Source organism: Acinetobacter puyangensis (assembly GCF_900096995.1).
In the GTDB taxonomy this organism is placed as follows: domain Bacteria; phylum Pseudomonadota; class Gammaproteobacteria; order Pseudomonadales; family Moraxellaceae; genus Acinetobacter; species Acinetobacter puyangensis.
The window spans coordinates 346,029-461,371 of record NZ_OANT01000001.1 but is presented as its reverse complement, the minus strand read 5'-3'; the positions used below and the strand labels follow the sequence as shown (position 1 = coordinate 461,371).

At 39.6% G+C, this 115,343-nt stretch carries 101 protein-coding genes and 4 pseudogenes (1 of these 105 only partly in view); 52 read left to right on the top strand and 53 right to left on the bottom strand.

Annotated elements, in window-relative coordinates; genetic code table 11:
- Positions 1–634, bottom strand: the 5' portion of a protein-coding gene (locus tag CRO21_RS02170; protein WP_097077698.1) for a response regulator. The gene continues 53 nt to the left of window position 1, outside the view; the window shows 634 of its 687 coding nt (coding positions 1–634); its start codon is at positions 632–634; its stop codon lies off the left edge, out of view.
- Entirely contained in the window at positions 631–2,271 is a 1,641-nt protein-coding gene (gene baeS / locus CRO21_RS02165) for a sensor histidine kinase efflux regulator BaeS (protein ID WP_097077697.1), read from the bottom strand. Before baeS ends, CRO21_RS02170 begins: the two co-directional genes overlap by 4 nt.
- Positions 2,272–2,439: 168 nt before the next feature.
- Here baeS and CRO21_RS02160 point away from each other — a divergent pair, with 168 nt between their 5' ends.
- The 4 genes from CRO21_RS02160 to CRO21_RS02145 all read left to right on the top strand — a co-directional run bounded on the left by CRO21_RS02160 (position 2,440) and on the right by CRO21_RS02145 (position 7,591).
- Positions 2,440–2,844 carry a hypothetical protein gene (locus CRO21_RS02160; protein ID WP_097077696.1) on the top strand — a complete coding sequence of 135 codons (405 nt, stop codon included), beginning with the start codon at positions 2,440–2,442 and terminating at the stop codon, positions 2,842–2,844.
- 384 nt (positions 2,845–3,228) lie between these two features.
- Positions 3,229–5,031, top strand: a complete 1,803-nt coding sequence (locus CRO21_RS02155; protein WP_097077695.1) for an acyl-CoA dehydrogenase C-terminal domain-containing protein — start codon at positions 3,229–3,231, stop codon at positions 5,029–5,031.
- Between the two features lie 139 nt (positions 5,032–5,170).
- The gene (locus CRO21_RS02150; RefSeq protein WP_097077694.1) at positions 5,171–6,952 is read left to right on the top strand and encodes an acyl-CoA dehydrogenase C-terminal domain-containing protein; all 1,782 of its coding nucleotides are present in this window, start codon (positions 5,171–5,173) and stop codon (positions 6,950–6,952) included.
- Between the two features lie 147 nt (positions 6,953–7,099).
- On the top strand, positions 7,100–7,591 hold the full coding sequence (locus tag CRO21_RS02145) for a phosphate-starvation-inducible protein PsiE (protein WP_097077693.1): 492 nt from the start codon (positions 7,100–7,102) through the stop codon (positions 7,589–7,591).
- A 64-nt stretch (positions 7,592–7,655) separates the two neighbouring features.
- On the opposite strand, the gene CRO21_RS02140 is transcribed toward CRO21_RS02145, so the two are convergent.
- On the bottom strand, positions 7,656–8,087 hold the full coding sequence (locus CRO21_RS02140; RefSeq protein ID WP_171293963.1) for an RcnB family protein: 432 nt from the start codon (positions 8,085–8,087) through the stop codon (positions 7,656–7,658).
- Positions 8,088–8,425: 338 nt separating this feature from the next.
- Between CRO21_RS02140 and CRO21_RS02135 the strand changes: the two genes are divergently transcribed.
- Positions 8,426–8,872: a hypothetical protein gene (locus tag CRO21_RS02135; RefSeq protein ID WP_097077691.1), complete on the top strand. Its 447-nt coding sequence runs from the start codon at positions 8,426–8,428 to the stop codon at positions 8,870–8,872.
- A gap of 25 nt (positions 8,873–8,897) precedes the next feature.
- Here CRO21_RS02135 and CRO21_RS02130 read toward each other — a convergent pair whose 3' ends face one another.
- From CRO21_RS02130 to CRO21_RS02120, 3 genes are all read right to left on the bottom strand, one after another.
- Positions 8,898–9,680 (bottom strand): tRNA threonylcarbamoyladenosine dehydratase, encoded by a 783-nt coding sequence (locus CRO21_RS02130; protein ID WP_097077690.1) that lies wholly within the window; start codon positions 9,678–9,680, stop codon positions 8,898–8,900.
- Positions 9,681–9,749: 69 nt separating this feature from the next.
- Positions 9,750–10,199, bottom strand: a complete 450-nt coding sequence (locus CRO21_RS02125) for a hypothetical protein (protein WP_097077689.1) — start codon at positions 10,197–10,199, stop codon at positions 9,750–9,752.
- Positions 10,200–10,275: 76 nt separating this feature from the next.
- Positions 10,276–10,605: a winged helix-turn-helix transcriptional regulator gene (locus tag CRO21_RS02120; protein ID WP_097077688.1), complete on the bottom strand. Its 330-nt coding sequence runs from the start codon at positions 10,603–10,605 to the stop codon at positions 10,276–10,278.
- A gap of 108 nt (positions 10,606–10,713) precedes the next feature.
- Here CRO21_RS02120 and CRO21_RS02115 point away from each other — a divergent pair, with 108 nt between their 5' ends.
- A complete protein-coding gene (locus tag CRO21_RS02115) occupies positions 10,714–11,130 on the top strand; it encodes a carboxymuconolactone decarboxylase family protein (RefSeq protein WP_097077687.1) in 417 nt (138 codons plus the stop codon).
- Positions 11,131–11,182: 52 nt separating this feature from the next.
- Here CRO21_RS02115 and CRO21_RS02110 read toward each other — a convergent pair whose 3' ends face one another.
- From CRO21_RS02110 to CRO21_RS02085, 6 genes are all read right to left on the bottom strand, one after another.
- The gene (locus tag CRO21_RS02110; protein ID WP_097077686.1) at positions 11,183–11,818 is read right to left on the bottom strand and encodes an FMN-binding negative transcriptional regulator; all 636 of its coding nucleotides are present in this window, start codon (positions 11,816–11,818) and stop codon (positions 11,183–11,185) included.
- A 95-nt stretch (positions 11,819–11,913) separates the two neighbouring features.
- Positions 11,914–12,732 carry a TatD family hydrolase gene (locus CRO21_RS02105; RefSeq protein ID WP_097077685.1) on the bottom strand — a complete coding sequence of 273 codons (819 nt, stop codon included), beginning with the start codon at positions 12,730–12,732 and terminating at the stop codon, positions 11,914–11,916.
- Between the two features lie 4 nt (positions 12,733–12,736).
- Positions 12,737–13,801 carry an RsiV family protein gene (locus CRO21_RS02100; protein WP_097077684.1) on the bottom strand — a complete coding sequence of 355 codons (1,065 nt, stop codon included), beginning with the start codon at positions 13,799–13,801 and terminating at the stop codon, positions 12,737–12,739.
- 117 nt (positions 13,802–13,918) lie between these two features.
- Complete coding sequence (locus CRO21_RS02095; RefSeq protein ID WP_097077683.1) at positions 13,919–14,749, bottom strand: hypothetical protein; 831 nt, start codon at positions 14,747–14,749, stop codon at positions 13,919–13,921.
- A 96-nt stretch (positions 14,750–14,845) separates the two neighbouring features.
- Positions 14,846–16,438 (bottom strand): peptide chain release factor 3, encoded by a 1,593-nt coding sequence (locus CRO21_RS02090; RefSeq protein ID WP_097077682.1) that lies wholly within the window; start codon positions 16,436–16,438, stop codon positions 14,846–14,848.
- 433 nt (positions 16,439–16,871) lie between these two features.
- Positions 16,872–17,120, bottom strand: a complete 249-nt coding sequence (locus CRO21_RS02085) for a cytoplasmic protein (RefSeq protein WP_097077681.1) — start codon at positions 17,118–17,120, stop codon at positions 16,872–16,874.
- Between the two features lie 274 nt (positions 17,121–17,394).
- Between CRO21_RS02085 and rdgB the strand changes: the two genes are divergently transcribed.
- Positions 17,395–18,027 carry an RdgB/HAM1 family non-canonical purine NTP pyrophosphatase gene (gene rdgB / locus CRO21_RS02080; protein WP_097077680.1) on the top strand — a complete coding sequence of 211 codons (633 nt, stop codon included), beginning with the start codon at positions 17,395–17,397 and terminating at the stop codon, positions 18,025–18,027.
- Positions 18,028–18,081: 54 nt separating this feature from the next.
- Here the strand turns inward: rdgB and CRO21_RS02075 are convergent, their stop codons facing one another.
- A complete protein-coding gene (locus CRO21_RS02075) occupies positions 18,082–18,954 on the bottom strand; it encodes an AEC family transporter (protein ID WP_097077679.1) in 873 nt (290 codons plus the stop codon).
- A 162-nt stretch (positions 18,955–19,116) separates the two neighbouring features.
- Between CRO21_RS02075 and CRO21_RS02070 the strand changes: the two genes are divergently transcribed.
- The 4 genes from CRO21_RS02070 to CRO21_RS02055 all read left to right on the top strand — a co-directional run bounded on the left by CRO21_RS02070 (position 19,117) and on the right by CRO21_RS02055 (position 22,744).
- Positions 19,117–19,335 carry a Sec-independent protein translocase subunit TatA gene (locus tag CRO21_RS02070; RefSeq protein WP_097077678.1) on the top strand — a complete coding sequence of 73 codons (219 nt, stop codon included), beginning with the start codon at positions 19,117–19,119 and terminating at the stop codon, positions 19,333–19,335.
- Between the two features lie 34 nt (positions 19,336–19,369).
- Positions 19,370–19,801 (top strand): Sec-independent protein translocase protein TatB, encoded by a 432-nt coding sequence (gene tatB / locus CRO21_RS02065; RefSeq protein ID WP_097077677.1) that lies wholly within the window; start codon positions 19,370–19,372, stop codon positions 19,799–19,801.
- Positions 19,798–20,556 carry a twin-arginine translocase subunit TatC gene (gene tatC, locus CRO21_RS02060; RefSeq protein WP_097077676.1) on the top strand — a complete coding sequence of 253 codons (759 nt, stop codon included), beginning with the start codon at positions 19,798–19,800 and terminating at the stop codon, positions 20,554–20,556. Before tatB ends, tatC begins: the two co-directional genes overlap by 4 nt.
- A gap of 184 nt (positions 20,557–20,740) precedes the next feature.
- The gene (locus tag CRO21_RS02055) at positions 20,741–22,744 is read left to right on the top strand and encodes a PhoX family protein (protein ID WP_097077675.1); all 2,004 of its coding nucleotides are present in this window, start codon (positions 20,741–20,743) and stop codon (positions 22,742–22,744) included.
- Between the two features lie 48 nt (positions 22,745–22,792).
- Here CRO21_RS02055 and CRO21_RS02050 read toward each other — a convergent pair whose 3' ends face one another.
- Entirely contained in the window at positions 22,793–23,566 is a 774-nt protein-coding gene (locus CRO21_RS02050) for an NRDE family protein (RefSeq protein ID WP_097077674.1), read from the bottom strand.
- Between the two features lie 122 nt (positions 23,567–23,688).
- Between CRO21_RS02050 and lgt the strand changes: the two genes are divergently transcribed.
- The 6 genes and pseudogenes from lgt (at position 23,689) to CRO21_RS02015 (ending at position 32,101) form a co-directional block, all read left to right on the top strand.
- Positions 23,689–24,498: a prolipoprotein diacylglyceryl transferase gene (gene lgt, locus CRO21_RS02045; protein WP_097077673.1), complete on the top strand. Its 810-nt coding sequence runs from the start codon at positions 23,689–23,691 to the stop codon at positions 24,496–24,498.
- Positions 24,499–24,995: 497 nt separating this feature from the next.
- Positions 24,996–25,598: pseudogene (gene thyA / locus CRO21_RS02035) on the top strand (thymidylate synthase); the annotation flags it as partial.
- A gap of 99 nt (positions 25,599–25,697) precedes the next feature.
- Positions 25,698–26,933, top strand: a complete 1,236-nt coding sequence (locus CRO21_RS02030) for a tyrosine-type recombinase/integrase (RefSeq protein ID WP_097077671.1) — start codon at positions 25,698–25,700, stop codon at positions 26,931–26,933.
- A 175-nt stretch (positions 26,934–27,108) separates the two neighbouring features.
- Positions 27,109–29,502, top strand: a complete 2,394-nt coding sequence (locus CRO21_RS02025; RefSeq protein ID WP_228150339.1) for a tyrosine-type recombinase/integrase — start codon at positions 27,109–27,111, stop codon at positions 29,500–29,502.
- Complete coding sequence (locus tag CRO21_RS02020) at positions 29,502–31,604, top strand: site-specific integrase (protein WP_097077670.1); 2,103 nt, start codon at positions 29,502–29,504, stop codon at positions 31,602–31,604. The genes CRO21_RS02025 and CRO21_RS02020 overlap by 1 nt, the downstream gene beginning before the upstream one ends.
- On the top strand, positions 31,601–32,101 hold the full coding sequence (locus CRO21_RS02015) for a hypothetical protein (protein ID WP_097077669.1): 501 nt from the start codon (positions 31,601–31,603) through the stop codon (positions 32,099–32,101). Before CRO21_RS02020 ends, CRO21_RS02015 begins: the two co-directional genes overlap by 4 nt.
- Positions 32,102–32,162: 61 nt before the next feature.
- On the opposite strand, the gene CRO21_RS02010 is transcribed toward CRO21_RS02015, so the two are convergent.
- The 4 genes and pseudogenes from CRO21_RS02010 to CRO21_RS02000 form a co-directional block, all read right to left on the bottom strand.
- Complete coding sequence (locus CRO21_RS02010; protein ID WP_097077668.1) at positions 32,163–33,014, bottom strand: thymidylate synthase; 852 nt, start codon at positions 33,012–33,014, stop codon at positions 32,163–32,165.
- Positions 33,015–33,296: 282 nt separating this feature from the next.
- On the bottom strand, positions 33,297–35,744 hold the full coding sequence (locus CRO21_RS02005) for an AAA family ATPase (protein WP_097077667.1): 2,448 nt from the start codon (positions 35,742–35,744) through the stop codon (positions 33,297–33,299).
- Between the two features lie 88 nt (positions 35,745–35,832).
- Positions 35,833–36,023: pseudogene (locus CRO21_RS17870) on the bottom strand (helix-turn-helix domain-containing protein); the annotation flags it as partial.
- Positions 36,024–36,744: 721 nt separating this feature from the next.
- A complete protein-coding gene (locus tag CRO21_RS02000; protein ID WP_097077666.1) occupies positions 36,745–37,233 on the bottom strand; it encodes a hypothetical protein in 489 nt (162 codons plus the stop codon).
- Positions 37,234–37,312: 79 nt separating this feature from the next.
- Between CRO21_RS02000 and CRO21_RS01995 the strand changes: the two genes are divergently transcribed.
- The 3 genes from CRO21_RS01995 (at position 37,313) to CRO21_RS01985 (ending at position 40,451) form a co-directional block, all read left to right on the top strand.
- Complete coding sequence (locus CRO21_RS01995) at positions 37,313–37,540, top strand: helix-turn-helix domain-containing protein (RefSeq protein ID WP_097077665.1); 228 nt, start codon at positions 37,313–37,315, stop codon at positions 37,538–37,540.
- 509 nt (positions 37,541–38,049) lie between these two features.
- Positions 38,050–39,582: an AAA family ATPase gene (locus CRO21_RS01990; RefSeq protein ID WP_097077664.1), complete on the top strand. Its 1,533-nt coding sequence runs from the start codon at positions 38,050–38,052 to the stop codon at positions 39,580–39,582.
- Entirely contained in the window at positions 39,579–40,451 is an 873-nt protein-coding gene (locus CRO21_RS01985) for an HNH endonuclease (protein WP_097077663.1), read from the top strand. The genes CRO21_RS01990 and CRO21_RS01985 overlap by 4 nt, the downstream gene beginning before the upstream one ends.
- A 450-nt stretch (positions 40,452–40,901) precedes the next feature.
- Here the strand turns inward: CRO21_RS01985 and CRO21_RS01980 are convergent, their stop codons facing one another.
- Together CRO21_RS01980 and CRO21_RS01975 are read right to left on the bottom strand one after the other, a co-directional pair.
- Positions 40,902–41,666: a hypothetical protein gene (locus CRO21_RS01980; RefSeq protein WP_097077662.1), complete on the bottom strand. Its 765-nt coding sequence runs from the start codon at positions 41,664–41,666 to the stop codon at positions 40,902–40,904.
- Positions 41,667–41,688: 22 nt separating this feature from the next.
- Positions 41,689–42,459, bottom strand: coding sequence for a DUF4145 domain-containing protein (locus CRO21_RS01975; RefSeq protein ID WP_228150338.1), 771 nt, complete (start codon positions 42,457–42,459; stop codon positions 41,689–41,691).
- A 193-nt stretch (positions 42,460–42,652) separates the two neighbouring features.
- Between CRO21_RS01975 and CRO21_RS17865 the strand changes: the two are divergent.
- The 6 genes and pseudogenes from CRO21_RS17865 to msrA all read left to right on the top strand — a co-directional run.
- Positions 42,653–42,774: pseudogene (locus tag CRO21_RS17865) on the top strand (DNA adenine methylase); the annotation flags it as partial.
- A gap of 381 nt (positions 42,775–43,155) precedes the next feature.
- Positions 43,156–43,440: pseudogene (thyA, locus tag CRO21_RS01965) on the top strand (thymidylate synthase); the annotation flags it as partial.
- A 62-nt stretch (positions 43,441–43,502) separates the two neighbouring features.
- Complete coding sequence (locus CRO21_RS01960; RefSeq protein ID WP_097077660.1) at positions 43,503–44,027, top strand: dihydrofolate reductase; 525 nt, start codon at positions 43,503–43,505, stop codon at positions 44,025–44,027.
- A 2-nt stretch (positions 44,028–44,029) separates the two neighbouring features.
- A complete protein-coding gene (locus CRO21_RS01955; RefSeq protein ID WP_097078104.1) occupies positions 44,030–45,082 on the top strand; it encodes an Lnb N-terminal periplasmic domain-containing protein in 1,053 nt (350 codons plus the stop codon).
- 117 nt (positions 45,083–45,199) lie between these two features.
- Positions 45,200–45,664, top strand: a complete 465-nt coding sequence (locus tag CRO21_RS01950; protein ID WP_097077659.1) for an META domain-containing protein — start codon at positions 45,200–45,202, stop codon at positions 45,662–45,664.
- Between the two features lie 216 nt (positions 45,665–45,880).
- Entirely contained in the window at positions 45,881–46,402 is a 522-nt protein-coding gene (msrA, locus tag CRO21_RS01945) for a peptide-methionine (S)-S-oxide reductase MsrA (RefSeq protein WP_097077658.1), read from the top strand.
- 65 nt (positions 46,403–46,467) lie between these two features.
- Here the strand turns inward: msrA and CRO21_RS01940 are convergent, their stop codons facing one another.
- The 5 genes from CRO21_RS01940 to CRO21_RS01920 form a co-directional block, all read right to left on the bottom strand.
- Positions 46,468–46,872: an ExbD/TolR family protein gene (locus tag CRO21_RS01940; protein ID WP_097077657.1), complete on the bottom strand. Its 405-nt coding sequence runs from the start codon at positions 46,870–46,872 to the stop codon at positions 46,468–46,470.
- Positions 46,872–47,501, bottom strand: coding sequence for a MotA/TolQ/ExbB proton channel family protein (locus CRO21_RS01935; RefSeq protein WP_097077656.1), 630 nt, complete (start codon positions 47,499–47,501; stop codon positions 46,872–46,874). Before CRO21_RS01935 ends, CRO21_RS01940 begins: the two co-directional genes overlap by 1 nt.
- Positions 47,502–47,548: 47 nt before the next feature.
- Positions 47,549–48,166 carry an energy transducer TonB family protein gene (locus CRO21_RS01930; RefSeq protein ID WP_409449478.1) on the bottom strand — a complete coding sequence of 206 codons (618 nt, stop codon included), beginning with the start codon at positions 48,164–48,166 and terminating at the stop codon, positions 47,549–47,551.
- Positions 48,167–48,475: 309 nt separating this feature from the next.
- Positions 48,476–49,342 (bottom strand): formyltetrahydrofolate deformylase, encoded by an 867-nt coding sequence (gene purU, locus CRO21_RS01925; protein ID WP_097077654.1) that lies wholly within the window; start codon positions 49,340–49,342, stop codon positions 48,476–48,478.
- 64 nt (positions 49,343–49,406) lie between these two features.
- Entirely contained in the window at positions 49,407–50,126 is a 720-nt protein-coding gene (locus CRO21_RS01920; RefSeq protein ID WP_097078103.1) for a TetR/AcrR family transcriptional regulator, read from the bottom strand.
- A gap of 169 nt (positions 50,127–50,295) precedes the next feature.
- On the opposite strand from CRO21_RS01920, the gene CRO21_RS01915 reads away from it, so the two are divergent.
- From CRO21_RS01915 to CRO21_RS01900, 4 genes are all read left to right on the top strand, one after another.
- Positions 50,296–51,747 (top strand): coniferyl aldehyde dehydrogenase, encoded by a 1,452-nt coding sequence (locus tag CRO21_RS01915; RefSeq protein WP_097077653.1) that lies wholly within the window; start codon positions 50,296–50,298, stop codon positions 51,745–51,747.
- Between the two features lie 206 nt (positions 51,748–51,953).
- Positions 51,954–52,190, top strand: coding sequence for a 50S ribosomal protein L28 (gene rpmB, locus CRO21_RS01910; RefSeq protein WP_004649871.1), 237 nt, complete (start codon positions 51,954–51,956; stop codon positions 52,188–52,190).
- A gap of 12 nt (positions 52,191–52,202) precedes the next feature.
- Positions 52,203–52,358 (top strand): 50S ribosomal protein L33, encoded by a 156-nt coding sequence (gene rpmG, locus CRO21_RS01905; RefSeq protein WP_001205031.1) that lies wholly within the window; start codon positions 52,203–52,205, stop codon positions 52,356–52,358.
- Positions 52,359–52,587: 229 nt separating this feature from the next.
- Positions 52,588–54,306, top strand: coding sequence for a cation:proton antiporter (locus CRO21_RS01900; protein WP_097077652.1), 1,719 nt, complete (start codon positions 52,588–52,590; stop codon positions 54,304–54,306).
- 92 nt (positions 54,307–54,398) lie between these two features.
- On the opposite strand, the gene CRO21_RS01895 is transcribed toward CRO21_RS01900, so the two are convergent.
- From CRO21_RS01895 to CRO21_RS01885, 3 genes are all read right to left on the bottom strand, one after another.
- Positions 54,399–54,677, bottom strand: coding sequence for a hypothetical protein (locus CRO21_RS01895; protein WP_087619279.1), 279 nt, complete (start codon positions 54,675–54,677; stop codon positions 54,399–54,401).
- Between the two features lie 102 nt (positions 54,678–54,779).
- Entirely contained in the window at positions 54,780–55,283 is a 504-nt protein-coding gene (locus CRO21_RS01890; protein ID WP_097077651.1) for a DUF6586 family protein, read from the bottom strand.
- Positions 55,284–55,367: 84 nt separating this feature from the next.
- Positions 55,368–57,350, bottom strand: coding sequence for an ATP-dependent helicase (locus CRO21_RS01885; RefSeq protein WP_097077650.1), 1,983 nt, complete (start codon positions 57,348–57,350; stop codon positions 55,368–55,370).
- Positions 57,351–57,593: 243 nt separating this feature from the next.
- Between CRO21_RS01885 and CRO21_RS01880 the strand changes: the two genes are divergently transcribed.
- Complete coding sequence (locus tag CRO21_RS01880; RefSeq protein WP_097077649.1) at positions 57,594–58,853, top strand: OmpP1/FadL family transporter; 1,260 nt, start codon at positions 57,594–57,596, stop codon at positions 58,851–58,853.
- Positions 58,854–58,890: 37 nt separating this feature from the next.
- On the opposite strand, the gene CRO21_RS01875 is transcribed toward CRO21_RS01880, so the two are convergent.
- Positions 58,891–59,460 (bottom strand): GNAT family N-acetyltransferase, encoded by a 570-nt coding sequence (locus CRO21_RS01875; RefSeq protein WP_097077648.1) that lies wholly within the window; start codon positions 59,458–59,460, stop codon positions 58,891–58,893.
- Positions 59,461–59,463: 3 nt separating this feature from the next.
- Positions 59,464–59,832, bottom strand: a complete 369-nt coding sequence (locus CRO21_RS01870) for an ASCH domain-containing protein (protein WP_097077647.1) — start codon at positions 59,830–59,832, stop codon at positions 59,464–59,466.
- Between the two features lie 53 nt (positions 59,833–59,885).
- On the opposite strand from CRO21_RS01870, the gene CRO21_RS01865 reads away from it, so the two are divergent.
- Together CRO21_RS01865 and CRO21_RS01860 are read left to right on the top strand one after the other, a co-directional pair.
- Positions 59,886–60,236 (top strand): VOC family protein, encoded by a 351-nt coding sequence (locus CRO21_RS01865; RefSeq protein WP_097077646.1) that lies wholly within the window; start codon positions 59,886–59,888, stop codon positions 60,234–60,236.
- A 1-nt stretch (position 60,237) separates the two neighbouring features.
- Entirely contained in the window at positions 60,238–60,654 is a 417-nt protein-coding gene (locus CRO21_RS01860) for an EF-hand domain-containing protein (RefSeq protein ID WP_097077645.1), read from the top strand.
- On the opposite strand, the gene CRO21_RS01855 is transcribed toward CRO21_RS01860, so the two are convergent.
- The 6 genes from CRO21_RS01855 to CRO21_RS01830 all read right to left on the bottom strand — a co-directional run bounded on the left by CRO21_RS01855 (position 60,637) and on the right by CRO21_RS01830 (position 68,417).
- Positions 60,637–61,209, bottom strand: a complete 573-nt coding sequence (locus CRO21_RS01855) for an HdeD family acid-resistance protein (RefSeq protein WP_097077644.1) — start codon at positions 61,207–61,209, stop codon at positions 60,637–60,639. The two genes, CRO21_RS01860 and CRO21_RS01855, sit on opposite strands and share 18 nt — an antisense overlap.
- A 75-nt stretch (positions 61,210–61,284) precedes the next feature.
- Positions 61,285–62,064 carry a hypothetical protein gene (locus tag CRO21_RS01850; RefSeq protein ID WP_097077643.1) on the bottom strand — a complete coding sequence of 260 codons (780 nt, stop codon included), beginning with the start codon at positions 62,062–62,064 and terminating at the stop codon, positions 61,285–61,287.
- A 4-nt stretch (positions 62,065–62,068) separates the two neighbouring features.
- Positions 62,069–62,893, bottom strand: a complete 825-nt coding sequence (locus CRO21_RS01845) for an NYN domain-containing protein (protein WP_097077642.1) — start codon at positions 62,891–62,893, stop codon at positions 62,069–62,071.
- A gap of 20 nt (positions 62,894–62,913) precedes the next feature.
- Positions 62,914–65,550, bottom strand: coding sequence for a type I DNA topoisomerase (topA, locus tag CRO21_RS01840; RefSeq protein ID WP_097077641.1), 2,637 nt, complete (start codon positions 65,548–65,550; stop codon positions 62,914–62,916).
- A 15-nt stretch (positions 65,551–65,565) separates the two neighbouring features.
- Positions 65,566–66,033, bottom strand: a complete 468-nt coding sequence (locus CRO21_RS01835; RefSeq protein WP_097077640.1) for an ammonium transporter — start codon at positions 66,031–66,033, stop codon at positions 65,566–65,568.
- A 197-nt stretch (positions 66,034–66,230) separates the two neighbouring features.
- Positions 66,231–68,417, bottom strand: a complete 2,187-nt coding sequence (locus CRO21_RS01830; RefSeq protein WP_097077639.1) for a carboxy terminal-processing peptidase — start codon at positions 68,415–68,417, stop codon at positions 66,231–66,233.
- Between the two features lie 200 nt (positions 68,418–68,617).
- On the opposite strand from CRO21_RS01830, the gene nagZ reads away from it, so the two are divergent.
- Both nagZ and CRO21_RS01820 read left to right on the top strand, forming a co-directional pair.
- Positions 68,618–69,643 (top strand): beta-N-acetylhexosaminidase, encoded by a 1,026-nt coding sequence (gene nagZ / locus CRO21_RS01825; protein WP_097077638.1) that lies wholly within the window; start codon positions 68,618–68,620, stop codon positions 69,641–69,643.
- A 286-nt stretch (positions 69,644–69,929) separates the two neighbouring features.
- Complete coding sequence (locus CRO21_RS01820; protein ID WP_097077637.1) at positions 69,930–70,775, top strand: class I SAM-dependent methyltransferase; 846 nt, start codon at positions 69,930–69,932, stop codon at positions 70,773–70,775.
- An 87-nt stretch (positions 70,776–70,862) separates the two neighbouring features.
- Here the strand turns inward: CRO21_RS01820 and CRO21_RS01815 are convergent, their stop codons facing one another.
- Positions 70,863–72,197: an alpha/beta fold hydrolase gene (locus tag CRO21_RS01815; RefSeq protein ID WP_097077636.1), complete on the bottom strand. Its 1,335-nt coding sequence runs from the start codon at positions 72,195–72,197 to the stop codon at positions 70,863–70,865.
- Between the two features lie 354 nt (positions 72,198–72,551).
- On the opposite strand from CRO21_RS01815, the gene CRO21_RS01810 reads away from it, so the two are divergent.
- The 4 genes from CRO21_RS01810 to rsfS all read left to right on the top strand — a co-directional run bounded on the left by CRO21_RS01810 (position 72,552) and on the right by rsfS (position 78,167).
- Positions 72,552–73,817: a glutamate-5-semialdehyde dehydrogenase gene (locus tag CRO21_RS01810; RefSeq protein ID WP_097077635.1), complete on the top strand. Its 1,266-nt coding sequence runs from the start codon at positions 72,552–72,554 to the stop codon at positions 73,815–73,817.
- Between the two features lie 422 nt (positions 73,818–74,239).
- On the top strand, positions 74,240–75,415 hold the full coding sequence (locus CRO21_RS01805) for an acetate/propionate family kinase (protein ID WP_097077634.1): 1,176 nt from the start codon (positions 74,240–74,242) through the stop codon (positions 75,413–75,415).
- An 80-nt stretch (positions 75,416–75,495) separates the two neighbouring features.
- Positions 75,496–77,631: a phosphate acetyltransferase gene (gene pta / locus CRO21_RS01800; protein WP_097077633.1), complete on the top strand. Its 2,136-nt coding sequence runs from the start codon at positions 75,496–75,498 to the stop codon at positions 77,629–77,631.
- A 134-nt stretch (positions 77,632–77,765) separates the two neighbouring features.
- On the top strand, positions 77,766–78,167 hold the full coding sequence (rsfS, locus tag CRO21_RS01795; protein WP_087619297.1) for a ribosome silencing factor: 402 nt from the start codon (positions 77,766–77,768) through the stop codon (positions 78,165–78,167).
- A gap of 223 nt (positions 78,168–78,390) precedes the next feature.
- On the opposite strand, the gene CRO21_RS01790 is transcribed toward rsfS, so the two are convergent.
- The 4 genes from CRO21_RS01790 to CRO21_RS01775 form a co-directional block, all read right to left on the bottom strand.
- The gene (locus tag CRO21_RS01790; RefSeq protein ID WP_228150337.1) at positions 78,391–79,125 is read right to left on the bottom strand and encodes an XAC2610-related protein; all 735 of its coding nucleotides are present in this window, start codon (positions 79,123–79,125) and stop codon (positions 78,391–78,393) included.
- Between the two features lie 163 nt (positions 79,126–79,288).
- Positions 79,289–80,737, bottom strand: a complete 1,449-nt coding sequence (locus CRO21_RS01785) for an NAD(P)(+) transhydrogenase (Re/Si-specific) subunit beta (RefSeq protein ID WP_378234919.1) — start codon at positions 80,735–80,737, stop codon at positions 79,289–79,291.
- A 24-nt stretch (positions 80,738–80,761) separates the two neighbouring features.
- Positions 80,762–81,085 carry a proton-translocating transhydrogenase family protein gene (locus CRO21_RS01780; protein ID WP_087619300.1) on the bottom strand — a complete coding sequence of 108 codons (324 nt, stop codon included), beginning with the start codon at positions 81,083–81,085 and terminating at the stop codon, positions 80,762–80,764.
- A gap of 11 nt (positions 81,086–81,096) precedes the next feature.
- On the bottom strand, positions 81,097–82,224 hold the full coding sequence (locus CRO21_RS01775; RefSeq protein ID WP_097077631.1) for a Re/Si-specific NAD(P)(+) transhydrogenase subunit alpha: 1,128 nt from the start codon (positions 82,222–82,224) through the stop codon (positions 81,097–81,099).
- 242 nt (positions 82,225–82,466) lie between these two features.
- Here CRO21_RS01775 and CRO21_RS01770 point away from each other — a divergent pair, with 242 nt between their 5' ends.
- Complete coding sequence (locus CRO21_RS01770) at positions 82,467–83,375, top strand: DMT family transporter (protein WP_097077630.1); 909 nt, start codon at positions 82,467–82,469, stop codon at positions 83,373–83,375.
- A 54-nt stretch (positions 83,376–83,429) separates the two neighbouring features.
- Positions 83,430–84,308: a S66 peptidase family protein gene (locus tag CRO21_RS01765; RefSeq protein ID WP_097077629.1), complete on the top strand. Its 879-nt coding sequence runs from the start codon at positions 83,430–83,432 to the stop codon at positions 84,306–84,308.
- Positions 84,309–84,316: 8 nt separating this feature from the next.
- On the opposite strand, the gene soxR is transcribed toward CRO21_RS01765, so the two are convergent.
- The gene (gene soxR / locus CRO21_RS01760) at positions 84,317–84,769 is read right to left on the bottom strand and encodes a redox-sensitive transcriptional activator SoxR (protein ID WP_171293962.1); all 453 of its coding nucleotides are present in this window, start codon (positions 84,767–84,769) and stop codon (positions 84,317–84,319) included.
- A 70-nt stretch (positions 84,770–84,839) separates the two neighbouring features.
- Between soxR and CRO21_RS01755 the strand changes: the two genes are divergently transcribed.
- Together CRO21_RS01755 and CRO21_RS01750 are read left to right on the top strand one after the other, a co-directional pair.
- Complete coding sequence (locus CRO21_RS01755) at positions 84,840–85,274, top strand: RidA family protein (RefSeq protein ID WP_097077628.1); 435 nt, start codon at positions 84,840–84,842, stop codon at positions 85,272–85,274.
- 12 nt (positions 85,275–85,286) lie between these two features.
- Entirely contained in the window at positions 85,287–86,471 is a 1,185-nt protein-coding gene (locus tag CRO21_RS01750) for an MFS transporter (RefSeq protein WP_097077627.1), read from the top strand.
- Between the two features lie 194 nt (positions 86,472–86,665).
- Here CRO21_RS01750 and CRO21_RS01745 read toward each other — a convergent pair whose 3' ends face one another.
- The 7 genes from CRO21_RS01745 to urtA form a co-directional block, all read right to left on the bottom strand.
- Positions 86,666–87,772, bottom strand: coding sequence for an AAA family ATPase (locus CRO21_RS01745; protein WP_097077626.1), 1,107 nt, complete (start codon positions 87,770–87,772; stop codon positions 86,666–86,668).
- A 23-nt stretch (positions 87,773–87,795) separates the two neighbouring features.
- Complete coding sequence (locus tag CRO21_RS01740; protein WP_097077625.1) at positions 87,796–88,836, bottom strand: aliphatic amidase; 1,041 nt, start codon at positions 88,834–88,836, stop codon at positions 87,796–87,798.
- A 196-nt stretch (positions 88,837–89,032) separates the two neighbouring features.
- A complete protein-coding gene (gene urtE, locus CRO21_RS01735) occupies positions 89,033–89,731 on the bottom strand; it encodes an urea ABC transporter ATP-binding subunit UrtE (protein ID WP_097077624.1) in 699 nt (232 codons plus the stop codon).
- 10 nt (positions 89,732–89,741) lie between these two features.
- Positions 89,742–90,503 (bottom strand): urea ABC transporter ATP-binding protein UrtD, encoded by a 762-nt coding sequence (urtD, locus tag CRO21_RS01730; protein WP_087619310.1) that lies wholly within the window; start codon positions 90,501–90,503, stop codon positions 89,742–89,744.
- Positions 90,500–91,660 carry an urea ABC transporter permease subunit UrtC gene (urtC, locus tag CRO21_RS01725; RefSeq protein WP_097077623.1) on the bottom strand — a complete coding sequence of 387 codons (1,161 nt, stop codon included), beginning with the start codon at positions 91,658–91,660 and terminating at the stop codon, positions 90,500–90,502. Before urtC ends, urtD begins: the two co-directional genes overlap by 4 nt.
- A gap of 21 nt (positions 91,661–91,681) precedes the next feature.
- Positions 91,682–92,602: an urea ABC transporter permease subunit UrtB gene (gene urtB, locus CRO21_RS01720; RefSeq protein ID WP_087619311.1), complete on the bottom strand. Its 921-nt coding sequence runs from the start codon at positions 92,600–92,602 to the stop codon at positions 91,682–91,684.
- Positions 92,603–92,683: 81 nt separating this feature from the next.
- Positions 92,684–93,922: an urea ABC transporter substrate-binding protein gene (gene urtA, locus CRO21_RS01715; RefSeq protein ID WP_097078100.1), complete on the bottom strand. Its 1,239-nt coding sequence runs from the start codon at positions 93,920–93,922 to the stop codon at positions 92,684–92,686.
- Positions 93,923–94,128: 206 nt separating this feature from the next.
- On the opposite strand from urtA, the gene CRO21_RS01710 reads away from it, so the two are divergent.
- A complete protein-coding gene (locus CRO21_RS01710) occupies positions 94,129–97,647 on the top strand; it encodes a hybrid sensor histidine kinase/response regulator (RefSeq protein ID WP_097078099.1) in 3,519 nt (1,172 codons plus the stop codon).
- A 19-nt stretch (positions 97,648–97,666) separates the two neighbouring features.
- Positions 97,667–98,599: a response regulator transcription factor gene (locus CRO21_RS01705; RefSeq protein ID WP_097077622.1), complete on the top strand. Its 933-nt coding sequence runs from the start codon at positions 97,667–97,669 to the stop codon at positions 98,597–98,599.
- Between the two features lie 274 nt (positions 98,600–98,873).
- Here the strand turns inward: CRO21_RS01705 and eat are convergent, their stop codons facing one another.
- A complete protein-coding gene (eat, locus tag CRO21_RS01700) occupies positions 98,874–100,280 on the bottom strand; it encodes an ethanolamine permease (RefSeq protein ID WP_097077621.1) in 1,407 nt (468 codons plus the stop codon).
- Between the two features lie 179 nt (positions 100,281–100,459).
- Here eat and CRO21_RS01695 point away from each other — a divergent pair, with 179 nt between their 5' ends.
- Positions 100,460–101,467: a phosphotransferase enzyme family protein gene (locus CRO21_RS01695; RefSeq protein ID WP_097077620.1), complete on the top strand. Its 1,008-nt coding sequence runs from the start codon at positions 100,460–100,462 to the stop codon at positions 101,465–101,467.
- A 205-nt stretch (positions 101,468–101,672) separates the two neighbouring features.
- The gene (gene qhpR / locus CRO21_RS01690; RefSeq protein WP_097077619.1) at positions 101,673–102,734 is read left to right on the top strand and encodes an AraC-like transcriptional regulator QhpR; all 1,062 of its coding nucleotides are present in this window, start codon (positions 101,673–101,675) and stop codon (positions 102,732–102,734) included.
- A gap of 250 nt (positions 102,735–102,984) precedes the next feature.
- Here the strand turns inward: qhpR and CRO21_RS01685 are convergent, their stop codons facing one another.
- The gene (locus CRO21_RS01685; RefSeq protein ID WP_097077618.1) at positions 102,985–104,328 is read right to left on the bottom strand and encodes an aspartate aminotransferase family protein; all 1,344 of its coding nucleotides are present in this window, start codon (positions 104,326–104,328) and stop codon (positions 102,985–102,987) included.
- Positions 104,329–104,503: 175 nt separating this feature from the next.
- Here CRO21_RS01685 and CRO21_RS01680 point away from each other — a divergent pair, with 175 nt between their 5' ends.
- On the top strand, positions 104,504–105,292 hold the full coding sequence (locus tag CRO21_RS01680; RefSeq protein ID WP_097077617.1) for a DeoR/GlpR family DNA-binding transcription regulator: 789 nt from the start codon (positions 104,504–104,506) through the stop codon (positions 105,290–105,292).
- Positions 105,293–105,384: 92 nt separating this feature from the next.
- Here the strand turns inward: CRO21_RS01680 and CRO21_RS01675 are convergent, their stop codons facing one another.
- A complete protein-coding gene (locus CRO21_RS01675) occupies positions 105,385–107,445 on the bottom strand; it encodes a choline transporter (RefSeq protein ID WP_097077616.1) in 2,061 nt (686 codons plus the stop codon).
- A 420-nt stretch (positions 107,446–107,865) separates the two neighbouring features.
- Here CRO21_RS01675 and betI point away from each other — a divergent pair, with 420 nt between their 5' ends.
- The 4 genes from betI (at position 107,866) to CRO21_RS01655 (ending at position 112,590) form a co-directional block, all read left to right on the top strand.
- Positions 107,866–108,474, top strand: a complete 609-nt coding sequence (gene betI, locus CRO21_RS01670; protein WP_097077615.1) for a transcriptional regulator BetI — start codon at positions 107,866–107,868, stop codon at positions 108,472–108,474.
- Positions 108,475–108,491: 17 nt separating this feature from the next.
- Entirely contained in the window at positions 108,492–109,961 is a 1,470-nt protein-coding gene (gene betB, locus CRO21_RS01665; RefSeq protein ID WP_097077614.1) for a betaine-aldehyde dehydrogenase, read from the top strand.
- 75 nt (positions 109,962–110,036) lie between these two features.
- Entirely contained in the window at positions 110,037–111,731 is a 1,695-nt protein-coding gene (gene betA / locus CRO21_RS01660) for a choline dehydrogenase (protein ID WP_097077613.1), read from the top strand.
- A gap of 61 nt (positions 111,732–111,792) precedes the next feature.
- Complete coding sequence (locus CRO21_RS01655; RefSeq protein WP_097077612.1) at positions 111,793–112,590, top strand: TorF family putative porin; 798 nt, start codon at positions 111,793–111,795, stop codon at positions 112,588–112,590.
- 768 nt (positions 112,591–113,358) lie between these two features.
- Here CRO21_RS01655 and dctA read toward each other — a convergent pair.
- Entirely contained in the window at positions 113,359–114,699 is a 1,341-nt protein-coding gene (dctA, locus tag CRO21_RS01650) for a C4-dicarboxylate transporter DctA (protein WP_097077611.1), read from the bottom strand.
- Positions 114,700–115,343: the final 644 nt, after the last annotated feature.

Sequence of the window (115,343 nt, the reverse complement as noted above, 5' to 3'; positions counted from 1 at the left end):
ATTCATGCCGATTACCAGTTTCCGCCGCATCGGAAATTTTACGACGCAAATTTTTGATATGACTATCAATAACCCGGTCTGCCACTTCATAGCTGTCCGGATTAATATGATCAAGTAATTGTGCACGCGAATAAACATGACCCAAATGTTCCAGAAATAACTCTAGCAGACGAAACTCTGTCGGTGTTAGATTTAAAGTCTTTTGTTTATACCAAATCCGTTGCTGGGCCTTATCAATCCGGAATAAATCATTGATTTCAGGTTCGGCTTTACGCTCCAAGCGACGTAATACTGCTTGTACTCGCGCCACCAATTCTTTGGGGCTAAAGGGCTTACAGACATAATCATCTGCGCCCATATTCAAGCCCAGTACCCGATCAATTTCTTCAGTTCGCGCAGTGACCATGATAATGGGGAGATCAGACTGCTCACGGACTTTACGGCAAATGGTCAAACCATCCATACGAGGTACCATCAAATCCAGAATCATGAGATGAGGTTTCTGCTGTAGAAATGAGTCATAGGCGGCTTGACCCTCATGAAACAGACTGACTTCAAAACCGGCTGCTTGCAGATAGTCTTTGACCAGTTCTGCCAATTCCACTTCATCTTCCACTAACATGATATGTTTCATGCATTACTCTCCTGCGGATATTCATCTTTTTGTTTAAGTCTATTGAGGCGTACTGTACAGCGCAAACCACCCAAAGGTGAATGAGAGAACTGTAAATCTCCCCCCAAGATTTGTGCAATTTTTTTGGATAAGGCCAAACCTAAACCTGTGCCACCGGTACTACGGGTACGAGAATCATCAACACGATAGAAGCGTTCACCCAGCTGCTTCAACTGTTCATCACTTACACCGAGCGGACTATCATCAATATGTACAATCCATTCCTGCTCATGTGTTTCAGTATGAATTGCGATGGCACCACCCTGCTCGGTATAGCGCACGCTATTACTGAGTAAATTGACAATCACTTGCCGAAAGCGATCAGGATCTGAAATCAGATTGACACCGTGACCTTGGATTGAAAGCTGTAATTGTTTCTGATCAAATTGCGGTTTAAAGTTTTCCACTTCATGCAGCACAATATCCCATGGATTAATTTGTGTCAGATAACATTTCAATTGTTGGGCATCTGCCTGGGCCAAATCTGCCAGATCTAGGGTAATTTTTTTCAGAGTCATGACCTGATTCATCATACGTGATAAATGTTCTGGAGTCGGTTGACGTACACCATCTTGCATGGCTTCAATCTGTGCCTGTAAGACACTTAATGGCGTTTTCAATTCATGGGAGGTATCAGCTACCCATTGTCGGCGAGATTGCTCATGTTGATCCAGTATCGCTGCCAGCTGATTAATCACCTGAGATAAATCCCCCAACTCATCATTACTTCTCACTTTAACATGATAACGGTAATTGCCATTGCTCAACTCTTGTGCAGCATTCAACAACCGATGAATTGGCTTCCTAAATGACGCCGCCAGCCACAATGCAACAATTAAGCTAACAACAATCGAAACCCCATAAATTAGCAATAAATAGCGCTGTTGATTGCTAAAAAAATTAATACTCAGCGCATCATCAACATCCAGTGCAGGTCGTAAGCCTAAATATCCCACCACTTTGCCATCCATCAATATTGGTTGAAGAGGGATTTCCAAGGATGGATCACCTGTCACCAGTTGCTTATTCTGATCATATAATGCCAAACGATTACCAAATCCCAAACGATCCGGCAATGGAATTAACCATCGTCGGTTATTATCCTTTAATTGGGGAGACGGATTTGGTCCACGCTGTAAACCCAATTGCTTTAATTGTGCTTCGCTTAATTCTGGGGGCGGTGCAAAAGCATCAAAATGCGAAGGAATAAATTGTTTTAAATCGGTATCTGGAGAAGCGGATCTGGACTGAAAAAGGGCAGGATTTTTAATAATTTCACTTTGCTGCTGTGCAATATCATACTGCCGACGCAACCAGCGCTGTGGAAAATGCGATTTATCCCGATCTTCCAATCGATCCTGAATTGTTGCAGCACTGCTTTGAATCGCTGTATTCCAATTACCATACACCTGAAAAATCTCGGCCAAATTATTATTGAGATGGTCAAGTTTCTGCATCTCAACTTGGGTCACATAGCGAGAAAAGTTCTTTTGCATGGTCCAATGTAAGACCCCGAGACTCACCGTAGTAATTAACAATGTCGTCAATAATACGGTAAGAAACAATTTCAATGCGATTGGAATACGCCAGTGCTTCAAAGATCGCCCTCTTTCTCGGTTTTGGTCTGGAATTTGCGCCTACATCATGATGTATTGTAACCAACAACGCCTAAAAACTCTCTACATTGTTTCTACATGTTTATTGCTTAATCTTTACAGCAACAAAAGCAGATTTGTATTTTATTGCATCAATTGAGGAGTCAATAAATGAATACTTGGGTAAAAGCATCGCTAATGTCTTTAACAATTTTATCTGCAATAGGATTAACCGCCTGCCAAAGCAGTGCAACCGCAACACCTGAAAAGCCCCCTAAAAACTTACAGCATCGCGCAGATGATTTGCGTAAGCCTTTTGACCGTGAAGGCAAACGTCTGCATAAATTAACTGCTGAAGAACGTGCCAAATTTGAAGAAAAAATGCAGGAACATCGTGCCCAACGTGATGCAGACCGCAAAGCATTGCAACAGGCATGTGAAGGCAAAGCTGGACAAACTATCAGTGTAAAACTGGGCGATCAAAGCGTTGAAGGTAAATGTGAAGTTCGTTTTCAACCCACCAAACCGGAACGTCTACAACCACCTGCTGCACCGAAAAATGCACCAGCAGTGTAATCACCTAAAATTGTAAATTATTAAGTATTAGAAAAGGGCAAAATGCCCTTTTCTAATACCGTAAAAAATATAAAATTTTGATATTTAAACTATTTTAAATTGGTTATTTTACTTTGTACGTTGGCAATACAACGATAAGCATATTAAAACGTAAAACAATTTTTCAAATCATATTTTCATCAAGACTTTTCTCTATTTTTCATTTACATTACTGAGAACTTGCATTTTCAAGCGCAGTTCTTTGACTTTACAGTCACGCGTAAAGCCCTATTAACGCTTGTACAAGCGCATCAGATATTGCACGATTGACACGACATTGCATGTATGCAAATTCAAATGAATTTAATTTAGGATCTGGTTTAACCAGTATTGAGGAACAAAAACATGCCACAATACAAAGCACCCTTACGTGATATGCAATTCGTTTTGCATGAATTATTAAATGCTGAAGAACATTATTCAAAATTACCCGTTTTTGCTGAGACCGTAAGTCGTGAACTGGTTGATCAATACTTAGAAACTGCTGCTGATTTCTGTGAAAATGAACTTTCACCTTTGAATCAAATTGGTGATCGTGAAGGTTGTAAATGGGATGATGGTGTCGTCACCACGCCTACAGGCTTTAAAGAAGCGTATCAAAAATATATCGAACTGGGTTTCCCGTCACTTTCTGCCGAAGAACAATACGGTGGTCAGGGCTTACCCAATTCTTTAGGTATCACTATTTCTGAAATGGTCGGTACATCTAACTGGGCGTGGGGTATGTACCCTGGACTATCACACGGTGCCGTACGTACTTTAGAACATCATGGTTCTGAACAGCAAAAAAACACCTATTTGCCAAAACTGGTATCAGGTGAATGGACAGGCACCATGTGTCTGACCGAATCTCATGCAGGTTCCGATTTAGGGATTATCCGTACCAAAGCAGAGCCGAATGAGGATGGTAGTTTTGCGATTTCCGGTGAGAAAATCTTTATTTCTGCCGGTGAACATGACATGGCAGAAAATATTATCCATATCGTGTTGGCGCGTTTACCGGGTGCACCTAAAGGCACCAAAGGGATTTCCCTGTTTATCGTACCAAAATTCAATATCACTGCTGATGGTGCGGTCGGTGAACGTAATGCTGTACGTTGTGGTTCAATTGAACACAAGATGGGGATCCACGGAAATGCAACTTGTGTGATCAACTTTGATCGTGCCAAAGGCTTCCTGATCGGACCTGAAAACCGTGGTTTAAACTGTATGTTCACCTTTATGAACACAGCACGTATTGGGACTGCGGTACAAGGTTTATCTGCTTCCGAAAGCTCATTCCAAGGCGCAGTTGCCTATGCCAAAGATCGTTTGGCAATGCGTTCACTTTCTGGTCCCAAAGCACCAGAGAAAGAAGCAGATCCAATCATCGTGCATCCAGCTGTGCGCAATATGCTGTTGACACAAAAAGCATTTGCCGAAGGTTCTCGGGCCTTGGTTTATTTTCTGGCCCAGTTCTCTGACACGGTTGAACATGGTGCAACAGAAGAAGAACGTAAATATGCCGACAATATTCTGTCTTTCCTGACACCGATTGCCAAAGCATTCTTGACCGAAGCGGGTTCTGAATCTGCCAAGCATGGTGTACAGGTATTTGGTGGTCATGGCTTTATTTCAGAGCACGGCATGGAACAGATTGTTCGTGATACCCGTATTGCTTGTTTGTACGAAGGTACAACCGAAATTCAAGCACTGGATTTATTAGGCCGTAAGGTTCTACAAACGCAAGGTGCGTTGTTAAAAGACTTCACCAAGATTATTCATAAATTCTGTGAAGCCAACAAAGACAATGCCGAACAGAAAGAGTTTGTTGAGCCACTTGCTGCACTCAATAAAGAGTGGGGCGAGTTGACCATGCAAATTGGTATGAAAGCCATGCAGAATCCTGATGAAGTCGGTGCGGCTGCGGTCGATTACTTGTACTATTCCGGTTATGTCACACTGGCATACTTCTGGGCAAGTATGGCGTTAAAAGCACAACAGAAACTGGCAGAAGGTTCAACCGAAACCGCATTCTATAATGCAAAAATCACCACTGCACGATTCTACTTTAGCAAGATTTTACCGCGTACAAAATCACATGTTGCAACCATTGCATCAGGTGTAAGTCCATTGATGGCATTGGCTGCTGACGATTTCATTATCTAATCAATCGTTCCAGCGAATTCCATAAAACGAACTTGAGGCTGATGCAATAATGTTGTATCAGCCTTTTTAACAAAAAAATTAAACACAAAGATGGCTTTGAGTCTTTTACTCAAGCATCCACCAAGAATAGGGAACCGATATGCCAGTTTATAATGCACCGCTTGCAGATATGCGCTTTATCCTCAATGATGTATTTAAAGCAGAACAGTTTTGGCAAGCCAATGAAAATCTTGCTCATCTGGATGCAGCCACAGCAGAAGCCATTCTTGAAGAAATGGCAAAATTTTCCCAGAATGTCACTTTGCCACTTAATCGTACGGGGGATGAAGAAGGCGCCAGAATTGAAAATGGCAATGTCTTTACCCCTGCCGGTTTTAAAGCAGCATTTCGTCAATATGCCGAAGGTGGCTGGATTGGACTTGGTGCAGATGAAGAATGGGGCGGCCAAGGCATGCCGAAAATGCTGACAGTACTCTCTGATGAAATGCTGTTTGCCACCAATCCTTCCTTTATGCTCTACCCGCTTTTGTCGGTCGGTGCAGGTATGGCCTTGAACAGCTATGCTTCACAAGAACAGAAAGAAACCTATTTGCCAAAAATCTATACCGGTGAATGGGCTGGAACAATGTGTCTGACCGAACCCCATGCCGGGACAGATCTGGGGATTATTAAAACCAAAGCTGAACGCAATGAAGATGGCAGCTATCGCATTACTGGTACAAAAATCTTTATCACTGGTGGCGACAATGATCTAGCCGAAAATATCATTCACCTTGTACTGGCAAAAACGCCTGATGCACCTGCCGGTTCTCGTGGTATTTCTTTATTCATCGTTCCAAAATTTCTGCTGAATGCAGATGGTACAGTGGGTGAACGCAATGCAGTCGGCCCGGGTTCGATTGAACATAAAATGGGAATCAAAGCCTCTGCTACTTGCGTCATGAATTTCGATGCAGCTACAGGTTATCTGGTCGGCAAGGAAAATGAAGGTCTGGCAGCCATGTTCGTGATGATGAATTACGAGCGTTTGTCCATGGGTATTCAAGGACTTGGTGCATCAGAATTTGCCTATCAAAATGCTGCACAATATGCGACTGACCGTATTCAGGGACGCAGTGCAACAGGTGCCAAATCTCCGCAAAAAGCGGCAGATGCTATTTTGGTTCATGGCGATGTGCGTCGTATGTTACTCAATGTACGTGCCAATAATGAAGCCTCACGTGCCTTTGCAGTCTATGTCGGTCAACAACTGGACATTACCAAGTTCTCAACCGATGCAGAAGCAGTGAAAAAAGCCAATGATCGTGTTGCCCTGCTCACCCCGATTGCCAAAGCATATTTAACCGATACCGCATTCCAGGCCACACTAGATGCCCAAATGGTGTTTGGCGGACATGGCTATATTCGTGAATGGGGTATGGAACAATGTATCCGTGATTTACGTATCGCACAAATCTATGAAGGGACCAACGGTGTGCAATCACAGGATTTAATTGGTCGTAAAACCATTAAATGTGGCGGGGCCTTTATCACCGAATATATTGCAGAAATACGTGACGAAGTGAATGCACTTAGCTCGGATCTTAACTTTATCAAAGATGCGACTTTGGATGCAGCGACTGAAGTTGAAGTGATTACCCGCTATATTCTCGAACAAGCCAAAGAAGATGCTGACTATAGCAATGGTGTGGCTGTTGATTACTTACATGCTGTCGGTTTACTCAGCTTTAGCTATATGTTTGCCAAAATTGCTGCGGCTGCCAGTGATAAAGAAGGCGAGTTCTATCAAAACAAACTTGCGCTGGCACGTTACTTTGTTGCCCGTATCTTGCCAGATCTTAAAGCCCGCCTAATCCGTATCCAAACCAACAGCGATCTGTTAATGGGTTTTGATGAAGATTACTTTACTAACCAATCTTAATCTTCCAAGATATTTCTCGATATGCATCACCAAACCTGTCCTCAAGTGGCAGGTTTTTTTATATGTCCTAAATTTGGTCATGCAACTGGCATAAAAATCGCATAAAATGAATTTATTATATTTTCAAGATATTACCTACTATCCATTATGGCGAACTTTAACTTTAAAAAAATAGAATCTCTGCTCGATAAAGTCGGACATTATCTGGTTGAAGCATTTCACTATATTATGCTGGCATTAATCGGTGCAATGATTATCTGGTCAGCCCTACATACCACACTTGATATTTTTACCGTCAAACGATTTGCCACCATAGATGATATTTTACTGCTGTTTATTTATCTTGAACTTGGGGCAATGGTCGGTATTTATTTTAAAACCAATCACATGCCGGTACGCTTTCTGATTTATGTCGCCATTACCGCCCTGACCCGTCTGCTGATTTCAAATATTCAGCATGAACATAAAGCAGATATGGGTTTACTAATTGTGACAGGTGCAATTTTACTGCTGGCTTTTGCCATTCTGATTGTACGTTTTGCTTCATGGAACTACCCATCTGTAGTAAAAAGCAAACATACTGAACGGGAATTGCCTGCTGGTAAAACACCTCGCCCTGAAGATGATGAACTGGCCTAAGATCAAATAAAAAAGATGCCCTGTTTTTCGCAGAGCATCTTTTAATAATGTTTAAATATAAATTTTATGATCCAAGAAGAATCGTTGCAATCACACCTGTCACTACAGAGACCAGTAAATAACGACCGTCCACGTCTACCCAACGATAGCCTCGAGGAGGTTGACGTAAATCATGAGCACGCCAGTTCTTGACATAATAACGATCATTTTTTAGGTAACGATCCGGCAAGCGTTCACCACGTTTAAAATGTTGTGCCTGAACATGTTGCGGACGACCTTGATTTTGATATTTAAAATCACCGCCACGTCGATCACTACTATATTGCGGTCCGCCACGATTTTGTGGCCCACCACGATAATCTTTGTTGTGCTGTACTGCTGGTTGATGACGATCACGATTTGACTTCTCACCAAAATCCCGATCATAGGCAAAACTTGAGGTTGCCACAGTGAAAGACAACAAGATACTGCTACTTAATATTGCAATCTTTTTCATCGGATGATCCTCTTTTTTTGCATACTTGCACTGTATGCCTTGATCAAGGACAAATGATGAATAAAAAACCATAAGTTGCTAAGTGTTGTTAAAACAATGAATAAAAAATGAAATTAAATAATATTATTATTTTTCAATATCTTAATTTAAATAGAAAATTCCACTTATTCTCTTACATTTCCTCCACACTGCTTAATCTTAGACGTTATAAATAAAAAAACATGCAATCTTTCATGAAATTATTTTTTGATCTATGCTTAACATCATGATCGCCCACTCGTATTTTCTTGCAAAACCCGTTACCATTTATTCAAATTGAATCAGGCAACATAATCAATATGAGTGGCATTGACTTTACTCGGCTCACCGATTTTTTTCATAAAGTTCCAAGTATTGGAAAACAGGGTTTAATCGCCCATGGCAATGATGGCGACTATGCATGGTGGATTAAATTTAAAATTGATGTTGAACATCCTCTGGCATGGCAAACTGTTCAGGAATTGGGTCATGTACTGAATTATCTCTCCACAGATGAACGCTTGCCAACACAGTTTTTCCCAGTTTCTCCACCGCCTTATATGAATGGAGAAGCTAAAGATTTTCTGGCATGGGTGATTCAATGTAACCATGCCGATTTCTCACCGGATGTGATCTGTGACTGGCTGGAAGGTCGATTGCCTAATCCGATTGAGGAGGAATCGCAATGGAAGATTAAAACCGATTTAAGCGAACTTGACAATTTAAGTGCAAAAGATCTGGATCAAATCATTCCACCGACGCATTAAGCAATATGCCTTCACAAAGAAGGCATTATTTTTTGATCGTCAGTTTCTTTAATACTTCAGCAACAGCCACCATAGCAAAACTTGACGTCACCACAACTGCCGAGCCATAACCACCACAACGTAATTTCGCACCGACATCAACTGTTTCACAAGTGGCAACATTGGAAAATGGATTATCCACTGAATAAACGCAGGCAATCCCGAATTTTTCTTTTGGTTTTTTACACATCCCTTTTGCCCTGAGTTGTGAACGCAATTTTGCCAGCATCGGATCCTGTTCTGTTTTGGATAAATCGGCGACGCGAATCTTTAATGGATCCAATTTACCACCTGCACCACCCGAGACAATCAAGGGGATTTTATTAAAACGGCAATGCAGAATAAGCGCCAGTTTGGCTTTAACATCGTCGATACAGTCCAAAATAACATCCGGACGATCCTGTAAAAGCTCGGCAACATTGTCAGGTGTTAAGAAATCATCAACCAAATTGACCTGAATATGAGGATTAATTTCCATACAGCGCTGTGCCATCACTTCAATTTTGGCATGACCAAAAGTTGAGGTTAATGCCGGCAACTGACGATTTACATTAGAGGCAACGATCACATCCATATCAATCAGTGTCAGTTTTCCCACGCCAGAACGTGCCAAAGCTTCAACTGCCCATGATCCCACGCCACCAATTCCGATCACCATAACATGGCTATTTTCAAAAGATTGGAAATGATCTTCACCATAGATTTTTGCTGCACCGGTAAAACGGCGCTCATAATCGTCTTGGCTGGCTTGCGGTTGGGAATCAGTCATTCTATCGCTACAATAAAGGGATCAACCAATTATAAATCATAAGTCAGGCCAAACTAAAACCCTAACACGTTATTTCTGCATAAAACCTATATTTTGAATCTGGAGGTGATGCATCAATTCCCGCACAAAAACAAAATAGGTGACAATGTTGATTTTATCCCGCGTAATGACGTAGTTGTAATGTGACAAATGGTCAATAAAATTATTAAAGCCATGTTCCATTTCAGTTATGCTGATATTTTGTTTGGCATTAAAGAAAATAGCACTAACCTGCATTAATAATTGATCATGTGTGATGACACTATCTTTGATCAACCTTAATTGCTTATTTGATTCTATAATATCTTCAATCTGCAAAATCAGACGTTCTATACCTGCTTCATCAATATCATCGCTATAAATGCTTTTTGCCTGAATATCTACATATCCACAAGGAATTTCTAGATTAGCACCTTGCTTGTTGTTAAACAAAAGAATGTGGGGTTGTAAGGAAAATTCAAAGATAGGTGGTGTAATCATTTTATAATCCTAATTTTTAAACCAAAATAAGAAGTCTCTTTAGATTTTAATAAAAGTAAGCTGTATAGACTTTCCATTATTCTGAGCCCAATTTCCTTGATTTCAACCATATTCCGGTTTCTTTTAACACTGCAATAAGCGGTTCTAATTTTTTTCCATCTAAGGTCAAAGAATATTCAACTTTTACAGGAACTTCTGCATACACTTTTCTTGATACAAAGCCCTCTGCTTCTAATACTCGTAATTCCAAGGTCAGCATTCTCTGAGATATATTTGGGATGGCCCGCCTTAATTCATTAAATCTCATTGGCTGGTCTAATAAGAAAGACATAATAAGCATCCGCCAACGCCCGCCCAGCATGGTCATTGCTTCCTCAACGGAACAACCAGAAATCGTATTTTTCATAAAAATCTTAAGTATAAAAAAAGTACTTAGATAACATATTAGTGCCTAATTTACAATCTATACCAAAATCCTATAATCATTTCTCTATCTTTAATTTGGAATAAAATGATGGAATATAAAGACATTGCCAAAAAAACGATTGGTCATCTTTATCTTGCCCATACCTCAATCCGTTCCTCGGGCATAGATACAAAACTTATCGCATTGGTCGAATTATATGTTTCACAAGTCAATGGATGTGCTTATTGCTGTGCTTTTCACGCACAAGAGTTACGCGAAATGGGAATTACTCAGGAACTTATTGATAAAATCCCAGGATATAAACATTCCAGCGCATTTACACCACAACAATCTATCGTTTTAGAATGGGCCGAGGCAGTTATCACTTTATCTGAAAGAATCGATACGCTCAAAACCCAGTTGCGCGATTATTTTAATGACCGAGAAATTGTAGAATTGACGGCCAGTATCTCATTAATGGGCGCATTAAATCGGTTAAGAATCACTTTAGCGGATAAAACATAATCTATCTGCTTACATTTAATCTGACCATTCTACAAGAAGGTCGGATTAAATTTCATTCGCTTTTTCTTGCTTTATCCCACTGCAACATACTTTCTGCCAAGGCAGTATGCCCATGTGCTTTTAATTCTTTCATGACATTTACAAAATCTTTTTTGTCCCGATTCTGACTCAACTTGGATTTTGCCAGAACTTGAGTAATTTTAATTTCAAAAGCAATCAGATGTTCCATCATTTCATAAAGATAATCTTTGGGTGCATCCGACAGTTTCCATGCAGCATCGCCATTGGTTTTTAACTCCTGCGCTTTGGTCAATTGCCCGAGAGCTGCCAATTTAGATTTATGATCATGATGAAAGGTGATCTTGCCATATACATGAACGACCTGATAATTCCATGTCGGTACTTTTTTATGATCTTCAAATTTACTTGGATAATAATTTGCCGAAATATATGCATCATCGCCTTTAAAAATACACAATACGTCCTGACCATCGACAAGTAAATCCACCATGTCGTTTTCTAACGCCATGTGTCCAAGCAGTATTCCATTGTCTTTGACAATTAAAGGAATATGTACAGCAATCAATCCTTGCTCAGTATTTGCAACAATACATGCCAAAGGAAAAGTCTGTATGATTCTATTGATTTCATCCGTTCTTATTTCTTTAAATTCTTTTGGAATATACATTTTTTATCCCGATCTATGCTATTGATAAGGCTGTTGCTCAAACCAATATTATATTATTTTTATGGTTAGATCAGAATTTTAAGGGAATATTGCTATTAATATTTTAAATCCAAACACTGCACACTATTCTGCCATAATTTTTCTGCCAATATTTCCTTATTGATATTTAAGGCCACACTTAGACCATCAAGTACATAAGGTAAATTCACTGGGGTATTACGTGTTCTGGCTTCACTCGAGACCTGACAGCATAAGGGCGTCATATCAGGACAATCTGTTTCCAATACCAGATCATCGACAGAAACACTTTTTACCACCTCATGTAAGCGTTTGGCATTAGGATTGGTAATCTGCCCTGTCACGCCAATTTTAAAACCCAGTTTAATAAACGCTTTGGCTTCTTCTACTCCGCCACTAAATGCATGGGCAATGCCGCCATTTTTAAATTTATGCTGTTTTAAAAGCTGTAAGGTTTCACCATGTGACTTACGGATATGTAACAGCACTGGTTTATCAAACTGCTGGGCAAAAAACAGTTGTTCTGAAAAATAATCCGCCTGCAAGGCACGGATTTCCGTCGTTTTATGCGCCTTAATAAAACTATCCATACCGATTTCACCAATGGCAACACAGGGATGCTGTTTTAAAAATTGTTCCAAATCCAGTAAATGCTGTGTGCTATGTTGTTCAATATAAAAAGGATGCAAACCTGGTGCAAGATAACTTTGCGGCACATCTTTTAAAGATTTTAAAAATTGATCCGTTGCCAGCAAATCGGCAAAACGGGATTGTAAAAAACCAATCAAGATCAAAGCTTTTACACCGACTTGATACGCTTGCTCTGCCAGTTGCTGTCGATCATGATCAAAATCTTCAACATCAAAATGGGTATGCGTATCAAATAAGCTGATCATGACATTATTTTTCCGTGGTTTTAGTCGTGTCCTGTGCGGTAGACGATTGCGCTGTCTTATCTTTGGCAGCATTTACCGCAGTATTCACGACGACAGGTAAATATTGTGATTTGAGTATCCCTTGTAATTTTTCATAAGGAATCACCAGACGAGGCAAGCCAACCGCATACGGTCCAATATCATATTCACCATATTGCAAAATTAAGCCGTTTGAACTCAAATAAAAGTTTTCTGATAAGGTGAATTTCCACAATTGTTGATAGGTTTTTGAATCCATATCGGGTTGCGTTTCTTTAATCCATTGCTCAAATGCTGCATAGGCCAAATCATTAAACGCCTTGCGCTGCCCACTCTGGATAATTTGATCCAGACTTAAGAGTGAATTAATGTCCAATTCAAAGTTAAGATATTGCTGTGCAGAACTCCCATGCGCGCCCCCAACATAATTACTGGCATTCATCACCACTGTCGTAACAGGGCCTTTCGGATTTAAGACTTGTGGTTTGACATAAAGACTTAATTGTGCAGAAGACCCCAATGATTTGACCTCATCAGCCAATCGAATAAACTTATTAATATAGCCTTGCAATTCACGATAATCCGGTTCTGGATTGACTTGCTCGGTCTTATTTGCGAGATTGCCTTGCACATTTTTTTGCTCGCTCATTTTGACGATGGGCGAAGCTGTTTCTTCGGCTTTTGTATTGCTGTTTGTATTTTTATCTGCATTGCCATTACTGTCGATATCAAATCCTTGTACCAGATCCTTGACATAATTTAACAGATATTGATCCACCGCCTGATCAATCTTTGGATAATTACTTTTGAGATGCTGAAGATCAATTTTTGGGCACAACTGACCATTACACTCCGGCAGTGTGACTGGAATATTTTCAACTCTGGCTTGTAATACAGGTGTTATTTCATTTTGTTCAGTTTCTAATGCTGTGTTTTGTTCAACTTTGGGTTCTGGTTTTTTCTCACAACCAGCCAGCGTAAATACGATTGTGGCACCAAGCATGAGTAAGCCGATCTGATGTTTTACCGAATGACTATATCTTGTTTTCATATAGATTTAACCTAAAAACTTTATAGCATGAATGCATGTGCATAGATTAGCACTGATTCATTCTTTGCTTCGTTAAAGATTGTTTTTATTCGAATTGATAAGAAATATCTTGTATCATCAAAGTAAATGAAATTGCTGTAAATAATCTGCCAACACCCATTGTCTGGTTTGTTCCGGCGTCAAATAAATCACCAAATTTTTTGTTGTCTTTGTGCTTAAATCCGTTCCCCGATAATAAATCGCAATGCCCTGATCATCAAAAAACCAGTCCTGATTGGCCCAGTATAATTTTTCTGGTTGTTTTCCCGTGAATGCTTGCTGTTGTTGTACCGACCATTGCTGCTGCCAATCCTGATAATGCTGTTGAATAACATCTGTCAGGGCAGCACGATATTTAGGAGCAATGATGTCATATAGACGAATCATCTGCTGTTTTTTGCGATCTACGACAAAGTAATAATCCTGAGCCGGAACTTTCTCCTCACCAACATCATATTCTGCATTGATCTGTAATAAAGCAATTTCACCCTGCTGCGTTGCAACCCGAGGTTTGATATACAGACTCCATGCTTTTTTAGATTGATTTTCAGTTTGTGCCTGCCATTCATCCGACAGGATTACAAATTGATCAACTGCTGCCTGCAAGCTCATTTTTTGTTTTAAGGCCAGTTTTTGCCGGATTAAATCGGCAATTTGCTGATCGGTAAATTGATTAAACCATTGATCCTGACTGTTAAAATCAAAGATCTCCACCTCTATACAATACTTTTTTTCACAAAAGGGCAAGGCATAATCAGCAATTTCAGGACTGGCAATCAAAATCGGATAGCCCTGCTGTGCTTGTTGTTGCTGCAATTTTTGCTGATCCAAATCTTTTACATCTGGTGTTTTAGAACATGCCACACAACTTAACAATACGATGAACAGTGCTAGTTTTGTCTTGCCCATTCTGTTTGCCCCTGCTCTATTAAAAACAGGCTGTTTCTATCTATTGATAAAAACAGCCCTCATTATAATCTCAATATTTTGACCCAATATTTTAACTTAGTGCTCTCGTGTCGCACTAAAGGTGATTTCCGGCCAGCGCTCCTGCATCAACTGTAGATTGACACGACTTGGCGCAAGATAGGTCAGATGTCCACCACCATCGAGAGACAATTGGTCATGTGCTTTTTTCTTAAAGTCATTAAGCTTTTTCTCATCATCACAATGAATCCAACGCACAGTATTGATGCTCACTGGTTCATAAACACAGTCCACCTTGTACTCTTCTTTCAGACGATAAGCCACCACATCAAACTGCAATACACCAACGGCACCAACAATCAGATCATTACTGTTTTGCGGCATAAAGACCTGCGTTGCCCCTTCTTCAGAAAGCTCTTTTAAGCCCTTTTGCAACTGTTTTGATTTCAAAGGATCACGTAAGCGCACACGACGGAACATTTCCGGCGCAAAGTGTGGAATCCCGGTAAAATGCAGATTTTCACCACTGGTAAAGGTATCACCAATCTGAATCGTGCCATGATTGTGTAAACCAATAATATCACCCGGCCATGCTTCTTCCAAATGCTCACGTTCACCCGCTAAGAATGTCAACGCATCAGAAATACGCACGTCTTTGCCAATACGAACATGGTTCATTTTCAAACCTTTTTCATATTTCCCGGAACACACCCGCATAAAAGCGATACGGTCACGATGTTTCGGATCCATATTGGCCTGAATTTTAAATACAAACCCGGTAAAGGTTTCTTCGGTCGCCTCCACTATACGTTCTTGCGTCGGATGTGCTTTAGGTTCAGGTGCCCATTGCAAAAAAGCATCCAGCACATGATCTACCGCAAAGTTACCTAGTGCAGTACCAAATAAAACCGGGGTTTGTTTACCTTGTAAAAACAACTCACGATCCAAGGGTTCATTCGCCATTTGTACCAGTTCCAGCGACTCTTCAAATGCCGCAAAAGCCAGATCACCGACTTTTTCACGAATATCCGGATAATCATAACCATCACGGATTTCAATATCGGTAATGGTCGAACCAAAACCTGGCTTATAAATATAAAGTTTATTTTCGATAATATGATAAACACCGGCAAAATCGCGACCCATACCCAACGGCCAGGTAATTGGAACACAACGGATTTTTAGCACATTTTCAATTTCATCAAGCAGTTCTAACGGTTCACGAATTTCACGGTCCATTTTATTGACAAAAGAAATGATCGGCGTATCACGCATACGACAGACTTCCATCAGCTTGATGGTCCGTTCTTCGACCCCTTTTGCACCATCAATCACCATCAAGGCAGAATCCACCGCCGTTAAGGTACGATAGGTATCCTCCGAGAAATCTTCATGTCCCGGTGTATCCAGTAAGTTAATGGTATGATCTTTATACGGAAACTGCATTACCGATGTGGTAATCGAGATACCACGTTCTTTTTCCATTTCCATCCAGTCTGATGTGGCCGCACGATCTGATTTTCGGCTTTTGACCATACCAGCCACCTGAATTGCCTTACCCCATAACAGCAGTTTTTCTGTCATGGTGGTTTTACCGGCATCGGGGTGGGAAATGATCGCAAATGTGCGACGCTGTGCAACTTGTGCTTTTAGCTCATTAAGAGATGTCATGAAGTTTACCTACTGCAAAACGCAGTGCTAATGCCTAATTTTGGCATATGTAATTTGAAAATTGGCGCAATTCTAGCAGAATTGCAAAGTAGTGACTAATATTGTTATCGTTGTTATGGCTTACATTGGAATCTCTTAAAAGAATGGTTAAAACACAATGTGATTAGATTAAAACGCTTTCGCTTGGATATAAAGCATCTACATTAAATTATCCAGCCTTTTACAAAGGTATCGCTACAAAGAACAATATCAATTTGTCAAATAAGAATACTCGCCCGTCGAGTAACTTACTAAGTATAGAAAACACTTGCAGTCAAAATCATCACAAGTCTCATGATAATTAAAGATATAAGCGATGCAGGCTTAACCATCTCGATCTGTCATATGAATGTCATCTCGACATTTTATGCTAAGCCTGCATCAATAACATCTATTAATTGGCAAGTGCCTTTTGCATGGTGCTAAGGAAGTCATTATTTATCGGATATTTGGAAGCGTCCCCAATCACGGTATTGGTTTTACAATAGGGACAAATGGCAGTTTTACCATTATCTGCCCACTCTTTAATATGATCTGGGCTAAAAATGTGTAGACATTTAAAGCAGCCACACGCGCGGCTTGCCAATAGTTCAATACGATGAAATGCAGAATGCTTGACAGCTTTTTTCGGGTTAAGAGACATGGTTGCATTACCTCTTTTAGCAGTAGTCCAAATTCATTAAATATACCGCTCAAACAACTTCCTGTTGTCTTTATTTCCATAGGCGGTATTCTCTAGACTAGCTAAAACATAGACGCTGTAAAGTCAGTTCGGGCATCGCTATGTTTCAAAACATTTCGCCGAGTTTTTCTGTAATAAAAATCATGACATTAACATTGTTATTCTTTGTAATTTCTTTACTTCTACCCGCAAAACAGTTTTACTATTTGCTGTTTTTATTACAGCGGGAAAACACATGGCAAATTCGGTATCTTCTCCATCGTCTTGGCTTGGCTCAGAATTGGTGCTGGCAAGTAATAATAAAGGCAAAATTGCCGAATTCGAACTCCTGTTTTCCGAACTCAATTTAGATACCAAAATCATTGCACAAGGCCAGCTTGATATTGCAGATGCCATTGAAGATGGGCTGAGTTTTATTGAAAATGCCATTATCAAAGCTCGCCATGCCGCACGTTTATCAGGTAAACCTGCGATTGCAGATGATTCCGGCCTTGTTGTGCCAATTTTAAATGGTGCGCCCGGGATTTATTCTGCCCGTTATGCCGGAGAACATGGCGATGATCAAGCCAATAATGAAAAATTATTGCAAGAATTACGTCCTTTTCGCCAAGAAGGAAAAGTAATTGAAGGCATGTTTGTGTGTGTACTGGCCTTGGTACGTCATGCAGATGATCCTTTACCGATCATAGCGCAAGGCATCTGGCAAGGTGAAATTCTGGAACAGGCCCGTGGTGAACATGGTTTTGGTTATGATCCATTGTTCTGGCTACCCGAACTTAATTGCTCTAGTGCAGAAATGCCAAAAGCAGAGAAAAATAAAATCAGCCATCGTGGTCAAGCCATTCAAAAATTAAAAAGCTACTTATAATTTTGGATTTCAGAGCAGTTTTCACTGCTCTGTTTTTGAAACTATAGTCGTTTTTTAAGGATTGAAGATAAAATGTACTACCAGATAAAACCCGAATAATAAAATACAACTGATGATGGTACCGGAGGCAATATATTGCGCCGATTTTCCCGTCCCAGAATAAAAGGTTTCCAAAGAGACAATATTTGCCGCAGGGGGCAGAAAAAACAGTAATAGCATCATGCCGATCTGTTGCTGCATTTTCGGCAAAAATAACCATATCAATGCACAAAGCACGCTACCCAGCACAATACGAAATACTGATAATTGTAGACTTTGCAGTAGATCAGAGCATTGTAATTTCACATGACGTAACCACATGCCCAGTACAAACATACCACTAAAGGTCATTAGCCATTTGGTCAGTTCATAGATCCAGTCAATCAACACATGTGTGGTAAGATGATGCGCACCCAGCAGGCGTAAGACTGCGGCAATGATCAATGCCATGACAGGCGGTGACAAAAAAACTCGTTTGAGAAAAAATTGCCAGGAATTCAGTTTCGGACTAAGTGCTGCAACAGCAATCACGTTACCAAACAAAGAGCCGCCAATGTATAAAGCGACCATACTTGCACTGACACTTTCACCAAAAATTGCCAGCGCAACAGGAAAGCCCAGCCATGCCAGATTGGGATACGACACACATAATGCCTGAATTTTATTTTGACTAAATAAGCGATACACCACATACAGCATGATTGAACTAAACAGGCTAAATAACATCAAATAGATGCTGCCCGCCTGATAAAACACCATGTTATAAATAATCACAATCGGAATGAAAAGCTGAGACAATAATCGTGCAAAGATTTGTTTTAATTGTGGTGACTGATCTGCACATGCCAACCCGACCATAAAAGATACTGCGGGGAGCATCAAACTCATGTTCAAACCTGATTGTCATCTAAGATGGAGCGTTACATTGTAGCGAAAATCCTGTCTTTGCCCAAGTCATGTCTTTAAATTGCAATATTTATGTCACACTTTTGTCATTTTAACTTGTTGCAATACCCTCTATCTATTTTGATGTATTTTGGGAGTCGTATTATGGCCGGTTTATCAATTTGGCATGTCCTCATTTTTGCCATCGTTGTGTTGTTATTATTTGGTACCTCCAAACTTAAAAATCTGGGTAAAGATGTCGGCGGTGCTATCAAGGACTTTAAAAAAACTGTACGTGAAGATGAAACAGATCCAAAACTAATCGAACATGCAAACACATCTGAAACTGCGGGCACCGAAAGCAAAAGCCAATTAAAAAGCTAAACGAATTTTAATCCATGTTGCTTGAGGATATGTCATGTTAAATCTTGGTATGAGTGAGATTTTAATTTTCTCGATTATCGCACTCATCGTCCTCGGACCGGAAAAATTACCTATTGCACTTAAAACAGTTGCAAAATGGTATGTGCGTATCAAAAAATTTGTTACCAATGTTCAGCAGGATATCGAAAAAGAATTCAAAATTTCCGAATTACGCGAACAAATGCAGGATGAAATCAAACGTATTGAAGCACTGGAACAACAAATGCAGGAAAAATTTGCAGCAATGGAACGTCAGCAAAATGAGTTTCTGCAACAGCAACTAAAACAAAAAGCTATTCGCTATGATTATCTGGAAGGATTCTACCAAGTACCGTTTCAGGCAAGTTTCGATGTGCGAGTTCTCTCGCAACTATCTCAGCCGATAGCAATCAATCCTGTTCACACTACATTAAAAGTTGCCGTATGAACCAATTACCGATCGCCACGTCACAACCATCCCAGGAAGAATTGGATCAAATGCCACTAACAACGCATTTGATCACATTACGTCAACATCTGGTTAAGATTGTTGGCGTATTACTGGTGCTGTTTTTTATTTTATTACCCTTTCGAAATCATACGTACCAGCTACTTTCCGAACCTTTACGGGCTCAGCTTCCTGCCACATCGACCATGATTGCGACTGATGTTACAGCAACATTTATGGCACCATTTAAACTGAATCTATTTGCAGCATTATTTATTGCAATGCCCTTCATTATTTATCAGATCTGGCTATTTATTAAGCCTGCCCTCTATTTAAAAGAAAAAAGACTGGCCTTTCCATTATTATTTGGCAGTATTCTTTTATTTTATCTAGGAGTAGCATTTGCATATTTTATTACCCTACCAGCAATTTTACATTTTTTTATTAGTGTATCACCTGAAACAGTTGCACCAATGACTGATGTAAATAGTTATCTTAGTTTTTGTATGAAGCTATTTCTAGTATTTGGTTTAACATTTGAAATCCCCATTGTTACCCTAGTTTTAATCTTAGCCGGTCTTATCAGTACACAAAGCCTAGCAGAAAAAAGACGTTTTATTATTGTGGGCTGTTTCTTTGTCGCCATGTTTGTTACACCACCTGATGCCCTGTCTATGGTTATGCTGGCAATCCCCATGTGGTTATTATTCGAACTGGGATTATTTTTAGGCAAGTTAATCGAAAAAAGAAGTTAATATCATTATTATCGAATCTATATTATATTCATTTAACGCCTATTATTTATGCTAAATAATAGGTTTTTTTATATTCACAAAATTCTGCTGTAATCAAACTGATATAAAACCGAAAGAATAATGTCACATATTATACCTACACTCTGACCAGGTTTTATTTTTAATCGATGCTAAAGGAAAAACAATGACTGAACAGGCTAATCACCCATCACGTCGCGATATTTTAAAATGGTTTGCTGGGGTACCATTTTTACCACTTGGGGCAATGGCAACTGCATCTGTATTAAGTGGTTGTAATGATGACGATAATGCCAGCGACACTCCTGCTAAAGTTGTCAACTTTAAAAGTGCAACATTTACTGCAATGGATGCACCTACACTGGCAGATGCTGCAGCGATGGCCACGACGACTGTTGCATCCAAACTTTCTGTAAACTGGGATGATGGTTCAAAAACTGACTATCAACTGGGCTATAAAGAATTCTTTAAAACTGGTGCTGCCGTAAAAAAACACCCTAAACAAACAAATGTCAGCGGTGATACCATCATTGCCGGTGGCTACTTTGATGTAAATGGCAAAGCAATTATTGACCCAACTACAAATAAACAATGGTTCTCTGACTGTCCAGATGGTAGTTCTTTAATTAGCTTTAAAGATGCAACTGGTAAAGATGCAACTGATGCTGATAAAGCCACCTTGGGTGTAAAAGGGAATCCTGTATTCCATGTTGTACAATTTGAATATACATCTAAAGCTTATGGTGAATTACCTTCACCAATTGCCATCTTGACTTTAGATCAAGACTCAAAAACTGGACACTTAGATTTAGTTCAATATTATAACATTGATATGTCAGCAGCGCATGGCCTATGGATTACCTGTGGTGCTAGCCTTTCACCTTGGGGTACACACCTATCAAGTGAAGAATATGAACCTGATGCATTTGAGCAAGGTATTGGTGGTCCAAGTCCTAAAGGTATTGGCAAGTATTACCTTAACGATGAAAGCAAAGCAAATGCTTACAACTACGGCCATTTACCAGAAATCACAGTGAATGCTGATGGTACCGGTACTGTTAAAAAACATTATGGCTTAGGTCGTATTTCACGCGAACTTATTCAGGTTATGCCGGATAATCGTACTGCAATTATGGGTGATGACTATACCAATGGTGGTTTATTTATGTTTGTTGCAGATAAAGAAAAAGATTTATCTGCTGGAACATTATATGTTGCGAAATATACTTCTCAACTTACTGATAAAATAGCTGGCAATATTCAGTGGATTAAACTGGGCCATGCAACCAGTGATGAAATTGAGAACTTCATTAAAGGTGGGATTCAACCAGCTGATATTATGGAAAGTTTAACTGAAGATCCAAATGACAGTAGCTACACTAAAATTGTTCTAGCTAAAAAGTCTCTTTGGGTCAAAATTAAAACAGGTATGGAAAAAGCCGCTGCATTTCTTGAAACGCACCGTTATGCTGCTTACAAGGGCGCAAGTATGGCATTTACCAAAATGGAAGGAACTAGCCTTAATATCAAAGATAAAGTTGCCTATTCTGCTTTAGCCAATATCCAAGACTCTATGGTGGAAGGAAAAGATGGCTATATTGCTGAACATAATGTCAAGTTTCCTCAAATCAAAGCTGGAGGTATTCTTGCGCATCAATTAACAAGTGGTCTGAAAGATAGTGAAGGAAACCTTATCAATAGTGAATGGGCCCCATCTCAAAGTGAAACCTTACTTGTAGGTACAGATATTAAAGTTGCTCAAGATCCTAATGGTGTTGGTAACACAGCTGATCCTGATAACATTGCTAGTCCTGATAACTTAAAATTCTCTGAAACACTTCGTACATTATTCATTGGTGAAGACAGTGGTAACCACGTGAACAATTTCTTGTGGGCATATAATCTTGATACCAAAGAATTGACTCGCTTACTTTCTACTCCTGCTGGTGCAGAATCCACAGGTTTGCATGCTGTTGATTCAGTCAATGGTTGGACCTATATAATGAGTAATTTCCAACATCCTGGAGAATTTACTTCTGGCACAACTGATGCGGTAAAAACTGCGCTTGCACCATTAATCAAAGAAAATTTTGATGATGGTAATTCAGCATTTGTCGGCTATATTACTGCTGATAGCATTGAAGTTTCTCTGGAAGAGAAAAAAGCATAAGCACCGATTCTTTCTCATTCGACAGCCAGTATACATCACTGGCTGTTTTTATTTGATATGCACCTGCCGAATTTCTCCTGCATATTGCCCCTGTTGTGTTTTTTCCCACCAATTAAGCTTCTCTTTTTCTATCAATAAAAAATTAGAGCAGCGTGTTCCATAGACCTCACTTTGAATAAAGGTTGAAGATAATAATAACTCCATTTCCTCAGCAATTCCTGTATGTGGCAATAGCGCTATTGAAACTTTGCGCCGATCCTGCAAGATATCCCAAGCCGTATCCAACCGTTCTGCCAGCGTCACCTGTGGCAACTGCATCAAAGGCAGTAATTCCTGTGTAAAGCGTTGACGTAAATGTGCGGTTTTTTGCCAGTGTTCACTCATTAAGCCATTAGACAACACATATACACCTTTGGCCAAAACCTGCGGTGCTTCGCCACGATTACTCATATAAACAGCTTGCTGCCGATCTCCGACAATTAAATTAAAACCGGCATAATCATTCTGTGTTTTTTCCAAATTCCGAGCAAAACGGATCGGTGCCAAATCGGACAATAAAAAATCCTTGACCAGATCACCGCGTGAGGTTGGATATTGTGTTGTTTGCCCGCCCTCACGAAAATTCGTCACCACTGCCCAACGTCCCTGTTCGGTTATGCCCTGCCATGTCCCACCTTGTTGTAAATCCTGCCCGGCAAAAACTGGACTATGCGGCCAATGCGCCAAAGGTTGGGCAGCACGATGATAAAACTCATCACGATTGGAAATTAAAAGCAATGGCGTATCTTCCAGTACTTCCCAAGCCAACGCTAAAATACACATCTAATCAACTCTTCACTTGTGGCATCTTAAAAATTCAATACACCCTATACATTGAATGTACAACATTTTTCAAATTATCCGCTACAATCAAGCACAAAATAAAACTGAATGAAGGAAAATCAATGCTGACTTATCCAAACATTGATCCTGTTGCCTTATCACTCGGACCAGTCAAAGTCCACTGGTATGGCATTATGTACCTATTGGCCTTTCTATGTGCCTGGGGTCTGGCAACCTACCGTGCCAAACAGCGTGACGGTTGGAATGCAGAAATGGTCTCCGATCTGGTCTTTTATGGGGCACTTGGCGTAGTACTCGGCGGCCGAATCGGTTATGTCTTGTTCTACGAATTTGATAAATTTCTGGATAATCCACTCTGGCTGGTTCAGGTCTGGACAGGTGGCATGAGCTTTCATGGTGGCTTTATCGGTGTCATGCTCGCCATGATTTTCTGGTGTCGCAAGTACCAGAAAAGCTGGTTTGAAACGCTGGATTTCATTGCACCCTGCGTCCCTACAGGTCTGATGTTTGGACGTATCGGCAACTTTATCGGTGGTGAACTCTATGGTCGTCAGGTGACAGATCCAAGCTATCCATTTGGCATGATTTTCCCAACTGATCCTTTACAACTGGTACGTCATCCTTCCCAGATTTATCAAGCGCTATGTGAAGGTTTATTACTCTTTATCATATTATGGTGGTTTAGCAGTAAACCTCGTCCCCGAATGGCGGTCTCTGCGGTGTTCTTAATCGGTTATGGCGTTGCTCGTTTTGTGATGGAGTTTTTCCGTGAACCCGATGTGGATCAGGGTTTTATTCTGCTGGGATGGGTCACCAAGGGACAATTGCTCAGTTTTCCAATGATTATTATTGGTGTTCTGATGTTCTGGTATGCCTATCAACGCAAACAGTATGACTGGCATATAAAATAAACAAAACCGTTGCCGTGATTTTCCCAAAATATTGATTATGTTTGTTATGATAGTCACAATATTTTGGGATTTTTGCGGTGATGGACTTCAAATTATTTAATCAAAAAACACTCTCGAATCGTCAACGTCATTTCATCATTTTATGCAGTGTCATCATTCTGATCCTGACAGCCTTAATTGACCTGTTAAATCCTAAATTTATTCTTTTTAGCTGTCTTATTGGAATCCTGATCACTTTGTTTAAACAGCAATACAGTAAAGTAAAATCTGATAATACATATAAAAAAGGCCTTGAAATAATCTTATGCACGATACCATTTTTACTTTTTTTGAATCTGATCTTCAACTTACCAAAAGATACATTTTTAGTCACGCTACTCCAATCAATTACTCTCGTGATTCTATCTCAATATTTTAGTGCCCGATATTTGTTTAAGACTGTGGAAATCAGTTAAGATAAGCCGCTATGTTTTGACCTTATGAAAATTGGATAACGTATGAAAGCCTATCTCGACCTACTCGATCATATTCTACAAACTGGCGGTGATAAAGGTGATCGTACAGGGACAGGCACTCGCTCGGTATTCGGTTATCAAATGCGTTTTGATTTGTCCAAAGGGTTTCCCCTGCTCACCACCAAAAAGGTCCATTTCCGCTCGATTGCGATTGAACTGCTATGGTTTTTAAAAGGTGACACCAACGTCAAATATTTGCAGGAACATCAAGTCAGCATCTGGGATGAATGGGCCACTGCCAAACAATGTGCCCGTTTTGGTCGTCCCGAAGGTGAACTTGGCCCGGTATATGGTCATCAATGGCGTAACTTTGGCGCAAGCCAGAATGCTGATGGCAGCTATAAAAATGATGGTTTTGATCAAATTTCATGGCTCATCAATGAAATCAAAAACAATCCCAGTTCCCGTCGATTAATCGTTTCCGGCTGGAATCCCAAAGAAGCCGGTCAGGTTCCCTTGCCGCCTTGCCATACGCTATTTCAGTTTTTTGTTCAGGATGGCAAACTGTCCTGCCAATTATATCAACGAAGTGCCGATGTATTTTTTTTATTCCCCCATATGAATAATTCACAGTATGAAGTGTTGGCTGCTTAAAACCACCTACTTCACTTATGTTTATCGTAAATTTTAAATTATGTACAGTATGCTATAAAACTTAATCATTGAATTGATTTGGCGATTAGTATGGAAATCAAAGTTTGTTCAAATATAAGTTTAGACTTATCTAAATCATATCTAAATGAGCAATTTCAAAACTCAAAATTAAATACAATAGTAAGAGTTAACGGAGTTGGTGTCTTTGATGATAACGGTAGAATTCTACCTCTTATTTCTCAATATTTATCTTATTTCGCCAAGCATGAAAAAATTTCAGATAAATCGGCAAACACATACGGTAAAAATCTAACCTACTTTCTGCAATATATCCGCAATCGCTCAGATTATAGTAGTGATGAAAGTGATGATGTATTTATTACTGTTCCTTCATATGTAATACAAGAATATTTAACTTGCTTAAGTTGCGAACAGAACATTAGTTCTTCTACGGTTAGAAACCGTGATGCAACCATACGTGCTTTTATTGATTTCTTGTGTTCATCCACAGAAAGTCGTATACCACTCAGACAAGATAATCCATACGAAAGAGGCTATCTTTCTAAAGCTCCAAAACGGACCCCTATTGTTGCCTGTAATCTTGATGATTTATTTATATTGATTACATCCACTTTATCTGAAAGAGAAAGAGTTTTACTTCAATTTTTATACGATTCAGGGCTTCGCCGATCAGAACTTCCTAGAGTTTCGCTTGAACATATTCAAAATACGGTAAATTTTAACTCTCAAACGTTTATATCAGATGATTCTGACAAACCCATTTCTCCCGATTATGCCCCTCTTGAAGTTCTAGGTAGTAAAGGGCGAGGTAATGAGCTAAAACCTCGGTGGTCATTAATTAGTTCAGCAACTATTCATCGTATTCAAAAGTACCATGCCTCCCCTCTGTATAAAAAGCATGCAAGAAAATATTCTACACCTTCTGAAACTCCAGCTTTTTTAAATGCTGAAGGAACCCCTTACACGCCATCTGCTATTAATAAATTGCTTAAGCGTTTGAGCAGTCGTGCTATTAAAAAAGGGCTCATTACTAGAGAAATCTCACCTCATAAGCTAAGACATGGCAATGCATACGCAATATTGCAATCAAATGATTTAGGAATTGATTATCTAGATCGGCTTGTAATCTTACAAAAAAACTTAGGACATAACCATTTGAATACGACCCAAATGTATACCAGTATCCCTCATGACATCTATAACTCGATGTGTAATGAAAATGGAGAACTCTTAACTAGGGCGGAAAAAATGAGACGTTTAACTGAAAAAACTCAATTAAGAATCAGTATCAAAGATATAAAATGAAAGGTCCCAGTCTAAATACCGCTCAAATAGTTAATGTCTAGGTTAAGACTAACAATATTTTATTTAAATCAATACACAATCAACAAAGTTCTTAGGCTTCTTTAGCAAATCAATATGAATGGATGGCAAAAGTAATTAATTATATTTATTGGGGCCTTAATAAACAGGAATTATCATGGCAGATATCAAGACAGTTATTAGCAATAAAAGACGAATTAAAGATGTTAAATCTACTGTCATAAAATGGGTAGCAACGGTATCTGATGACATAGATGCTATGTGGGAAATACCTGTTGCTAAGGCTAATACAGATTTAGGTTTTAACGTATCAGTCGAATACCTTAAAACCGTTTTAGGTATTTCAAAATGTGCAGCACAAAAATATAGAGCATTGGCTTATCCTTTAATTAAAGTAATGATTGAAAACGAAATTTTAGTATCTCCAAATGACATTTCAGGAGCTGCCACCGTTGAAAGCAGAAGAAAACTGCTTAGTTGGTACAGAAAGTTGAACTCTAAAGAAAAAAGTCAGTTACCTATTTTTGGCAATAAAATTTCACTTGGAAAAATACCTACAGATCAACGCCCTATCAAACAGGGTGAATTAGGCTTTGATGTTGTTAAAAAGGCATGGGAATCTATTCATCAAGATCTTGAAAATTTAGGTTTATTGGATACCAATTATAAAAGTGTTTCACAACGGATCGAAGATAGAAATAGTAATCCAAAGCCACTTCATCAAACCAAAAAAGATAAATTAAATAGATTAGCTAATCTTAAACTTAATGACCTATTAGACTTCATTGAACCTTCAGAGGCTGAACCTTTTATTCAGATTGAGCAGCTTTTTGCATCTATGACGAACTCGTTAGCATCAGAATCAGGAAAAGATAACTACAGAAATGCATGTAGCCTATTTATCAAATTTCTTTCTGGACTACATGGAAATACACCCTTAAAAATTTTAGAAAATTTTGATGAACACTTATTATCTAAATATAGGAAACACTTAGAAAATAATATATTGGATAATAAAATATCAAGCCATCATGCTAATACTGTTCTAAGTTCAGTACGCGTCACATTGGATCGGCTAACGAAAATTAAAGGACTAGAATATGTTTTTTTTGATGTAGCAGGCTTTGATACTACAAGACAAACAGATCTAAAAAAACCTTTCAGCAAAAATGAGCGCATTCAAATATTAGAAGCTATCGATCAGGAACTTAATGAAGCTAAATTAAGTCTAGAGCCTTATAAAAAAACTGGTATGGGCTCCAACCCTTTAGATCAAAATGGTAATCGGGTAAGAGGTCTATCAACTTTAGAAAACGCTCGTTGGTTGTTCGAAAACATGTTGAATTGTAAACCTATTCATTTTAGTACAGCAAAAACGCCAATCGAACAATCGTTCCTTAGAATCATAGCAGATTCAAAAAAAGGACTAATGACTGTATATAAAGAATGGGGGGTCACACCTATTATAGGAGTAGAATTACTCTTACCATATTTTCTAAAACTAGCCCAAGTTACAGGTTTAAATACTGATTCTATAATTGCTTTAAATATAGATGACTATGAACCTTGTCATCCTGCGACATCATGCCCCTGCCTTAAATATTGGAAAGAAAGATCTGATGGCTACAAAGAATACCCATTGGATCTTATCGATGCTGATATCTCTTGGCTTACAGTAAAGCAAGCGCAAACTGTAAAGGCTATTTTCGATGACGTAATTAGATTAACTCGTGACATTAGAAAAAATATCGACGATGAAAAAAATCAGCAAAGATTATTTATATATCAATCCAATAGTGTAAAACACCATGGACGAATAACGCCCTTATTAGGAAATGAAGATAAAAATTCGAAAAAACTAACCGATGTTATCTCTAAATTCGTAAAAAAATACAATTTAACGAATGATAAAGATTGCCCATTGGTCTTAACAATCAGTAGATTTAGACCCACTTTAATAAGCGAAATGCTTGATTCTGAAGCGTCGTTACGTGAAATTCAGCTTCTGTTAGGTCATAAATCTATTCGCACAACTATTCAATATTTAGATTCTTTGGACTTTAATGCTTTAAGTAGAAAAAAGCTCAATGAAAAATTAATCGAAATACAACAATCCACGTTAGATACTCAATCTGAAGAAAAACAAAAGCGAATTGAACTCAAAAAGGAAGATCATGTAACAATTACATTTAAGACACCACTCGCTGAATGCAAGAACATTTTTGCCCCCCCAGAATTTATTAAAAATTTATCATCTTATACTCATGGAACACCATGTTCTCAATATAACAAATGTTTAAGCTGTGACAATGTAATTGTTTCAGTTAAGGATCTGCCCCAAATCTTTGCAATGCAACGTGATTACAAGCTCCTCATTGAGAACTCTCAGGTAATGAATACACCATATGCCCGTGTGATTGAAGAGAATCTAGAGCTTATAAAACACATTATAGACCCTAAACTATCTGATTTTTCTATAGAAGAACTTAAAAATGCTGAAATTACAGCTGAATACATTGAAGCAACTTTTTTGGTTGATGGAGTTTTATAATGAATAATGAAACAAAACTAAACATATTAACGAGTTTTGTAGAACATCGTCTCTATCTAATGAATACACCGAATCTAGGTGAAAAATTAGATAGTAAATTTTCTCCAAAAAAACCTGATAATTCTTTTAAATATGTCAATGATTTAATGGAGCAACCAATTTCAAAGTCATCTAAATTTTCAGATAGTATTTGGGATTTCAACGCTGACTATCCTCATGCTGCTCGTAATGTTCAAGGTGCAAAACTATGTATTGACTATACAAAATATGAAAGCATTCCAAAATTTATTTTAATTGAAATAAAAGTTATCTTTGAACTTGCTCTACTTAACAATCTTATTTTTCGACCTAAAAATAGTAGTCGGAAAGGTTCTAAAAAGGGAATGCTCAAAGCTAACACCTTAATTCCTATTTTCAAAAGTGGTCTAGAATTTATTAATGAAATATTTAAAATACTCAATGAAGAATTCGGGCATGAATTCATCCAATACAAATTTCAATCGTTATCTGATATTGATTCAACACATTATAACAAAGCGGCAAAAACTTTTGATCAGTTGCTAACTACGAAGCTGTATGGCTTTTTTGAATATATGAGAAGTCCCTCCTCCACCAAATATGTTTTTGATAAATCAATTATTTATGTCGATTTGGAAAGTTTAGACTGGAAAAAAAAACCTAATAAAAATAAACAGGAAAAAGATAAAATTCTACCCGATAAGATCTTCGAACATTTATCTAAAATGACATCATTCATCGTAGTAGATTTCTTAAGCAATATAGGTGAAAAATCGAAAATATCAGATATCCATACTCTGGAGCGCTTTAGTGCAAGTAAATATTCGTCTTGGGCAAATAAAGAAAAAATTAACCTTAAAATGTTTAACTACTATATTGCACTTCGCCTAAGGGCTAAAGGCTACTCTCCAAGCTCAGTTTTTGAAAAAATTGAGTTAGATAAAAGGATGAACAACAAAGTTTTACTAATGGGAGACCGAACAATACGAAAATCATTGAAAAATGCTGGTTTTAATATTAACAATCTACGTGAATATTTCAATTTAATAGCATATTCATGTCTTTACCTAGTTGGTCAATATACAGGGATGAGACCATCGGAATTAGCCGAAATCAAAGTAGAAAACTGTAGTTGCCTTGTAGAGGAAAATGGAATTTGGTTGATTAAAAGTTCACTCAAGAAACATCAGCAAGAGATCAATACCGGCTTGTTTGATGATAAATGGGTAGCCATTCCAATTATTAGAGACGCAATATTGGCAGCTTCTCATATCTCGAAAATCAAATCTTCACCTTACCTAGTATCTAACGTAGATACGGTAAAACCCAATAGTAATGCTGTAGCAATGAAAAGTAGCGGTCTTTCATACCAAATAAATAATCTTATTACCCAACTTTTAGGACACCAAGTAGCGGATCAAATCAAATTTAATCCTTATATGTTACGTCACACTTTAACCTATCAACTATTTAGGGCAGAAGTCGGATTGCCACTCATTTCCTTTCAACTGAAACACTTTGTGGATAATGTGAATAAATTTACATCAATGGAGGCTACATCAACTGTAACTCTAGGCTACGGTGAAATAGGGGAATTACTTTCAAAGGGTGGTAGCCGAAAAACAAGTAGATCCTTAAGGCACTCTGCTGAATTAGAGGTTGTTAAAGCTGTAAATAATCCAAATGCAGCATACTATGGCAGCAAAGCCGCTGAACATAAGCAAAATCTCATCAAGATATTCCAAGGATATATGGCAGCTGGATACACTGAAGAAGAAATATATGAGGCAATGACTGATCAAGGTATGGCTGTTGTCTATGTAGGTCAAGGTATATGCTACGGTAACAGAACTGAAGAATTTGACTCCTCTTTACCCTGTATTGGTTCCTTACGATGCAATCCTGCAAGATGTAGTCAAGCTATTGTTACTAGTACACATGCCCCTAAATGGCGTGAAGTTTATATCTTGAATAAAGCAAATCTTAATAAACCAGAATATGCTTATAATCGTGACCAAATTAAAGCCGCAATGGATGAAGCTGCAATGGTTCTAGAGAGCCTAGGTGAAGAGGTAGAATTATGAATACCAAGACTTATGATCAAAAAAATGCTGAAGACTATGAGGAAAATACCTTAAAACTTAAAAAATCATTACTAGAAATAGAGAACAATCCATCACTTAAAGCTACTATTGCCCAATTGTCAAAAATGGCTGGAATTCATCGAAATACTATTACAAATCGTGACTGGCCATTAAAACATCTACAAAGAATTAAAGAGAAACGATCCTCCAAAGACGAGGAAAATAAAAAACAACGCATAAGTGATAAAACATCGTTAGATGAAAAACTTAATCAGGCAAGACAAGAAGTTATCTATTGGTTTAACCAATACCAAGATATCAAACTTTCTTTTGATCACCTTCATACACAGTTAAAGACTCAAAAAGAATCTCATGCTTATTATAAAAATTTATATGAAGAATATCAAAAAAAATTTTTGTTAGCAGAACAAGAAATCAAACGGTTAAAAACATTATTAGAAAGCAAAGGCATCCTGCCAGATTTAATTAAACACTAGATATCGTAAGTAAATTCTATTGGATAAAGATACTAAATCCTCACCCAATAGAATTTACTATTTATACTGAAAAAGGATAAGCAATTGCTTCATGATATTGATAGCCTTCGACCTCAAAATCATCTAGTGTTACCCATGTTTCTATGTCTTCGAGAGTCTTAATCTTTGGATTTATTATAAGTTTTGGAGCTGCGTAAGGCTCACGTTTAAGTTGAACATCACGCATAAGTTCTAACTGATCCTCATAGATATGTGCATTCACAATCTTGTGATAAGCCTTTCCTGCCTTATAACCTGTAATTTGAGCCATTAATGCCAATAAAGTGAAGACTTGAATTTGATTGAAATTTTGACCCAATGGTACATCACATGAACGTTGTGACGACGTTAGGTAAAGTGTTTCTCCCACCAAAGAAAAGGTATGAGTATGCATGCAAGGTCGTAAGCATCCCATATCAAACTCACCCGGATTATAGAAAGTCAGAATTTCGCCACGATCATCAATCCCATTTCGTAAATCCTCATAGATCTTACGAAGCTGATCAAACTCTTTACCCTCAGAATTACGCCAATGACGTCCCTGAACACCATAGACACGCCCCATATCGTCTTCACCTTTACGATAAGGATTCGCTAACCAAGCTCCATTTTCGTTAGCATTTGCATTCCAAGTATTACAACCAATCGCTCTAAATTGGGCAGCGTTGTCATATCCACGCAAATAGCCTAGCAATTCTGCAATAGCTGCTTTCCAATAACTTTTTCTAGTTGTAACTAAAGGAAACTCATTCATTCCTACGTTATATACTAAATCAGCATTAACAACGGTTAAACAACGCTTTCCAGTTCGTTCATTCTCAACCCATACGCCTTCATCAACTATGCGTTGACACAAATCTAGATACTGCTTCATTTAACCACCTAAATATTACCAATCAAAATTCAACTAATATCACGTTATATAATATTCAAATAAAATATAGACCAATCACAAAAAACAATATTTTTCAATACCTTAAATAATTTATGATGAAATCCAATATTGATGAATTAATTCAATATTATAGAGTGTTAAGTGTTTCTTGCACAGACCTCAAAAACGTGCTTCATGACCTCCTTCCATCTCAATCATAAATTTAGATATTTTCTGTTTTTTATATTGCCCCAAGGCATTTTGCTTAGCTTAGGATAGCTTTTATTCTCGTAGATCTATAGTACTTTGAACTAGAGCATTAAATTGAACTTCATCATTTAATTTCAATCTTTCCAATATAAACTTTGAAGTCTCAATCATTTCTTGTGATGAAATTGGTCTCATTGTTCTATCAAATATTTCTTCAGCATGTGAATACTCATTTGCTATTCTATCCACTAGCTTAAAGTGATTAAGATTGTTTTCTGCATCAAAGAACTTCTCTCTAAATGCTGACTTATCTTGATCAGAAGGATATTTGAAATAATTATATACTTCAAAAAATTTCCTCATATTATTGCTGAAATTATAAATTTGATCCGGACCTAGCTCAGTTGTTGTTTGCGCACAATTCCATATCTGTGAAAACAGGTAATTAAATTCCGTATTATACTTTCTTAAATAATTCGGAAGCACATCTAACTTACTAATATTATTTTCTTTATTAATAAGATAGAAAGAGACATCCTCTTTTTCATTTCTTTTGGTTGAAGTACAAGATGGATCACTACAACTTTTAATATTTGTTCTATTTTTAGGAATAGTTAATTTTCGTAGATATTTTAAAAATTCTAAGTTGTGGGTCGATATAAATAATTGCTTATATGATTTTTCTTTACATATAATATTTTCTATTAGACTATAAATATAGAAAATATTATTAGAATCCAAGCTCGATATAGGATCATCAATATAAATGATCACATCTGATAATTTCTCTATATTTTTCAAATTGTATACTAAAGCGATAAAATAACAAAAAGCCACCAATGTACATTCGCCTTCGCTTAAATTATAGGCTTCCTGTCCATTTCTAACTATTTTAAATCGACCTTGTTGGCCTTCCGCTTCTATAGGAATTAAAGATAAACTTTCATGACCAAAAAAACTATTAAGGAATTTATTAACTAATTCACTTGCTGCACTTATTGTGCTTTTTTGAGCATTTAGTTTTTTTATTTCCTCTTGAATATTAACCTGATAGGTTTGAATTTCCAAAACTCTTTCAGAGTTTTCTTGTTCAAATGGAATTAGCTTCCTAACACTTTCCTGTAACTCAATTATTTTACTATTTTTTTTGTGCCATTCAAATTCAATTAAGTATTCAACAATACGCTCTTCAAGTACTTCAGCTTTTAATTTATTTTGCTCTCTACTAATATTTTTTGAAAACTCATCATTCTTATTACATATATCGATCACTTGAATATATGCATCAATTAAAGCTCTAAAACTTTTCTTTAAAGAGCTAAAGTCAAAAAATAATTCAAGGCTCAAATTAATTAGTTTTTCATCTAATTTTAACTCTAATAAGGATAGGCTTTCTAAAAAATCAAATGCTTTTGATTTAATATTTTCAAGTAACACTAAATATTCACTTTTAAAACTATCATAGAAGTATGCATCTGGTTCTACAAATCCCTCTATGAGGACAGATAAAGCTTTAGATATTTTCTTTTGGCTTTCAATAAGTCCAATCATTTCTTTTTTGAGATTTTCTTCTCTTTGGTTCGAGAAAATTTCATATTGTTCTAATACTGATTTTTTTAGCTCTCCACCACAAAATTCACAACTTTCTTTATTGTGTTTTTTATGTAAATGATAACCCTGAAGTACCCATTCTTTAAAAAACTCATTGATTTCTTTTGTAATGTTTTTCTCAACTACTTCTTTTAATTTTTTATCGGAATGCTCAATATGTTGGTTTATAGAATTTTCTATTTCAACTACTTTGTTTTGAATATTTATTTCTGGCTTTTGAGAAACCTTCATATCATTAATTTTTTTTAGAATTTCATCTTCAGTTAATTTTCTTATTAATTGAGGATTTCCTAATAGTATCCCATCAATATCAATTACTAAATTTGGTCGTCTGTATGTACGAGCAGTATTTAAACCACTTGCTTCAAGCTCTCTAGCTTTCTCTGTTAAACTATTTTCTTTAACTCTTATTAATCCTGACTTTTCTCTTTCAATTTTAATTTTATCCCTATTAATTAGATCTATTGCTCTATTAACTCCTTGTTCAGTTTTATCTAGAACTTCTATTGAAAATCGCAACTCATTTATTTTATTATCTATTAAAATTTGATCTTGACCAACTACAACAGCATCAAAGCTTTTTATACTACCTGTTTCATGATTATTAAATACTAGGAAAGATAAATTTTCATTTATAAAATCTTTATTGAACACCAATAAGTCTTTAGAATTTTCTTTATAATTACTAGAATCTATAATTTCATTTTCAAATACTGTTTTAAAAATGGGATTCAAATAGTTTTCTGGGTCATTTTTATTTTTTAATAATGCGAAAATCCTTGATAAAGTTGTTTTTCCAGAGTAGTTTGCTCCATAGATGATATTCATTTTTTTAAAATAATTCTTCTCGGATAATCCATTAAAATTCTGATAGCTTCCAAAGTTTTGTATTTCTATATTTTTTAACATAGTTTCCCCTTTAATATTTTTTAAAATTATTGAAAATTAATCCACCGCTTGATTAAACGCTTCTAGGAAATTGGTGTTTGCTTTTTCACACTTTAAATTTTAATCTGACAAAATTAAGAATTTGTTCAAACACAAGAAATGAAACAGTGAATCGATCATTTTCGATCTCTGATATCGTTGTTTTATTAATTCTGTTTTCTTCTGATAAAGTTTTTTGTGTGTAGCAGAGCGCTTTTTCACAGCGCAGATTTCTTTGCCAATTTCTATTCTAGTTGTCATATATTTTACAAATCTCCAATTTAGTTAGTGATATAGCTAACTTTTTTAATAATACACTTAATCAATTCATCAGTACATATTTCACTCAGTTCAAAATATATTTAAACTGATCTAATACTGTAATAATTAATTTGCTCTATCCACATTGTAACTGCTTGTTCTTTAGCAATTTGATAAAACTCACTGTAATATTAATATCATCGCTTGTAAAGTACTGTAAAGGAAAATATTAAATTGAGGCTAACTGTTTATCATTGCGCCATGATTGAAGATTCAATGGACTATTAGACTGTTGGTCGATTAACTTTTGAAAAATGGTATAGGTCACTGGATTTACTTAACACAGTATCAAGGGAATTGGGTTCCAGATGAAATAAATTATCCACTTCAAGCAAAAAATATGTGATGAAAACCAATACAGAAGTTCCTAGTTTTATCCTCGATATGATGCATGGGGGAAATATTTACAAATCCAATCTTCTAGGGCACTTGATTACTTACTCAATTCACCAAATTCAGATCGCTTTGGTCACTTACTTTTAGACAATAAACGTTGTCCACCTAAAAACCATTCAACTGAAAACTTTCACTCAAACGTTGAACATAGATGAAAATAAAAGTTGGAGAAATGAATTAAAAGAGATTTTCAAGCTTTGATAATGAGATATTGCTTGGTAATTTAGCTACTAAATTTTGATGTAATTTCAAATAAGTACTCATGTTAAAGATGAGCACTTATCTTATTTAGGACACTGATTTCAGACTCTAAATTCTTAAGTTGTTGTTCACTGTTTTTCTTAAACACGATAAGAGTATCTTTTAACAGAGGAAATTCTTTTAGATATTGATCAAAAAATTGAATTTCTAACTGAGTCTTCTCCAGCGTTATCTTCAAACTTTTAAGCTTTTTCTCAAATTCGCCTTGAAAATCAGACTTAATTCCTTTGTTCAATAAATATGTATTGAGTTCTGACATTGTATAATTTGAGGAATACTCATAATTTTGGCTAGTACGAGGAGTAAGCGTAATCAAATTAATTTTAACTAAACTTCTAATTATATTATAGGTAATTTGATAGCCGTTATAGCCACGATACTCAGGATACTCATTTGTAAAACCATCAAATATGGTTTTAAATTCGCTATTTATAAAATTGTGATTTGATAAAAACTTAATCAAACAACGATTAAGTTTATGATTTTTAGGCATAAAAAACTCAATATACTACTTAAAAGTAAAAAATATCCCATTTTGGGATATTTTTTAGAATAGTACACCATTTTGAGCTATGAGCTCAATACACGACCCTAGGTATAGGGAAATTATTACAGAATTGATTAAACTGCGTGAATCTAAAAATATAACGCAGGTACAGTTAGCCTTGTCCTTAAAAAAACCACAGTCCTATGTTGCTAAAGTTGAAAACTGTGAGAGAAGATTAGACTTTATTGAGTTACATGATTGGTTAATGCATTTAGATGAAAAAATTACAACTTTTCTAACTAATAAATTCTAGATTTTTTACATAGTAAAGTATGGAAAGTTATAATTTTACAACCATTCATAATAGTCAAATAGTTGTACTTTAAGGTAGAAAAAGGATCATAGTGTGCAATCTTTAACACATTATGATCTACCAAAAAATATTCAATTTGAATGTAACTGCATATTCTTTATTCTATTGGAGACCAAATTTCACCAAAAATAGACAGAGAGTCGTATCTAATTTCAGCACTTTCAATGGGTTCTAACATGTGCATTTCGCAGATGAGATTTTATATCAAATAGATTTTGGAACGTGTCGATGCGGTGTGTGAACCGTAATCTCAGCCTATGTAGGAAAGCACAATTACCTACTGTCGTGGACAACCGATGTGTGGCTCAGTCAACCTGAAATTAGTATTCGGCAATACTTTAAGAGCAAGCAAGTTTTTGCAGGCTTTTAGGTTGAATGTTGAGAGAGTGAGTGCATTTTTTTTTAGATAGTTATAATTTAATAATGATTTTATATGTTTAGATATACTGATGAAATTTAAAAAAATTGGTTATTTTGATCAAAAAAGTTTTACTCCAGAAGCTGATACATTTTTTTTAGTTACAGATAATTGGAATGATCAAGGTTATTATACATACTTTCACTTAATTTATTGTGGTTCTGATTTAGTAAAGAATAAGATTGGTACTTTAAGAATAGCTTTTAAAGGACAAACAGAAGGAGATTACACTGATATAAAAATCGCTCAAGTTTTTAATAAATTAGAGGATAATTTTTATTCACTAGGAACAGATGAGGAATATTATTTAAATTTAAAAAAATTAGATCCAAGTATTCAATTAGAAATACTGGATAATTTAAATGATATAGCTAACAAAAAATCATTATTGGACGAAGTTAAATCGGAGGGAGCTTTTTTGAAAGCTTTCCTTAGGGATACGAGTATTTTAAATATAGAACAAAAATTTAGAAAAATTATAAATGATGAAATTATTTTAACAGATTTTAATTTTCAGTTTGATATAATTGCATCTAATAAAAACTATCCTGTTACTTTAAATTTTGATGTTTTAAAAGATTCAATGCCTCCTACGAATATTCATACGATTATTGGTAGAAATGGAGTTGGAAAAACACATATTTTAAATTCAATGATTGAAGCCATTACATCTAATTCTGATGAAGTTTTTTTTAGTGAAAAAGTTACTGATTATTTAGGTGAAGTGGAGAGTATAAAAATAGATTATACATTCTTTAGCCAATTAATTTCTGTATCTTTTAGTGCATTTGATCCATTTATTCCACCTAAAGATGGTTCAATTAATGTTTATGGAACAAAATATCATTACATTGGTTTAAAAAATTATTTTCCTGATGATGCTCTTGATAAACCTAAATCAAAAACACCAAAAGAATTAACAACAGAATTTTACTCTTCATTTAGTTTTATTTTAAAAACTAATTTAAAAAGAAATATTTGGAATGATTCAATCAAAACTCTTTGTTCTGATCCTAACTTTGCAGAGATGGAACTTCATAAATTAAATAATGAGTCAAAAGAAGCTATATGCAAAAAGTTTGAGAGAATGAGTTCAGGTCATAAAATTGTATTATTAACAGTTACTAAGTTAGTAGAAAGGTTAGAAGAAAAATCATTAGTAATTTTAGATGAGCCTGAATGTCACTTACATCCACCTCTCTTGTCAGCCTTTGTTAGGGCTCTTAGTAATATCTTAAGAAATAGGAACGCTGTTGCTATTATTGCGACTCACTCTCCAGTTGTTGTACAAGAGGTTCCGAAAACTTGTGTAACAAAGTTAACAAGGCATGGCGCTGTAATGGTGGGGAAAAAGCCTAAATGCGAAACATTTGGCGAAAATATTGGAATATTGACTAATGAAATTTTTGGTTTAGAAGTGAAAGAATCTGGTTTTTTGAAATTTTTAAAGGATTTAGTTGATGAAGGGCTTACTTATGAAGATATAGTAAGTAAATTCCACAATCAATTAGGTACAGAAGCAAAAGGTTTATTGCGTGTTCTTATTATGGAGCGCAATCAATGATCAAATTAGATAAAATTTCTATTAATGATTTACAATCTGTACAAATTACCTTGGATACTCTTTTAGATAAAACCCTAATAGATTCTTATAAAGAAATTTACCATTATTTTGTATATCATGCTTTCTTAATAGATAGTTCATTTAAAAATCTAGAAAGCTACAAATTAACATCATGTATGATTGGTTTAGATCGTAAAAGCAACCCAGTTTTACATAAAAATATATCTAAAAAAAAATTAAATAATTTATATGGCTATATGAGAGATAGGAAAGATAAAGATGCAAGAAAACAAATATATAATGTAATTAAAAGCTCTGCAGATATGTGTCCATATTGTGGAGAATGTAATCCAGTTACAACATTAGATCATTATCTACCAAAGGCAGATTTTCCTCAATATTCTGTATTCACTAGTAATTTATTACCATCATGTGGTACTTGTAATACTGGAAAATTGAATACTGTAGCAACTTGTTATATTGATCAACCAATTCACCCATATTTTGATAAGTCAATATTTTTTAATGATATATGGATTGAAGGTAGTATAAGTGATTATACTACCTTAGGGCTGAATATTTATACTAATCCACCTAGTTTATGGTCTAATGATGATAAACTAAGAGCTAGTAAACATTTTAAAGATTATAGGATAGAAGCTGAATATAAATTACGAATAAATAGTGAGGCTTCTCAACTATTATATCTATTGAAAAATTCTTTGAGAATGCTAACAGGAACTGCTTTACAGGAATATTTAATAGATTGTTCAAATACTCCAGGTCTTTTTGAAAATCATTGGCGTAAAGTTTTTTATAGAGCATTAGCTAAAGATCCAAATATCTTTAATCGAGTTCAAATTCATTAGGTAAAAGCAACAGTCAAATTTTCGTAAAATTAACATAATGCACGTTATACCTAATGATTCATAATTATCCTTTAAATTCAATCCGATACTTCCAGAATCTTGGCCCATTCCCTCCAGAGTGGGCCTTTTATTGATTTTCATGTTCCACGGCTTTATATAGTCTCATTTAAACCTAAAACAGAAAACAAGTTCAGATGAAAGAAGAATACATGTCCAAGTAGTTATTGATTTTGCATATAACTTTTTTATTATTTAATCAAGAAATCATCCCATGCTTTTAATTTTACAAGTCAGCAGAACAACAAAATACCATAAAGACCTGTCCTTCACTTGTAGAGTATATGATTAAGCACCCAAGTACACCCAAATTTATGTCAATTCCAAGTCATGATGAGATGGAAATACATTCTGATGATTATAATTGGGTGAATGATGTGGGTGTTGATGATTTTAGAAAGATTGTCCTTTTCTTTTTGTATGCATTTTGAATGCTAATTCTTCAGATGAATAATCACGCTCAACGGACAGTTCAATAATTTGAAATTGCTTAATATCATAAGCATCATGATAATTAATTTCCAAATCGACTGGAAAAGATTCACCATTTTTGTATTCAAATTCAAATGGTAAATATAACTTTATTTTTTCAGCACTAGTCTCATTTTCAAGTAAATCAAACTGTGTAGTTAAAATTAGACTTCTATTATAATTTGCATTTGTAATAGATATCTCTCTACAAACACCACGACTATTTTTTAAAGAGAATGAAAATTCAAGTAATCCCATAGTTGTCCCATCAGGATTTTGTAATAGAGGAGCAATTTTCATTTCATAAAAATGAAAGAATGGTTGTGCATTAATCGTTTCTAATTTGATTTGACGGTCATCTTTATTTTTAATGAGTTCTAGTTCTACTTGTGTCACTTTTACAAGCTGCTTTTGTTGCTCAACACTATTTTTTAATTCCTCAGCTTGAAGTTTTAAGGCTTCTGTATTCTGCTTTAACTCTTCGCCTTGCTGTCTATAGCCAAAAACTAGCCACATAAACGCCAAAGGCGCGAAAGTGCCTGCGAGGAAATCGCCCCATTCATTTGGTTTCATTTCTTTGAATTCAGAGAGATCACCAACAGATAAAACTATCATCAGTAATAAATATAAGCCTGAAACAACAATCAACGGTTTAAATTTTGATTGTGTATTTGTTTTATTTTGCAATTAGATTATCCTAAATGAACAGCTACGGAGTTTGTCTACGAGCAACTCGACGTTGAGCTGCAATCTTCACGCGTTCAGGCTCTGTATAAACCCGTTCTAGTAAAATATAAGTAAAGTCTAATAGGTCTTCAGCATCATCCTTGTTCAATGATCCATCGTGGGCAGCGTCATTCCCGTCATCCTTAATACCACGAGACAAGTCCTCTAAATCTGAAGGTAAAATTTCATTTTCAAAAATCCATTTCAAGCGGGAATGGATCGTTTTTTTATCATTTGCTGTTGGATTTTTATTTGAATGATTATCAATAATTTTCTTGGTTGTAATATCCAAACAAAGTCTAAACATTGCACCAGCAGCGTTATAACAATTTACTGAAAGACATTTTGATGCTTCTAAAAAGATATTTTCAATTTCTGATGGTAAGTGTTCAGGAGGTTGTGTTGAACTAGGCAGAATTGGGTTATAAAAAAATGAGGAAAAAATTGTATGTAAATCTCGTTCGTGTTCATTAAAGTAATTAAGAACAATCTGAAGATATGTCGTTCCACGATCATTATTAAGTTTATCCCCTAAAGCCATTTTAAAAAACTCTTCATTTTCAATAGCATTTACCGTAATGGCATTTTTGCATGATCTACAAACTGCAAATAATTGAAAATGAATTTTATTATTATTTCTATCTAATTGAGGGTTATTTATTCCTTTTATATCAAAAGTAATTTTGTTGGCATTGCAATAAGGACAATCAAAAACAATACTATTAATTGATTTATTTAGATTTTTACTTAGCATACCCCACCCTTAGGAATCATTTCCGACTTATTGAAAGTTATAAATATAAAAAACAAAACGAAGCGACATAGTTTATTCTAGCAAGCTATGCCTCCTTGGGTAAGTTGACTACCGCAGAAAATGCTTCATCACCTCCTGTAAAGAGTATGTTGAGGCTATCAGAAAATGAAGAAAAAATGCAGTAGGTGAAAAGATGAAAACCAAGCCAATTATTCCTTGGATGGGTGGAAAAAGTCGACTAGGGCCGCAACTCGCTGAAAAATACTAGAACATCAATGTTATGTTGAATTATTCGCTAGTGGTGCAACACTGTTTTAGCTAGAACATACATAAAAAGTTAAAATAATTAATAGTTTGAACATAGACCTAACCGTAGGTTTACATTTTAAAGTGTAAATTTTTTGCTTGTATTGAACTTATACCTAAGGAGTAAATAAACTTTAATATCTGATCTTTCGTTTTTGTCAGTACGTATCAATTTTGGAACTAAAGGATGGCTAAAAGTATTAAATTTATCTATAATTATCCTTCTAGGGAAAACTTATTTAATTACATTCAGATGAGTATCTGGTTTTAATTAACTGTTCTAGAATATGCTTGGGTTTACCAAATGTGCAAAATTAATAATGCACAGTTATAATTTGGTAGTAAACCCTTATTGGAAAGCATATTGTGCAAAAATTTAGGGTTATAAAATTTTTAGGTGTTCCCTTTAATATTGCCAGTTATGCCCTGCTCACGCATATGATCGCGCAGGTCTGTGAGCTTGATGTGGGCGACTTTGTCTGGACCGGCGGAGATACGCATCTATATGCCAATCATTTTGAACAGGCCAGATTACAGTTAAGCCGTGAACCATTACCACTTTGCCAGCTTCAACTTAATCCTGAAATTAAAGATATTTTTGATTTTAAATTTGAAGATATCGACATCGTTGGTTATCAATCACATCCGGCCATCAAGGCACCTGTTGCGGTTTAAGGTTTCTACAGCATATATATTTAAAATGCATCCTCGATACGGGGAGCATCAGGGAGAAGAAAATGGCCTTTCAAGACATCGAAGTTGTACATGTGGTGGCCTGTGATGTTCAGCAGTGTATCGGTAAAGGCAATCAACTGCCTTGGCATATTTCAGAAGATTTACAGCATTTTAAACGTATTACGCAAGATGGCGTGGTGATTATGGGGCGTAAAACCTTTGAATCCATGGGACGCCCTTTACCCAATCGTATTAACTGGGTGATTACCCGAGATCATCAATGGACAGCAGAAGGCGTAAAAGTTGCCTATTCTATTGACAATGCGCTAGAACAAGCTGTATTTGATTTGGAAGAAGTAGATAAGCCATCATTGTTTATTATCGGTGGCGGGGAAATTTTTAAACAAACCCTGCCTATTGCAGATCGTCTAGAAATCACCCATGTTGATTTGGATGTACAAGGTGATGCCTTCTATCCTGCAATTCCAGATGATTTTATCCTAACCGATTTTAGTGACCATATCAGTGCCAAAGATGCAATTTCTTTTCGTTTTGCCCAATATTTACGTCAAGATAATTTATGCTAAGTATGAACGACATCGATAAAAAAACCTTCCACAAAAGTATTTTTGGTGCTTTATTACACGGTCTGTTTTATATATTTGTCATTTTATCCAGTATTTGGCTGTGTCTGGCACTATGGATCCAGCAACCCTTTGGCAAAGTTTTTAGCTATATCGCGATTGGTTTCTGGATTATTCTGTCCTGTAGCATTACTGGTGTCTACATCACACAGGCGATTTTTAAACGCAAAACCGATGTCTGGATCTACCTCCTATGTTTTACCGTTGGTGTGGTATGGTATTTTTCCATGCAGCCCCGTAATGATCGTGACTGGAATCCCGAAGTCGCCAGAATTTTAAATTATCAACAGCATGGCGATCAGATTACCATTGAAAATGTACGTAATTTTAACTGGCGCAGTGAAACTGATTACGACATTCGTTGGGAGACACGGCACTACGATTTATCCAAAATTGAAAGTATGGATTTAATTCTGTCCTACTGGGCCGGAAATCAAATTGCACATACCTTATTAAGTTTTAATTTTGCCGATGGACGACATCTGACATTTTCGATAGAAATCCGTAAGGAAAAAACCGAAAAATTCTCCAGCATCGGTGGTTTCTTCCGTCAGTATGAACTTGCCATTGTACCTGCCGACGAAAAAGATATTATCTATACACGTAGCAATATCCGTAAAGAGCGTGTCTATATCTATCCGGTAAAAATGCCCAAAATTGCCATGCAGGAATTGTTCATATCCTATCTAGAACAAGGTCAGGCATTGCAAACCCATCCTCGCTGGTATAACACCTTATTTAGTAACTGTACTACCATCATTTTTGATATGGTCAATAAAATTGATCCGATCCCGGTCGATTATCGGGTATTGTTATCCGGGAAATTACCTTATTATCTGTATGATCATCAGATTCTTGACCAACGATACTCACAAAGTCAGTGGTTACAGATGGCCTATATCAATCCTAGAGTACAAAATTTTACACAGCTCAAAGATCGATCTAGTCGGCACTATTCGCAATTGATTCGTTCCGGATTACCCAAAGCAGATCAATAAGACCAAAACTGCTTTACAGTTTGCATCATTTTTGTTGATCAAATCACTGGCTATTTCTGGTATTTTTTGCTTTGATCAAGCAAATATAATGTAACTTTAATAAACATAGGAAAGATCATGAAAAAAAACTTTTTATTGGGATGTGCCTTAAGTTCCGGCATCATTTTTTCAGCATGTACTTCGACCCCACCAGAAGTACAAGTGGTACAGGCAAATAATCTATCACTGCTACAAGGCAAAGCCTGGATCTTGAGTCAGATAGGTCAACAGCCGATTACCTATGCGCAGAATGCAAACACAGCCACGATTGAATTTAGCTCAAGTGAGGCCCGATTCAGCGGTTCTGACAGCTGTAATCGTATTATGGGGAGTTATCAGGCTGATAATCTAAATAACATTAGCCTAGGACAGATTGCCAGTACCGAAATGGCATGTTTAAGCAATAATGGAGAAATTGAACAGGCTTATAAACAAGCATTACAGCACGTTGCAAAATATACTGTAAGCCATCAACAATTGGTTTTAATAGATGCCAATGGCAATGCGCTGGTAACCTTTATCAGCCCAATTCAACCGCGTTAGATGCGTGGTATTCTACTTCTATCGTAAAACAAGCCGGGAACCAAATGGATCAAATTTAACGCTGCTTCTAATTCTGAGGAATCGATATTTCGATCTGAACTATTTTCAGCGTCAGATTCCTGTTGCAACAATATTGCACTGGAAAAATTTTAAAGCAACCGCAATGATTCAATCTATATAACAGACAAAAATCTTATCAATGATGAGGATTCAGCGATGCAACAGGCAATTTTTGGTGGTGGATGTTTTTGGTGTACCGAATCAGTCTTTCTACATATCAAAGGTGTTCGGCAGGTAGAAAGCGGTTATGCCGGTGGACAACGTCAGAATCCGAACTATGAACAGGTCTGTTCCGGCGCAACTGGTCATGCAGAAGTGATCCGTATTGATTTTGATGAACAGACTGTGAGCTATACGCAACTTCTAGAGGTATTTTTTGCCACACATGATGCCACCACCCTCAATCGTCAGGGCAATGATATCGGCACACAATATCGTTCTGTGATCTTTTATCTGGATACAGCCCAAAAGCAACAGGCACAAGATAAAATCGCCCAGTTAAAGGCCGACGGTATCAATGTCGTCACCGAATTGGCAGCTGCGCCAGAATTTTATAGTGCCGAAGAATATCACCAAAATTTCTTTGATCGTAATCCAACCCAGCCTTATTGTAATTTTGCCATTCCACCAAAACTCGAAAAACTTCATAAACAATTCCCAGATTTATTTCAATCATAAAAAAAGCAGTCTTTTTAGACTGCTTAATGCATTAAGAAATATTAATACAAATCCACGATGTGATCTTAATTCTCGCTAACAAATGCAATATCTGCCAAACCTGCTTCACTTGCACGGGACATCACCTGAGCAGTTGAATCATATTTTGAATCTTTATCTGCGCGCAGTTGAATGGTTGGTTTTTGCGTTGCATGACTTTTCTCTTGGAAACGTCGTGCCAATTCATCTAAGGATACAACTTCTCCATTCCACGCAATCTGGTTATCTTTATCGATACTCACCGTAATCGCTTCCGGCGGCTGTTCCTGCATTTCTGCCGTTGTTTTCGGCAATGTCAACGGAATGGACGGATTCGCTACAGTCGCTGTGACCAAAAAGATAATCATCAATACCAGCATGATGTCAATCAACGGAATAAGGTTCATCTCCGTCATGCCTTGATCATTATCTTCTCCTAGAGAAAATGCCATTATGCCTGACCTCCAGCATATTGTGCTTTATTTGCTGCAACGGATTCGGAAGATTCCGCTACATGTTTTTGATCCTGTAAAATTGTATCAATCAACAAACCATGTGCATGATCTTGTAAGTCATTTGACAAGGTACGGTTTTGACGTACACAGATATTATAGGCAAGTACCGCAGGAATCGCTACCGCAAGACCCAGACCCGTCATAATCAATGCTTCACCCACAGGTGTTGCAACCTGAGCAAGACCAGCTTGACCACTAGAACCAACGGCGACCAGTGCATGGAAAATACCCCACACTGTACCAAATAAACCAACAAAAGGTGCAATTGAAGCGATGGTACCCAATACTGATACGCCTTTATCTGCGGCCGATTTTTCACGTGCAATCTGCTGTAATAACACCTGTTCGGCAGCTGCTTTACGGTGATCATAAGCCAAGCCACTGACACGGTTTTTCAAGTCGTTAATGGCTTTTTGTAAATTGTCTTTGGCCAATTGCTTGATTTGCTTGGTGCCCAGAATACGGATAATAAAGACGGTCCACGTCGTAATCGACATCGCCAATAAAATAAAATACAGCGTCTTACTTACCGCATCTGCATGTTGCCAATACACTGAAAAGTTCATTATTCGAACTCCTTAATTTTCAAATATTTCGGTTTAGCCCTGCGGCTTTACTGTAAGTGGAATGGTTGTTCTGCATAAAATGGAACGGCAACACCGTCTTCTTTATGCGGATAAAATTGTCCTGCCTGCACAGCTCTAATGACTTCTCTATCAACCTTTGCATTACCACTGCCCTGTTTGATTCTTGCCTTGATTCTACCCTTATCGTCAACATCGATACGGATGATCATTGAAGTACTGGTAACACTTTTCAGATCGTCCTGAGATAACCTAGGCTTTGGTTTACGCTTCCAGGCCACACCTGATGCATCACCCAAATTACGGGGACTGTTATCAACTTGTGGTGCTGGCTCCGGTGCGGGTGCCGGCTCTGCCTTTGGTGCAGGTTGTGGTGTCGTCACCACGGCTGTCGTTGTGGTCACAATTTTTGTCTCAGCCTGAGGTAACTCTACCGGCTTTGGTGTAGGCGCCTTGACTTGCTGCACCTTCTCTACTTTTTTAGGTGGAGGCAAGGGCTTTTCAACAATCTTCACCTGCTTAGGTTTAGGCGGTTCTTTCGGCTTCTCAGGTTCTTTTGGCTTTGGTAATTCAGCTTTTGGTTTCTCAACAATTTTGACAAAACGAACCTGCACAGGTTTGGGTGGATCGACTGGTCTTAATTGCATTGGCTTCATATAGGACAAAGCCAGCAAAACGCCGGCATGACCCACAACTACCGCTGCAATTGCAGCAATAATTTTCTGGTTCCTAGACAGCGGATGGGAAGATGATGCTACAGAAAGTTGACCCATTTAGGATGTCCTAATTTTGTAACGTAAAATCATTCGATTGATACAACCGGATGTACAAATTAAAGTGCGACAATGATAAATGAGAAGTGTTTTCATTTTCAACCTTTTTTTATAATTTTTTACTAAAAATAAAAGCACAGTTAATAACTGTGCTTGAAAAAATTTCTTAGAATGTGTAAATAATTAATCAAAAACAACGGTTTTATTACCATCCACAATAATTCTATCTTCCAGATGCCATTTTACTGCTCGAGCCAGAACATTTCGTTCTACATCTTCACCCAGTTCACGTAATTGTTCGACACTATAATCATGACTGACCCGTTCTACATCCTGCTCAATAATCGGTCCCTGATCCAGATCAGCAGTCACATAATGGGCAGTTGCACCAATCAGTTTTACGCCTTTTTCGTAGGCTTGTTTATAAGGGTTTGCTCCCACAAATGCAGGCAGGAATGAATGGTGGATATTAATCACTTTCATCGGCCATTTTAATACAAAATCCTCGCTCAAAATTTGCATATAACGTGCTAGAACAAGCAAATCATTGCCCTGCATCAATTCATCAATTTGTGCATAGGCTTCTGCTTTATTATCTTTATTGACCGGAATTACAGTAAACGGGATACCAAAGTTTTCAACCGATTCACGTAAATCTTCATGGTTGGAAATGACCTGTGTAATTTCACAAGCTAAGGAGCCACGTGCATGACGCCATAATAACTCTAATAAAGCATGATCAACTTTGGAAACCAAAATTCCGACTTTCTTAACATCACTAACACAGTTCAAGCGCCAAGTCATATTATAGCGTTCGGCAACATTCTTCTGAAATGTTTCAACCAATGCTTCCTGACGACCAGACAAATGATCCAGCTCAAATTCAACACGCATAAAATAACGTCCGCCTTGCGCTTCGGTTGCATATTGATCAAGTGCGGTAATATTGGCACCTTGGTGATACAAAAAACTCGATACAGCCTGTACGATACCGGGACGATCTTCACATGTAATCAGCAAACGTGCTGTATTTACTGTAGACATATTCATTTTACTTTAAATTCGCAATAATTTTAAAAAACGCATTAGTTTAACGCTTTTAGCCAAAAAATCTTCAATTTTTTATTTCCAATTCGCTATTTTCTGACCCAACATCAGATAACTGCGCAAATAAATTCGAGGTTCCCATGGTTTCCAGCAGTTTTTCATAGGTCTCTCGACTTTCACCAATTAAATAGGGTCCTTCAAGAAATACCATCTGCCGCAAAGCCTGCCATACCCAGTGTTCTGATTTTTGATCACCATTTAAATGTCCGGACATATATAAAAAATTGGCCCAGTTGGTTAACACAATCCACACATTGATAATTAAAGCTTCAATCTCCGATGCTGTCATTCTCATTAATCCGGCATCAACAAAACCCTGATAAATCTTTTGCCCTTGTTGCATGACACGACCTGCTAGTTGCGGATAAAGCTGTTTAAACTCAGGATTGGAGTCCATTAAATGATGCACATCCCGATGTAAAAACCGATAAGACCACAATTGCTTGCTCAGAATCTGAAAATAATGGATTTTATCATTACTGTTTAACGGACGTCCTTCTGGCACATTTAATAAATTAATGGTTTCAGTTTGATATTGTTCAAATAATTCTTTAATAATCTCTTGTTTATTACGAAAATGATAATACAGATTACCCGGACTAATCCCCAGTTCGGCTGCAATATGGTTGGTCGTGACGACTCTTTCACCTTTTTCATTAAATAAGGTCAAACTTGCCTGCAAAATTCGTTCTTTGGTTTTTGAAACTTTCAAATGATTATTCCTCAAATCTGGCAATCACGATCTAAATAACAGATATTACGCATGTAAATGTTTTCTGTCTAACATCAATACATTACAAATTTACTCATATTACACACATATTCATGACTTGACTATTTAGAGTTTTTACTCTAAAAATAACTCATCATTAATTTCATCAAATTGGCACACGAAAATGAATAACATCGTCAAAACAAATAAAGCGGTCGAAACACCGCCGGATATCCAAGCCCTGTATGAGATACTGGCAGCGCAAAAACTGGCGTATCAACGCCATCCGCTAGCTACCGCTCAGGAACGGATCGAACGCTTGTCACATCTACGTCAGGTGCTCATCAAATATCAGTATGATATCGCAGCTGCCATTAGTCAGGACTATGGTAATCGTGCATTTGCCGAAACCAAAATCGGCGAATTGCTGACCTGCGTCGAACAAATTTCCTATTATTCCAAAAATCTTACACGCTGGATGAAACCATCCAAGCGCCATATTAGCCCATTGCACCAACCTGCAAAAGGCTGGGTAGAATATCAACCATTGGGTGTGATTGGTATTATTACTCCATGGAATTATCCATTATTGCTCTCAATAGGCCCGCTGATCTGTGCACTCGCCGCAGGCAACCATGCCATGATCAAGATTTCTAGTGCGTCGACACATTTTGGCCAACTACTGGAAAAAATTCTTGCCGAAATTTTTCCACAGGATCTGGTTGCCGTAATTAATGGTGGGGGCGCAATTTCCGATAAGTTTAGTCATCTGCCTTTTGATAAAATTATTTTTACCGGTTCTACCGAAATCGGCAAAACCGTAATGCGAGCTGCTGCTGAAAATCTGGTTCCGGTCATTCTAGAGCTGGGCGGGAAATCTCCTGCCATTGTCCATCCTGATCTTCCACTAAAAGATGCCGCACAACGATTGGCAATGGGTAAATTATGGAATGCGGGCCAAACCTGTGTGGCACCAGATTATCTGTTTCTACCACGAGGTAAAACCGCTGAATTTGCCGGATTCTTTGAAAGTTTTGTGCAGTCGATGTATCCGACACTCAAAGATAATCAAGACTATACCTCGATCATCAATGATAAGCAGTACCGACGGATTCAGGGCTATCTTGAAGACGCCAAGGCACAAGGTGCCGACCTAATTGAAATCAATCTCAACAATGAGAATCTGGAACAAGTCCGTAAAATTGCACCAACGCTTGTGACCAATATTTCACCTGAGATGCAAATTATGCAAAATGAAATTTTTGGTCCTGTGTTACCGATTCTTGAATATGATTCAATTGATGAAGTGCTTGATTTTATCAATGCACGTCCCCGTCCATTAGCATTGTATTATTTTGATTATGATAAAGATCGTGCCGAATATATTGCAAACCGCACCCATTCCGGACATTTTGGTCATAATCAGGTGGTCACCCATGTGGCACAGGATGATCTACCATTTGGCGGTGTAGGCGCATCTGGTATGGGTAAATATCATGGTCCGGAAGGCTTTTTTAGCTTTTCACATGAACGCTCGGTAATGTCTAATCCAAAATTCTATTCACTGAAATTTATCCTGCCACCGTTTAATAAAGCAGTACATAAAATTTTATTTAAAACCTTTTTACGCAAATAAAGGATCTCCGCTGAGATTTCCTTTATTGTTACATATTGATTAAGACATAAACTATTAATCGGGTTTATGTCTTAATTTTGGGCTGTGGACTTGTGTTTTAGTTCAAATTTTGGTATAAAACGCCCCTTATAAATGAGTTCACCCTGTTTTACTGACTGACAAGCCTTGCAATCGATTGTTGTTGGGCTTAATCAATGGAGTTCACCATGTCTAAGGTTTGCCAAGTTACCGGCAAGCGTCCAATCGTTGGAAACAACGTTTCGCACGCAAACAACAAAACCAAGCGCCGGTTCGAGCCGAACCTGCATCACCACCGTTTCTGGTTAGAAAGCGAAAAACGTTTTGTACGTCTTCGTTTAACCACTAAGGGTATGCGTATTATCGACAAATTGGGCATTGAGAAGGTTGTTGCCGATCTTCGCGCTCAAGGTCAAAAGATCTAAGGAGTCATTGCCATGCGTGATAAGATTCGTCTGGTTTCAAGTGCTGGTACAGGTTATTTCTATACCACAACCAAAAACAAACGTACGATGCCGGAAAAAATGGAAATCAAAAAATTTGATCCAAAAATCCGCCAACACGTTATTTTTAAAGAAGCTAAAATTAAATAATTTTGGCTGGATGAAAAGCGACTCACATGAGTCGTTTTTTTTCGCCGCTGATCTGACAAGCTTAAACTTGCCTCTATACATCTCCCGCTAAAGTTAAAATTTTCTGTATTTACAGTTGATTATAAAGTGTCAATCGCAGCTAAATTTGATACACTCTCAAACAATCAATATTGGCATTATTTATGCTTCTATTTAAAGCCCTTAACCCATCTCGATTAAGGAGTCGTCAGTGCCTCATGATGTAGATCTCATAATATTACTTGCCGTCGGTTTTGGTCTGGCGTTAATTTTTGGCTATATTGCTGCACGTTTGCGACTTCCTCCATTGATCGGTTACCTGATCGCAGGGATCATTATCAGTCCAAATACACCGGGTATTGTCGGTGATATTCATCTTGCCAACCAGCTTGCCGAACTTGGCGTCATGTTCCTGATGTTTGGTGTGGGTATGCACTTTTCATTAAATGATCTGATGCAGGTACGCCGTATCGCGGTTCCCGGTGCCATTTTACAAATTGCGGTCGCCACATTGCTTGGTATGGGCGTGACCATACTCTGGGGCTGGTCCTTTGGTTCTGCACTGGTCTTTGGCTTAAGCCTCTCCTGTGCCAGTACGGTGGTGTTATTAAAAGCATTAGGCGATCGGGGTTTACTTGATTCGGTCAATGGGAAAATTGCTGTAGGTTGGTTACTGGTTGAAGATCTGGTGATGGTACTGGTATTGGTGCTTTTACCGGCAACAGCAATTCTGTTAGGTGGCCAACCGATCAATCAGGAATCTGCCAATGATAATATCTGGCTGACTCTTGGCATTACCTTATTAAAGGTTGCAGGATTTATCGCCTTTATGCTGATTATCGGGAAACGTCTGGTGCCGATGATCATTCAATTTGTGGCACGTCTGGGTTCACGTGAGCTGTTTACTCTCACAGTAGTCGCTGCGGCAATTTCAATTGCATACGGATCATATGCCATCTTTGGTGTGTCTATGGCATTGGGTGCATTTTTCGCAGGGATGGTGGTCAAAGAATCTGCATTTAGCCATCGCGCTGAAGAAGAAACCTTACCTCTACGTGAAATTTTTGCCATTTTGTTTTTTGTTTCGGTTGGTATGCTGTTTGATCCGCACATTTTGATTGAACAACCTGGGCATATTCTTGCGGTCGTCGCCATTATTATGATTGGTAAAACCATTGCTGCCATGGCACTGGTGTTATTTTTCCGCTACCCGATTAATACGGCACTGACGGTCGGCGCGAGTCTGGCACAAATTGGCGAGTTTTCGTTTATTCTGGCAACACTCGGCGTATCACTGCAACTGCTAACACTCGATGCACAAAACCTGATTCTGGCCGGTGCATTAATCTCCATTACCTTGAACTCGTTTATCTTTTCTGCCATTGAACCGATTCAGAAATGGATTCGGGCACGTTCTTATCTTGCCCGTCTATTGGAACGTAAAAGCGACCCTCTGGCCATGTTACCGGATGAAGTGAGTCAGGATTACCTCCGTGATCAAATCGTGATTGTCGGCTATGGTGAGGTGGGACGTCGCATTACCCAGACCTTACAGGAACAAAACATCAAAGTGGTGATTGCCGAAGAGAATCGAGAAATCGTTGAGAATTTACGTGCCAAAGGCGTTGCTGCGGTCAGTGGTTCGGCCACTGAACCCAGTGTACTGATTCAGGCGCATATCATGCATGCCCGCTTACTGGTCATCTCGCCAATGGATCTGGTTAAGATTCATCAGGTGGTCAATATTGCCAAACAGCTTAATCCAATGCTTGAAGTGTTGTTATGTGCAGAAAATGGCGAAGAAGCGCGCGCATTACGTGAAGACGATATTGGTACAGTCTATTTTGCCAAAGAAGAAATGGCGAAGAATATGAGTGCGCATATTTTAGAGCAAATTCAATTGGCACATCAGCATGGCCATCACGCTTAATCACTTGATAAAAAATAAGGAGTGCGATATTCACCGCACTCCTTATGATTATGGATTTCCAGAAGAATAAAACTTACAGCTACAAAACAAATTTAACTATAAAACTGTGGCTTTTGATCCAGCACATTTGCATGCCATTTATTCGCTTGATTTTCCATCACGCCATAAATTGCTGCCTGAATCATATGCTGTGCCACCATACCTGTATTTTCGCCAAGTATTTTACGCACTTCCTCATTAAATTCGATTCTGACCAATGGCACATCTTCTGAATTCGATACTCTTAACGCCAAAGCACCATCATCAAGCTGAACAAGTTCAAGAATGGTTTCTTGAGTGCCAAGTAACTCTTTAAGTTCTTCAACTGACATTCGCAACCTCCTGCAATAGAATCTATTGCCATCTATGTTTATCTCTGATTCTTATTAATGCGTCCAAATGTTTAGAATTTCAAGTACTATTTGTATATTTATTCAGAACTCCACCATTTCATTACGAAAACCATCTATTAAATTTAACAATTCACTATGCCATTCACGCAAAATTTGTGTATCGGGCAACCATGCTTGTGGACTTTGTGTCACTTTGATAATCAAATTTGATGAAGTTTCCTCTTCTGGCTCAGGTGCGACGGGTTCCGGTGCATATTGACACATGCGATAGGCACGGTTCAACGCTGACAAAAAACCATCTTGACTGAGTTGTTTTAAGACCTGAATTTCTGGAGATACCTGTCCACGCTCGGCCATATGATGCTCAATATTTTGCAAGGTCGGACGAAATTCGGTTAAACGATAATAGCGCACCAATTCCTGCAAAAATGCCAATACTGCGCCTTGCAAATGAAATACTGCGGCTTCACGATGCGCCTGAATCTGCTGGACATGTTCGGTCTGCTCCGCTTGCTGACAGGCCAGACGGGCAAAATAAAGTTTTTGGTTGGTACGGTCGGCATGGTAACGGGCAACACGGGACATTACAGTTCCTTCAACTAAGAATTCATTTTATTTTAAGCGTATAAATCAGGATGAGATAGTAAAAATACAATCGAGATAAAATAATTAATCCCAATCTATGCCAATTCTTGGTTTTTCAATACCATCTTCACGCTCAAAAGACCAGACTTTCTGGCGCTGATCACCACGTCGATGCAGGGTTTCATGACACAAGCCCGACGGCAAATCACTGAGGAAATACGCTGTCACCACACGTCCAAGTGGATCAAGCTGATCCTTGACCCAGGTAAATAAATTCTGACGGGTAATAATCAGCTCATTTTGTGCCCGGGTTAAAGCCACATAGAGCACACGGCGTTCTTCTTCAACCTCATCAAAATCACCTTGTGAACGGGCATGTGGAAACTGCCCGACTGATGCATTGGCAACATAACACACCTGTCGTTCTGTGCCTTTGGCAGAATGAATGGTAATCAGTGTGACCACATCTTTATCTTTTTCCCGTTCGACTTCGCTATGTGAAATCGGTTCCAGTACATATTCTTCAATAAAAGCGGCAACATTCATATGTCGTTCTGCTAGCTGCTTAACCAGCTCAAAATCGCGTTGTCGTCGTGACCAGTCTTGATTACGATAATTATGCTCAAGCTGCTCTTGTAAGGCTGCCAGCGCAACCTCCAGACTTTTACTGACCAGATGTTGTATCTGTAACAGTTGTTGAAAAGCAGCAATGGCGATTGCAGGCACTTTGCTAAATTTTTTTAAGCGGATCAGACAATCTTCCAGCGTATCAAACTGCAAAAACTCCGAGGCCAAACGGCTTGCACCGACATCACCCACACCATTCCATAGGGTTAAAAAGCGCATCCATGCCAACTCATCTTTATGATTGGCAACGATTCGTAACATACTTAGCACATCTTTGACATGCGCCGATTCCAGTAATTTTACTCCACCAATAAATTGATAGGGAATATCCGCAGCCACCAAAGCACTTTCAATTTGCCGTCCGGCAAAACCGGAACGAACCAGAATCATATGTTCCTGCCAAGCACTGCCCTTCTTATGGCGCTTTTTTAAATCCTGTGCAATCCAGTTGGCTTCTTCAAACTCATTGGCCAGTGTATGTAATTGTGGTGCCAAACCTTTACCACGATAGGCTTGTAATTCTTTTTGATAATCCAGCGGACTAATTTTTAATAACCAATTGGAAATATCCAAAATTTCCTGTGTCGAACGATAGTTCCTTGCCAATGTTAACACTTGTGCATCAGGCACACGCTGCTGAAAAGCATGGATATTCTGAAAATCCGCACCCCGAAAGCCATAGATCGACTGCGCATCATCACCGACACAAAACAGATGCGCTTTACCAATAAACGGTTTAAGCAATGACCATTGTAAGGGATTGGTGTCTTGCATCTCATCAACCAATAGATAACGACAGCGATACAACACTTGATCCACCAACGCGTCTGATTGATTTAAATACTTGGCCACGTATTCCAGAATATCATCGTAATCCAGATAAGCGCGTTCCCGTTTCTGATTTTCATAGGCTTTCATTACCGCAATAATCGGCTCTTTTAACTCCACCATATCAGGCAATTGTTTGGCAAGCGCCTCACTAAATTTGCACTGGGTATTTCGAGTATAGGAATACAAATCCAGCAATTGTGCCGCTTTGGGCAATTCATGCTGTTTATCTTTACCACGTAACAAGCGAAACATTAATACCTGGTCATCACGGTCAATCACATTAAATTGTCCAAGATCAAAGGCTTTGGCATAACGTCTTAAGATACCCAAACAAAAGGTATGGAAAGTCGAAGCATGTAAACCCTGTGCCTGTATACCCAGATATTGCTCGACCCGAGTCACAATTTCACTGGCAGCACGCCGAGTAAAGGTCATGATCTGGATTTGTTCGGGGGGTACGCCCTGACTGATCAGATAGGCAGCACGAGCGACAATGGTTTTGGTTTTGCCACAGCCTGCCCCTGCCAACACCAATGTATTTTGTGCAGTGGTTGTGGCAGCCTGATATTGTTCGGGATTCAGTTCATCGAGTAGGCGTTGGATGGTCATATCAAATCATACACTTCATTTTATTCATCTAAGTTTTCTAAGTCATCATTCTAACACGAGAACACATTCACCAACGCAACTCTATGATTCCCGTAATACAATACAAACCATTATTTCAGAGGATTTTAGTGATCACACCATCTTATTATCAACTTATTAAATTTACTTCTAAATTAATATTATAACTCGATAAAATAATTAAGCATATAATTAAAAAATCTCGACATAATCGTAGACTAACTTATGAAAAAAACGATTTTTTCCACACTGATTATTATAACTTTACCATTTTTAAATCAATCATCTTTCGCAACTACGGGCTATTTTATGCATGGTTATGGCGTAAAAGCACAGGGAAATGCAGGGACAGCCATTGCGCAATTTAATGATAGCCTGACAATTGCCAATAATCCTGCTGGCTTAAGCTGGGTAGGCACACGCTTGGATACGGGTTTAACCTTATTTTCACCTGATCGTTCTGCTGAAATTCAGGGCAATTTAGCGGGTGCAAATGGCAATTATGACGGCAATGCCCGAGAATATTTTTTACTTCCAGAATTTGGCTTCAATAAAAAAATTAATGATACAGTTGACTTAGGCATTGCGATCTATGGGAATGGTGGTATGAATACCGGCTATGATCATAACCCCTTTACTGCATTTGGCAATACAGGAAAAGCGGGTGTGAATATCACTCAAGTCTTTATATCTCCTGCGGTGGCTTGGCGCTTTTCTGAGAATCAATCGATTGGCATTGCAACCAATATTTTATATCAAGAATTTGAGGCTAAAGGTCTTTCTGCATTTGGTGCGTTTTCCAGTACTCCCAACCATATCAGTAATCAAGGTAAAGATTCATCTACGGGAATTGGAATAAAGCTGGGCTGGGCAGGTCAAATTTCTGACCGGCTTAGCTTGGGTGCAACCTATTCCTCTAAAATAAAAGCAGATAAATTTGGTCAATATAAAGGATTATTTGCAGATTCAGGTAACTTTGACGTACCGGAAAATTATGGGATTGGGGCAAATTTTCAATTTACACCGAAGCTTAACCTCGCTGCGGATATCTCACGTATTAACTTTTCTGATATTGATTCTGTGGGTAATTCATTTGATATTAATTCCTTATTCTCGGGGAATGGATTTGGTAGCAAACAGGGGCCCGGATTTGGCTGGAAAGATATTAATATTTATCGTCTTGGTTTAGGCTATCAGGCATCATCAAAACTTAGTCTGCGTGCGGGTTATAGTCATAACGATCAACCAATTAACAAAGATCAAACCTTTTTAAATATTCTTGCACCTGCCGTCATACAGGATCATATCAGTATTGGCGGAACATGGAATATTGATCCATCACAAGAAATCAACTTTGCCTATACTTATGGCATTAAAAAAACTGTGCATGGACAACAATCCATTCCCGTTGCATTTGGTGGCGGTGAAGCAAATATTGAGATGAGCCAGCATTTGTTTGGTTTGGCCTATGGACGAAAATTCTAGAAGGAAAGATAGCCAATACACGTTCATTTAAAATTATCTATACTGTTTTTACTGATGCATAATTTTCGGCCACTGCATTGCGACCTATTTTGATTGAATACAGCACATGCTGGTATAAAGGATGGCTATTAGCGACCAAAGGATGAGCAAATTCCTGCTGAAATCGCATGCCTAAACGCTGCATTAATGTCCATGAGGGTTGATTTTGTTTCGCAGTAAATGCCATGATTTGCTGAAAATTTAGTATATTAAATCCTTGCTGCAATACTGCGTGCGCTGCTTCAAATGCCAACCCCTGATGCCAAAACTCTGGCAGCAATCGCCAGCCAATTTCCACAGGACAGGCAAAAGGCAATTCATATTGCGGATGATTGAGTCCGACAAATCCCACAAATTGCCCTGTATTTTTTAAACAAACTTTATATAGGCCATAGCCCTGCTGCTGAATACGCTGTCTAATTTGCTGAAAAAAATCTTGATTTTGTGCTTTAGACAATGGATTTAAAAAATAACGCATGACTTCCGGGTTGGAATTTAAATGGTAAAGCTTATTTTCATCATCATCTTGCCAATTAGTTAGGAGGAGACGCTCTGTTTCAATCAACATGACTTAAATCTCTAGTTGCTGCAAATTTATCTGATAAATCTTACGCTTTGCCATGACGTCAATCGGCTGTGTTAATGGTCGAACATTGCTGATCACCCAAGCATAATAACCAGTTGCCCAATAGGAGGCTGTTGCCGCTTCAACCTCATCTTCTCGCCAATCATGTACTGATTCAATATCGACCAGCGCAACAGCAATACCTGGTTCTTCATCACCATCTTCGCTGAGATAATTTTGATTTTCCACAATCAGTAAATCTTTTAATGGCAATTGTGGCGGCAACCATGAGCGGATTTCCAGCGTTTTTATGCCTTTTGCAATTTGTTGCCCTGCTGGTGTAACAATGGACAATGCCTGATAAATTTTCATCATTTCTATGCTACATTGATTTGATCGTTCATTTTTAGATGATATGGAAAATAGATATGACACAAGCAACGATTGCGTTAAATTATGTTGAATTTAAGGTTACAAATATTGCTCGCAGCAAAGCATTTTATCAGAAGTTTGGCTGGACATTTACCGATTATGGCGAACAGTACTGTGAGTTTAATGATGGTCATCTAAAAGGTGGCTTTGCTTTAGCTGAAACGATTCAAGTACAAGGTGGTATACTTCTGGTCTTGTATAGCCAAAACATTGAACAGGCCCAGCAGATCATTCAACAGGCTGGTGGAGCAATCACACAGGACATTTACGATTTCCCCGGTGGTCGACGTTTTCATTTTCAGGATCCTGATGGCTATGAACTGGCCGTATGGAGTGATAAAAATTAAAATGATCTATAAACAGCAGCATATCAAATCCAGTATATTTAGTGCATGCCTGCTTATTTTACTGTTAGGCATAACCACCAAAGCTTACACCTGTGAACCAGCTGCGCTGGACTGGGACAGGCTTTATCTGGATTATGATCAAAATAAAGATCGAAAAATTGACGTCGAGGAATGGAAAAAGCTGATTGAATTAAAACATCAGTCTTATCAATGGACTAAAAAAGCGGAAAAAGATGATCCCTTTCGCTTGAAGATATTTCATCAACTCGACAAAAATAAGAATCTTAATTTAAATGAAGATGAACTTTCTCAAATCTATCTTTATTTCCCCAATCCATGTGATGGCTGGGGAGAAACATGGGGAATCTCAGAAAAACCTATTGATAGCTGGTGGAAAAAACTATTCAATCGTTTTTGAACTGGCCGGAATCTGTTTAATCACACTAGCGATTGTTAGGTAATTAATCCCTTGAAATAACACATCAATGGCTAAGAACATACCCAACACCCAGAATGGTGCATCAGGTGTAAACATAATTAATAGACCGGTAATAAAGGTCAGTAAACCGGAAAAGAATGTCCATTTCCAGCCGGGTATAGCACGCAGTACTGTCGCATTTGCCATACGGATCACACCCGCAAACACTAGGAAGAAAGATAACAGTGTGGTCAATACCAATGCTGCTTTATCAGGTGAGCTAAACGCAAAATAACCCGCCATAAAATAGAAGATACTAAATAATGCCCAGAACCAGCGAGAATTGGATTTAAACAGAGTAAATGCCGCAAGTAGATGTAAAATACCACCCAGCATCATTAACAAACCAAAAAAATAGACGACGGAAAGCGTTGCAAAAGGCAGCATGCCCAATAACAAAATCCCGATAATAACCAGAATCACCCCAAGAAAAATAAACCATTTGCGCTCTGCGTGAAGATGATCTCGAACCAGATCATTACCGACTGTAATCATTTGTTTATACTCTTTTTAAGTTGTTATAAATATTTTATACCTATTTCTATTGCTAAAAAGTTGCGAGTTGTAAAATTATTTCAACCAGCCAATTTCCCTTGCTGTTTCCGCATTGATTCGTACATCTTTCAAACTATTGGCCATTTTACTTTTTGTTGCACTCAAGGCAATATGGCCAGCCATCAGCTCGGCAGTTTTTTGCGGATATAAGGGTTGCTGATCGGGATCCCCCAAACCTTGCGGATAAACTGGCTGACCTGTGGATAAATCGTACTTATCGGTTGCACCAAAGGCATGTAACATCTCGTGTGCAATCACAATCTGATTTTGACTATCCTGTTTATGATGTGCAAATAAATTGACCACACCGATACGGCCATTTTGCAAAGCCGTTGAATGTTTCAGAACTTGATGTGTCCGCATATCATAATAATTTAAAAACAACCGTAACTGAGGACGTATACCAATGTCCTGTTGCTGTCGCCATGCATAATAACGGAATCTTAAACTCCACCACATAATCTCCAGTATAGATTGCGAATCGGGTACTTTGGGCGGTAGTGTCTTGATTTCGGAACCCAATTTAAAATAAACATGAATAGGCTGATGATATTGCTGTGCCTGTTGTTGTAAATAGTGTGCAATCACCGCAAAATCCTGTTCATTTAAACTGGCAATATAATCTGCTGTAACTGTCGATTGATCAGCATTGACAGGATATAAAGCAACAAAAATCGGCGTTTGCCAATTCTGGTGATAATCTCGCCAAGCATTGACTGCAACAATAAGCAAAATCAGCAATAAAATGGTGACTCGAAACATTTTCCAGAAGGAAGATTTTTGCGCTATTAACATCTTCCTAATTTACTTTATTTTTAATCTTTTTCAGATACATCTGGCTGCCATCAATTCTTGTTTCAAACAAATTCAGCATTTTAATTAAGCCAGATAATTTTGCTCGGCCGTAATTGCGTGAATCAAAATCGGGTTTTACCGCAGTAATATATTGCCCGACCACCGACAGATTAGCCCAGCCATTATCGTCAGAATTATCTTTTACAGCTTTATAAATAAGATTTAATGTTGCTCTATCAATGTGTTGGGATTTATTATCCAAGCTTTCTATCGCTTCATTTTTTGCAGCATCTTTTTCTGGTTCTTGTTTCGACAATACATGCGGTTTCACGTCTTCTTTCTTTGTCGGTTCAGATTTAAGCGTCTCTCTCTCTGTTTCCTGCTTGATTTCGTCTTTATCGTCAAGCACAAGATTCTCAATATAGATAAATTTATCGCATGCTTTACGAAAAGCTTCCGGCGTTTTATTGCGTCCGAAGCCATAAACCAATAAACCACTTTCCCGAATCCGTGAAGCAAGTGGTGTAAAATCACTGTCACTGGAAACAATACAAAATCCGTCCAATGCCCCACCATACAGTAAATCCATGGCATCAATGATAAGAATCATATCCGTGGCATCTTTACCTTTGGTATAGGCAAACTGCTGTACCGGCGTAATGGCATGAGGAAGCAATACCTCACGCCAGCTTTTTAACGTTTCACTACTCCAGTCACCGTAGACGCGTTTGACACTTGCTATTCCGTATTTTGCAACTTCTTCCAAAACAGATTGAATTGAGTTTACCGAAGAATTATCCGCATCAATCAAAACAGCAAGTTTTTTCATGTTGTTCCCCTTACAGGAGCCTACTTACTCTCAACCCATTTACCATTTTCATAGATCAATGACCATTTTGTCGCTTTACCTTCAGGCGTTTCTGATGCCACATATTGCGCCTGATTTTTACGGCTAAACTTCAAAATCGCAGGGTTGCCTTCTGGATCGGTATCAGGTGCTGCAAGTAAATATTGAAATTTCGGATCAAGTTGTTCTGCCACACTACGCAATTCAGCAATTTTTGGCGCACGGGTTTCACGTACTTTCGGGAATTTACTCGCTGCCAAAAATAGACCAGCTGCACCATCACGCAAGACAAAGTAATCATCATGCTTGGTAGAACGTAGATGTTCCATTTTAATTGGATCAACACGCGGTGGCGCAGGCTGACCATTTTTCAGGACTTTGCGAGTATTGTCACAGCTATTGCAGGCAAAATATGGACCAAAACGTCCAGTTTTTAGCTGCATTTCGCCATCACATTTATCACAAGGGATGGTCGGTCCATCATAGCCCTTGATTTTAAATTCGCCTTCTTCAACTTCATAGCCTGCACAATCGGGATTATTACCACAGATATGCAATTTACGGCCACCATCAATCACATAGCTGTCCATGGCTGTACCACAAATATGACAGCGTTTTTTCGACATCAGGTCGTCGGTTTCTGCACTGTCATCATCCGATAAGGCCGCCAGTGATTCTACCGGTGTCAGGTTTAATGTCCCTTTACAACGTTCTTTCGGTGGCAAGTTATACCCCGAACAGCCAAGAAATACGCCTGTTGTTCCGGTACGAATCTGCATGGCACGTTCACACTGCGGACAATGCACATCAGGCACTTCTATCGGTTCATTACGACGCATACCATCAACACTTGCAGCAGTGGTTAAACGCTTTTTAAAATCACCGTAAAACGTATCCAGCAGATTCTTCCAGTTTTCTTCACCTGTTGCGACTTTATCCAGTTGCCCTTCCAGATCGGCAGTAAAGGCATAATTCATCAGGTTATTAAAACTTTCATCCAGACGATCAGTGACAATTTCACCCATTTTTTCGGCAAATAGACGGCGGTTTTCCAACTTGACATAACCACGATCCTGAATGGTGGAAATAATCGCAGCATACGTCGATGGACGACCAATACCCCGCTTTTCCAATTCTTTTACCAAAGATGCTTCGGTAAATCGTGCCGGTGGTTTGGTAAAATGCTGAGATGGATCAAGTTTGATTAGTTTTAGTGTTTCACCAACTTTTACCGCTGGCAATAACACATCATCATCAGATTTGTTGGCACCACGTACCCGGGTAAAACCATCAAATACCAGTGTGCGACCTTTGGCTTTGAGTTCAACGCCATTGGCTTCAACCAGAATGGTGGAAGATAAATACTGTGCAGGTGTCATCTGACAAGCCACAAACTGACGCCAGATCAAGTCATATAGACGCTGTGCATCACGTTCAGTTCCACTCAGATCACTACCGCTCAAGGCCACATTGGAAGGACGAATCGCTTCATGCGCTTCTTGTGCACCCGCTTTATTGCCGTAACGATTTGGCTTTTCAGGTAAATATTTTTCACCAAAATTATCGTTAATATGATTACGTACCATATTGACCGCATCATCGCTTAAAAAGGTCGAGTCGGTACGCATATAGGTAATAAAACCACCTTCATATAAACGCTGCGCCAGCATCATGGTTTTTTTCACCGAAAAACCTAAGCGAGTACTGGCTGCCTGTTGCAGTGTTGAGGTGATATAAGGCGCACTTGGATTAACTTTGGTCGGTTTATCTTCACGGCTGACAATCTTGTATTCTGCATCTTTCAATAAGGCTAAAATCGCATCGGCTTCGGCTTTATTTTTTAATTTCAGAGTTTTGCCAGCATGTTTAAATGCTTCTAGGCGGATGGCATCTTTATCTTTTTGTGTATCAGCAAAAATTTCCCAGTATTCTTCCGGAATAAAGGCACGAATTTCCCGTTCCCGTTCCACCACCAGTTTTACCGCAACCGACTGCACCCGTCCTGCGGACAAGCCACGGGCAATTTTCTCCCATAGCAATGGCGACACCATAAACCCGACCACACGATCTAAAAAGCGGCGCGCTTGCTGTGCATTAACCCGATTAATATCCAGACGAGACGGATGTTTAAAGGCTTCCTGAATGGCATTTTTGGTAATTTCGTTAAACACCACACGGCGATAGCGACTGTCATCGCCACCAATCACTTCCTTTAAATGCCAAGCAATCGCCTCTCCCTCTCTATCCAAATCCGTTGCGAGATAAATGGTATCGGCATCTTTGGCCAGTTTTTTGAGATCGGCAACCACATGTTCTTTGCCGGGCAATATCTCATAATGCGCTGCCCAGCCATGTTCCGGATCAACCCCCATTCGGTTGACCAAAGCAGTTTGTGCTTTTTTGGCTTTATCCTCGGCAGTCTGTTTGGTGCGTGTAGCCGCTTTTTTCTCGGTACTTTTTGCACCGCCGCCTGTCGGTAAATCCCGTACATGTCCCACGGAAGACTTGACAATAAATTGTGAACCCAAATATTTATTAATGGTTTTGGCTTTGGCAGGCGACTCCACAATCACCAAAGAACGCCCTTTTGCGCTTTGAGTCGAGTTTTTGTCACGTTGGGAGGTTGTTGCTGTCGCCATAAATTTTTCCAGTGGTTACTGTTGTGTTGCTTGTCGTGCTAATGAATGGAGGAAGTTTTTCATATTTTCAAGTTGTTCACCAGCAAAATCTGCTGATTCATCCCAATATATTCCTACGCAATTGGCCTGCATATCAATAGCATAAATGCCCTTTAGTGTAATCACTTCGCCGTTAAATTGGGGATCACCTTTGACCACAGAAAGTTGGCCTTCCTGATTTACCGCTCGCAATAAAGGGAACTTTCCCTCGGGCACTAAAATACTATAGTACGCTACTATGCTGGCTCGTGTTTCAGATGCCGGAGGAATATTGCTCCATTCAGGTGCAGGAATCAAGCGTGGATGTAATCCCATTTTCCGTGCATGATCACGTAATAGACCCAATGCTTTTTCCCGGGGACTCACTTTTAAGCCAAAAATTGAACCCAGTAAAAATAGTATGATCAAACCTACTACCCAGTAAACGGTATATTCCGAATGCATAATCTCCCCCTTGATCTTTATTAGATTTGCATAAGCACATAGAAAAAGGCAAGTTTTAAATCAAATTTCTTAAAATTAAAAACAGTCACCAATTCATATGTATAATTTCGGCCAAATAAAAACGCCCTATAAGCTGATATATAAGCTTATAGAGCACGTCTCTAATCTGTAAGATGCAACCTCATGGCTACTCCGTACTAATTGGCTTTTTGCAGATCAATCGTATCCAGTAAGATTTGTGCCGATTCGGTGACAAAAGCCTCTTCTTCCGGCAATGGCGGACGTTTGGCTTCTTTCATTTTTGCACGTGCTTCACTGCGAGCATCCAATGCAGCCTGATAACTCTCCCAATTGGCATATGGCGCCAAATTGGTTGCTTTACGACGTGCATTTTCTACTGCGAGCGTTTGTGCTTCCAATGCATTGATTTCCGCTTTACGTTGATCAATGTCTAGTACGACTTTCTTCTCATCAGCCGCTTTTCTGGCAATGCCGACATATTCATCCAGATAGATAAATTGCGGATTTTGACTGCGACGTTGATCTGATTGCTGCTGTAACTGATTTACATAAGGCTTGATCACACCTTCCCGTTTAAACGGTGCAGTAGCGATGGTATCCCATTCCAGCGGATTCTTGGATTTACGCTCTCCGAATTGATCAAAATAAATATCAATCAGTTTCACATCTGGAATGACCCCTTTGTTCTGGGTACTACCACCGGTAATACGGTAAAACTTACGTTGCGTCAAAGTCGCCTGACCATAGGCAAGGCTATCGAGTTGTACCTGAGCCGTACCTTTACCAGTGGTGGTACTGCCAATGATAATGCCACGACCATAATCCTGAATGGCAGCAGAATAAATTTCACTGGCCGATGCCGATGCCAGATTGATCATCACGGCCATTGGACCAGCATACAACTGTTGTCCGCCATCGGTATCTTCAAACACACTAACATTGCCGTTACCATCACGGATTTGTACCACTGGGCCGTCTTTCACCACTTGTCCAATCATTTTGGCCACTTCTTCAAGTGAACCGCCCGGGTTATTGCGTAAATCGACAATCACACCGGCCACATTCTGCTTGGATAAATCGATCAGGGCTTTTGCAGTATCTTCGGACACACTACGATAGTTCTGACCATCACGACGTGCACGATAGTTTAAATAAAATGATGGAATTTCAATCACACCGATTTTTTGCTTTTTGCCCTGATGGGTAACATCAACCACTCGGTAACGTAGGCCGGAATCCTCTTCCTGAATCACATCACGGGTAATGGTCACCAGTCGGGCCTGACTCATCGGTGCACCAGAAGCCACCAGTTTTAAAGTAACTTTGGTGCCTCGTTTACCGCGGATTTCACCGACAATTTCCTGACTCGACCAACCCACCACATCTTTCATGGCCTGACCATCTTGTGCCACGCCGACAATACGGTCACCGGAACGGACTTGTCCTGTTTTACTGGCCGGACCACCATCCACAATGGTTTCGATCTTGGTATAATCTTCATTGCCACGTTCCGGACGAATAGTCACGCCAATCCCTTCAAGCTGTAACGTGGTTTGACGATTTAATTCCATCGCATCAATCGGTGGGTAATAATTACTATGCGGATCGTAAGTTGCCAACATGGCATTTAAAGTTTTTTCCAACACATCATCACTTTTCACCCGGGAGACACGTTCCAGCTGACGTTTATAACGTTTTTCCAGTGTTTGCACCGGGGTTAAATCTTCAGGCGGGGTCAGGTTTTCACCTTGTGCCAGCTCCGGATTATCTTTTAATGCTTGCTGTTTGGCCGCTTCTTCTTCCTTGGTGATGGTGAGCCCAATTAATTGCGAAGTCAGCACTTTATTCCAGAAATCTTTTTGTTCTTGCTTGGTCTTGAAAAAAGGTGCTTTTTCGCGATCGGTATCCAGATACACATTCTTCTGATGTAAATTTTGCGTTTTCTTCAATTCAGCCAGCATATAATGATAATATTCTTGAATACGCGCACGATAAATCGCGTGAATTTCATACGCAGGCTGTAAATTTCCCGTTTTTAATGCCAGACCAAAGCCGGCTGCATATTTTTGTTTGAATTGATCAATCTCACTTTGTAAAAACAAACTATGATCCGGATCCAAACTATCAATATACATGTCAAAAATACGGACTGAAGTATTGGCATCCAATCGCATAGGTAAATAATGCTGGCGATCAACCAGTGTTGCCATCTGACGAGCCACCAATGCCTGTTCCTGTGTTGGCTGAATGGCACCTTGAACAACTTTTGTTTCGGTGGCCGCCATAGCCTCAGACACGACATGGGTAAAAAACAGACCGCCGGTTGCAAGAGCGATGGCACAAGCAATGTGTTGTAACTTCATAATCGATTTATGCTTCCTTTGAGTTATGCACCGATAATACTTTGCGATTTTAGACAATCACTTCTATTATGCTCAAACAATAATGCATTGAAATTTAGAATTTGCTAGTTTTAGCATATTCTCGATGCGGTAAATGTAAAAAATCATTACATTGTGAATTTATTTTTTGCAAAAGATGAATAGAACATGAAGGAAAAGTTATGATTGGTGCGCTGATGCTTGATGTCGCTGGAACAACATTAACCAGTGAAGACATAGAATTATTAAAGGCGCCACAGGTCGGTGGCCTGATTTTATTTGGCCGTAATATTGAATCACCAGAACAAGTTCGCGCCCTCACCGATCATATCCGTCAAATCCGTCCGGAAATTCTGATTGCGGTTGATCAGGAAGGTGGACGAGTACGCAGACTCAAACCGGAACATGGCTTTAGTAACATTCCAGCCATGGGACGTTTAGGTGAGCTTTATCTGACGCAACCCGAATCTGCACGTGAACTGGCGCATGCCTGCGGCTGGCTGATGGCGAGTGAAGTGCTTGCAGTCGGCATTGATTTTAGTTTTGCCCCAGTACTGGACATTGACGATATCAGTGATGTGATTGGGGATCGGGGCTTTGCCAAAAATCCTCAGGATATTATTCCGCTGGCCCGCGCCTTTATGCAAGGCATGAAACAGGCAGGCATGGCAACCACTGGTAAACACTTCCCCGGTCATGGTTCTGTCAAGGCTGATTCGCATGTCGCTGCCGCCATCGATAGCCGCAGTTTTGCAGAGATCGAAGCACATGACATGTTGAGCTTTAAGGCATTGATACCTGAGCTGGATGCGATCATGCCGGCACACGTGATTTATGAAAATATTGATCCCAACCCTGCGGGTTTCTCACAATTCTGGATTCAAAAAATCTTAAGGCAACAACTCGGTTTTGATGGCGTTTTGTTCTCCGATGATTTATCCATGCAGGCTGCCTGTGTCGCAGGAGGCGCCGATGCCCGTATTCGTGCTGCCTTACATGCTGGTTGTGACATGGGCTTGGTCTGTAATGACCGTAACGCAGCCTGTATCGCGCTGGAAGGTTTACACGATCTTGAGTTACCAAACCAGAGCAGATTGGAAAAAATGCGTGGACAGATTCCGCCACTTGAAATTAGAGGGGCGCTTGATTTGGGTGAACAATGGCAAAAAACCAAAACTAAAATTGAACAATTTGTAGAAAGCTTATAAAGTACAAAATGATGTCAATTCGTGATGAATTGGCATTCCATCTAGGGCTTGTTGAAATTTGATCTTTGCTATGAAAAATGAGAAAAATTATGGCTTAGACAAGGCAACCAGTGTGGACAATATGTGTATATTGGCAAGCTGGTTAACGCAGTATAAGTCTAATTTAGCCATTTTTCATGCAAAAATAGAACATAAAATGCCTTATTTCTAGCTTAAATTTAATATGTGATTAATTCTCAACAGGCCCTAATACAGCAAAACAACAAAATATCGTCACAGGATCGACATGACACAATCACATTTATCCAAACCACTACGCTCAAAGCACCGTCATATTTCATTCACTGCACATTATACCGGCTATCGTTGGTATATGATGGGTATTTCCCATCCTGCCTTTGCCACCACACAAGGCAAGTTTTTAACCGGTCTGTTACAACCTATTGAAGCTGGTGCAGAACGAATTATTGGTGGCAGTATCCGTACCACCCTGCAACAACGCCACACCCTGATTGATACAACACTGGCTGACCTACTGGCACAACACCCAAACTTACAGGTCATAGAAATTGCAACAGGTTTATCACCCCGTGGCTGGCATTTCCGCAAACATTATCCGGGTTTGACCTATATCGAAGTCGACTTGCCCAATATGGCAAGAATCAAAAAACAGGCCTTACAAAAAGCCGGTCAACCTGATGCACAAGTCTTGGCAATTGATCTGTTTACACCACAGATTCAGGACATGTTTAAACATCTGGATCATGATGCGCCATTAGTCATCATCAGTGAAGGACTGGTAAATTATTTTGATAAAGCTGCGTTGAAAACCTTGTGGACTACACTTGCAGAATATGGAGGTAAGTTTAATCACTTTTACTATTTAACCGACTTATGCCCTGAACCCGTTCAACATCCCTTGGCAAATCTGGTCTGGAATAGCAGCAAATTATTAAAGTTCTTATCCAAGAGCGCATTTAGCTTCCATTTCACCACACCCGATGAGGTCCAAGATTTCTTTCTAAATTGTGGTTATCATCAGGTCAGTATTCAACAACCTAGCCAGAAAGATCACAAATCATCAACAATACATCTTGGAGATTTTGTCTGGGTGGTATTGGCTGAAATCTAAAAGCTGAACACTAAAAAATCAGGTTGGATACTGGGTCAAGGCTTATGGTGTATGTAGCATTTCACATCCACCATAAGCCAAAACGGATTAAACAGATCGTTTTGTTTGTTCTATCGCCTGTTTTTGTGCGGCAATATATCGCAATAAACGCTCTGCAAGCTCAAAACTGCCATGTTTAAATAATATTCGCAGTTGATGTGCTTTCAACTCAAAAATCAAACATTCAATCGAAAATTCGCCCTGCTCATCCGTCAGAGATAACGACATATCTCTTGCATAGCGGGCAACTTGCTGTGTTTTATCCACGTCTTTTATCTCAAGCAATACACCAAAAAAATTGATGTTGATAATATCTACGTTTGCAGTCAAATCCGAATGACGATAAGACATGTAAGTATGTGGTTGTTTGACCTTGATACGCTCTTCTCCACGGCGTTCCATTAAATGCATCTGGGCACGGGACATCGGAATAATCCCTTCCAGATGCTGGATTGGATCACCACGTAAAAAAGCACTAAACAAATTCATGGTTTCTTTACGACGTTGCAATTGTGGTACATGATCAGCACCCGCAATCAGGGCAAATTCCATATCCGGACATTGCAAGGCAAAATGGGCATTTTCAAATGGCAGAGTAAAACTGTCATATTGCCCAGCAGCCACCAGCACTTTACAGCTCGGTGCAGGCACACTATGTAACCGTAATAGGCGATTGCAATTGATTTCATAGCGTAATTGTTCTGTCGTGGTAAATTCCGACATTTGCTGAAAAAACAATCGCTTTGCTGTGGGTGACATGCGCGTTTGATCCAGTTTGGCATGGTTGACCAGATACAAAATCACGGCCTGCCCAAACTCCTGCATTCGACCTTCCTGCATCAGCTTTAACGATTCTTCCAGAATCATGCGCCAACTGGGTCGGGTCTTTTGCATCACGCCCATCAACACCATACGTTCAACCAATTCCGGGCGTTGATCAGCGAAATGTGAAGCCACTACAGAGCCTAAGGACATGCCCATCATGGAGACTTTTCTGATTCCCATGGCATCAAGCCAAATCCCCAGCATATGCGATAAATCGGGAAGCTCCAGAATTGCTGCCGAAGCGCCGCTGTCCTTATTGTAAATTTGTTGATTGGCACCCATTGACGGTAAGTCGATCAGGATCACTGGCCCACATTGAAATAATTGTTCAACACAATATTTATAAGAATTAAAGTTTTGAAATGCCCCACCAACAATGACAATCGGTGTTTTATGTATGGTTTCGGACTTTGCAATCGCCAAATATTCAACTTTCCAACCGTCTAACCAAAACTCCCTGACTGGCTGCTTAAATACATCCCGATGATATAACTCGAAAAAATCTGTTGGATTAATCTCAATAGATTGTTTTGCCCGATCCTTAGCAATACTATTCACTATGCCCTCCCAGCCTTGTATAAGTCATTTATACAAGTGATTGCTCCTTTATTTAACGTCATCTCAACGTAAATATAGGCTTGTTATTGTTTACATCGACGTGCTGATTGACTCAATCTGACCACCAAAGCAAGATTCCTTTTCCTGTTTTGATCAACACGGCTCTTTTATATTTCGTTTAACTATAACATAATCAATATTGAAAGTGTCTTGATTTTCATAAAGTCTGATAAACTGCATATGGTATGTTTTTTAACAGCAAACTTTTTTAGGTTTCTTTCTTTAGATTTCTAACTTTAAGTTTCTAAGTGATTTTTATCACATGTCATTCATCAAAAAATTTTTGGGTCAATCATGAGTGAGTCTATTCAACACTATATGTCGCAAATCGGAAAGCAGGCGCGTCTTGCTTCGCGCCAATTGGCGGGCTTGGCGACTGATGCAAAAAATAATGCATTATCAGAAATTTATACTGCACTAGAGAATAACCAACACTTTATTCTTGCTGCCAATAAAATTGATATGGACAATGGTCATGCCAAACAGCTTGAACCGGCATTACTGGATCGACTAGAACTGACGCCTGCACGCTTTCAGGCGATGTTAAACGGACTCAAAGATGTGATTGCACTGACAGACCCGATTGGTGTAATTACGGATTTGGCCTATCGCCCGTCTGGTATTCAGATTGGTAAAATGCGTGTGCCGCTAGGTGTGATCGGCATGATTTATGAGTCCCGTCCAAATGTCACACTGGAAGCTGCATCACTGGCGCTCAAATCCGGTAATGCCATCATTTTACGTGGCGGTTCCGAAGCCATTGAATCAAATAAAGCCATCGCACAGGCGATTCAACATGGTTTAAAAATCGCGGGATTACCGCAACAGGCTATTCAGGTGATTGAAACCAGTGATCGTGCCGCTGTAGGCGAATTGATTACCATGACGGAATTTGTGGATGTGATTGTGCCACGTGGCGGCAAAAGCCTGATTGAACGCATTAGTCGTGAAGCACGTATTCCTGTGATTAAACATCTTGATGGTAACTGCCATGTCTTTGTAGAGCGTCAGGCTGATCTACACAAGGCATTGCCGATTGCTCTCAATGCCAAAACACATCGTTACGGTGTTTGTAATGCGATGGAAACGCTGCTGGTGGATTCACCTGTGGCAGAAGAATTTTTGCCATTGATTAGCGAACTATACGCAGAAAAAAATGTGGAACTTCGAGGCTGCCCAGTGACACGCAATATTCTGGGTCAGGAAATCAAGGCAGCAAGTGAAGAAGACTGGTACACCGAATATCTGGGTCCTGTTCTGGCGATTAAAGTGGTGGCCGATATTGATGAGGCAATTGCACATATTAATCAATATGGTTCACATCATACCGATGCCATTATTACCGAGAACTATACTCAGGCGCGTAAATTCCTGACGCAAGTCGATTCCAGCTCAGTCATGGTCAACGCGTCTACACGCTTTGCTGATGGTTTCGAATATGGTCTTGGTGCAGAAATCGGGATTTCAACCGATAAAATCCATGCCCGTGGTCCAGTGGGACTGGAAGGTTTAACTTCACAGAAATGGATTGTTTTAGGCGATGGGCAAATTCGTCAATAAAGCCGTTCTTTTGTATTTTTCGGGTCCTAAAGTATTGCTTTAGGACTTTTTTATATGCGAAACGGGTTTCAATGTTCGGCTTAAGTCTAATAAAGCCATAATAATGACATGGATTTATTCAGTTTTTAGGGTATTCATACAAGAATTAATCCCTATTAAAATTAAAAATAATATTTTATAACAAATAATTAGTAACAAAAAATCCAGAACCTAAAAATTTAAATGATGCTAAAGTCTAATCACCCAAAGTCTAGCTTGTCGCATTTTACCAGAGCATGTTTAATAGGACTCGTTCTGACCGGGAACGATTACATTACCAGTCCATAACACGCCTATGGAACGTAGGTCATTTGATATTCTATCCAATAGCAGATTGACCTACATAAGATTTGAAAGTTTTGTTTTTTTAGGGATAACTGACTGTGTCTAATATACTTGTAATCAATTGTGGTTCATCTTCCATTAAATATGCACTTTTACTTGACGATCATGACTACCGTATTTACGGTCTGGCAGAGAATCTGGGTACGCCAAATGCACGTATTTCAGGGATCACCGAAGGTCAGGAAAAATTTGAAGTCGAACTCGGTCAGGCAGATCATAAACAGGCACTTGAAGTTGCCATGGAACGCTTGAAGAAATTTCATTTCGATGCCATTGGACACCGTGTGGTCCATGGTGGTGAATTGACTGAAGCACAATTGATTGATCAGGATGTGATTGACCATATCAAAGCCACCTCTGCGCTGGCACCCTTGCATAATCCTGCACATCTGGTCGGTATTGATGCAACCTTAAAAATGTATCCTGATTTACCGCAGGTTGCTGTATTTGACACAGCATTCCATCAAAGTATGCCGGAAAAAGCCTACCATTATGCGATTCCGAAAAAGCTATATGAAGAACATGGTGTACGTCGCTATGGTTTCCACGGCACGAGTCATGCCTATGTCAGCGAACGAGCATCGACACTGGCTGGTCAAAAAAATCAGGGCGGCTGGCTGATTGCACACTTGGGGAATGGCAGTTCAACCTGTGCCGTATGGAATGGACAAAGTCTGGATACCAGCATGGGTTTAACCCCGCTTGAAGGGCTGTGTATGGGCACCCGTAGTGGGGATGTTGACCCGAGTCTGCATCATTTTTTAGCAAAAAATCTGGGTTGGGATCTGGACCGTATTGATCGCATGCTTAATCGTGAAAGTGGTTTATTGGGACTTTCCGGTCTTTCCAATGATATGCGTACCCTGATTGACGCATCAGAACAGGGAAATCATGATGCGACGCTGGCCATTGAAGTGTTTGTCTATCGTCTGGCCAAATCACTTGCTGCAATGAGCTGTGCGCTACCACAAATCGACGGTTTGATCTTTACCGGTGGTATTGGCGAAAACTCCGCCTATATCCGCGAGAAAGTAATCAAATCTTTACCGCACTTTGGTTTTAGTCTGGACAGTGAAAAAAATAAAACTCGTGGTCAGGAAATCCGCATCGATGCAGGTACAGGTCCAATGATCTGGATCATTCCAACCGACGAAGAAAGTCGTATTGCACAGGAAACTAGGCAGGTTGCGTTAAATGCACTTGAAACCGCATAATTCAAAACATTTTGATCGTTAAAATTCAATAGGTGCATTTTTATATGCACCTATCTTGTTAGAAAAAATAGGAAGATTTCATGAAAACATTTTTATTGGTACCGACAGCTGAAGGGATTGGACTGACCTCTGCATGCCTGGGCATGATACAGGCTTTTGATTGTATCGGCGTAAAAGCCAACTTTTTAAAACCATTTGCGCAAGAAAAAAACAATAGTATTAGCCGAACTTCCGCACTAATTTCCCATATTTATCAACGTCCGCAAGTCAATCCAATTAGCCATGAAAAAACCAGTCATATGGTCGGCATTGGTGAAATGGATGAACTCCTCGAAGAAGTGGTCAGCCTGCATCGCCATGTTTCTAAAGATCATGAAGTTATGTTGGTAGAAGGTCTGGTGCCAAATGCCAGCCAAAGCTATACCTCTCAACTGAATGCAGCGTTGGCACAAGCACTGGATGCACGGGTGATTCTTATCAGCACCGCAGATTTGAACAATCCCGAATTAACCGCAGAGATTGTCGATAGCCATTTACGTCCGTTTGGTGGTGCAAATGCACATCGTACCGCTGGCGTGCTATTTATGCGCAGCAAAGGTTTATCTGCCGAAAATGCACAAATCCCGGTGGCAACAGATCAGGGGTTACGTTTAACCAGCCAGATTGAAGGTTTTACCTCTGCTTTACAACGTTTTTCTCCGTTATTAGGTAGCCAGCAATTTCCGATTATCGGTCTGGTGCCGTTTAGCCCGACCTTGAGTGTGCCGCGTACACTGGATATTGCCGCTGCCATTCAGGCAACATGGATCAATGAAGGAAATGCTGCGCAAAGCCGTGTACAGCACAGCACACTGATCAGTGGCCGTATTGAACATGAACTGGATAAATTGGTGGCAGGCGAACTGCTGGTTGCCTCCAGTGATCGTAGTGATGTGGTTCTGGCAAGTAGTGTTGCCGCGCTTAGTGGCGTTCCGCTTGCAGGGATTGTATTGTCCAATAGCCACAACAATCCTGACACTGCAATTCATGGCTTCGTCCAGCAAGCCTATAAAGCAGGCTTACCGGTTATGTCTACCGTTCTGGACAGCTTTCAAGCCATGCAAAATATTCAGAATATTGCCAATGAAGTCCCGATTGATGATATCGAACGTGCCGAGCAAGTCACCCGTTTTGTTTCCAGCCATATTGATTTTGACTGGTTAAAACAGGAATGTGATATTGAAAGCACACCACGCCTGTCCCCTTCTGCCTTCCGTCATGAACTGGTACAAAAATCTATTGCAGCAAAAAAACGTATTGTCCTGCCAGAAGGTGCCGAACCGCGTACCATACAGGCAGCGGTAATCTGTCAAAATCGTGGTATTGCCCAATGCGTACTGCTGGCAAAACCAGAAGAAGTTCAGGAAGTTGCCAAAGCACGTAATATTGAATTGCCTGCTGATCTGGAAATTATTGATCCTGACAATATCCGTGCAAACTATATTTCCGCCATGGTTGAACGTCGTAAAGGTAAACTCAACGATTTACAGGCCAATGAACAATTACAAGATACCGTGGTACTCGGCACCATGATGCTGGCACTGGACGAAGTCGATGGTCTGGTTTCCGGTGCAGTTCACACCACTGCCAATACCGTACGTCCGGCATTCCAGCTGATTAAAACCGCCCCTGACTATTCACTGGTATCGTCTATCTTCTTTATGCTGTTACCAGATGAAGTTTATGTTTATGGTGACTGTGCCATCAACCCGGATCCAAATGCCGAAGAACTGGCTGAAATTGCGATTCAATCTGCCGATTCTGCATTGGCCTTTGGTATTGAGCCCCGCATTGCCATGATCAGTTATTCAACCGGCGATTCCGGTGCAGGTGCAGGCGTTGACAAAGTACGTCAAGCCACCCAGATCGCACAGCAACGTCGTCCGGATTTATTGATAGATGGCCCATTACAATATGATGCTGCCTCGGTGGAAAGTGTCGGCAAGCAAAAAGCACCGAATTCCAAAGTTGCCGGTCAGGCCAATGTCTTTATTTTCCCAGACTTAAATACCGGTAATACCACCTACAAGGCCGTACAACGTGCTGCCAATGTGGTCAGCGTTGGTCCGATGCTGCAAGGCTTGAACAAACCGGTCAATGACTTGTCTCGAGGTGCATTGGTAGATGACATCGTATTTACCATTGCCCTGACTGCAATTCAAGCAACACAAAGTTAATATCTGATTAGGCGGCGATGTTTGACATCGCCATATCTCTAAAAAAATCAATTGATGAATAAATCATCAATTGATTTTTTATACAAATGCTCTTATAGTAGACAGTGACACAATCTCAGGATTTTTTTCCTTTTATGAATATTGAACCATCGCCCGCACATAAACCTAGTTTAGATGCAGTTTCAGATAAACATTCACAAATTAAAACATGCTTACATGTTGTTCAAGAAGCTCTTCTTGATGTTAAAGCAAAAGATATCATTGAATTCGATGTTTCGAATATCAGCAGTGTATCCGATGCCATCGTGATTGCGAGTGGCACTTCTACACGCCATGTCAAAGCACTGGCCGACAATGTCGCAGAAGAAGCACGTAAAGCCGGTTTTCGTCCAATTGGAATTGAAGGTGAACGTGATGCCGAATGGATTTTAATTGATCTCGGCTTTGTCGTCGTTCATGTCATGTTACCCACTACACGTAAATTTTATGACTTAGAAAGTCTGTGGCGTCCAGCCCCAGCAGAACAATTTAGTTAAATCTCTGCGTTACTCAATATGCGATCTTTATTGATCGCATATTCCCCTCCCTTATTGTCTCTCTATCTCACGATATTATTTTATCGGATAGTATCTGATGTGTTCTTGCCAATGCCCGTTTATCAAATTGTGGTCGATGATTTTTACGTCTTCCCCGGAAAGCATCAGTACTTCGCTATATTCTCGACTTAACAATAAACCCTTTTGCGGCACAACCTCATATTTAATTATCAGGATAAATATCTTTCAAAGGATATAACTTTACGGTTTCTTTCCAGCGACCACGAATTAAGTCACGCTGAATGATTGCCACCTGATCATCACCTCTCATGGCATCTTCTATTGATTCTGACACTAAAACCAAACCTTTTTGGGGTAGGACAGCATATTCCCGTTTTGCATGATAACAACATCCACCTTTACTAAATGTAATAATTCGCTGGCGTTTTGGATCGACTTGAAACATACCCAAGTTTTCATAGGTTAAATCACTTAATTCCTGACTAAACACAAACTTGTTTCTATTTTTATGATAAACATAAACCTCATAACTTGGACCATTATAGGGGCCATTATTACCACTGCGAATGGCAATATCCTCAGTGCCGTCAAAATTAAAATCCCCAAACATTAATCCACTTTGATCGCCATACATTGGCGTTTCACCTAAAGTCGGCTGCCGATCCTCGGGTAAATAGAAATTTAAATCTTCGGATGCAAATTGCTGAAAAACTTTTGTTTTGCCTTTTTGGTATAAGACAATCTTTGCTTCACCGCCACACTTATCTTCTTCACATGCTACATCAATACGAACATCATAAATTTGGGAAGCATCGGTAATCAAAAAAGATTCAGCCTGAGCAATGGAGAACAATCCCACACACATTATGCCAATCATCAGCTTCAATATCATGTTGCTACCCCTCATGCCATCCAAATCATCACCCATTTTTAACATATCATTATCAATATAAAAATCTTCGTCTTAAATATTTTTCCTACAATCGCATGTCTATCCATAAACGATTTAAACGACTTTTCAGATAACAGCATTTATTAAATTTTCCATAAAAAAGCCATCCGAAGATGGCTTAATATAGTGCTATATTCTCAATCAGCTATCAATGCCCGGTACCATTAATGGCTTTGGTCATATCTTCAACTACTTTCTTGGCATCACCAAATACCATCATGGTTTTTTCGTTATAGAACAAGTCATTGTCCAGTCCGGCATAACCTGTTGCCATGGAACGCTTGATCACCATAATGGTTCGTGCCTTATGCGCTTCCAGAATCGGCATACCATAAATCGGTGAGCTCGGATCATCTTTGGCGGCCGGATTAACCACGTCATTTGCCCCGATCACCAACACCACATCGGTTGCCGGAAAGTCGGAATTGATTTCGTCCATTTCCAGAATGTCTTCATAAGGCACATCTGCTTCGGCAAGCAAAACGTTCATGTGACCCGGCATACGACCTGCAACCGGATGAATGGCAAAACGGACTTTGACACCTTGCTCTTTAAGCACGTTGGCCAGTTCTTTCACTGCATTCTGCGCACGGCCCTGTGCCATACCATAACCCGGCACAATCACCACACTGTCGGCATTTGACATCAGGAAGCCAGCATCATCGGCAGAACCGGAACGATAGTTGCGCTGTACCTGTTCACCACCAGCATTACTACTGGCAACTGCTGCACCGCCCATCGCACCGCCAAACAACACATTGATGATGGAACGGTTCATGGCTTTACACATGATATAGGACAGAATTGCACCGGAAGAACCAACCAGCGAACCAGCAACAATCAGCATGTTATTTTCAAGGGTAAATCCAATCCCTGCGGCTGCCCAACCCGAGAAAGAGTTCAGCAAAGACACCACCACCGGCATATCGCCACCACCAACCGGGGCAATCCACACCCAGCCAAATGCCAGTGCCAATACAGTCATCGCCCAGAAGGCATTGATGTTGCCTGTAGTAAAGAAATAGAAACCACAGACCAGCATTGCCAGAAAGATGATCGCTTGCACCGGTTTAACCCAGCCACCCGAGATGGTTTTGGCCCATTTTTTCGCAGCCAGTTTACCATAAGCAAAGACTGAAGCCGTAAAGGTAATCGCACCAACAAAACAACCCACAAACAACTCAAATAAATGGACTTTATTCATGTGTGCATGTTGTACGCCTGCCATATCAAGTGCCGCACCATTTTCTGCAAACAAGGCAAGCAGTTGGTTGTTATGCAGAATCGCAGCGATGGCAATTAGAACTGCTGCCAATCCCACCAATGAATGCATCAGTGCCACAGTTTCCGGCATTTGCGTCATCGGTACGGTACGGGCACGGGCAATCCCCACCACAGCACCCAACACCATGGCACCGACAATCATCCAGATCACTGGATGATCGGCAACAAAGAATGTGGTGATCACGGCAATCGCCATGGCGATCATACCGTAACGGTTACCGGCAATCGCTGTTTTTGGTCCAGATAAACCACGCAAGGTCAAAATAAAGAGTACGGCACCGATCAGGTAGAACCAATCCGCATAGCCTTTCATAAAATCATGAATAAACTCCATCAGTTATCCCTCTTTTTTCTTTTGCTTTGGCTTAAACATTTCCAGCATGCGTGCCGTCACGGCAAAGCCACCAAAAATATTGATACTTGCCAGAAAGACTGCTATTGCACCTAGCACACTGACCACATTAATACTTTGAAATGCCACACTGCCCTCGACACCCAGCACAGGCAATCCAACCGTCTGAATCATCGCACCCACAATAATGATCGAGGACAAGGCATTGGTCACCGCCATCAATGGCGTATGCAATGCAGGTGTAACCCCCCAAACCACGTAATAGCCAACAAAGATGGCAAGCACGAAAATTGTAATCGTTTCAACCATGAGGAATCTCCCTAACCACGTTTCAGCAGGACTTGACCGCCATGCGTGACCAATAATGCTTTTTGAATTTCATCGTCCTGATTCAGTTTTAATACTTTATTTTCATCAAATAAAGTTTCAATGAAGTTCAATACGTTGCGTGCAAAGAGTGCCGAGGCTTCAGTAGCAACTGTCGAAGGAATATTCGGCACACCCAGAATCTTGACACCATTTTCAGTGCTCACGGTTTCACCGACCTTGGAGCCTTCAACATTACCACCACTTTCCACCGCCATGTCCAGAATGACCGAACCGGGCTTCATTTTGGCCACTGTTGCCGCATGAATTAAACGTGGTGCATTGCGACCGGGTAACAAAGCTGTTGTTACCACGATATCGGCATTGGAAACTGCCTTATCGACAATCGCTGCCTGATCCTGAATATATTGTTCACCCGGGGTCCAGCCATAACCATTTTTAGCCGCATCATCCGCCCGTTGTTGCTCTTCTGCCGACATGGGTACGTCAAGCCATTTTCCACCTAAAGACTCAACCTGCTCTTTGGCCGTTGGACGTAAATCGGTTGCTTCAACCACTGCGCCAAGACGTTTTGCTGTGGCAATCGCTTGCAAACCGGCAACGCCAACCCCCATGATCACCACGCGGGCAGGTTTTACCGTACCGGCAGCAGTCATTAACATGGGGAATAAACGCTGATATTCATTTGCAGCAAGCAACACCGCCTTATAACCTGACAGGTTTGCCTGAGATGACAACACATCCATATTTTGCGCACGGGATAAAGTTCGTGGTAATAATTCAAGCGCAAATGCAGAGACATTCTGACTGGCAAAACGATCCAGTTCCGGATTGCGATAGGGATCAAACGTTGCCACAACAATACTTTTGGCTTCCAATTGTGAAATTTCGTCGCCATGTGGTGCACGAACTTTCAATACAATTTGACTGCCCTGATAGGCATTGTCGGTGATTTTAGCACCTGCCTGTTCATAAGCACTGTCGATATAAGCGGCTTTTACACCGGCACCACGTTCAACCACTACCGTATGTCCGGCACTGGTCAGTTTTTTTACTGTTTCTGGTGTCGCTGCCACACGGTGTTCACCCGTGAGGGTTTCGGTTGGGATTCCGATCTGCATGAGCATTCCTCAAGCTAATTTACGTAGTCAAAGTATCATCCGTACTGTATCAGCACGAGATACTTCCCCCATTATGAATATTCGATGATCGATTCTAATATGATTTCAAAAATAAATACTACCCATTATTTAGATAATAAATACCATTCATTCATAAATCATAGTGCTAAAATAAACTAAAATTTCCTATAATTTTAAGGTTTGCCCCATTAAAATAAGTACCCTCGTATAAGGATAGACTCTTGAAATCTCTACATTGGGGTGCCAGCTTTGCGTTAATCGCAGCCTTTTTGGTTGCCAGTAAAGCAATTTTTATCAAGCAAGCCTATGCACTGTCTCCCTTGGTCAATGCCACCAACCTGCTTACTCTACGCATGTTGACTGCCCTGCCTTTCTTTATCCTGCTGATTTATTTCGCTCCAAAGCATAAAAACAATCTTTTGCTTAAGGATTGGCTGCTTTTAGTTTTTGCCGGTCTATTAGGCTACTACTTTGCCAGTTGGCTGGATTTTGTTGGCTTGATGTACATTAGTGCTTCATTAGAAAGGATTATTTTATTTTTATATCCAACGCTAACAGTTTTAGCCTCAACAGTCATTTTTAAACACAAATTATCCTTAAAAATCTGGCTGGCTATTTTGCTTAGTTATAGTGGTACAGTGATTGTAATGCTGGCCGAGCACCATGGTACAGGTTTTGGTCAAAATATCTGGCTGGGATCAAGTTTGGTCTTTGCCAGTGCGATTGCTTTTGCAGCCTATTTATTAATGACACCCCGATTGATTGAGCGATTTGGTTCGTGGCGGTTTACCGGACTGGCCATGACCGTTGCCTGTCTCGGAACCATTGTGCACTATATGCTTGCCACATCACATCCGGTCACCACATTAATGTCACTCCCCGTGGCTGTTTATGGCTATGGGATTGCCTTGGGATTTTTTGTCACGGTATTACCCACAATTTTACTGATGCAAAGTATTGTCCACATTGGCCCATCACGGGCGGCAATGATTGGTGCAGGCGGGCCAATTTTTACCATTATTCTGGCTGTCATCTTTTTGAATGAACAACTCAATGGCTGGCAATGGGTAGGCTGTGCCCTCAATATTATCGGTGTCTTGATAGTGAGCTTTTCCAGCAAAAAAACTTGAGTCCTCTGCTGTTTATGCCACACTATCCCCATTGAAATTTTGACTTTATTTGCTATGAATATTCAGGTCGTTGCCCCGAGTGCATGTGTAGATGCAGAACCGATTCAACTTGCACAGCAACATTTACAACAATTTGCTGTAAATGCAATTTTATCGCCACATATTTTTGCCCAGCATCGTTATCTGGCAGGCAGTATCGAGCAACGTATCAGTGATTTAAAACAGGCTTGTGAGGATCCGAACATTGGCGCAATCTGGTGTGGCCGTGGTGGTACTGGTGCGGCACAGTTATTACCTTATCTGGATCGCTGGATTTTAAATAAACCCATCATTGGCTATTCTGACAGTACTGTTTTACTCAATGAGGTGGCAAGACTGGGCGGGCAGGCTTTGCATGCACCGGTTTTTCAGGAAATTGCCGTTAAAAATCTTAATGACGTCATGCAGATTTCCAGTAATGCGCAGGAAGTGCTGGCTTTACTCAATCCTGTGTTGCAACAACAAAAAAATCATTATCCAGTTCAGCCTCTTAATACACATGCACAATCGACAAAAACCATATCTGGGAAAATACTAGGCGGCAATTTGGCCACCTTATGCAGTTTGCAAGGTACACCTTGGGCGTTGCGACTGGATCAACACAGTATTTTATTGCTGGAAGATGTCGGTGAACCGTATTATCGGCTGGAACGCTTACTGATACAGCTATTGCAAAGTATTGATTTAAAAAATCTTCAAGCTGTAGTATTAGGTGATTTCTATCACTGTCCACAAAAAAATGTACCGCAAAGTATTGCCGAAATTTTTGCAGAACATCTAGATCCACTCAAAATTCCCACGTATCTGGGTGACTGGTTTGGTCATGGTGAAAGTAATCGTCCATTCTGGATTGGGAAAACTGGAGAAATTGATCCTAAGCATTTGGTCATCTAAAATATTTATTACTCTATTTCTTCCCAATATTCATGGGCTTGTGGATCCTGAGCAAAAACATCTTCCGGATTACGCAATGGGCAATTATCCAGTGATAAGCAACCACAACCAATACACCAATCTAGTTGAGTTTGCATATTTTGTAAAAGCTGAATTTTTTCTTCGAGTTGCTGTTGCCAGCGAGAAGACATCTTTTGCCAATCTGCCTTGCTCGGTGCTTTACCTAGAGGTAAATCTTGAAAGGCCTGCTGAATATCCTGTAAAGATAAACCCACGCGCTGGGCAACTTTAATCAATGCTAAACGGCGTAACATATGCCGTGCATAACGACGCTGATAGCCATTGGTACGCATACTCTGAATCAAATCTTTCTCTTCATAAAAACGAATGGCCGAAACGGTTAAACCACTACGTTTTGCCACATCACCAATCGTCATTAAATCCTGTGCTGTTTTTTGCAAAAAAGTCTTGACCTCAAGTTAGCTTGAGCTTTGATACTAGCAACAATTTTTAAAACTGACTATCTTTCTCATGTTAAACCATACAAAAAGCCTGATTCAGATCGAAAATCCAAAAACACTTTATGATCCAACACAATATGCCTATTCACACATGACCCGTATTCGCTTAAAAGATGTGGAAGAAATTATCCATATTGCAGGACAAGGTGGTGAACACCTGTCTGGCCATATGCCCTTTTCATTTGAGCAGCAATGCGATGGCGTATTTTATAATATTCAACAGGCATTAAACATAGCTCAACTTGACTGGGCAAATATCGCAAAAATGACAATTCTGGTGGTTGAGCATGATCGGCAAAAGCATCTCAAACTCATTGCGTGCATGCGACACTATTTTCAACAGAATCGTTTTCCAGCCTGTACTTTAATTCCTGTACAATCGCTGGCATTACCCAATATGCTGATTGAAATTGATGCCACTGCATACCGCTTTACCCCACATTGATTAGGCAAAAATATGGCGACCTCTTCTCAGACCGGTTTAACAACCGCAACACTCTGGCTCATGGCTGCGGCATGTGGTTTATGTGCAGGTGCAAATTATTTTAATCAGCCGCTGATTCATTCGATTCAACTACATTTTGCAGTCAGTTCGGCACAGGCACAACTCACCGTGACTTTTGCTCAGGTGTCTTATGCGCTTGGGTTATTACTGCTGGTACCGCTGGGTGATTTGCTCAAAAAACATATTTTTATTCCCTTATTGATGTGTCTAGCTGCGGTTGGATTGTTGATCAGTGCATTTGCCCAGAATATTTATATGCTGTGGTTTGGTACAGCCATGACCGGCCTGTTTACCATTGCTGCACAGGTACTGATTCCCTTATCTGCTGCACTGGTGGAACCTAAAAAAACCGGTGCCGTCATCGGTTTTTTGATGAGCGGCTTATTTATCGGGATTTTACTTTCAACCAGTCTGGCTGGATTATTCTCCAATTTATTTGCTTGGAATACGGTATATTGGCTCAGTGCCATTATTTTACTGATTTTAACTGCACTGCTTCGTCCCCGTTTACCTCATACTGCCACCATTCAACTGCGTTATGTTGCCATGTTTGGCACCATGCTTGAACTGATTCGTTCAGAACCGCGTTTACGCATCCGTGCCGGCGTAGGTGCATTTGCTTTTGCCTCAATGAGCACCTTGTTTTCCACCATGGCCTTGTTATTGTCCAGATCACCGTTTAATTTTTCCGATTTTCAGATTGGTTTAATTGGTTTGACCGGGATTGTTGGTGCAGTTTTTGCACAATTTGCCGGAAAACTGGCTGATCGAGGCTATGCACGACAACTGACGATATTCGGCATTCTGATATTATTGTCGAGCTGGATATTTATTTATCTAAGTCAATATTATGTGGTGGCATTTATTCTTGGTTTTACCACCATTAATCTTGCCATTTCGATGTTGCACATTACCAATATGAATATTATTTATCAGTTACGGGATGATGCTAAGTCCCGGTTAAATTCCATTTATATGACCTTATATTTTATCGGCGCAGCATCAGGCTCGGCACTGGGTATTTTTGCTTGGAATCAGGGTGGTTGGGTAATGACCTGTATGGTGGGGATAGGTCTAGCTTTGCTCAGTGGTAGCTTTGCAATTGTTGACCTGATTAAATATCCAAAACGTTTATAATTAGCACTAGATGGGGTGAGTCATTATTTCAATTTAGTTTTCAATTTTATGTTTAAACCTGAGGCAATCGGCGATCCTCTGCCGATTAGCCCAGATTTAGTTTTATCGCTGTTCAAACCCTGTTTGAGCCTTTATTTTCCTATCGCTTCCTCCCCTGTTGTCATGATGTGAATGCCCTCCCCCAGAGCACCACATCAGTTACTGCAATGTTTATGCTGTTGATCTAAAATATTCTGATCTGCAGCGCCACGCTCTACCACAAGTTGTTGTTGTTTTAAGCTAATACGGACCTGTCCGACCTCGGGATGTGTTAGAAAATAACGTGCCAGAATAGGTTCCAGATGTGTTCTAAGTTTTCTGACCAGACCTCGGGCGCCATAGCTGATATCATGATCTTTGGCCAACCATTGTGCAGCTGAATCCGATAATGTCACCGCACGGCCCTGACGTTTTAAACGGCGATTTAATTTCTCTAGTTCTATCGCAATTAACTGCTGTACCTCATCAGACTGGATCGCCTGATAATACAAAATACGGTCAATACGATTGAGAAATTCTGGATCAAATTTATGCTTGAGTGCCCGCTTGGTCATCTCACGATCATCCAGCTTAAGGCGGTGTGCAATATCGGCTATACGGGCAGGAAATTTATTGAGCAACTGCAATCTGGCCTGACTCTCTTTTGCACCAACATTACTGGTCATAAAAATCATACAGTTACGAAAATCTATGGATTTTGTTCCTGCGGTTAATGTTAATGTCCCCGTTTCAAGTACATTTAATAAGGCACGAACCACTTCTGTACTGGCTTTTTCAATTTCATCAAAAAGTACAATGCCGGGTTTGGAGAAACTACCTTGTATGGCTTCGATGTCAAATAAAGTGTTGCCCTCCTTGCTCCCAACATAACCAGGCGGTGCGCCCGTCAGTGCTGCCGCATAATGCTCTTGTGCCAGTGTGTTCATGTCGATCCGGCAAAAGGCATGGGCATGACCATGAATTGCCTCGCTGATTAGCCGTACTGTTTCGGTTTTGCCTACGCCTGTAGGTCCCAGCAACATGGTGACAGACAAAGGTCGTTCCGGATGGTTAAAATCTGCCTTCACCACATTGAGCATATCCTCAAGTGCATCGAGAATATGCGGTTGTCCCACGATTCTGGTTCTTAGCATTTGCATCAGTTGCTGGGGTTCAAACTTAAAGCGTGAAGTGCGGGCAGCCTGTTGCTGCCCCTGTTGATCATACTGTTGTCGAGCCAAAACGTCTTGCTGATGTTGAAGTCTGTCACTGGCAAATGTCATGATGCAATCCTCTCCACCAGAACTTAAGCTTCTTTCTCTAAACCTTCATGAGGAAGATTTCCGATTGGACATGCTGCTACACCAATGGTTGAGCGGGTAATTTTTTCCACATTTTCCTGTGCTTTTTGTGCATCCAGCACCCATGTTCTATAAAAATCAAATGGACAATCTGCAACACCTTTATCGCCATCACCATTATTAAATGTGCCGGTATAACCACGATGCAACAGCTTAAATAGATGATTTTGCGCCTGATCATATTGACGTGCGTCACGAATTTCCGGAATAGATAACTGCGCGTATTGAATACCATTTTCTTCGGTACCGCATTCACCTAGCGTACGACCATCAAAACCAACAATGGCAGAACGACCAAAGTAAGTGTAGACGCCATCAAATCCGGTACAGTTGGCAACTGCCACATAGACATTATTGGCCCATGCCATGGTTTTTGCCATGAGGACTTGTTGTTCACTCGATGGATACATATAACCCTGACAACGGACAATCAACTCGGCACCTTTCATGGCACAGTCACGCCAGATTTCCGGATAATTCCCATCATCACAGATAATCAGTGACATTTTGATGCCTTTTGGCCCTTCAGTCATATATGTAGTATCCCCAGGACACCAGCCTTCAATCGGACACCATGGAATAATCTTGCGATATTTCTGTACAATTTCACCTTCATTATTAATTAATATCAGCGTGTTATAGGGCACTTTCTGTGGATGTTGTTCGTGCTGTTCACCGGTAATGGAGAAAACACCCCAGACATTGGCTCGCTTACATGCCGCAGAAAAAATTGCAGTTTCATCGCCAGGAATGGTCGCTGCAGTTTCCATCATTTCATCATGATCATACATAATGCCCATGGTGCTATATTCAGGAAACACGATTAAATCCATGCCCGGTAAACCCTGTTTAATACCAATCAGCATTTCTGCAATTTTTTTTGCATTGTCCAGTACTTCTGCCTTGTTATGCAGGCGTGGAATTTTATAGTTCACAACCGTTACACCAACGGTACTAGGGCTGCTTGAAATATCACCATGTCTCATCATTTTTTCCCGTATCAAAAAATTACGCTGTGATTGGATTTTGCAGTGAAAAATTGTCGCTAGAAATACGTAAAATTACGTATAGAGGTATCATTTGATGAATATATAAATAAAAAATCCCTGTAAATACAAGGATTAAAATAAAAGTCTAAAAGCCAGTTTCAGCGTTTTATTAAAACAGCAAATTACAGCTCGATTAAACAGATAAAAATTTGCTAATGGTCTCTTCATCCACATTTTCACGAATATTTTCGTAGGCAAACTGACCTTTATCAATCACCAGAAAACGATCTGCCATGGCCATGGTAAAACTCAGTACCTGTTCGGAAACAATAATCGTCAAATCCCGTTGATCACGGATTTGCTTTAATGTTTTTGCAATGTCTTTAATAATTGAAGGCTGAATCCCTTCCGTCGGTTCATCCAGTAACAATACCTTGGGATTGGTGGCCAGCGCCCGTGCAATCGCCAATTGCTGTTGTTGACCACCTGACAGATTGCCGCCCTTGCGCTTGCGCATCTCCCACAATACCGGAAATAACTCATATAAATCATCAGGGACACGTCCATGTGCCGAAGCAGGTAATCCGGTCTGAATATTTTCCAGTACAGACATGGTGCCAAAAATCATACGTCCCTGAGGCACATAAGCCACACCATTTTGTACCCGCTTGAATGCATCCATTTTTTCCAGATTTTTACCATCGAGCTTGATTTCACCCGAGGTGTTTTTAATGGCACCGATCAGGGTTTTAAAGAATGTGGTCTTCCCCATACCATTGCGCCCCATAACGGCAACAATTTCTTTTGGTTGTACCGTCAGACTCACATCATGAATGACTTCACTCTGACCATATCCAGAACGTAAAGATTGAATTTCAAATAATCCGCTCATATTTGTCTCCTTAGTGTCCCAGATAGACTTCAATCACTTTTGGATCATGTTGTACATCATCCATTTTTCCTGCTGCCAGAATTTTTCCCTGATGCAGTACCGTCACCTTATCGGCAATTGATTTGACAAACTCCATGTCATGCTCAATCACCAGTACCGAACGTCCTGTACTGATTTGTCTCAGCAATACAGCCGTTTTTTCTCGCTCGGACACGCTCATACCGGCAACCGGTTCATCCAGCATTAACAGTTCCGGGTCCTGCATCAGCAGCATTCCAATCTCTAGCCATTGCTTTTGTCCATGTGACAGCAATTCAGATTGCGTATCGAGAAAATCCGTCAGAAAAATACTGTCTGCCACCTCATGGATTCGATCATCCACATCATGGCTGCGCTTAAAAAATAATGAACCCCAGACATTGCGTCCGCGCGGAAAAGACATTTCCAGATTTTCATACACTGTCAAATTTTCATAAATCGATGGATTCTGAAATTTTCGTCCGACTCCTGCCCGTACAATCTCATATTCCTTGAGTTTGGTTAACTCCTGTCCCTTAAACTGTATTTTCCCCGCAGTGGCTTTGGTCTTGCCACAAATCAAATCCAATACTGTGGTTTTGCCTGCACCATTGGGACCAATCACCACATGAACCTCATTGGCATCGACATAGAAGTTCAGGTCACTGACGGCTTTAAAGCCGTCAAAAGACACTGTCAGATCCTCAATCACCAATACTGGTTTTTTCATTTCAACGCCAATTGCCTTACTCATTTGGAGCCTCCTGTATCGATCTGACTTGCTGCAACAGATGTATTCTCTTTGGTAACTTTGGTCTGTACGTTGTTTTTGCGTTTAAAGAAAAGCGGATGGACATATTTTTCATATAACCCGGCCAAACCATTCGGTAAAAACATCACCACCACAATAAACAGCCCGCCTAGCAAATATAGCCATAAATCCGGGAATGCTTCGGAAAAATACGTTTTACCCAGATTCACAATCACAGCACCATATACAGCACCAAGAATGGATAAGCGACCACCAACAGCGGCAAAAATCACCATTTCAATTGAGGGCACAATGCCCACCAAAGTTGGTGACATAAAGCCGACCTGTAGCGTAAACATCGCCCCGCCAATAGAAGAAATTACCGCTGCAAAACAGAAAATAAAGACTTTATACATAGCAACGTTATAACCGGAAAAACGTACTCGCTCTTCCTTGTCACGCATGGCAGATAACAAACGTCCCAATTTTGAACTCAAGACAAAACGACTTAGTAATATCACGACGATCAATAACAAGGCATTGATATAATACAAAACGTATTTTGCTTCATCGGTACGAATGTCCCAGCCATGTAGGGTTTTTAAGTCGGTAATCCCGTTAATCCCACCCGTCAGACCTTGTTGACCAATCACCAGAATGGTGAGTATTGCGGCAATGGCCTGCATGATAATGGAAAAGTACACATCACCCACCCGGCGAGTAAACATGGCAAAGCCAATGATAAATGCCAGTAAAATTGGAATCACAATGATGGCAAAAATGGTAAAACTAAAACTATGGAATGGTTGCCAAAGTAAAGGTAAAGCGGTGATCTGATTCCAGTCCATAAAATCCGGAATCCCCGGTGTAGTTTGTGCAGCAGTACTTTGCATATCCGAGGCTTCAAGTTTTAAAAACATCGCCATGCAATACCCGCCAATACCAAAGAAAATCCCTTGTCCCAGACTCAGAATACCGCCATAGCCCCAGCACAACACCAGACCAATGGCAACAAAAGCATAGGTTAGATATTTCCCCATCAAATTGAGCCGGAAAACATCGAGAAACATCGGCATGACCAGAAGCATCAACACAGCCAAAATAAGTAAACCAATGGCACCTTCTTTACCACCCAACAGACTATTCAATGAATTTTTCATTACGATTCCCTCACTGAATGTTTATTTACGGACTTTGATCGAGAACAAACCTTGAGGGCGCATCATTAAAATAATGATCACTGTCGACAAGGTCAGAACTTTCGCAGTTGAGCCGGAAAGGAAGAATTCCAAAATGGATTGCGCCTGTGCGATACTAAAGGCTGATGCGATTGTACCGATCAGGCTTGCAGCACCACCAAATACCACCACTAGGAACGTATCAACAATATAGAGTGAACCTGCGGTTGGTCCGGTTGAACCAATCGTGGTAAAAGCAGCACCCGCAATGCCTGCCAAACCACAGCCTAAAGCAAAAGTCATGCGGTCTACTTTTTTGGTATTTATACCCACTGCATTGCTCATAAAACGGTTTTGGTTGGTCGCACGTAATTGCAAGCCCCAGCGTGAGCGATACATCAAGAAATAAACAAAAGCTGTCACTGCAATGGTCACACCCACCAAAAATAAACCATTAATAGGAATATCAATAGTATCTGTCGGCTGGTAAGAACCCATCAACCAGTCAGGTAACGTCGGGCTTACTTCTTTTGGACCAAAAATAGAGCGAAATGCCTGTTGCATCACCAGACTTAAGCCCCAGGTTGCCAGCAATGTATCAAGTGGTCGATGATACAGATGCGAAATCATCAGCCGTTCCACCAGATAACCGATAAACCCTGCCACCAAAAATGCCGCAATAATGGCAACAAAAAAATAGTACGACATCAATTGCGGCAGATAGCTTTCTGTCAGGGTTGAAATGACATAAGTGGTATAGGCACCTATGGTTAGAAATTCACCATGTGCCATATTAATGACACCCATTTGCCCGAAAATAATCGCAAGTCCCAGCGCCATCAGTAACAAAACACAGAAAACTGATAAACCATTAAAGCCCTGCATGGCAAATATTGCACCGAATTCAGATAGACTAAAATCCATCGCAATTCCTCCCAGCCAATCATTAAATTTTTAAACGAAATAGAGCATGAGGAATGTCAGACACTCCTCATCAGACAAGGATTAATAACCTTTAGGGAATGGGTTTGGTTTGATCAGACCTTTGGACTCATACACCACTTTGAATTGACCTGTTGGCAACACTTGACCGATTCGGGCTTTACTCCACAAATGATGGTTGGCATCAATTTTCACATAGCCTTCAGGTGCTGTTTTCATTTCGATGCCCGGTGATGCTTTCACCACTTTATCAACATCAAAGCTACCTGCTTTTTCAACGGCAGCTTTCCATAACCAAGGACCAAGATATGCCGCCTGTGTCACATCACCGACCACTGCTTTTGGACCATATTTGGCTTTAAAGGCCTGTACAAATTTGATGTTATTTGGATTATTTAGACTTTGGAAATACTTCATTGAAGAGTAGAAGCCTGCCATGTTGGCACCGCCAATACCGAGCAATTCATCTTCTGTCACCGAATAAGTCAGTAAGGTTTGTTTGGCACCAGTCACCCCTGCTGCGTTCATTTGTTTATAGAACGACACATTGGAACCACCAACCACGGCAGCAACAATCGCATCCGGTTTTTTCAGTTTCATTTTATTGATGAGTGAACCAAACTGGGTATTGCCTAACGGATAATATTCTTCCCCAACCACTTTACCCTTCAGCACTTTTTCGATATGCGTACGGGCAATTTTCATGGTGGTCCGTGGCCAGATATAATCTGAACCTACCAGATAGAAGGTTTTGGCTTTTTTCTCGCGTGCCAGCCAATTCAGTGATTCAAGTACCTGCTGGGTTGCTTCCTGACCGGTATAGATCACATTTTTGGATTGCTCAAGACCTTCATAAAACGTCGGATAATATAATAATGAGTTATTCCGTTCGATAATTGGTAACACCGCCTTGCGTGATGCTGATGTCCAGCAACCAAAAATTGCGGCCACACGATCTCTCTCGGTTAATTTTCTGGCTTTTTCCGCAAAAGTTGGCCAGTCGGAGGCACCATCTTCCTGAACAATTTTGATCTGCCGCCCCAGCACACCACCCGCTTTATTGATCTGTTCAATCGCCAGACGTTCTGCCTGAATGGACCCTGTTTCACTGATGGCCATGGTGCCTGTTGATGAGTGTAATTGCCCGACATAAACAAATTTATCGTCAACTTTTAACTTGGTTTTATTGACCTCGGAGGTTGCTGGTGCCGCATTCCCCCATACTGATGCCATTAGGAATGGAACAGCCAGACAGCCTGCGATCAATGCTTTTTTTGCCGTAGATTTTACGTTTGTGGTCATATTCATAGTCCCCTCAAGTGTCATGCTCATTCACATTGACGTCGATCAATGTGTGCTTGTGAAGCAAGACTATTGCGAGAACCGAATTGGGTATATACGTTACATTGCGTATATCACCGGCTTGTCAGATTCAGAATTTTAAATAGAAAAGGTATGGTTATTGCTTGGCAATAGTCCATCCACCGCCTGCACAATTTCTGCTACCAATGAATAAAACTGACTCAAAAGCCCATGCCCCACAGCGTGTTATCCCGACACGCCGTGAATACAATTCATGGGTAATTGATGAAAGTATTGAAGATTATGCGCTGCGCTACGCCCCAAAATCGATACGAAAATGGTCATTATGGACAGTAACCAATACAGCCATGTCGTCGGTTTCGTTTCTGGCCATGGAAGCAATTGGTGCAACCATGATCTGGCAATATGGTTTTTACAATGCATTTTACGCCCTGATTGTGGTTTCAATTTTAATTTTTCTCAGTAGCTGGCCGATTAGTTACTATGCCGCAAAATATAATGTCGATATTGATTTATTAACGCGTGGTGCCGGTTTTGGCTATATTGGTTCGACCATTACCTCGCTAATTTATGCAAGTTTTACGTTTATTTTTCTCGCCTTTGAAGCTGCAATTATGGCCATGGCATTGGAACTTACGCTCAATATTCCACTGGCTTTGGGCTACCTGATTTCTGCACTCATCATTATTCCACTGGTAATTCGTGGCATTGATTATATTAATAAAATCCAATCTTTTACCCAACCGATCTGGTTGTTTCTATTACTGTTGCCGTGGTTTTTTATCTTCTGGAAAAATCCGGGACTAATTGAAGAAAGCCGATATTTTATTGGTGAACAAACCGATAGCCTGAGCTTTAATGTGCTGGCGTTTGGGGCAGCATGTACACTGGTATTTTCCCTGATCACTCAGGTCGGGGAACAGGTGGATTACTTGCGTTTCTTGCCTGATGCTGACAAAAATCCGAAGAAATGGTCTTTGGCAGTATTTTTGGGTGGACCGGCATGGATTATCTTTGGCTTTATCAAAATATTTATGGGCATGATGCTGATTGTACTGGCTTTACATTATTTTGTGCCTTTTGACGAAATTAATAATCCGACTTATCTGTATTGGATCGCCTATCAACAAGTCTTTAACAATCCAATCATCGCCTTGTTTTTCATGTTGATTTTTGTCTGTATTTCACAAATTAAAATCAATGTCACCAATGCCTATGCCGGCTCTCTGGCTTGGTCCAACTTTTTTGCCCGACTGACCCACAATCACCCGGGTCGCATTATCTGGCTGGTGTTTAATGTCTGTATTGCGATACTTTTAATGGAACTGGGCATTATCCATGCAGTTGAACGAGTTCTGGGGTTGTATAGCAATATTGCGCTGGCTTGGATTGGTGCCATCGTCGCCGATTTAATCATTTGCAAACCGCTCGGACTTAGCCCCAAAGGCATCGAGTTTCGACGGGCATATTTATACGATATTAATCCGGTTGGTGTCGGTGCCTTATGTATTGCCTCAGTTTTATCCATTTTATGCTATCTGGATTTATTCGGTGATTATGCCAAAGCATTGGCTGGCTTTATTGCATTGGCAACGTCATTTCTGTGTGTTCCCATCATTGCTTATATCACCAAGGGGAAATATTATTTGGCGCGGACTGCACCACCACCGATGTCAATTGTACAGATTAAAACCTGTGTGGTCTGTCAGCATGATTATCAGTCTGCCGATATTGCCGATTGTCCGGCTTATCGCGGCAATATCTGTTCGTTATGCTGCTCGCTCGAAGCACGTTGTCATGATCTATGTAAGCCGCACGGTCGCTGGTCTGCACAGCTCAATCAGATTATTAACACCTTCTTACCATCTAACTGGGCCACACGATTAAATAGCCAGCTTGGTCTATATATTCTGGTGACCGTGGTGCTGGGCATCGTATTGGCTGTATGTCTAAGTCTGGTTTACATTCAGGAAACCAGTTTACTCGCCTCATCCAATACCGCCGAGATTAACCATATCTTCATGCTGTTTGTAAAAATATATGCCGTATTATTCTTATTAATGTGTGTCGCTGCATGGTGGTTAGTTTTGAATGATGTCAGCCGTCGCAATGCCGAGCAGGAAAGTAGCACTCAGAATCAATTGCTGATTGACGAGATTGCTGCCCATGAAATCACCGATCAACAACTTCAGGATGCCAGAATACAGGCAGAAACCGCCAATGCCGCCAAAAGCCGTTATTTGATCGGAATCAGCCATGAACTTCGTACACCGCTCAATAGTATTCTCGGCTATAGCCAGCTGATTCAAAAACAGGAACATTTGTCCAATCAGGGTGAAATGGCATTGGGTGTCATTAGTCGCAGTGGCCAACACCTGACAGCATTAATTGATGGCTTACTCGATCTTGCCAGAATCGAAACCGGTAAAATTTCCTTGCACATGTCGGATATACAGTTTCCAAATTTTCTACAACAGATGATTAAAATGTTTGAACCACAATTTGAACAAAAAAATCTAAAATTTTATGCGCATATTCATGACAATATTCCGAACTATGTGCGTATAGATCAAAAACGTCTGGAACAAATTTTAATTAATCTACTGGGAAATGCACTCAAATTTACCAGTAAGGGTTGGGTTCGCTTCAAAGTGGAATATCGTTTTCAAACTGCATATTTTGAAATTGCAGATAGTGGCTGTGGAATTGCAGAGCAGGATATTGGACGTATTTTTGATCCATTTGAACGCGGCAGCAATGTCATGCAAAGCAGCTTTACCGGCACAGGACTGGGTTTGCCCATTGTCAAACTCTTAACCGAACTACTAGGCGGCCAGTTAAATGTTCAAAGCCAGTTGAATCAGGGAACAATCTTTAAAATCAAACTGTATCTGCCGTCCAAAGATCTGATTCACCCGATTGCCAATCTACATAGTAATCATATTGTTGGCTATCTGGGTGAGCGCAGAAAAATTCTGGTGGTAGATAATGAAGCAGTCGATCGTGGTCTGGTAACCAATTTTCTTAAACCGTTGGGTTTTGCCGTCGAAGAAGCCGAATCCGGACTACATTGCTTAGGTCTAGTGCCGGAGTTTCTGCCAGACCTGATTCTCATGGATCTGACCATGCCCACGCTGGATGGCTGGGAAACAGCACGAATTCTACGTCGCAATCAAATGACCAATGTACCTATTTTAATTATTTCCGCCGATGCCAATGAACGCACCACCAATCCACAAACCGAAATTTTAAATGAAGATTTTCTAGTGAAACCTGTCGACCTTAATCTTTTATTAAATAAGATCGGAGACAAACTGGATATCCAATGGATTGATGCAGCATCTCAACCATCAGAAGCATTAGACTTGGCTGAAACACAGCAGGATTCAACCCATTCTGTACAGCGTGATCACAATGTCTCACCAAATACACCAAACATAAATCCACAGCAATTAGGCAGAGAACACATGATTATTTCTCCGATCTCTGCGATGGAAATGCCGAATAGCATCAGTGATGCCATCAACATGCTCAATGTGTTTGCCAATCAGGGATATATTCGTGGGTTAAAACAGCTTTTAAGTTATTGCCATCAGCATTTCCCTCACGATCAAGCCCTTTGGGATAATCTTTTGCAACATACTGCCAGATACGATTTGAAATCAGTTAAACAGGATTTAAACGAATTTCAGTTGAAACACTGACGAACAAAGTGAGCTTAACATGAAGAATCCAGAACAACCTGTCATTTTAATTGTCGATGATGTACCGGAAAATCTGGGAATATTACATGAAAGTCTGGATGAAGCGGGTTATACCGTACTGGTCACACTCGATGGGATTACCGCCATTGAAATTGCCCATCAATATCATCCAGACATTATCCTTATGGACGGCAATATGCCCAATTTGGATGGTTTTGAATGCTGTATCCAGCTAAAAGCCAGTCCCCTGACCCAGAATATTCCGATTATTTTTATGACCGGCCTATCCGAAACCGAACATATTGTACGTGGCTTTCAATCCGGTGGCGTGGATTATGTCACCAAGCCGCTAAATATTGCCGAAGTCTTAGTTCGGGTACAAACCCACCTGAATAATGCCACCCGGCTCAAACAGCAACAGCAGGTCATTGATGCAACTGAAATTGCGATTCTGGCACTCGATCACGCAGGACATATTACTTGGAAGACCGCCAAAGCCAAGCATTTGATAGAAGAGCATTTAATCGATATGGACAGTTTTGAACAGGGCTTAAAAAAATGGGTTGCCGATATACAGCACAACGAAGTCGAAAAAAGTTTGCTGCATTGTCGCTACTCCACCGCTAGCCAACAGTTTCAACTAATCATGCTCAGTCCACAACAGGATTTGCCGACACAAAACTATCTGGTGCAATTGAAACCAATTCAACAGGCCCCTGCGACAACCGAAATTCTTAAACATTGCACTCAACTTACCCCGCGTGAAGCAGAGGTCATGCACTGGCTTATACTGGGTAAAACCAACAAGGATATTGCCGATATTTTGGAATTAAGCCCAAGAACCATTAATAAACATCTTGAGCATGTGTTTGAAAAATTGTGTGTAGAAACCCGCACAGCGGCAGTTTCTTATGTGGTCAATCGCTGTATGGTAGCTCCAACCACGGCTTAAATCAGGTCTGTTGACACTTCATCTATGTCTGTAACATGAGGATATCTCGCAAGGTTTAGACGATACTAAGCATAAATAGTGAAATTTGATCATTCTTAATGAGTAAGCAGCTTTACGTAATCTATTATTCATGCACAAGATAATCCAGTATGAGACGTACTGCTCCGCAAGGAAGATACCTTGTCTTACATGGTTCATGCTGAGGACTGCTATAGAGATAGAATTGACCGTTAAACTTTATACTTTGAATCATTTCTATCTCTGAATTTAATGATTATTCCTCCGCAACTTTTGCAAATTCTTGTTCAGGTGTGCCATCGACCAATTGGTGACGACTATAGATTAAATAATACACAATGAATGCTGCATATATTGCTGCTGCCATGCACCAGACTTTGGGATCGACCATTAAACCTGCCACCACTGCAATTGCCGATAGAATCAAAGCAATAAAAGATGTGATGATCCCACCAGGGGTTTTATACGGACGAGGTAGATCTGGATGAGAAACTCTTAATTTAATATGAGATAACATCATTAATACATAGGAAATCGTCGCACCAAAAACCGCCATTAAAATCAATAAATCGCCTTCACCTGTCAATGACAAAGCAAAGCCAATGATTCCCGGGATAATAATAGCCAAAGTAGGTGCCTTATTTTTGTTGGTAATTGAAAGGGTCTTTGGTAAATAGCCCGCACGGGATAAAGCAAAAATCTGACGAGAATAGGCATAGATAATTGAAAAGAAACTGGCGATCAGACCTGCCAATCCCACAAAATTAACAAAAGTCGCCAACCAAGTATTTTGACCATAGACTGCAATTAATGCATCTACCAGTGGTGCACCTGAATCTTTCAAGGTATCAGAACCTGCGGCGCCGGCACTTAAAAATAAAATCAGAAAAGCAAAGGCAGCCAAAATTAACATCGCACCAATCAAACCACGTGGTAATGATTTAACGGGATCTCTGGTTTCTTCAGCGGCAAGCGGTACGCCTTCTACAGCAAGAAAAAACCAGATTGCGTAAGGTACTGCTGCCCAAATTCCGATATAACCGAAAGGCAGAAATGGACTTGCTCCAGCATTTTCTGTCACACCGATATCAAATAAATTTTGACTATTAAAATGTGGCGCCATCGCCACAATAAAAACCAGTAATGCAACACATGCAACCGCAGTAATCACAAACATGATCTTTAAAGCTTCACCTGCACCCTTGAGATGTAATCCCATAAAGACCACATAACATATCAAATAGATGATCCAGCCACCAATCCCAAACAAAGATTCACAATACGCGCCGATAAATACAGCAATGGCTGCTGGTGCAATTGCATATTCAATCAGAATCGCCGTTCCGGTAAGATAACCCCCGAATGGCCCAAAAGCGACCCGTGCAAAACTATATCCACCCCCTGCTGTTGGCAACATGGTCGACATTTCTGACATTGAAAAGCTCATACACAAATACATGATGGCAACCACTACAGTTGCAATAAACAATCCGCCCCAACCGCCTTGCGCCAAACCAAAATTCCACCCTGCAAAATCTCCCGAAATAACATAAGACACACCCAGCCCCACCAATAAAAGCCAGCCTACCGCACCTTGCTTTAATTGACGTTTGGCAAAATATTCCGAATCCGTTTGCACTATATTTGAGTCTGTGACTTTCATTGCTTCACACCACCTTTGTTTATTGTTCGATCTAATCTTGCTCGAAAAGGCTAAACATCAACTTGACAGTAGATAGGCAATGACGTGGTTTAAGGTCAAGTTTTGCAAAAAATTCTTTTATAAGATCGATTCAATCTCGATATTTTTTGTGATATTTGCCCCAATCCTAGGAGTTTGCTATGTCATCAGTGATACAAAGTGAAAGTTTAAGTATTCATCAATTATTATTTTTAGCACAAAAAGCCATGACATTTTATCCTGAAGAATTCCAAGGTGATGTGAAATTATTATGCCAATCTGAAAATGCAACTTTTTTGATTCAAAATAAAAAGGCCCGTTATGCTCTACGCATTCATCGTCCGAATTACCATACAAAACAAGCGATTGAAAGTGAGTTATGCTGGCTAGATGCCCTAAGCGCCAGTGGAATAGAAGTACCACAGGCCATTCGTAGTCAAGATGATGAGTGCGTTTTAACATTGAGTTTAGAAGATGGTATTCAACGTCACGCCGTATTATTTAATTGGGTCGAGGGCGATATGCCAACCGCTGATGTTGATCCAAAAGCCTTTCAACAATTAGGAGAAATTACAGCCAAACTACATCAGCATAGCAAAACTTGGCAAATACCGGAAAAGTTTCAACGCATCATCTGGAATCATGACACGATGTTGGGTTCTGATGGACATTGGGGCGACTGGCGTAATGCCCCACACCTTAAACCAGAACATCATGATATCATTGAAGAAACCATTTCCCACATTGACCACGCACTAAAAGCATTTGGGCAATCCTCAGATCGCTATGGTTTAATTCATGCAGATTTACGCCTGACAAATTTATTACTGCAAAATGATCAGATCGGCGTGATTGATTTTGATGACTGTGGAATGAGTTGGTTTATGCATGATCTTGCCGCAGCGATGAGTTTTAATGAACATTATGCAGCAGCTCCTCAATGGATAGAGCACTGGCTTACAGGATATGAGCGTACAGCACATATTTCTGATCTTGAATACCGCTTAATTCCAACCTTCATTATGCAGCGCCGTTTGCAAATGATGGCATGGAATGGCTCGCATGCACATACAGAAATGGCGTTAAGTCTTGGTACAGACTGGTCTGATCATACAGTTCGTTTGTGTAAAAAATATTTAAACCAGCAAATGCCAGTTGGTGCAATCTAGTTTTTCTGACTATCTATTAGTAATTGCCAATACTTTGCTTTGGCCGTGATTAAACAAGCTCTATGAGGAACTAAGGAAAGTCCTCATCAGATGATCAATTGACGCTGTTTCTAAAAAATGGCATAGCTCTTGCTTTAAGAATAAGGATACATCGTCAATTTAATTACCAATTAAATCGACATGAATATATGACAAGGAGTTGCATATGATTCAAATTGATCCTCAACAGCTTCATCATTCCCACATGGGCAATCAAGGTGTATTATCTGCTGCCGCATCTGGGTTAAGTGAATTTATTATTCGCAAAGGCGCTGATGTTGATCGTGTTTTTGGCATCAGTGGTATTAATCCAGAATTATTAAGCAGTCCAACTTTAAGTTTACAATTACCAAATTATTGTAAGGTTTTAGAACAAGCCGCACAGATCTCAGGCTGTGATAATTTCGGATTACATTATGGACAACAATTCCAGCCCAAATCATTGGGTTTGATTGGTTATATTGCCCTATGTTCACCCACGCTAGAATCCGCCTTGCGTAATATGAGCGATTATTTTCATTTGCACCAGAAAGATACTTTAACCCAAATGGTCGATCATGGGGATTGTTGGCGTATTGATTATCAGGTTCAGCATGGTGCAATTTTAACCCGTCGACAGGATGCGGAATTGACACTAGGCATGTTTATGAATGTGATTCGTGCTGTACTCGGTACACATTATTCTCCTCGTGCCATTCATTTTGAACATACTCGTCCAGAATTCTGGCAGGAACATAGTAAATTATTTAATGCCCCAGTATATTTTAATCAGCCATTTAATTCGATCATCATCGTCAAGAAAGACATGTTATATAGCATGCCAACGAGCGATCCGTTATTGCTTACCATGATGCTCGACACCTTAAAATTATTAAATCTTTCCGGACAGATCCAGAACCTGCCAGATCAAGTGCGATCCCATATACAGCTCGAATTAAGTCAAGGAGAACCTAGTCTAGACAAGATATCGGAAGACTTGGGCATAAGTAGCTGTATTCTGACACGACGTTTAAAACTGGAAGGATTAACGTTTACGGCATTGGTTGATGGTGTACGTTGTGAATTGGCACAATATTATATCCAACAAAAAAATATCCCCATTTCAGAAATGGCTTTTCTACTCGGATATTCCGAAGTCAGTGCATTTTCTCGTGCATTTAAACGCTGGTTTGGCGTAAATCCACGACAATGTCGACACGAGAAGGAATGCTTAAATCGATATAATTAAAATATAACCAGTTAAATGACCTACAAAAAATAAAAAATATCGATTAAAAAATTAAAAAACACAACTATAAATTATAATCAATGATCATAATTCCATACCATGCACATCAACCCAATCTATTGATTTAATAAAAATTTATTAAGAATAATCTTTGCAATCAGCTTAGAACATCAGAATAAAATATATTTAACATGCCCCCGGATCATTGCGAAACAAGATCCAGGGATTGTAGGGTATTTAATACAACTGCTTAAGCTTTTAATTTTAATAAAGATTGATCCAATGCATTAACCAGCCAATCAATATCCTGTATTTGAAATGCCAGTGGTGGCCGCAGTTTTAAAACATTGCCGTAAGGACCTGCAACAGAAGTCAGTACCCGATGCGTATTACGCAACTCTTCAATTAAATCCAGAGCCAATACTTTATCTGGTGTTTTACTTTGGCGATCTTTGACCAATTCAAAACCAATAAAGAGTCCTGCCCCACGCACATCGCCAACACATTCATGCCGTTCCATCAGTTTGGTCAGTTCAGCCTGTAATAATGCGCCCACCCGTTGACTATGTGCCTGTAACTGCTCTTGCTGAATCACATTCAATACCGCCTGAGCTGCCGCCATCGACACTGGATTACCACCGAAGGTATTAAAATAAGGAATCTGATCGCTAAAAGTAGACAACACATCGCTTTTTGCCAATAAGCCAGACACAGGAATACCATTGCCCATCGGTTTACCTGTGGTAATGATATCCGGTACCACACCGTGCCGGGCAAAACCCCAAAATGCATCACCCGTACGGGCAAAACCCGGCTGAACCTCATCTGCAATAAAAATTCCGCCATTGGCATGGACAACATCGACAGCTTTTTGTAAAAAGCCGACTGGGTTTGGCATCACTCCATCAGATGAAAAAATAGAGTCTGCTAAAAATCCAGCAAATTTAATTCCATGTGCATTCATATCATCAATTTGCTGTTGGATTTGATTGGCAAACCATTCGCCTAAATCAGCTGTATCCACACGATAGGCATCTGGTGCTGGTACCAAACGAGTGGTGTCAGCCAATGTCTGACCCGAACCCAATGCAGGTGAACAACCAGAGGTCAATGCACTTGTGCCATGATAGGCTTCCTGTGAAACAATAATGCCTGTACCACCGCTATAAGACTGTGCCACACGAATCGCCAGATCGTTGGCTTCTGAACCGGTACACATATACATGGCACGATCAATCTCAGTAGGAACGGTGGTTAAAAGTTTTTCGGTGTAATCCAGAATACCTTCATGTAGATACCGTGTGTGCGTGTTCAACATCTTCATCTGTTGATTCACGGCCTCAATCACCGCTGGATGGCAATGTCCAATACTTGCCACATTGTTATAAGCATCGAGATATTGATTCCCTGCCTCATCCCATAAATATTGCCCTTCACCACGCACCAGATGCACAGGGTTGCGATAAAACAAACGGTACGAACCACCCAAAATTTTACTTCGTTTATCCGTAAGTTGGCGAGTTTCGGCATCTAATGCAGTGGCATGTTCAGCACGAAAACTATTGGTATCCATAATAGTGGAACGTGTAACCATATGACCCTCTCTAAGCGATGAAATGACAAATGTGGATAAGCTAGAAATAGATTATGCCTATTTTTATTAAAATGCAAGAAAATACACAAATACATTTTTATACACATAAGCCTTATTCTTTGCAGCATTAATGGTTACAATCTAACTATGCTTTTCTTTATGGAATCTTGCGCTGATGCTGCAACAAGAACGCTTACATCGAATTCGGGCTTTATTGAGTCATTTCAAAAATATTTCCACTGAACGCATCATGAAAGAATTAAATATCTCACGAGAAACTGCACGTCGAGATATTATTGAACTCGAAGCCATGGGAGAAGGAAAACGTGTGCATGGTGGCATCGTTGCCATTGAACCGGTCAATCAAGAAGCCCCTCTAACACAACGTTATCAACAGATGGCAAAAGAAAAACGCAGTATCGTGCGTAAAGCTGTTGAACTGTTAAAATCAGAGCAAAGTATTTTTATTGATGCAGGTTCGACCACCTCAATGCTGGCCGAAGAATTACGTACCATGTCCGGTTTAACTATTATCACCAACAGTATTCAGGCTGTGATGAATTTGACACTGGCCGATGAAAATGAAAGCCCACAGCATGAAATTATTTTAATTGGCGGCCGGATTTTCAATCGTCCACAAACTCAAGGGGATTTTACCATTGCAGAAATTCAAAAATTTACTGTGGACATTGCCCTCCTATCACCCGTTGGTTTGAGTGCCAATTTTGGTGCCAGTAGCTTTTATAGCGAAGAAGCGCTGATTGCACAAAGCATGTCTAGGCAGGCAAAACAAACTTTTATTCTGGCCGATAGCAGTAAAATTGGGGTAAGCAGCAGAATTTGCTATGCAAGCTGTCACGAGATCAATACCATCATTAGCAATGATGACATTGAAAAATACCCGGAATTTGAATCTATTCGATTAAAAAACAAAAATATAGAAATTCATTTATGTCATAAATAAACCGCTATTTTTATGATTGAGTCTTTATCCACGAATGTTTTTCGTAACGATTAAAAAAGAGGCGAATCATCGCCTCTCTTTTTTAACTGATCTTAATCCTCTGGATCTGGAAATAGCGGACGATTCCCTGGGCCAATACGATTCATATGCAAGAATGACATATGACGCTCATATTTATCCAGAATGTCATTAATCACCTGCTCTTTGGTATAACCCACCAAATCATTATCTTGTGAACCTTCATATAAGAACGTTTCTAAACGATAATAAAAATGTTTGCCGGATTTACCACGTTCACTAAACTGCGGTGCAGTATAACGTACAGGCCAAATCTGATAGACAAAATTATAATCCTCTTCCAAATAAATTGTTAAATCAAGATGATAGAGGGCATCATTTTCTTTCAATGGTGTCGTTGTTACATCAACCTGCATGCCTTGTTTAATCAGTTCTTCGGCAACAGTTTTAACGGCAGGTTGGCAAACACCATCTAACATCTGAAGCGTCTCAGTTGTACCAGGATGTTGCATCACTCGGGATAAACGCTGTTTCCAGTTCAAAATGTCCACATTCCCAACCACAGGTGCAGCATTCAGACTTCGACTGGCTTTACGATAATCCTCAAGGCGCAAGGATTTATATAAACCGACCATGACCAACAACATCACAAAACTAAACGGCAGCCCCATAATCACCGTTGCACTTTGTAATGCAGTGATTCCATTTGCCATCAACATTGCAAGGGTTAGTACCCCAATTGCAATTGCCCAGAACACCCGCAACCAGCGCGGTGCATCATTATCAATACTCGAAAATTTTGTCGTAAAATTTCCCAATACCAATGCACCTGAGTCAGCAGAAGTCACATAAAATAACAGGCCAGTAATTGTGGCAACACCCGCAATAAAAGCAAACCCGGGATATTGTGCCAATAGATCATAAAAACCATGCGCAGGATTGATCAGTACAGTTTCAGCAAGTGCAGTATTGCCATCAAAGATCACATTATATAACGCACTACTGCCAAAGATGGACAGCCATGTCATGGTAAATAATAAGGGAATAATCAAGGTACCGCAGACAAATTCACGAATGGTACGCCCGCGAGAAATCCTCGCCAAGAATAAGCCAACAAACGGTGACCACGCCACCCACCATGCCCAGAAAAAGATGGTCCAGCTATTCATCCAGTCTTTGGGCTGTTCAAAGGCAAAACTTTCCAACGCCAAACTCGGAAAACGCGTAATGTAATCGCCAAAGTTCTGCACTAAGGCATTCAGTAAAAACTCGGTATTGCCTACTGCTAATACAAATAGCATCAGGCCAATCGCCACATAGACATTGACTTCAGATAAAATGCGAATGCCTTTGTTAACCCCGGTTGTCACAGAAATAATGGTGACAATCACAGCAACAACAATTAATGCGGTTTGTACCCATAAGTTTTCGGGCAAATCAAATAACAAGTGTAAACCGTAGTTTAACTGTACCACTGCAATACCGCAGGTGGTCGCGATCCCGAAAATTGTACCAATCACCGCAGCGGTATCCACACTATCACCAATTGGCCCATCAATTTTTTTACCAAAAATTGGATACAAGGCAGAACGGATGGTCAAAGGTAAATTATACCGGTAACTAAAATAGCCCAATGCCATGCCAACCAGAGCATACATGCCCCATCCCGTTAAACCATAATGAAATAGAGTCCACACCATGCTTTGTCGCGCGGCTTCAAAGGTTTGTCCTTCGCCAACGGGTGGATTCATATAATGGGATAATGGTTCTGCCACAGAAAAGAACATCAAATCTGTTCCGATCCCGGCAGCAAATAACATCGCAGACCAACTGAGTAAGCTAAACTCTGGTTTGGAATGTTTTGGACCCAGTTTTATATCGCCATAGCGTGAGCAGGCAACAACAATCACAAAAATTAAATAGAGCGTCGCAGCCAGCAAGTAGTACCAGCTAAATGTGGAACTAACCCAGGCCAGCACTGTATTTAATACATGATTGGCAAAATCATTAAAGAAAATCGTGGTAAATGAAAATATTAAAATAATGAGCGCTGAAACATAAAAGACCACACGATTCAAATGATCTTTTGTTTGGATGGATGAATCATCAACTGCTCTTGGATTATCTGTCACCATACAATCCTCAAGTGAATTAAAAAAGATATGTGATATTGCCTCAGCGTACAGCAACACCATGACAAACATCACATATGAAAAACAATGTTATAAAAGATTAAGAGTAAAACCTGCTAATCAAAATCAGGCTTGGACTCGATTCCCTTTGCAGTGTTGTTGAGCTAGCACCAACACTATATCTAGCAACAAAAGTAAATATCTCTTCAGTAAAATGGACCATCTTGATCATTAGATCAACACTTTAATAGCTGTGTCCGATCACTTTTACAAGATTCATATAAAAACCCTGTTGTAACAAGCATAACCTTTATTGATTGAACATTCAATCAATAAAGGTTATATTAATATGCATCGCGACTTGTGCTGTTTTTTAAATATTTTATTATCAGTTTGAATTTTAGTGAGTTATGGCATACAAGCATGAAAAAACGCATCGTTAAACCCGAACATGAACGTCGTGAAGAAATTATCAATGCAGCGTTTGCAGTGATTTATGAGGTTGGACTATCTCATACCACGATTGCTCAAATTGCCAAAAAGGCTGAAGTCTCTACCGGGATCGTGAGTCATTATTTTGGTGACAAGCAAGGACTGATGACGACATGTATGCGAGAAATGCTGAAAAGACTGTATCAAATTACTCAGCAATACAAAGCGGAAGTCAATGATCCACAGCCGGAACACTATCTTAAAGCGATTGTGAATGCCAATTTTGACTTAAGTCAGGTGAATAAGATGGCGATGCGGGTTTGGCTGGATTTCTGGTCTGCCAGTATGCATACCCCTGAACTTGCACGTTTACAACGGGTCAATGATCGACGCTTGTATTCAAACCTAAAATTTCAGTTTCTTAAACTATTACCAGATGATCAGGCAGATACCGCTGCCAGCGGTCTTGCAGCGTTAATTGATGGTCTATGGCTGCGTGGCGGTTTAAATCAGTATGATCAATTTGATCGTCAATCTGCCAGACTTATTGCTTACGATTATTTAGAAATACAGCTGCAACGCGCCAAACTTAATGAATAAACAAAAGGAGAAACCATATGAATGATGTGCATATTCATCCATTGTATATCCATGGCCAATACACCCCTGCCAGCAGTGGCATAAGTTTTGAGAGTATTAACCCCGCCAATGGTCAAGTGATTGCCAACATTCAACAGGCCTCTCAACAAGACATTGAAAAAGCGGTACACAGTGCCAAACAAGGACAAAAAGTCTGGGCTGCGATGACCGCAATGGAGCGCTCTCGTATTTTACGTCGTGCAGTCGATATTTTGCGTGAACGTAATGATGAACTGGCCCAACTGGAAACACTTGATACCGGTAAGGCATATAGCGAAACCTCAACTGTTGATATTGTCACAGGTGCAGATGTACTGGAGTACTATGCAGGTCTTGCTACAGCAATTCAAGGCGAACAAGTGCCACTTCGCGACTCCAGCTTTTTCTATACTCGTCGTGAACCTTTAGGTGTCGTTGCTGGCATTGGTGCATGGAATTATCCGATTCAAATTGCACTATGGAAATCTGCACCAGCCCTTGCCGCAGGCAATGCCATGATTTTTAAACCCAGTGAAGTCACACCGCTTACCGCGTTTAAACTGGCAGAAATCTATACTGAAGCAGGACTGCCAAATGGCGTATTTAATGTAGTACAAGGTGCAGGCCGTGACATTGGCCAATGGCTTACAGAACATCCCGGTATTGAAAAAATCTCATTTACTGGTGGTGTAGAAACGGGCAAAAAAGTCATGGCAAGTGCCGCAGGTTCCACCCTCAAAGAAGTCACCATGGAGTTAGGCGGTAAATCACCACTGATTATTTGTGATGATGCTGATCTCAATAAGGCGGCTGATATTGCGGTGATGGCGAACTTCTTTAGTTCAGGTCAAGTCTGCACCAATGGCACACGTGTCTTTGTGCCTAAAGCACTTTTAGCTGATTTTGAAGCCGCAGTGGTCGAACGTGTACAGCGCGTTCGTATGGGCGATCCTATGGACAATCAAACCAATTTTGGCCCACTGACCAGTTTTCCGCATATGGAAAAAGTATTGTCTTACATCAATTCTGGCAAACAACAAGGTGCAAAACTTCTCATTGGTGGGGAACGTGCAACAGGTGAATTGGCACAAGGTGCCTATGTACAGCCCACAGTGTTTACAGACTGTAGCGATGATATGCGAATCGTGCAGGAGGAAATTTTTGGCCCTGTGATGAGTATTCTCAGCTATGAAACTGAAGAAGAAGTAATTCGACGTGCCAATAATACACCTTTTGGTTTAGCCGCAGGTGTGGTCACCCCCGACATTAATAAAGCACACCGTATTATTCATCAAATTGAGGCCGGTATTTGCTGGATCAACACATGGGGCGAATCCCCTGCTGAAATGCCAGTCGGTGGTTATAAGCAATCCGGCGTTGGCCGTGAAAATGGCATCAGCACCTTGGCACATTACACCCGTGTTAAATCCATTCAAGTTGAGCTTGGAGATTACCAAAGCATTTTCTAAGTATTTCCCCTCCTTTCGCACGAACTGAATAGAAGCAATCTTTCAGTTCTGATCCAAACATAAATGAGGAAAATTATGACCAAGCAAGAATACGATTATATTATTATTGGGGCAGGTTCGGCAGGTAATGTACTTGCTGCCCGCCTAACTGAAGATGAAGATGTTTCGGTTTTATTGTTAGAAGCTGGTGGTCCAGATTATCGACTAGATTTTCGTACGCAAATGCCAGCAGCACTGGCCTATCCCTTACAAGGCCGTCGCTATAACTGGGCCTATTTAACCGATCCTGAACCACACATGAACAATCGCCAGATGGAATGTGGTCGTGGCAAAGGTTTAGGTGGTTCTTCCCTGATTAATGGCATGTGCTATATTCGTGGCAATGCCATGGATCTGGACCAATGGGCAAGCATTAAAGGTCTTGAAAACTGGCACTATGCCGACTGTCTACCCTACTATAAAAAAGCCGAAACACGTGATATTGGTGCCAATGATTACCATGGCGACAGTGGCCCAGTGTCTGTGGCAACGCCAAAGCAAGGGAATAATGAATTATTCCATGCCATGGTTGAAGCAGGCGTACAGGCAGGCTATCCACGTACTGACGACTTAAATGGTTATCAGCAAGAAGGTTTTGGCCCCATGGACCGGACAGTCACACCAAATGGCCGTCGTTCCAGTACCGCACGTGGTTATCTCGATATGGCGAAAGAGCGTGCTAATTTAACCATCGTCACCCATGCCACAACCCATAAAATCCTCTTTAATCTAAAACAAGCCATTGGGGTGGAATATATTCTTGGCGCGGATCAAGCAAACATGAAACAAGCTTACGCAAAGCGTGAAGTCTTGCTCTGCGCCGGTGCAATCGCATCACCACAAATTTTACAGCGTTCAGGTGTTGGTCAAAGTACATTCCTTCAATCAATGGACATCGATGTCGTACAGGATTTGCCCGGTGTCGGTGAGAATTTGCAGGATCATTTGGAAATGTATTTACAATACAAATGCAAGCAGCCTGTTTCACTCTATCCAGCCTTAAAATGGCATAATCAGCCTGCTATCGGCGCTGAATGGCTGTTTTTAGGCAAAGGTATTGGTGCAAGTAATCAGTTTGAAGCGGGTGGATTTATCCGTTCATCCGAAGAATTTGAATGGCCCAATATCCAATACCATTTCTTGCCTGTGGCGATTAACTACAATGGTAGCAATGCAGTAAAAGAACATGGTTTTCAAGCACATGTCGGTTCCATGCGCTCCCCCTCCCGTGGCCGGATTAAACTAAAATCCAAAGACCCGTTTGCGCACCCAAGTATCCTGTTTAACTACATGTCTACGGAACAGGATTGGCGTGAATTCCGTGATGGCATTCGTATCACCCGTGAAATCATGCATCAGCCAGCACTTGACGTATATCGTGGTGAGGAAATCAGCCCCAGTATGCAACTCAAAACCGATGCCGAACTGGATAGTTTTGTCCGAGACCATGCTGAAACAGCTTACCACCCATCATGCAGCTGCAAAATGGGCGAAGACGATATGGCTGTCGTCGATGGTCAAGGCCGTGTCCATGGTTTGCATGGACTACGTGTAGTAGATGCCTCGATCATGCCAATTATTATCACAGGCAATTTAAATGCCACCACTATTATGATCGCTGAGAAAATTGCCGATCAAATCCGTGGTCAACAACTACCACGTTCCCAAGCTGGCTATTTCAAAGCAGGCACTGCACCTGTACGCCAAACACCACTTCGTCCATTTCAATAAAATATGTTTTACCAACAGCATCTTAGGTCCGACAAGGTGCTGGTTACATTCAAGGGAAAAAATGAAAAAGCTTCTACTTTCACTCACCTTAGGATTATATTTACCTTCTGTTGATGCTGCCGAGTTAGCCCCAGAAACCACCGCCACCGCCCCATTAAGTGCCAACCTCACGCTTGCCAGTCAATATGTTTCCAGAGGCTTTCAACAAACATGGGGAAAACCAGCCTTGCAAGGTGGACTGGATTACAGCCATCCAAGCGGCGTGTTTGCTGGAACATGGGCATCGACTGTCAGTGATCATTTTATCCGTGATGCCACTGTCGAGTGGGATGTTTACACGGGTTATTATCATGATTTAGGCAATCTGTCTTTAGGCGTTACCGCCGCTTATTACTATTATCCTGGTGCAAAAACCACAGCTGAAACAGGACATACACGTTTTAATTATGGCGAAATTATTCCCGAAATTGGTTATGGACCTTTAACAGTTAAATATGCTGTCACTTACACTCGTGATTATTTTGGTAATAACGCCAATACTTTAGGCACTGATACACCACAACATTCTCGTGGATCAGCTTACTTAGATGTCAACTGGGATCAACCCATCACAGAAGACTGGTCTGTAAATGCACATTATGGCCAGCAACGTATTAAAAATTTCTCGGCAGCAAACTTTCAGGATATCAGTGTTGCAGTCAACAAAGAATTGCCGCATAACTTTACTGCAAGCCTCATCTATAGCAAAGCATGGGATAAAGATAATTACTATAAAACATATAGTAATGGTAATCCAAATGCTCGGGTTTCTAATCCAATTGATGCGACTGCAACCCTGTCAATTACCAAAAACTTCTAGGTAACTTTAAATTTATCAAGTATAAGTCCCCCTCTTCATATTCATAATGGAGAGGTTGTAGGGGGGCTTATAAAAACAACTTCAATTCTATTGTGAACTTTACCTATTATTTAAAATAGATTTAAGAAATCGAATCATCTGTATTATTATAATGTATCACCACAGAACAAAATAATATAACTTATTAATTTAACCATATCTAAAAGTTATATTTTTTCAATCCCAAAAAAATATAAGCATTATCTGTAGAGACATTACTACTCAATAGTATTTTACTAGTTTAGAATGTAAATATAGCAGCCCATCACAGCATGTTATAAAAATTTATTTCACTTTACTTCAAGGGCAAACAATTAGTATTTATAATTCATTAAATCATATGAACAATATAAACAGTACAAATAATAAATACCCCATAATAAAATTATAATATATTTACCTGGTGCAAAAAATTCAAAACTGCTAATTTCAATATTCATTGCAAATCTAAAGAGTTCCATTTTTTATTTATTTTTTATGTATAAATATATAAAAAATAATTATATATCAATGATAGGAGAGCTTATTCATATGAGCTATCCAAGCATTTATTAAAAATCCATTCCCAATAAAAAATATAAAAACATAGTATTTAAATTTAAAATGATTCAAATATTTAATTTTAAATGAATTTAATATATGCACAAAATATTATGCTGCACAGCAAATATTATGACTATGCAGCATTTCAAACAATAACTTACTTTTAATTAAATAAAATAATTATATCTATTTATGACTAGAACTAGGTAAGATATCAAAATTATCATTTTCATCATTGATCTTTATTACAAGTTGACTTTTTGCAAATTCCGGATCATCTAGCATTTTATGAGCTTGTACTCTATCAATATCTTTTTCCCATGTTGCAATAACTAGAGTTGCTACACAGTTTCCAACTAAATTACTCGCAGCGCGTATAATACCAATGATCCAATCTACGGAAAGAATTAAAACCAATCCAATTGCAGGAATGATAGGAAAACTTGATAAAGTTGCAGCTAAAACTACAATTGCTGAAGCAGGGATACCATGAGCACCTTTAGAGGTAAACAAAGTAATTAATAGAATAACTAATAAATCATGAAAGCTGAGGTTTACACCAGTAGCTTGAGCAATAAAAACTACTGCAAGAGTCAAGTAAATAGAAAAACCATCTAAATTAAATGAATAACCTGAAGGAACCACCAAGCTTACTGTAGTATCACGAATGCCTAATTTTTTAAGTTTATACATGACCTGTGGTAATACAGAATCTGAGGAGGAAGTTCCAAAAACAATACTAATTTCCTCTTTAAAATAGCGAATTAACTTAAAAATATTAAAACCACATAACTTTAATATAGCACCAAGAATTATTACAACAAAAAAGATAACCGTTAAATAATAAATAATGACTAAATAACCAAGATTAAATAATGTATTAATGCCAAATTTAGCAACAGTAAATGAAATTGCACCAAAAACACCAATAGGTGCTAATTTTACAATGATAGACATCATTTTAAAAATGACTTGTGAAACTTTATCAATAAAAGAAGCAACAGGTGCTTTTACATCACCAGGTAATAGTGATAAAGATATCCCAAATAAAATTGAAAGTAACACAACCTGTAAAATATCACTACCAGTAAACGCACCAATTGCTGTTTGTGGAATCATATTTAGAAAAAAGTCCGAAATACTCGTTACCGAATGCATGTTTTCTTGATATTTTGATAAACTGGAAGCATCTAATGTAGATAAATCAATATCCATACCATGCCCTGGTTTTAACCAATATGCAACTGCTATCCCTAAGACTAGGGCAAGCGTCGTCATAATTTCAAAATAAATAATTGTTTTTAAACCAACTTTACCAGCTTTTTTTAAATTTCCTGAGTTATAGATACCCATTACAATTACACAAAATATAAGCGGTGCAATTAGCATTTTAATTAAACGAACAAAGCTATCTCCTAAAACTTGAAAATTTTTGGCAATATCTGGAAAAAAATGACCAAATAAGCAGCCTAATATTAAAGCTATGACTACTTGTAAAAATAAGGAGGATTTCACATGGGAGAACATTTCACTTTCCTTTTTGAGAATCAGATTTTTACTACAAATATATTAATATTGCTCAATTAATATATTTTTAATGTAGATATAAAACCGTAGGAGGACACAATTAATATTGTGCGTAAAAGTAAATATAAATCATTAGAGAGATTGAGCTATTCATCTCTACTTAGCAGATTAATACAGCATTTAAACTATCAATATAATTTATTGCAGATCGAATCAAACAGAATAAATATTTCATTATTCACGATTACCTATCATAATATCTACTCTATACATTATCTTTTGGTAAAATATAATGATGTCTTTCTAATTCTAGAACCTGCATATAAAATATATCCATCAACATAGAGATAACTCTCTATGAAAAATTTGATAGCTAGAAGGTTTAAGATGAAATTTTGTCATGCTGTATTGGGTTTTATCCTGAATATAAATCAGATGATCTATCATGTTGCAAACCTTTTAATGAATTCTGTTGAGCCTAGTTAATTTAGGAATTCAACATCATTTGACCAAATCCAAATTACTGCACCAATTTGGAGAATTTTTGCATACCTTTTATTAATGGTACTTACTGACTACATTTTTCAAACTGAATTAACATGGTCAGACCACTAATACCAGAACCAATTGCTGACCTCAATCTC

Coding starts and splice junctions, on each gene's coding strand:
- CRO21_RS01845 (WP_097077642.1), bottom strand. CDS start 62,893: ATGAAAAAACTTGCTGTTTTGATTGATGCGGATAATTCTTCGGTAAAC.
- CRO21_RS01890 (WP_097077651.1), bottom strand. CDS start 55,283: ATGTCCCGTGTTGCCCGTTACCATGCCGACCGTACCAACCAAAAACTT.
- CRO21_RS02155 (WP_097077695.1), top strand. CDS start 3,229: ATGCCACAATACAAAGCACCCTTACGTGATATGCAATTCGTTTTGCAT.
- CRO21_RS02105 (WP_097077685.1), bottom strand. CDS start 12,732: ATGATCAGCTTATTTGATACGCATACCCATTTTGATGTTGAAGATTTT.
- CRO21_RS01705 (WP_097077622.1), top strand. CDS start 97,667: ATGAAGAATCCAGAACAACCTGTCATTTTAATTGTCGATGATGTACCG.
- CRO21_RS01780 (WP_087619300.1), bottom strand. CDS start 81,085: ATGGTTGAAACGATTACAATTTTCGTGCTTGCCATCTTTGTTGGCTAT.
- CRO21_RS01865 (WP_097077646.1), top strand. CDS start 59,886: ATGACACAAGCAACGATTGCGTTAAATTATGTTGAATTTAAGGTTACA.
- CRO21_RS02115 (WP_097077687.1), top strand. CDS start 10,714: ATGGAATATAAAGACATTGCCAAAAAAACGATTGGTCATCTTTATCTT.
- CRO21_RS01995 (WP_097077665.1), top strand. CDS start 37,313: ATGAGCTCAATACACGACCCTAGGTATAGGGAAATTATTACAGAATTG.
- betA (WP_097077613.1), top strand. CDS start 110,037: ATGACCAAGCAAGAATACGATTATATTATTATTGGGGCAGGTTCGGCA.
- nagZ (WP_097077638.1), top strand. CDS start 68,618: ATGATTGGTGCGCTGATGCTTGATGTCGCTGGAACAACATTAACCAGT.
- CRO21_RS02140 (WP_171293963.1), bottom strand. CDS start 8,087: ATGAAAAAGATTGCAATATTAAGTAGCAGTATCTTGTTGTCTTTCACT.
- urtE (WP_097077624.1), bottom strand. CDS start 89,731: ATGAGCGGATTATTTGAAATTCAATCTTTACGTTCTGGATATGGTCAG.
- CRO21_RS01935 (WP_097077656.1), bottom strand. CDS start 47,501: ATGAACTTTTCAGTGTATTGGCAACATGCAGATGCGGTAAGTAAGACG.
- tatB (WP_097077677.1), top strand. CDS start 19,370: ATGTTAAATCTTGGTATGAGTGAGATTTTAATTTTCTCGATTATCGCA.
- CRO21_RS02000 (WP_097077666.1), bottom strand. CDS start 37,233: ATGCCTAAAAATCATAAACTTAATCGTTGTTTGATTAAGTTTTTATCA.
- CRO21_RS01860 (WP_097077645.1), top strand. CDS start 60,238: ATGATCTATAAACAGCAGCATATCAAATCCAGTATATTTAGTGCATGC.
- CRO21_RS02025 (WP_228150339.1), top strand. CDS start 27,109: ATGGCAGATATCAAGACAGTTATTAGCAATAAAAGACGAATTAAAGAT.
- CRO21_RS01685 (WP_097077618.1), bottom strand. CDS start 104,328: ATGGTTACACGTTCCACTATTATGGATACCAATAGTTTTCGTGCTGAA.
- CRO21_RS02120 (WP_097077688.1), bottom strand. CDS start 10,605: ATGAAAAATACGATTTCTGGTTGTTCCGTTGAGGAAGCAATGACCATG.
- CRO21_RS01680 (WP_097077617.1), top strand. CDS start 104,504: ATGCTGCAACAAGAACGCTTACATCGAATTCGGGCTTTATTGAGTCAT.
- CRO21_RS01950 (WP_097077659.1), top strand. CDS start 45,200: ATGAAAAAAAACTTTTTATTGGGATGTGCCTTAAGTTCCGGCATCATT.
- CRO21_RS01870 (WP_097077647.1), bottom strand. CDS start 59,832: ATGATGAAAATTTATCAGGCATTGTCCATTGTTACACCAGCAGGGCAA.
- CRO21_RS01960 (WP_097077660.1), top strand. CDS start 43,503: ATGGCCTTTCAAGACATCGAAGTTGTACATGTGGTGGCCTGTGATGTT.
- qhpR (WP_097077619.1), top strand. CDS start 101,673: ATGATTCAAATTGATCCTCAACAGCTTCATCATTCCCACATGGGCAAT.
- urtB (WP_087619311.1), bottom strand. CDS start 92,602: ATGGATTTTAGTCTATCTGAATTCGGTGCAATATTTGCCATGCAGGGC.
- CRO21_RS01880 (WP_097077649.1), top strand. CDS start 57,594: ATGAAAAAAACGATTTTTTCCACACTGATTATTATAACTTTACCATTT.
- CRO21_RS01745 (WP_097077626.1), bottom strand. CDS start 87,772: ATGACATTTGCCAGTGACAGACTTCAACATCAGCAAGACGTTTTGGCT.
- CRO21_RS01655 (WP_097077612.1), top strand. CDS start 111,793: ATGAAAAAGCTTCTACTTTCACTCACCTTAGGATTATATTTACCTTCT.
- CRO21_RS01675 (WP_097077616.1), bottom strand. CDS start 107,445: ATGGTGACAGATAATCCAAGAGCAGTTGATGATTCATCCATCCAAACA.
- CRO21_RS02135 (WP_097077691.1), top strand. CDS start 8,426: ATGAGTGGCATTGACTTTACTCGGCTCACCGATTTTTTTCATAAAGTT.
- CRO21_RS02085 (WP_097077681.1), bottom strand. CDS start 17,120: ATGTCTCTTAACCCGAAAAAAGCTGTCAAGCATTCTGCATTTCATCGT.
- CRO21_RS01835 (WP_097077640.1), bottom strand. CDS start 66,033: ATGCATTCGGAATATACCGTTTACTGGGTAGTAGGTTTGATCATACTA.
- CRO21_RS01990 (WP_097077664.1), top strand. CDS start 38,050: ATGAAATTTAAAAAAATTGGTTATTTTGATCAAAAAAGTTTTACTCCA.
- CRO21_RS01765 (WP_097077629.1), top strand. CDS start 83,430: ATGAATATTCAGGTCGTTGCCCCGAGTGCATGTGTAGATGCAGAACCG.
- CRO21_RS01785 (WP_378234919.1), bottom strand. CDS start 80,737: ATGAAAGGCTATGCGGATTGGTTCTACCTGATCGGTGCCGTACTCTTT.
- CRO21_RS02005 (WP_097077667.1), bottom strand. CDS start 35,744: ATGTTAAAAAATATAGAAATACAAAACTTTGGAAGCTATCAGAATTTT.
- CRO21_RS01820 (WP_097077637.1), top strand. CDS start 69,930: ATGACACAATCACATTTATCCAAACCACTACGCTCAAAGCACCGTCAT.
- CRO21_RS01810 (WP_097077635.1), top strand. CDS start 72,552: ATGAGTGAGTCTATTCAACACTATATGTCGCAAATCGGAAAGCAGGCG.
- CRO21_RS02015 (WP_097077669.1), top strand. CDS start 31,601: ATGAATACCAAGACTTATGATCAAAAAAATGCTGAAGACTATGAGGAA.
- CRO21_RS01975 (WP_228150338.1), bottom strand. CDS start 42,459: ATGCTAAGTAAAAATCTAAATAAATCAATTAATAGTATTGTTTTTGAT.
- pta (WP_097077633.1), top strand. CDS start 75,496: ATGAAAACATTTTTATTGGTACCGACAGCTGAAGGGATTGGACTGACC.
- betB (WP_097077614.1), top strand. CDS start 108,492: ATGAATGATGTGCATATTCATCCATTGTATATCCATGGCCAATACACC.
- CRO21_RS01885 (WP_097077650.1), bottom strand. CDS start 57,350: ATGACCATCCAACGCCTACTCGATGAACTGAATCCCGAACAATATCAG.
- CRO21_RS02145 (WP_097077693.1), top strand. CDS start 7,100: ATGGCGAACTTTAACTTTAAAAAAATAGAATCTCTGCTCGATAAAGTC.
- rpmG (WP_001205031.1), top strand. CDS start 52,203: ATGCGTGATAAGATTCGTCTGGTTTCAAGTGCTGGTACAGGTTATTTC.
- CRO21_RS01790 (WP_228150337.1), bottom strand. CDS start 79,125: ATGTTAAAAATGGGTGATGATTTGGATGGCATGAGGGGTAGCAACATG.
- CRO21_RS01710 (WP_097078099.1), top strand. CDS start 94,129: ATGAATAAAACTGACTCAAAAGCCCATGCCCCACAGCGTGTTATCCCG.
- CRO21_RS01940 (WP_097077657.1), bottom strand. CDS start 46,872: ATGGCATTTTCTCTAGGAGAAGATAATGATCAAGGCATGACGGAGATG.
- CRO21_RS01740 (WP_097077625.1), bottom strand. CDS start 88,836: ATGAGACATGGTGATATTTCAAGCAGCCCTAGTACCGTTGGTGTAACG.
- CRO21_RS02030 (WP_097077671.1), top strand. CDS start 25,698: ATGGAAATCAAAGTTTGTTCAAATATAAGTTTAGACTTATCTAAATCA.
- CRO21_RS02070 (WP_097077678.1), top strand. CDS start 19,117: ATGGCCGGTTTATCAATTTGGCATGTCCTCATTTTTGCCATCGTTGTG.
- CRO21_RS02095 (WP_097077683.1), bottom strand. CDS start 14,749: ATGGGCAAGACAAAACTAGCACTGTTCATCGTATTGTTAAGTTGTGTG.
- CRO21_RS02010 (WP_097077668.1), bottom strand. CDS start 33,014: ATGAAGCAGTATCTAGATTTGTGTCAACGCATAGTTGATGAAGGCGTA.
- CRO21_RS02130 (WP_097077690.1), bottom strand. CDS start 9,680: ATGACTGATTCCCAACCGCAAGCCAGCCAAGACGATTATGAGCGCCGT.
- lgt (WP_097077673.1), top strand. CDS start 23,689: ATGCTGACTTATCCAAACATTGATCCTGTTGCCTTATCACTCGGACCA.
- rsfS (WP_087619297.1), top strand. CDS start 77,766: ATGAATATTGAACCATCGCCCGCACATAAACCTAGTTTAGATGCAGTT.
- CRO21_RS01895 (WP_087619279.1), bottom strand. CDS start 54,677: ATGTCAGTTGAAGAACTTAAAGAGTTACTTGGCACTCAAGAAACCATT.
- eat (WP_097077621.1), bottom strand. CDS start 100,280: ATGAAAGTCACAGACTCAAATATAGTGCAAACGGATTCGGAATATTTT.
- urtD (WP_087619310.1), bottom strand. CDS start 90,503: ATGAGTAAGGCAATTGGCGTTGAAATGAAAAAACCAGTATTGGTGATT.
- CRO21_RS01750 (WP_097077627.1), top strand. CDS start 85,287: ATGGCGACCTCTTCTCAGACCGGTTTAACAACCGCAACACTCTGGCTC.
- CRO21_RS01850 (WP_097077643.1), bottom strand. CDS start 62,064: ATGTTAATAGCGCAAAAATCTTCCTTCTGGAAAATGTTTCGAGTCACC.
- CRO21_RS02050 (WP_097077674.1), bottom strand. CDS start 23,566: ATGTGTATTTTAGCGTTGGCTTGGGAAGTACTGGAAGATACGCCATTG.
- CRO21_RS01915 (WP_097077653.1), top strand. CDS start 50,296: ATGAATAACATCGTCAAAACAAATAAAGCGGTCGAAACACCGCCGGAT.
- CRO21_RS02055 (WP_097077675.1), top strand. CDS start 20,741: ATGACTGAACAGGCTAATCACCCATCACGTCGCGATATTTTAAAATGG.
- rdgB (WP_097077680.1), top strand. CDS start 17,395: ATGGCAAATTCGGTATCTTCTCCATCGTCTTGGCTTGGCTCAGAATTG.
- urtA (WP_097078100.1), bottom strand. CDS start 93,922: ATGACCACAAACGTAAAATCTACGGCAAAAAAAGCATTGATCGCAGGC.
- CRO21_RS01955 (WP_097078104.1), top strand. CDS start 44,030: ATGAACGACATCGATAAAAAAACCTTCCACAAAAGTATTTTTGGTGCT.
- urtC (WP_097077623.1), bottom strand. CDS start 91,660: ATGAAAAATTCATTGAATAGTCTGTTGGGTGGTAAAGAAGGTGCCATT.
- CRO21_RS01930 (WP_409449478.1), bottom strand. CDS start 48,166: ATGCAATTAAGACCAGTCGATCCACCCAAACCTGTGCAGGTTCGTTTT.
- CRO21_RS02090 (WP_097077682.1), bottom strand. CDS start 16,438: ATGACATCTCTTAATGAGCTAAAAGCACAAGTTGCACAGCGTCGCACA.
- CRO21_RS01830 (WP_097077639.1), bottom strand. CDS start 68,417: ATGAAGTTACAACACATTGCTTGTGCCATCGCTCTTGCAACCGGCGGT.
- CRO21_RS02110 (WP_097077686.1), bottom strand. CDS start 11,818: ATGTATATTCCAAAAGAATTTAAAGAAATAAGAACGGATGAAATCAAT.
- CRO21_RS02150 (WP_097077694.1), top strand. CDS start 5,171: ATGCCAGTTTATAATGCACCGCTTGCAGATATGCGCTTTATCCTCAAT.
- CRO21_RS01985 (WP_097077663.1), top strand. CDS start 39,579: ATGATCAAATTAGATAAAATTTCTATTAATGATTTACAATCTGTACAA.
- CRO21_RS02125 (WP_097077689.1), bottom strand. CDS start 10,199: ATGATTACACCACCTATCTTTGAATTTTCCTTACAACCCCACATTCTT.
- tatC (WP_097077676.1), top strand. CDS start 19,798: ATGAACCAATTACCGATCGCCACGTCACAACCATCCCAGGAAGAATTG.
- CRO21_RS01775 (WP_097077631.1), bottom strand. CDS start 82,224: ATGCAGATCGGAATCCCAACCGAAACCCTCACGGGTGAACACCGTGTG.
- CRO21_RS01875 (WP_097077648.1), bottom strand. CDS start 59,460: ATGTTGATTGAAACAGAGCGTCTCCTCCTAACTAATTGGCAAGATGAT.
- CRO21_RS01755 (WP_097077628.1), top strand. CDS start 84,840: ATGTTAAACCATACAAAAAGCCTGATTCAGATCGAAAATCCAAAAACA.
- purU (WP_097077654.1), bottom strand. CDS start 49,342: ATGAATATGTCTACAGTAAATACAGCACGTTTGCTGATTACATGTGAA.
- dctA (WP_097077611.1), bottom strand. CDS start 114,699: ATGTTCTCCCATGTGAAATCCTCCTTATTTTTACAAGTAGTCATAGCT.
- CRO21_RS01855 (WP_097077644.1), bottom strand. CDS start 61,209: ATGATTACAGTCGGTAATGATCTGGTTCGAGATCATCTTCACGCAGAG.
- CRO21_RS02100 (WP_097077684.1), bottom strand. CDS start 13,801: ATGAAAACAAGATATAGTCATTCGGTAAAACATCAGATCGGCTTACTC.
- CRO21_RS02160 (WP_097077696.1), top strand. CDS start 2,440: ATGAATACTTGGGTAAAAGCATCGCTAATGTCTTTAACAATTTTATCT.
- rpmB (WP_004649871.1), top strand. CDS start 51,954: ATGTCTAAGGTTTGCCAAGTTACCGGCAAGCGTCCAATCGTTGGAAAC.
- CRO21_RS02020 (WP_097077670.1), top strand. CDS start 29,502: ATGAATAATGAAACAAAACTAAACATATTAACGAGTTTTGTAGAACAT.
- topA (WP_097077641.1), bottom strand. CDS start 65,550: ATGGCGACAGCAACAACCTCCCAACGTGACAAAAACTCGACTCAAAGC.
- betI (WP_097077615.1), top strand. CDS start 107,866: ATGAAAAAACGCATCGTTAAACCCGAACATGAACGTCGTGAAGAAATT.
- CRO21_RS02075 (WP_097077679.1), bottom strand. CDS start 18,954: ATGAGTTTGATGCTCCCCGCAGTATCTTTTATGGTCGGGTTGGCATGT.
- msrA (WP_097077658.1), top strand. CDS start 45,881: ATGCAACAGGCAATTTTTGGTGGTGGATGTTTTTGGTGTACCGAATCA.
- CRO21_RS01695 (WP_097077620.1), top strand. CDS start 100,460: ATGTCATCAGTGATACAAAGTGAAAGTTTAAGTATTCATCAATTATTA.